Origin of the sequence: Nitrosococcus halophilus Nc 4 (assembly GCF_000024725.1) — a bacterium.
Classification (GTDB): domain Bacteria; phylum Pseudomonadota; class Gammaproteobacteria; order Nitrosococcales; family Nitrosococcaceae; genus Nitrosococcus; species Nitrosococcus halophilus.
In genome coordinates this window covers 2,886,999-3,002,341 of sequence record NC_013960.1, presented here as the reverse complement: position 1 = coordinate 3,002,341, position 115,343 = coordinate 2,886,999, and the positions used below count along the sequence as shown (strand labels likewise).

The following is a 115,343-nucleotide window of genomic DNA, read 5'->3' as shown; positions in this document are numbered from 1 at the left end:
ATAAGGTATTTTCCCGCCGCCGAAGCCGTGCCTCGCGGGAAACAAACAAAGTTTCCATAGTAAACCTTCAGTCATAACCGCAAAAAGCAGCGAGGGAACAACTGGCGCACAAGGGGATGCGCTTGGCGGATGGCACCTGGGTTTGCTGCGCCAGCCGCTCAAGGCGTTCGGAAGATTCCCAGAGCTGTTGCATCCGGGCTTCGTCGAGAACAACTTCGCGCCGCTTACGTGTAGACAACACATGGGTGACGGCCCGCCAGGTCTTGCCGGTCGCGATCGACAGCAACAAGGCATAGAAAGCGGTCTGGTCGCTTACCGCCTCAACGGCGCCACCGGTACCCTTGCTCTCGTAGACGATGTTGTGTTTCCAATCGATACGGTCGGGCGCGAGGCCAAATAGTCCTTGTGTCGAACGATCACGGGCGTAGCTGGTGTCGTGCTGAGCCATGCCAATCTGCACATGCCGGTTCCACTGGGCGAAACTGATGCCATGCAAATGCATCCAGGCCCGGCGCTCGCACAACCGTACATGTTGGAAGTGGAGCCCGTGCAGATTCAGGCGCTCAACCCGCTCAAAGAACGCAGTGGCTTGCGGCCAATGAAAGGGTGTCGTCATCACTCGGCACCAGGCCCGTCAGGCGGACCAATTTTTCAGCGGCGGCCATGGCTTCGGGATAATCGTCCCAAGCCATTGCGGACGGCCCCCTTCGACCACGAAGTGCACGACACCAAGCATCAACTAATCCCTCCCCTGCACTCAACTGGGCGGAATCCCCCGTATGGGGAAAGTACACCGTCACCAGGCGCTGGGCGAGCTGACGTTGATCGCGCAGGTGATCCTCCAATTCGTCTTGCAACCGCACCTCCGGCTGACCCTGGGGTCCTTCCAGCATCGGCAAATCCAGAATGGTCGTTTCCCGCTCCAGAAATGCGGGATCGACCTCAATGACATTTCCATCCCCCTGTACCACCCGCACCCGCTGGGCAATATCCCGCAGCACATAGGCCTGCCGCTCGAAACGCTCGCACCAACGCCGGGCATTGGCCCCGAACAGCCGATCCTGCTCCATGGCACGCACTTGATGTAGCCAGTTGCGGATGGCGCCCGCGCTGGGCGGTTGATGATTCCTAAGGTGCTCATAGCGGGGACCACGGTTGCTTTTATGGCCCATGAGCGCATTCCAATACAACCCTGCCGTGTAGACGGCCCGGTTTGGTAGGGCGCCGAAAAAACGCGGATTGTCCTCCCCCCTATCCTCAAAAGCCTTTTGCGTCGCGGCACTCAGTCGCTCGGTCAACTGTTGGATATCAACCCGTTCGCCATCCTGCTCGAGCGCCCACTTGAGCAAATCGCGAATCCAAGGGTTGCGTCCCATGATATAGGGGTCATGGCGCACAATAACGCGCCCATCCGCACCCCGCCGGGCGGCGCGGCCATAGCGCTGGAGAAAATTCATCGGTGCGAACCCCGGCTCCATCAGCATCAGATTCGCCTCCCGGAAGGTGACGCCTACCTCGACGCTGGCCGTTGCCACCAACACCGAAAAATCATCCGGATTGCGTGACCGGCCGGTCCGGTATCCCAGGGCGCGAATACCCTCTTTGCCACTATCGGCGATGCTATTAATCACCAGCACTTGTTCAGCCGGAATGCCTGCTTGAGCGAATGCCTGGATCAAGTCCGGCATTTCACGGATCAGATCGCCGAGACGGTTATAGATCAACACCACCTGCCGACGCGCTTCGACCTCGGCTGCAATTGCGACAATCTGATCCTCCACCACCTGGGCTAAAGTTTCCCGATCCGTGAATGATAGGGACACATCGCCATGTACCGGCCGCCCTTGCCCAGTCAGCGATTCTCGTAGCGGGGCTATCTCCGGAGCCGGCACGCCAAGTCTTTCCAGTACCGGTTGAATATCAAGGGGAGTCGCTGACAGAAACGACACCTTCGCTCGACCAAAACGGGAGCCATCCGGGTTCTCAGCGCTAGCTAGCCGGGCGCAGAGTGCGGCCAGGCCAAACCCCCGCGCCTCGATGGTGTGGAACTCATCGAACACGATGTGATCGAACTGCCGCAGCAAATCAAATACCCCGGTAGCCGCCTGCCCGGCATCCAACCGAGGCCGTAGCAACAAATGACTGATCACCTCCGGTACGGCGATGATCATCTCGCCACCCTCACGGGTCGGGTCAAGATCCCGTATCTGCCGAATACGATGCCCAGCGATGTTCTTGATGTCTTCTGACAGGAGTTGAACGGTACGGTCCGAACTCCATATTTCCACCTTGCTCTCGGCCTTCTCCCGCGGCCAATGGGCTGAGGTGGTGAGATCGCGGATCAAGCCTGCCGCGATATTCTGGGCCAATCGACGGGTCGGCACGATAAACAGCACCCGCTGCCCCTGCATGACCGCCCGCTGAAAAGCGAAGGTCTTGCCTGCTCCGGTAGGCGCATCGGCAATCCGCACCCGCTCCGGCGCGTGCAGCAACGCCGCTTGCAACGGAGATAACCCATCGGCCCCCTGGGCAACACAATGTCGGGCAATCGTCAGTGCCATTGCCGGACCTCCTCGGCCGCGTCCTCCAGCCCCAATGGCGGCGTGAGCTGCAAGCCATACAAACAGTATCGCGCCACGGGCAGATCCTGGCCAAATAGGGCCGCCGTCGCCGCATTCAAGCAGACCGTCTCGCTCTGGGTATCCGGCCTAAGACGGACCATGCCCGAGCGGTGAAGGCCGATGCGGATCACCAATTCGCCCTGTCCGAAAGCCTCAAAAGGATCGAGGCCAAAAATCGCACCCCGATAAACCTGCCCGGGCGGGACTTCCTGAATCATGAAGAAATCCTTCAGATTACCCTTGCGGGCCACATTTGCGACCTTCTCCTGTAAACCAGCCTCGGCATCCAGATTCAAACGCTTGATCAGCGGCGACAGAAGCTTAGGCTCGGGAGTGACAAATACCGAAGTCCGGTAAGGCATGGCCGCTAGATGGCGCCGGTAATCCCGCGCCGGCAAAGCCACCCGTGCCGACATCATCCCAAGTGTGGCGGCCAGGCCAAAGGCGATCGCCCGATCACCGATCAGCTCGGGCAAGGTCGCCGTACCGCTTTGCACCATCAGCGAATGGTAGGCAAAGGAGGTGAGAGTCTCCGCCACCACTCCGATGGCGGGGACAGGAGCCGAAGAGTCGCCAAAGCTGCCAAAAGACACTGCCTGCGGCTGATCGCTCATTTTCCCTTACCAAACCAGTTATCGAACAATTCAGCCACCTTGGGCGCTGCCGCCCGGTATTCGTCGGCCAAGGGGCCATCCGTATCGAAACTCGCGACGAGATCATTCACCCAGGTTTGGGCTTCTGCGCCGTTCATAACCGTCTCATGAGCCGGTGCTAGTAGCCCATGCAAGGTCTCGCTGCTGGCCGTAGGGTTGCGTAATACGTCCTCAGGTTGAGAGGCCAGGACTTTGACTAATTCATAGGGCGAACTGATGGCTTGCTCGAATCGTCCACCATAAATGCCAACCACATGGGTACGAATATTGGTTCCAGTCAGGGAGGTCTGCCCGCCATAAGCGCCGGCGAGTCCTACGCAAAGCATCAGGTGCCTGAGGCCGATTTCGGGCAAAACCTTACCTCGAGTCGAAAGGACCTGGACCATGAGCGTACCGGGCTTGATAAAGAAACGGCTGAATAGATTATCGCTGTTTTTTTTGCTCTCGGCATCGAACAGGGTGCCATCTTCGGCGGCGCGATTGTGAAAGGTTTCGTCGACGCAAAGATGCTTGGGCAAAAGGCTCAGTCCATCGGAATAGCTGACCGCCGCTTTCACCGGCAGGACTCGGTTATCGTGGTTGCAGGAATCCCCGAATACCAAGGCGTTGAGATCGAAGGCTTCGGAGGGTTTCTGGCCCTTATAAAGCACCGTCTTATTCTGGGGCAAACGGCCACCAACACCGAGCGCCCGCAAAACCTGCAAGCCCCTTCCCCTTTCCGGATATTTGAATTTGTTGGGCACGGCCCGGACATACACATCCTGGCCGATTTCGATATCGGTAATCTCTGCTTCGGCGTTGCGAAATACCACGGGGGCGACCGCCTCGCGCAACAACACGACGCTGACGGCGCCCAGATTTTTGAGCGAAGGGTGGATGTAGGTATTCTTGGAATCAATTCGAGTAGTATCCATCAAGTGCTCGATTGACCCTAGATGAGTGGCAAATTGTTCCATGATCAGGCTCCTTCAGCGATTGCGGATTCGGCGGGCTTTTCGTCATCGGGGCGGTTGCGTACCGCCTGCAAAAACGCCATGCGGTAGATACTGCCGAAAACCCGGCGGTTGGTTTGACTCGGCGGGCGGCGCTTGAGTACGCCATTCCAGATTTCACGGACGAAAAATGTGGCCAATTCCAGGCAGCCATCCTTGAGCGATTGACCTTCCCGGTATTTACTGGCGGCCGCCTTGCCTTTCCGAGTGAGGTTGGTTTCCAATTCTCCAGCGACGGCATAGATCAATGATTGTTCATCGTCTTGGCCCGCAGCGCGCGCCGCGGTCGCGGTCTCCATGCAGAATTTGAACACCAGCAACTCATCATTCGTCGAGCTAACCCGGCTCGATTGAATGCCCGCCGCCAGTTTCCCTAAGCGCACCAGTGCGCCCTCCTCTGTGCTCATAGTCCGATTCTCCAGTTGTTGCAGAAACTCATGTTGCAGCCGTGACATCACCCAACGGGTACTGCTTTCGTCCCGGTCACGGAGATGGCACCAGACTAGGCAGACCGCGCCAAAGCGTGTGTTCGGTGTGGCATAACGGCGCAGTACGTCGTAGCCAAGGCCGTGGGTGTCAAGCAGTGTCTGGGCAAGAACCAGTTGATCGAGTGCCTCGGGAATCTGTTCCAGACGCAAGCTGTTGCTCCCGATCAGATCCACCAACATTCGCGGCATGGCATCGTAGTAAAAGAATGCCCGTTGGAATGTGGGCAGGCCGCGGAAAATATGAATAGGGCGGCCTATTCTGCGGGTGGCCTGGAGCAACATTCTCAGCTGATTGACTTGGTCTTCGACTTTCTCGGCCATTCGCTCGAACCGCGCCATCCGATAACGCCCTTGAAAGATCTCCGTACCTTGATAAACCGTGCCTTTTTTAACCTCTTGGCGGCTGAGATCGTAAAGGGATAGGGCAGCCATGGACTGATCGCCCGGCAAGCGCAGTCCACCGAATAACCCGCTGGTAGTCGGGGAAGAAATCAAGGTCGGGACGCCTCCGGGCTTACCTCCCTGGCGCCCATGAGCTTGCGCCCGCAGCTTGTGCTCCGCTACCGCTACCGGACTCACATTGGTGTGAGCACGTTCAGAAGTAATCGACTCAACGCGCCCATCACGCCCCGAGAAGGCTGAAACCTTTACTTCATACAGACCCAGCGCTTCATCAATTCTTTCATCGAAAGGGACAGGTTCATCAGTGAACAGGCAACGACCGGTAGCGTTCTCATTCTCCGGCGTGATACGCAGACCCCCGAGAAGTTGGCGGAAATGGCGTTCCACTGCCTTAACAACTTGCTGGCCTCGGCCCGTAATGCCGTCCCGAAAGCCCGGTTGATTTTCTTCCCCTTCCAGCCAACGCTGAAGCAAGCCTTCATCACCCCAGATAGTAGCCTCCAGATCCCTATCATTCTGGGCCAGTGCAGTGACCCAAAGGACGGTAACAACCCGTCGCGTAGCGTCATCATTGATCTTGGATAGCCATTCGGGGCGCTCAGCCGGCACCAGAGCCAGTAATGCTACTTCCCGCGCTGAATAATCGGACAAGCCCAGCTTCTTGGCGCCGTCGAGCTTTAAGTTGAGCAGTAACACCAAATGAGCGGCCCGTTGCAAGTGCTCCTGGGCCGCTATCGGTAGATCACTGGGCTTTGGGTAAGGAGTAATGGTCGCCCCCCCATTACCCGGCCAACGAGGCTGCAAATCCAACTCCTTCAGCAAAGCATCCAGTGGTGGAGTCAGGGTATCCTTGAGATCGGTTTTGATGCGAAATAAGGAACCCAGAGTGTGATCCTCTAGATCAGCGATAAATGCTTGCAACTCCTGATGATCCGGTTGACCGTTGTAAAGTGCGGGCACACCCCGGTTGGAAATGCTCAGCTCCAGCCGGAAAGGAAGATCGGCACACAACCGCTTGAGTGCTTGATCAACGATGAGATCAAAGTGCTGCAAAGGCAGTAGCAAGAAAAGCCGGCCGTCCTGATGAACTTCAATCAGTGGCGGCACCCCAACCCGCTGGACGCTGCTCCATGACAGCCAACATTGCAATTCATCCAGTAAAAAGGGATGGTGTGGGTCCACAATCTCCAATGGTTTCCACTCACGCAGAATATGGGTCGCCAGTGTCTGATCGGTTTGGAGTCGCTTGAGCACCCCAGTGAGTCCACCTTTTTCCGAATCGCCGGATAGCCAGATCCCGTCCAGTTTATCAGCAAGGGCCACATAGCCGGTCAAAGACTCAAATTCGCGCGGCGGCAATTCACGCACAGGGCTGCGAAGGTTTTGGGTGTCTTCCACCTGTTCGATCAGGTAGCGAATCTGTTCCGGGGTCAGCCTGATGTCATCGCCCAAAAATTCATTCAACCGATAACGCCCCATGGCATCGCTAACTTCTTCCAGCGGTAGCGCAATATTCCGTTGCAGTTGGAGCAACTTATCCAAATCATGCAGAAAAGCAATGACCGCAATCACCCGCAACCGCCGCTGAAGTAACGTTAAGTCCATTTCAGGGTTACGGCCCAGCCAATCGAGTGCCGCCAACAACATCGCGCCTCGTATCACCGAAAGCAAATGATCCAGCAGCGTGACATTGATGCTTCGGGCAAATTGCTCCCGCCGGGAGAGATCCGAATGCCAGCCCCCTTTCCCGGAAACCGCCATCAGGCGCAGGACTCGGGCATCAATATGGGTGCCTCTTTGAATCTTGCGGCGGTTTTCATCGCTGAGCACACCAATGCGCTCGTTGAGAACACCTTTATCAATAACCTGCTCAAGAAATTCTCGATAAATGTCGCCTGCTACCCGAGTGGCCGTTTCCATCCAAGCGGTCATCGCCCCACCCCCCGTTCCAGTAATCCCAGGCAACCAAAACCATTGCGAGTCTTCTCGCCGATCCCGGCATACCAAGCCAACTGCAAGTCTTCTTCAGTCCCTGCCAGCACCAGCGGCGCGCTCATGCCGATGACAAAAGCATGGCGGCCATTCTCCATGCGCTTTAGGCTGACCAATACTGAATGTTTCGGATTAGCCCGCAAATAAAGCGAATCAGGTTCGACATGCAACCCCACCCTGCGCCCGGCGATGCGGGATAGACGTGCATTAACCGCCGCAGACAGATCGAAAGTACCAAGCTGCTGATACCAAACTCGCTGCCCACCTTGACGCTGGCTAATCACCAGGGGCGAGAGCAACAGCACCCCCATGACTCCTTCCAATGGAGGCACTGGATTGGGTTCCGGAATAATTTCGGCGGCGCTGAAATCCACCATTTCCGCAGTAACGGCGCGGGCTTGTCGAATATCAACTGGATCGAACCTGGCCAAAAAGCCGGCCAAAACCGAATCTGATGTGGAGACCACCAAAGTATGCACCCAACCTTCATTGCCACGGCGCCCACCCAAAGTGGCAAACGTCCAAGGCGCGGCATTCTTGCCCAATACCTGCGCTGCATCAGCACCCGCAGCAGTCCAGGCGTTGATGAGCGCATCGTGCAGAAGGTCGAGATGGCGGTAGCGAGCATACTGTCGTTTAGGCAAGCTAATGCGTATCCGATGCATGGTAGAGTTCCTCGGCGAATGCTATGATTGAAGCATACGCTCATAATTTAACCTTAAGCAAATATTAATATGTCATGAAAGATGACATTACACGCTTTGCTTTTATCGAAACATGCTTGCTATGGGGAGGCGGATTGACTGCCCGGCAACTCGCTGACACATTCGGCATAGCGAGACAGAATGCCCAGAAAGTAATCACCCAGTACCGCCAATGCCATCCGGAAAATATTCGGCGTGTGGGCAGAAAACAGGTTGCCGGCGCCGATTTTTCACCCCACTACATTCGAAAAAATGCTGAAGCTTTTTTGGACTATCTACGTGGACAGGCGATAATAAGTTATTACTTAAGCAATGCAGACTGGGGAGGATTGCCCTTTCATGATGTTGATCGGTTGCTCCGGCCTCAACTGCGGCAAAATTCAGTGCAGAAAGTATTATCCGCTTTACGAACGCAACAGGTCGTTACCATTTATTATCATGCCAAAAGCGGGGCTCAGGAGAGGGATCTATCACCTAATCAGTTAATCTTTGCCAATAACCGTTACCATGTCCGCGGTTACTGCCATTATTCGAAGGCTTTCCTGGATTTTGTGCTGTCTCGAATTACCCATGCAGAGCCATCGGGTATTGAATGGGTCTCTTCCTACAATGATTCAGCCTGGAATACCTACGATGAATTGCGTTTTAAGCCTAATGAACAATTACCCACCGAAACCCAAGAATCTTTACTGCACGATTTTCCCGTTAATGAGGAAGGTATTTTTTTAGTACGTTGCCGGCGAGCTCTAGGATTTTACGTCAAGCGGGAACTGTTAGCGGTTGATGCCCGTTATGGGATATCACGGTGGGTTATTTTCTAGATTAACCATGAATACCCTTTCAGAAAAGCTCAAGCCCCATTCAGGCCGATTAATCTCCATTGATTTGCTGCGAGGTTGGGTCATGGTGATCATGGCGCTAGACCATGTCCGTGATCATTTCACTAATGCCCACTTCGATCCCACCGATCTCTCTCAGACCAACGCCGCCTTATTTTTCACCCGCTGGATCACCCACTTCTGTGCCCCGGTATTTTTCTTCCTTGCCGGGGTGAGTGCTTTCCTGTCCACCACTCGAGGCCGGACCCGCACCGAGTTGGCTTTTTACCTTTTTACCCGGGGTTTATGGTTGATGCTGCTTGAAATAACCCTGGTGGGTTTTGCCTGGACTTTTAATTTTTCTCACGGGGAGATTGGGTTAGCCGTTATCTGGGCTTTGGGAGGCGCTATGGTGGTACTGGCAGGGCTGGTCTATTTGCCCCGATGGGCTATCGCGGCCTTTGGCCTAGTGTTGGTTGCCGGTCATAACCTTTTCGATGGCCTGGAAGCAGAGGGAATATGGAAAGGAATCTGGGCAATACTCCACTCCCGTGAAGCCATCCCCATAACAGCGAACCTTTCCCTGGATCCCTTTTATCCCCTGATTCCGTGGATAGGAGTGATGGCAGTGGGGTATGCCTTTGGTCCTCTCTTGCTGCAAGAGCGGCCACAACGACAACGGCAGATGCTGGTTCTTGGCGCCCTGCTGACCGGGCTATTTATCGTCCTCCGCGCGGTAAATGGGTACGGAGACTCCCATCCTTGGTCAATACAGCAAAGCCGCCTCTTTACGCTCCTCTCATTTTTGGACACCACCAAATATCCCCCGTCGCTGCTTTATCTGTTGATGACCCTAGGGCCTGCCATCGCTGCCCTGGCCTTGTTGGAAAAAGTCTCTGGGGCGTGGACCCGGTTTTTTATCGTCTTTGGGCAAGTGCCCCTCTTCTTTTACCTCCTGCATCTGTATCTGATCCACCTACTGGCACTAGGGGTTGGTTACTTGAGCGGCTATAATATCCAGGCCTTTTTAACCCCTTTTTGGCTATTTCCCAAAGATTACGGGTTTGGCCTTCCCCTGATCTATCTTCTCTGGATAGGACTTATCTTTGCCCTCTATCCGGTTTGCATTGGGTATCGCCAGTTGAAGATCAACCGGCGCCATTGGCTGTTGAGTTATCTGTAGTCCCCAAACCGTTTTCTAGGGGAAAAGGCTGCTTTCGTCGGCACGCTTTAAAGGTGAATAAAAGAAATTGCAAAAGATATTTTAGAAATCCTAATGATGAGTCATTGTACTAAGAAAAAACATTTCTCATCACGGCCTAAATTTTTCCAACTCAATAGCATCATGGGCTGAAAAAATTTGGACTTCTTGATGGTGGTCCCGGTTCAACTGACGAAGACGTTCTTGGTTTTCCAAACGGACTTTTCTATCGACCTCCATTATTCTCTGAAAAAGGCGAAGCCCAAGCGTACAGTGGTATTTTTCAGGGTCCATCTCACCCCTAAAAAAGTAAGCATCTCCAGCATGTAACAACCACCCATCCTCGGCTCTGACAGCAACTCCCGTATGTCCCCTAGTGTGCCCTGCAAGAGGAACAAGAAGAATCTCAGGGGGGAGAGATTTAAGATCCCTCACACTCTCAAAGCCAAACCATTTTTCTCCATCGAGAGCATAAGTGACCCAGTTCTTTTCTGAACTCCACTGTTGAGAACGGTACCGCTGCCTAGCCAGGAAATTATGGGGGTGGCGAGCAGCTTCAAGCTCTGAACCTAGCACATGAACTTGGGCTTCAGGGAAATCTGTGATGCCTCCAGCATGGTCAAAATCCAAGTGGGTCAGGATAATATGACGTACGTCCTGGCGCTTAAAGCCGAGTTTTTCAATCTGGCGTAAGGCCGTCTGCTCCTCTTGGAGTTGGATCCCAATGAGTTTTAAAAAGATTCGGCCCAATCGGTGATGAGCATTCCTGATGTCTTGAAGGCCAAAACCGGTATCGATGAGAACCAGACCCGCTTTGGTCTCAATGAGTAAGCAGTGGCAAACTAATTTCGCAGTCAATCCCCGGCTAAAGCCATCAATGAAACGGCCGCCAAAGGGACACATTGTCCCGCAATTAAGATGATGAATAGTAATCACTTTTTCAACCTATAAGTTATTCATTAGACTTCTAGCTGTTAAATGCCTCAATTTCTCGCCTCCGCCCTTATAGAGTCGTCCATTTGATACCTTTTCCTCGTACCCTCATAAGCCAAAAGCCAAGCCAGCGCTTAAACTTGGTGAGTACGGCGCTAACGCGTCTTAACCCACCCTACTAAACGCCGTAACGAAGCCCCCTAATGCTCTGCTTGGGATACCCACCCTAGGTTATGAAAGGGATAGAACTGAAATAATTAAGTTATGATAAAACATTGTTGGGATCTCTCGACGCTCAGGGTAGTGCTACTTTAAAATTGCAACCCCCCGTTTAAGAGCAGATAAACAAGTTGAAAAATGGGATGATTAAACGTTAAGTCATTGCCTTCCTTGACAAAAAACGATAACCACATCATAGGTTTTATAAAAATGGACATATTCATTTATATATTGATAGCGATCGCGATCGTAGGTCTTACCTATCTTGCCTACAAGCGTCCTGAGAAATATGAACAGCTGTTTAATCCCCTCTATATTTTCATTTTCATCACTTACATCAGTCTGAGCATCTGGAATACGGCCATGATGAGAGCGCTCATAGCGCTTAATGAATTTATAAAAAAAGATGAACTAGGCGCTGCAAAAGCAATGCTTGAAACGTGGCAGATCCCCTGGATACCACTTCATACCATTGTGTGGTTTCTATTTGTCTATCTCCTGTTTCTAAGCTTTCTGCCAAGGATGCTGCGAAAAGAAAAGACGAAAAAAACAAAAAAACCCTAAGTGTGAAACCTACCTCAGAGGCGCAAAGCGCCCCTGGGTAGCTCAAGTAATAGGGATCAGGCCCCATGGGGCCTGATCCCCTACGCTGGATCTTCCCGGACCACTACGGTCTCAGCAACGGGAATGATTTCATCCGCTTGCAGGCCAGCACGCTTGGCATGCTCCCGGATCGCTTCGGGGTCGGTGGCCTGGTAAATACAGACCGTACCAAGCTGACCATCCTCTTCCTCCACCACATAGGACCGGATCCAGCGCACCTGGTCGGGCATTTCCTCATTCCCAACTCGCTTTGAGCGGTTAGCCGCTTCTTCCAGTTCTTGGGGCGTCTTCCAGGCGCTTCGACGACGGATCATATAAGTGTTCATGGGTTTACTCCTTTTTTCGACAGAGGGTTTGATGTTCCCGTCCCTTGAGCAACGGGACCCAAACAGCGGCTATTCAATATCATAATTTCGAGAACGTCCTCGAATGTCGGCAACCTAAGCACCACGCTCCTTCTTAATTATTCACCTGAATAGAACAGTAGAGGCAATCGCCCCTATTATCCAGAAGGAGCTGATTTAGAAGGGGAAGGGGGAACCCCCGCAAGCAAAGACAAAGATGCAAACTTTTTGTTACACTCCTCCTCCGTTAGGGGCAGCATTCAGGACATGAGCGCCTTAAAAAGGTTTTTCTTCTACTTTCCTTAAGAGGTAACAACGGTGGCCAAATTCTTCATCAGTGTTGGCGCAATTCTTGCCGCCTTGGGCGTCATTTTAGGTGCTTTCGGCGCCCATGGGCTGCGGGCCAAACTCGAGCCTCGGATGCTGGAAGTTTGGCAAACGGGCGTCGAATACCACATGTATCATGCCTTGGGTCTTATTTTAATTGGCATAATTTCTCACTGGATAGGCGGCGGCAGCTTAATCAAATGGTCAGGAATCTTAATGTTCATCGGCATTTTGCTTTTCTCTGGCAGTCTTTATCTATTGGCGTTCACCAAATTGGGCTGGTTAGGCGCGGTTACCCCCTTCGGTGGCACCGCCTTTATTATTGCTTGGATATTGCTCGCTGTGGCCCTGCTGCGAACCGGTTAAGACATCAGGAATAATCCGGGCAATATCAGCTATCTAGCGTTTATCCCAATCGCGTCGATACTGGACCTCTCACAAACGCCAGAGCCCGCCTTGCCTATTTCCCTCCCCCATTGAACCGGTAACCGGGTGATACGGTCCGATAGCATAGAGCCTAACAGGAGAGAGACTTCTCGTGTTTAAACGTCACCAAAAAATCGAAATGCCCACGGCTGAAGAAGCACTGCCGGGCCGAACAGAAAAAATGCCAGTGCCAGAACGGCATTATGTCAGTGGTCACCCGCTCCTACCTCCCTTTCCCAAGGGTATGGAACAAGCCCTATTTGGGATGGGCTGTTTTTGGGGCGCGGAGCGCAAATTTTGGCAAACAGAAGGAGTTTATACCACTGCGGTAGGGTATGCAGGCGGGCATACGCCCAATCCCACCTATGAGCAAGTATGCACGGGGATGACCGGACACACCGAGGTGGTGTTAGTGGTCTACGATCCCCAGGTGGTCAGCTACGCCTCACTGCTTAGGATTTTTTGGGAATCCCACGACCCTACCCAAGGTATGCGTCAGGGAAATGATCTCGGCACCCAGTATCGCTCCGCCGTCTATATTTATAACGACAAGCAGAAAATGGCGGTAGAATCCTCGAAGAAGATCTACGAAGACAAACTGCAAGAAGCCGGCTATGGCCCAATCTCCACCGAAATTCGCCCAGCACCGGAATTTTATTACGCCGAGCCTTCTCATCAGCAATATTTGGCCAAAAACCCACACGGATATTGTGGGATTGGCGGCACTGGAGTCAGCTGCCCCCTTTAAACACTATTATTCAGGAAATGGAGTGCCTTATCGCCTATTGCCGGGCGGGTTTCGAGGGCGAGTGTGCAGCAGAACTCCAGGCCCAGACTACGGAGCAAGGCTTAGCCGGTTATGCTCGCGCCAAACCCGGCACCGGATATGTAGTCTTCACCCTATATGAAAAGGGCGCAGCGCAACAATTCACCGATCGGATAAGTCTTCTCGACCTGGTTTTCGCCCGCCAGCTTTTCGTCTCCAGCGGCCTATTGAAGGATTTACCAATCACTGATCGCGTAACACCCATTGCGGCCGCCCTGGAAAGCCAGTGTGAACAATTCTCCGAGATTTGGGTAGAGACCGCCGATACCAACGAGTCCAAGGCATTATTGACCTTTTGCCGCAAATTTTCCAAGCCCTTGCGTAGCATGCTAGAGCAACGGGGCAAAGTGGACCCCGGAAATGCGACCGCACCCCGAGCACATGTTTTTTTCCTCAGCTCGGTCGCCGCCTATCCCGGCATTTCCTCTCCCTCCCATTCATCACCCTGGTTCATGGGTATTCCCCGCTTGAGGTGCCCAGCCAACGCCCCTAGCCGCGCTACCCTGAAACTAGAGGAGGCCTGGCAGGTATTTTTGACTCCAAAGCAGCGGCAGGAGCGCCTCCAACCAGGAATGCAGGCGGTAGATTTGGGGGCCGCGCCAGGGGGCTGGACCTGGCAGTTTGTGCGTCGAGGAATCCGGGTAACGGCGGTGGACAATGGCGCATTAGCACCTTCATTAATGGAATCTGGCCTGGTAGAGCACCGGCAGGCGGATGCATTTCGTTACGCACCCCGGCATTTTGCGGACTGGATGGTCTGCGATATGGTGGAGCAGCCACGCCGTGTAGCCCAGCTTGCAGCTCAATGGCTAGCCCAAGGATGGTGCCGACAATGCATATTCAATCTGAAACTTCCAATGAAAAAACGTTACCATGAGGTGCAGATCTGTACGGCCTTGATGGCCGAGACCTTAAGCAGGGCGGGGATTCCCTATGAACTTTCCTTCAAGCAGCTCTATCATGACCGGGAGGAAGTGACCGGCTATCTCCGCCGTAAAGACAAGCGCTATCAATCTAAAGCCCTCTCTCCTAAAAAGAAAACCACGGTACAATAAGCCTCTCAGCCGTTCGGAAAGGGGTCTATAAATGCCATCACAGCCGTTGTGGGTTTTACCGAAAGCTTTGCTTTGCTTGCTGCTGCTTACGCTATCTGCTTATGCTGAAACTAACAGGGAAACACCCTCCTATCAAAAGCATATTTTCCCCATCTTTGAACAAAAATGTGTTGCTTGCCACAGTTGTTATGATGCTCCTTGTCAGCTCAAACTGAAAACCAGTAAAGGCTTGGATCGTGGCGCCAGTAAGCAACCCGTCTATAACGGCATTCGCACTGAAGCTGTCGAACCGACCCGCTTAACCATTGATGCCAATAGCACCGCAGGCTGGCGTGATAAAGGCTTCTTCTCAGTTATTGATGGCACCGAGGGGCCAGAAACATCATTGCTTTATCGAATGTTGTTGCTGGGCCGAAGCCAATCTTTTGAGCCCAACAGCAAGCTGCCAGAGGATATCAAGCTAGGACTTAAGCGGGAAAATGTCTGTCCCACATCAGAAGAGTTCAACGATTACGCCAAACACCACCCCTATGAGGGCATGCCGTTGGCAACCACCGGCCTGACTGATGAGGAACTGACAACTATTCGGCGCTGGCTCCAGGCAGGCGCACCCCAGGAGCCTCCAAAAATTAATTTGTCAGAGGCGGAACAAAGCGCCATTAATCAGTGGGAAGCGCTACTGAATAAGAAAGACAATCGCAGCCGCTTAGTGGCCCGTTGGCTCTATGAGCATCTATTTCTGGCCCATCTATATTTTGAGGACCATGCCGATAAGCAACATTTTTTTGAACTGGTACGCTCCTATACCCCACCAGGGGAGCCCATTAAAATAGTAGCGACCCGCCGTCCCAACGATGCCCCCAAAAATCCATTTTGGTATCGTCTACGTCCATTGATCGGGACCATTGTGCATAAATCCCATATCACTTATCCACTCAGTGAAAAAAAACTCAATCGGGTTAACAAGCTTTTCTTTAGCGATAGCTGGCGAGTGGAACAATTACCCGATTATAGTGACGAAGGTGCCGCCAATCCATTTGCTACCTTTGCCGCCATTCCTCCTCGCGCCCGCTATCAATTCATGCTAGATAATGCAGAATATTTTGTCCGCACCTTTATTCGTGGTCCCGTTTGTCGCGGCCAGTTTGCCACCGATGTCATTCGCGATCATTTCTGGACTTTCTTTCAGGATCCAGATCATGATCTCTACCTTACCGACGATGACTACCAAGCCAAAATAACCCCTTTATTGACAACTCCCGGCCAGAATGGAGACTTACTGTCGATGGGGCCACAATGGCTATCCTATCAAGACAAACGTAACAATTACCTAGGATTTCGACAACAAGCTTATCTGAAAACAAAACCACAAGGGCCTTCCCTAAAAGATATTTGGAACGGTGATGGCCATAACAGCAATGCCGCTCTGACCGTCTTCCGACACTTTGATAATTCTTCAGTAAAACGCGGGTTGCTTGGTGCTTTTCCTAAAACTGTATGGATCATGGACTATCCGCTATTTGAGCGTAGTTACTATGAATTAGTGGTTAATTTCGATGTTTTTGGGAATGTCTCTCACCAACTTCAAACCCGGCTTTATTTCGATCTTATCCGAAACGGGGCTGAACAAAATTTTCTACGCTGGTTACCTCCCCAATCACGGGAGCAATACCTCAATGACTGGTATCAAGACACAGGTCAATTAAAATTATTCCTGTCTTATGCAAGTATAGACAAAACATCGCCAACGGCGGTTGCCTTCCATAGTCAGTATCCTAAAAAAGAATTTCTAAAACAACTACTCCCTTATCTTGGAGCTATCGCTGGTCCGAAAGATGTCATCAACCGTTGCAGCAAAAAAGAATGTCGCCGCACCGGCTCCTCCCTATTCGCGCAACGGGTTGACAAAGCTCTCACCATACTGGTAGGGCCTACCGCAAAAGATCTACCCGTGATTAATTTCTTACCCGAGATGAGTCTACTGTGTATTTATAGCGAACAGGGTGAACGCGAAATTTATTCTCTTGTCCGTAACCGGATGCATACCAACGTGGCATTCATTGCCGGTGAAAAATTGCGCTATTTACCTGAACGGGATACCCTCACCATCTCTCCAGGCATACTGGGTAGCTATCCCAATTTTGCTTTCAATATAGCGGAGAAAGAACTAGGCGATTTTGTTTCAGCCTTAAATAGTAGCAAAGATGAAGAAAGTTTTACCCAAATTATTGAGCGCTGGGGTATTCGCCGCACCCATGAAGATTTTTGGTCTCTGGTGAGTGATTTCACCTTCTATCTGGAAGAAACTCTACCCCTTGAAGCAGGTATTCTAGATTTAAATCGCTACCAGAATTTGTGATTCTTTAAAGTATAGGGTTAAAATGCCTAAGTTCACTCAACTTACATCAATACTTCTATTCTCAGAAAAGGTAAGGTCATCCAGGTGAACGAGCAATCCCCCAAAGCACAATATAACGCGAACAAACTCCAGAAGAGATTGCGCCGCCTCGTAGGCCAAGCTATCGAGGATTTCAATATGATTGAGGCTAAAGATCGGGTGATGGTCTGTCTATCGGGAGGCAAGGATAGCTACGCCCTACTCGACATACTCCTCAATCTACAGAAACATGCGCCGGTGGATTTCGAGTTAATTGCCGTTAATCTTGACCAAAAGCAACCGGGTTTCCCAGAGCATATCCTCCCTCAATACTTAGAGTCCTTAGGCGTACCTTACCAAATTGTGGAGCGGGATACCTACAGCGTAGTCAAACGGGTCATTCCCGAGGGAAAAACCACCTGTTCCCTATGCTCGCGCCTGCGACGGGGCATCCTATACGGAACCGCCGAAGAACTGGGGGCAACCAAAATCGCTCTAGGCCATCACCGAGATGACATCCTCGAAACCCTTTTTCTCAATATGTTCCATGGCGGGACTCTCAAAGGCATGCCACCGAAATTGCTCAGCGATGATGGGAAACATATCGTGATCCGCCCTTTAGCTTACTGCCGGGAAAAAGATCTGGAGGTCTACGCTAAAATTAAAGCCTTCCCTATTATCCCTTGTAACCTCTGTGGCTCTCAGGCAAACCTCCAACGCCAAGCTATCAAGGAAATGATGAAAACCTGGGACAGACAATTTCCCGGGCGCCTTGAGACCATGTTCCGGGCTCTACAGAATGTCAAACCTTCCCATTTGGCCGATTCTACTCTTTATGACTTTAAAGGACTTCGGAAACAAGGGACCCCCTTTCCAGAGGGCGATAAAGCTTTTGATGAAGAAATTTTTTTAGAATCTCAAGAAAAATCGCTGTCGTTTAACAGGGGCAGAGCACAAGCATTAAAAATCAAATAAGTACTCGCCATCCCTGGCAAATAGCATTAGGCGCCACCAGAATTTGATTTTAAGGCGATTATCCCTCTAAATGGCTTAATAAACCACATACAAGAGGACGCATTCCATGATTGGTTAAAAAATTCCGGGAGCTAACGAAATTAACGCGAATTTCTCGTATGCTGGGGTTTGAAGCAGAAGGCGGATAGAGATAGCTCAATAGCAAGCGGAGGTAAGCTAACACCTCACCGTGCTCAAACACTCGGTCAATGGCTAGTCCAAAGGCATTAGGGGTGCGGATCTCTTCGTCCACGCTGTACCAACCAGTCACTGGTGATGGATTAAAGGCAAAGACCTGGGAGACCCTTGGAACTTCAGGGTGCAAAGGTAAAGAATAAGCAAATTGCTGTGCCAAACCACCACCCAGCGAATGACCGCATGAGACAATAGAAACGTCTCTCGAGTGGTATCCCCGCCGAATGAATTCCCCCACAAATTCATCCCCGAATTTTTTTGCCACTATCGTATATTGGTCCTCGTAAAAAGGAACGAAATGCTGAACCCCTCTCCAAAACCATCGTAAATTGGAGCGCCAATCACGCCAACTTTCGAATTGAGTCCCCTTAAAAATCACCGTGATTGTTCTCTTGCCAGACAACATCTTTTCCCATACCTCCATGTATAATCCCGTCTTTTCAGCTTCCTCGGCTAAATCTCGACTTGGAAAGTCGCCCCAGAACATCCAACCAGGCAAAGACAGCCGCCCCCTTTCACCAGGTGCGCAGGCGACCTTATAATCACTTGGACCCTGGCCCGGCACTGCCACTCCGTTCCTCAATGGAGATCTCCATCCGTTACCATCTTTTACCCAATCACCCGAATAAATATTCTCGCTGAGAACAGCGGATTCCCAGAGGGTCTCGGCTAAGGCCTTGAACTCAAGGCCTTGCTTAGTTTGGTAAGTTCTGCTGCCGGGTTCACGGATAAACACCTCATCACTCCGTTGGCCAAATTTTTTAGAATTAATATCCTCGCTCATGTCCTGTTCCCCTTTTACTGTATTATAACTAAACCAGTTTCCATGGCTGAACCGGCAGAACAGACAGAATAGGTAAATTTGCCCGAACCCCCGGATTGGTATATTTTAGTACTAACTCACTGAAATTATTAAGCCTCAAGAGGTTGCGAAACAGAATTAAATTGCCTATTTTTATGGATTATATAGGATAAACCCAAGGCCCCCGAGGAAACCTTTATGTATTTCAAACAATTTTATTTAGGATGCCTTGCCCATGCATCCTATCTGATTGGAGATGAACAGACCAAAACGGCGATCATTGTGGACCCGCAACGGGATATTGACCAATATCTCCAGGAATCTCAAGAACAAGGCTTTACTATTCGCCATGTTTTTCTAACCCATTTTCATGCAGATTTTATTGCCGGCCATATTGAACTTCGAGACCAGACAGGCGCAAAAATTTATTTGGGTGCACGCGCTGATGCCGATTATGAATTTACCCCAGTCAAAGATGGCGAGATCTTGGATTTTGGCAAAGTCCGCATCAAAATTTTTGAAACGCCCGGTCACACACCAGAGGGAATTTCTCTTGTTGTCTATGACTTAGAGAAAGACCCGGCCATTCCCTATGGGGTACTTACTGGAGATACTCTTTTCATCGGTGATGTCGGCCGTCCTGATCTGCTGGCATCGTTTGGTGTCACGGCAGAGGAACTGGCAGCGGATCTCTACGACTCCCTTCACAACAAATTGCTGCAATTACCCGACAAAACCCTGGTCTATCCTGCCCATGGAGCAGGTTCAATGTGCGGAAGGAATCTAAGCACGGATACTGTTTCCACTCTGGGCGTTCAACGCCAGTATAACTATGCCCTGCAGCCCATGAGTCAAGAGGATTTCATCAAGCTCGTCACTTCTAACCAACCGGAAGCACCACAATATTTTTCTTATGACGCCATCCTCAACCGTAAAGAGCGACCCACTTTAGAAGAGGCATTAGAAACGGAAATACAACCCCTTTCCTTGGAAGAAGTCCTCAAACAGAAAGATACTGGAGCACAACTGTTGGATGTGCGCGATGCCGCAGACTTTGCAGGCTCACACCTAGCCGATAGCCTCAACATCGGCTTAGGCGGGTCCTTTGCTACCTGGGCGGGGACCTTACTGGATCGAACCCAGCCCATCATTATCATTGCAGAACCTGGCCGGGAAAGAGAGGCGGCAATGCGGCTTGGGCGAATTGGTTTTGATAGTGTTGCAGGCTATCTTAAAGGTGGGATGCAAGCATTGGATAAACATCCTGACCTTGTGCGCCGGACAGAGCGTATCACGGCCCCCACATTATCTGAGAAACTTTCCGCAGCGACCCCTCCTCTTGTTCTCGATGTCCGCACGGAGAAAGAATGGAAGGAGAGTCGGATTGGGGAGAGTCTTAACATTCCTTTGAATAAACTTGAAGAACAGATTGATAAAATTCCCCAGGATAAAGAAATTGTAGTCCATTGTGGATCAGGTTACCGCTCATCAATTGCAGCGAGCCTAATGCAAAAGCATGGAATAGCTAATTTGTTGGATCTTGTCGGAGGATTTGGGGCCTGGAAAAAATGTTGTCCTGATAAAATCACCACCTAACCAGGCAGAAAAGTTCATTGTGAGAGGCTCAGATCTCAGGAAGCGATTTAAGATTTTCCTGAGATCTGAGAAAACTCAAACCATTACTATAAAAACAAACATTTACGATTCATTTAAAAATCTTTCTGCTAAGTAACTACGCTGACTTGGACGCGCAAACTCATACTTAGCAACCGGATAGAAATTCCGGTAATCCTTAAAGTACATATAATGGAAAATGCGAATGGAATCCGCCAAAATCTCTATCCAGTTAAAAGAGTTTTTTTCCTGTTCACGTGCTACGCCACGCCGCGAAGTACTCGTGCCGCATTGGGCAATAATGATACCATGCTCCCGATCTTCCCCCGGATAAACATCCAATGAGTTGCCGACATAAGCACGGTGTAAATGACCCGCCAGGATAAGATCAACCTTTAGCTGGGTGAAAAGATCCAGCGCCCGTTTGGCCTTAGGCATCACTTCGCCGCCTTTATAGTCCGGTGCTGGCGCAAAATGATGATGGGCTACCACAATCCGCACGGCTTCCGCCGGGGCTTCCGTAAACGCTTTAGCACAGAAAGCCAATTGCTTCCGATGAATCCGACCATTAGTGATAGCAAAATAAGGGTTAGTGGAGTCTAATCCCACAATGACAGCCTTATTTTGATGTAATACGGTATCGCGCTGCTCAGAAATATAACGGCGATAGAGTTCGTAGGGCTGAAATAACCGTTCAAAAATTCGATAAAGAGGGATATCGTGGTTCCCAGGAACAACCACCTGAGGTATTGATGGCATAAGGTCCAAATAAGCACGGGCGGCCCTAAACTCCTGTGCTTTAGCCCGCTGAGTAAGATCACCGCTAACCACTAAAAGCTCGGGAGAGAGCTTCTCAATTTTACCCAGTAATGCCTCACCAACTTCGGGTAAAAAAGGCTTTCCAAAGTGAAGATCCGAAATGTGCAAAAGATTCAACATAGGGACTACAGTACTTTACCGTCAAGGCAGCTAGGGAGCATTTCCAACGATAATCAGATGCCTTTCCATATCGGTCACTTGTATTCATTTAGGGATAAAAGCATCTATTACCCCCATTTTGAAACACTTGCACCCAAAGTATAGCAAAGCACTGAATTCATACTAGAAACGGCAGTTAACCGCTTAGAAGCACAGAAAGATCACTCTGAATTCTGCCTTTAGGGTTAATATTAGCTAAACCGCTGAAAAACGCGCTAAGCAAAGAAATTATTGTTCATCTATCCTTTAAGGTCATGAAGAGTGCATCATGGCTTAGTTTTTTTCTTGGCCTTGCCCTAATTACCCTGCTCGCTCTCTGGCAAGATGTGGCAGTTATCGCCCAGCGGCTCACGGCACCAGGGTGGGGTATTCTATGGGTTGCCGTCTTTGCCCTCCCCGATTTGCTATTAAGCTCCGCCTCGTGGCGATTTCTATTTACGCCTAACGGCCATCAACCCACTTATCGCAACACGGTTGCCGCTATGTGGATTGGAACCTCAGTAAATACGGTGTTGCCGGTAGCCTCTGTTGGAGGTGAATGGGTTAAAGCCCGCCTACTAACAAAATGGGCAACGCCTGGTACCTATGCCGCTGCCTCTGTGGTGGTCGACAAAACGGTGCAGGCACTTTCCGTACTGCTAGGGGCCATACTGGGCATGGTATTTCTATTTCTGATTGCGCCCGATCCCCAAATACTATCAGCAGCGCTTTTAGGTTGCGCCCTTCTGGCAATCGGCATCATCGGCTTTGTATTGGCACAGTGCGCCGGTACCTTTGGTTTCCTAGCGCGCCTCCCTGCTAGTATAGCCCGTAGCCCTAAATGGCAATCGCTTGCCAGCAATGCGGTCATTCTAGATACTGCGATTCTAGCCATTTACCGTCAACCTAGCGCTATTCTTCTAGCCAGCGGGGTGCGCCTCCTTTTACGCATTCTCATGGCGGGAGAAGTCTGGCTGGCCGCCTTGTTAATAGGTTACCCGATTAAAATAGAGGAGGCATTAATTTTGACCAGCCTAGGAATGGCCATCCGCAGCGCTGGCTTTGTCATCCCAGGAGGACTAGGCATTCAAGAGGGCGGCTTCATAGCGATTGGAACAATGCTTAATCTACCCCCCCACGTGGCCTTATCAATTTCCCTGGCAACGAGGATTCGCGAACTGATAACTGCATTTCCCGGCCTTCTTGCCTGGCAGTATATAGAAAGCCAGATGCTCTGGCCACGCCTCGCCGCAGCCATTGCCAACCGGAATCGGACACGGAAAATCTGATTTTCACCTCACTCTTGGCAGGACTTAGCTGAGGTCAAGTTGACAGTGGATGAACTCTTGTCCTGGTGTCTGGACTGCTTCGACCTGGAGAGTTTCTGTGCGCCCCTCCTTAATCCCCCCCTGCTTGACTAGATTTTTTTTAATGGCAACTGCACGGGCCTGCCCTAGCTGCTGAAATTGTTTTTCACTGACTGTCTGCGCCTCAATAAGCTGTTCCTGAAGTGCTTTGCGATAGGGAGGTGCCTCCACTGCTAGATAAGGGGAAATAGCTTCTGCACTCGGTCCAGCCCTAGTCCTTGGAGTTCCTGCCTCTATTGGCTGAAGCCCATATCGGGCTCGCTTTTTGTTAAGGGCTTCAATGGAAAACTGTTCTAAATAAAGTTGCTCTAATACCTTTTGCCGAATAAGAGTAACCTCTTTTTCACCAAAAGTGCTCTTTTCCTGTTTAAGCTGGGTAGACAGGATTTCTTCAAATTTTTCTTTTTTCAAAAAATTAGCATCTGTTATCGGGTCGTACCGACCTTGAATTTGTAACCGCAATTCTGGACGCTTCTTTAGGGCTTCTGCCAATTGTAAAAGCTTCTCTTGGGCCGGGGGCAACAATTTGCTACTCCCAGGTTTAAATTCTACAAATTCCAGATCCAACTCCTCAGCACCAACCAAGCCAGCCAAAAATCGAAATGGCGAAGAAATGACCTCTCCAATAAAGCCTACCAAAACCTTGCTCACAAGATGCCCGTAGCTAAATTGAGGGTTATTTAGATTCCCGTCGATAGGCAAATGAACATCAATGATTCCTTGGGGATTCTCAAGTAATGCAATAGCAAGCTTAATAGGCGCCTCAATGGCTTCTGGACTTTCAACTTTCCTGCCTAAATCTAAATTTTCTAGTAGAATCTCATTCTCACCCTTGAGCTGGCCTTCTTTTATCTGGTAGTCAAAGTTAAGCGATAATTTCCCTCCTTCTATGGTGTAACCCATAAATTTCACCGCATAAGGCGTCAGTGCGGTAAGTGCAATATTTCGGAAGAAGGCATTGAACTCTGTGGCTCGGCTTAAAGCAAAGAAATTGACCTTTCCTATCATGCGTGCCATCCCATAGGGCTCCATGTTCCCTTCTAACGAAACATTGGCTCCTTCTTGGGTCGCCGAGGACAGATTCTGAATGTCGCCTTGGAGCGAATGAATACTTGTTGAAAACTCCGATGGCAGGCTTCGATCAGCAAAATTAACTGAAGCTTCTTTAATACGAATTGAGTCAATTACTATCGGGAGGGACGCAGAGTTAGATGGGGGTTGGGTGTCATTTTTTTCTTTTAGGGGTTTTAACATCTCCTTGACATTGATCTTTTGATTCTCATTAATGACCACTTTTCCGTAAGGAGCATCTATTTCTATATCAGCGATTTGGATTCGAGGGGGAAACAGCTCGATCAACATTTGATTAGCTTTCAAAGCATCCCATGCCACAAAACGTTCATCTATAAGGCTATCCTCTGCAGAAAATTGCTGCAGAGCAAGATGACCATTAAATTTAAAATCGGGAGTACCGTTATTCTGAGCGTATTCAATATTTCCCTTAGCTTCCAAATGACCTGAATTCATCTCCATTTTGAGAAAACGGCTTACGTAGGGTTGAAAAGGTAACAACGATAAAGATGTCAAATGAATATTAGCATCAATGGTTGGGGACAACGCCGTAAGATTACCATAGGCTGAGAACAGGCCTTGCTCATTAATGGTAAACTTCAAATTAAAATCAGATGCTAAACCTGGCACTGAACTAATGTCGGTCAGTTGCAGGGCTAGATCGCTGATATCTACCGTCACTGGCGGTTCAATCGTTCGGTCTTGGAAGTTGGCGCTAACGTTTTCAATAATGATATTTTTTATCGCCCCCTGCCAATTCCCGGCTGGAGAATTAACCGTAGAGGCTTTTTCTTCAGTCGTTTTCTTATTTAGTAATTGCTGCCAATTCAACACTCCTTGTTCATTAAGCCAAGCCCGTAAATTCGTTCCAGCCATGTAGATTTGCTCAATTCCTATGATTTTTTCTGGCCATCGTAACTGCCCCCCCGAAATTTTTAATTTCGGCACCGTAAAAATTTCTCTATCGCCTTTATCAGCTTTCAACCCTAATTGGGACAAGGTAGCGGTTGCATTATTCAGGGTCACTTGCAATGGAGCCTCACGGCTATCCAGCATGTAATCCATGCTCGCATCAATCCGTCCGCTGGTGATCTCAAAGGCGACCTGGTCTTGCAGATACCGCCATGGGGTACGGGCCTTGCCTCCCATAAGCTCAAAGTATCCCTTTGAATGTAAAGGATTTAAAGTGATCTCGCCCTTCCAACGAAGAGTTTCCCCCATCTTAGTCACAGCCTCAAAGGAGTAAGACTCCCTATGTTCTGGCAAGGTATTAAATTTCCTTAAATCCACATCAATGGATTCTAGATATTTTTCAAAGGGAGTAGGCTGGCTCCGATCCACAAAATAGGCTTCTCCCTCCGAAATGATGATTTGATTGCTTATCAGTGGCACCCATCCTTTACGCTCTTTTGGAGCTGGTGTTTCAGCTGGCGGCAGTAATTCCACCAGGTTAAGCTGCCCACTTTTGCTAATTTGCAGCTTCAAATAGGGGTTAGTGAGTCGAATCTCTTGGAAGGTCCAAGCCTTGTGAAAGACACTTAAAAGCTCAAAATTGGCATGAAATTGCTTAAAACTGAATAGCTTAGGCTCACCTGGCTGGCGGAGGGAAAAATTATTGACTGTCAGAGTCAGCGCATAAGGGTTAATAATGACTTGCTCCACACTCGCTTCTGCACCTAGCTCTGCCTTTAAGTAATGGACTAGCTGCTTCTCTACTAGGTAGGGAGCAAGGAAAAAACCAGCCAAAGTGTAGAGGAGAAAAACAAGAAATACCCCAATGGCACTATTGCGTACCCATGGTCTCCTGATCCAAGCAGGGAGGTTGCCTGCTCTTGTATGATGGGGAGGTTCTGGCATTAGAGTGAGCTTGACGCAACACTTACAGGTTCCTTAGACGTTCATTTCGATGGCCTTCCGGGGAAGGCCCCCCTGGAGCATTGAAAGAGCGATCGATGGGATCGGGTGGAAAAGAAGAGCTTTGGGTATCCTCGAAGGTGATCACCTGAACGTCGTAATTCATCTGGCAATGAGACTTAAAAAGCTTCTCACCTCCAGCCCCAAACTGCTCGGCGGCAATTTGGGTCAGTAAAGGAACGGCGCCTTGGTCGGATAAATCGCCCAACTCTTGATACTCAGGCGATGAGGCGCAGGTACCACTAGAACCAACGATCAGCACCATCTTACGTTTAACATCCTTATATACATAGATAGAGCTTCCAACACCCTCTGGAGGGCTAATTGTGTCTAGCAAAGCAGCAGTAGCGGGAACTATGAAAAAAGACACCGCCAATCCCATCATTAAACCTATCCCGCGGATAATTTCAGCCATACTGGACAACAACATGTTGCACCTCCTTACGTGTTGAATATGCCTTACTAGGGCAAAGATCAACTTTATCAATCCTAGACAGCAGATACATCTTTCTGACTAAGGATAAACCCTTCTCTTTCTACCCTCAATGGATATTTCCCGGAAGGAGTACAAGGAAGTGCGACGACCCCCTAGCGAGAGTGCGCAGCGCAGCGGAGCATCGAGCGCGAGGGCCGCATTACTTGCTGTCGTCGCCGTATTTGGTTCAGACAGCCGAAAGACTGTAGTCATAACCATCTCCCCTCTGTATTAGTTTGAAATTTTTCCAGTTGGCCGAGATCTTCCCGGCCTTGGCTTTAACATCAAAGGTGCCGCTAGCCCGAATGCTGGCCAGTATCCCAACATGATCGCCAGCGTACTTGCCTTGGGGGTGCGAGAGCCTGACGAGATCACCCGTTTGAAATCCCTTTACTCGCTTACACCGCCCCGCCTTGCCGCGAGGAAAGCCATATTTGTCGGTTCTGACGACTTGCCTTGTTCCGCGCCCCGTGGCTTTGATATGTAGCGCCCGATAACCTTCAGTTATTGTCACTTGCTCAGCGCTTTCGCCAACACATGCCGCGTCTATCCAATGGTCTTTGGTATAGCCTTGGCTGATCCTGTTTTTCTTGGTGCGCCCACCAGACCAAAAAGAAGTCGGCAATCCCACTGACTGAATAGTGCACCCGATGGCGTAGCGGGTAGCATTGACCGCCGCTGCATCTTTTAGAGGCAGCTTGGATTTGGACTGGATCTGGGTATACCCAAACTCGGCCGCCGTTTTGCTGTTCTTTTTTTTGTTGCAGGGCGCGCGGGCCAGGGTTAAATTAGATACCCGATTACTACCCCCCCTCGATCTCGGTATAATATGTTCAACCTCTAGCGGGATATCTTTCTTATTGCAATAAGCGCACTTCCTGTCCCACTTCTCTAGCAGATATTCGCGCACCTCATACCCCATCAACTCGCCCTGCTGATACTCAACGCCGTTAATTTCAGGGTTCTGAATTTTTTGAGTATCAAAGCGCACAGTTTCGATATGACATTCTGAAATGGGAACTCTATCTAGCAGACGATTAAACCAGCTCGAAACGTTTTCAACCCGCGAGTTTAACGATGGCGGCAGCCAACCCTTCGGTTTTGTTCTGTTTATACCAATTTAGCAAAAGGCTGCAATTTATTAAGGTTATAACTGGTTGTTTATACTAAGCCTATACAATGCAAAGTTACGTGAAATTGGTATTAGAAATCGTGGCGCACGATAGCGGGTCTTTCTGCCTCTACGACCTCGGCGCAAACTACGACGACTAGCCAGCCGCTCACGGATGGCGTACCCGCGATGGGTAAGATTGGCGGCCCATAACACCACGCGCCCCTGTTGAGGAAAATTCCCAACTAAAGCCAGCCCGGTTATTTTGCTGCCCGGATCAACCTTAAATTCAACCGGCTGCGGGTTGGGATCAACCCTATATTTCAGGATGATCGTAAATGGCTGCATCCGATAAACCGCGGCCTTCCCGTCTCGCAACAGCCGCCTAGCCCTTGCTGGGCTGCATGGCATCAACGGTTTTCTATCAGTGTCTAATACAAAAACTCTATTCATTAGCTTTCGCTACTCTAAAAGTTAGGGTTCTCTCGCCAATGTTTGAAGGGTCGTTCAGTCTCGGCATTCGCTCCTGTGTCGCTCCGTAGTTCATTGCCTTTGACCTCAGTGCCTGGGGCTGAGAAATGCACCCCAGGGTGAGTCGCTTTCGCTTCAACTTCAAACGTAGCCCCGAAGGGCTGAGGCTGGTTGAGCCAACCAACTCATTCGGAAAGTTCAGGACGAACTTGGAGAATGAGTTAGGCGACGACTCAACCCTTTTCGGCATCCAACCATGTCAACCAAAAACAGGTTCGACAACTGTTTCCCTGACTTCAATGGGGTTAGGCTTAACAATCAAGATATCACAACTCAAAGCATCCAATACTTTTTCTGCAGTGTTGCCAATAAATAAATTCTCCAACGTACCTTTGGAAACCGCTCCCATCACCACAAGGCTAGCATTCACTTCTTTTGCAAAGGATAACAAAGACTCCGCTGGCCTACCCTCGGCAATATGGATCCGGCGGCTCCCTATTCCATAGGGCCTAAGTAATTCATTTAAAAGCGTCTCATGTTCTTCACGGGAATCCTGCTTATAATTATCATAACTAGCCCCGGGTTGCCAGAGCCTAAAGATAGGCTCTGGCATAAACTCAATCGCATGAAAAATATGCAGTTCCCCTCGCAAGCGATAAGCAAGCCATTGCGCAATTTCGATTATCGAATTATCCAGTCCCTCCTCGCGACCATGGATATGAGAAGGATCAACGCAAGCCACTATTGCCCGCGTTGCCCACGTATCCTCACTCTTTGCCAACATTAGCGGGCAAGGGCAAGTTCGAATAAGATGCCAGTCAGTGTAGTTGAAAAGCGTCCGATTCAACCTGCTGTCATGACGAATAGTTTTAATCATCAGATCTGGTTTAATGCTGGATACTTTTTGCATAATCCCGTCGTATTGATGACGGTTCCATGCCGCATCGGAGGAAACCCTCAACTGTTCTCGATTGGCGAGTGTTTCAGAGATTTCCTGCAATCGCGACAAGGCGAAGCGGATATAGGTCTCGGGTTTCCACTCATTATGCAAAGTCTTACCAATGAGAGGTGTATAGAAGGAGGGATGGTACTCACTGACAAACAGCTCTAGCATCGCGTTGGTTTCTCGGGCAATAAACACCCCCCGATCCAGTGCTGGCTCTGGTTGGGAATCCAACTCATTCTGGCTGAGAACAACGAGTACCCTTTGACGCTTAGCCATAGCGTTTACCCTAATACCCTATTACGAAAGATTAGCGACAACCAAGAGGCAAATAAAGAGGGCAATTACCCCCAGGAGGGGGTAATCAATAGAGGTTAAGAAAAGATCAATCGTTCTTCACGACGGTGAAAGCGGCTCTCCAGGAATTCCATTTGGTCCTCCAGAATGCGACGGTTTTTGAGGACTAACCATTCTGCATAATTCGGGACATAGGGCACCGCAAGGAGGGTTATGCCAGCTTGTTCCGGGGTTCGCCCATCCTTTTTTTGGTTGCAACTCCGGCAAGCCGTCACCACATTGGTCCAGGTATCACCACCCCCTTGACAGCGGGGAATAATATGATCACGAGTGAGTTGACTATCCCGAAAAGCCCCCATACAGTAAAGGCATCTATAGTGATCCCGATGGAACAGTTCACGGTTATTTAAGGGGGGAACCACCTCATATTTATGATGGGCAATTTTGCCCTTACAGGCGATAATTGAACTCAGTTCTAAATGGGACTGCTTCCCCGTCAGGCGGCTAATCCCCCCCCGGACTCGGAAAACAGTATTGCCCGCAGTCCATGTCACCATCTCCTTGACATAAAGAACGACAGCTTCTTGCCAAGGAATCCACGCGGTCGGCGTGCCAGTGATATCAAGACGCAGGATAAGCGGGATCATTCATTACCCCCCTGTCGATTACTCAGAACATTTTAATATATGGCGAACTGAAGTCCATCATGGCCTATGTTTTAGTCGCGACACTCTTCTTGAATGCCAATGAAAGCCTTAGCACACACCCTTTAGACCCCCCTTTTGCCTAGGAAATTCCCTTTTGCCTGATTGCCTTAGAATAAGGCGCACAAGCGCAAGCGCTCATTTCTTAGCAGGACGATAAAGGTGAGTGCTTTGGCCAAAGAAGACTTCCGCTGCTTCCATCACCGTCTCTGAAAGAGTCGGATGGGGATGAATGCTGAGCTTGATATCCGAGGCCACGGCTGCCATCTCTACGGCAAGAACCAATTCAGCGATAAGTTCTCCCGCGCCGGGCCCCACAATCCCTGCCCCCAGAACCCGTTCCGTTTCCGGGTCGATAATAAGCTTGGTGAGGCCATCAGTGCGGTGTAAGGTGACCGCCCGGCCGGAGGCTGCCCAGGGAAAGCGAGCAACCTGGATGGAACGGCCTTCCCGCTTAGCTTCAGTTTCCGTCAGTCCACACCAGGCTACTTCCGGATCGGTAAACACGACTGCGGGAATGGCTTGGGGTTCGAATAACACCCGGCGCCCGGCAATAACTTCAGCGGCCACTCGCCCCTCATGGCTAGCCTTGTGGGCCAACATGGGTTCTCCCACCACATCCCCAATGGCAAAAATGGCAGGATCACCGGTTCGACGCTGGGAATCCACTTGGATAAAGCCCTTCTCGTTGAGCTCCACCTGGGTATGCTCCAGTCCAGGGATAGCCGAGTTAGGCTTGCGTCCCACCGCCACCAGCACTTTTTCGAAGGTCTGCTCCCCCTCTTCGACCCCCTCGAAACGGACCCGGATGCCCTCAGCCGCTTCTTCCATATGGGCAACTTTGGTCTTGAGCAGGAGACCATGGAGAACCCCTTCCATGCGCTTGGCCAGTACCGAGGCCAAGTCCCTATCCGCCCCAGGCAGCAAACCTTCGGTCATTTCAACCACGGTGACCTGGGACCCTAGGCTCCCATAGACGGTCGCCATTTCCAAGCCGATGTAACCAGCGCCAATCACCAGTAAACTTTTGGGAATATCCTGAATTTCCAAAGCTGAAGTGGAATCCAGTAAACGGGAACTATCCAGGGAAAGATGAGGTAGGGAAGCAGGATAGGAACCGGTCGCTAAGATAGCGTTTTGAAACCGCAATCGAGCTTCACCCTCCTGTTTCTTAATCCGCAAGGTTCGGGCATCCATAAATCCGGCTTGCCCTTGAATGTAGTTGATTTTCCGTTGTCGGGACAGTTGTCCCAGCCCTCCCGTAAGCTTGCTCACCACCTGTTCCTTCCAGGCCCTAAGCTTATCCAGGTCAATCTCCGGATCAGAAAATTTTACTCCCCAAGCACTCGCTTCCCTAGACTCACTAATCACCTCAGCCACATGTAATAAAGCCTTGGACGGAATACACCCCCGGTAGAGGCAAACCCCCCCAGGATTAGGTTCCGCATCAATCAGGGTGACTTCCAAGCCTAAATCGGCAGCGAGAAAGGCCGCCGCGTAGCCACCGGGTCCTCCCCCAATAATGGCTAATTGCGTTGATCCCACTTCATTAGCCATACCTGCTTCCTCTTATTGATTATTGGATTCCATGACTATAAAGATTTTTCTTGGCCCCGACATTCAAGCCACTCTACCCCTCCAATGACAACAACAGAGGATCTTCCAGGGCCTCAACAACCCAGCGGAGAAAGCGCACTGCATCAGCCCCATCAATGACCCGATGGTCATAGGACAGGGAAAGGGGAAGGAGCAAGCGGGGCTGAAATTCCCCCTCCATATAGAGAGGAGTCATTTTGGCCCGGGAAATACCCAAAATAGCCACCTCCGGCCAATTGATAATGGGGGTGAAGTGGGTCCCTCCCAAGCCCCCTAAATTGGTGATAGTAAAGGTCCCTCCTGCCATCTCTTCTGGGCTGAGTTTTCGACTTCTCGCCTTTTCCCCTAGCGCCGTCAGCTCCGCCGCCAACTGGGTGATATTTTTTTGATCGACCTCCCGAATGACGGGAACCAGCAGCCCATGGGCCGTATCTACCGCCACCCCGATATGGTAATACTGTTTATAAACAAGCTCTTGGGTACTTAAATCAACAGACGTATTGAAACGGGGGAAAGTCCTCAATGCGGCCGCGACAACCTTCAAGGCAATGGCGGTCAAAGTGAGCTTGCCTCCTGCTTGCTCCACCCGCTTGGCAAAGCGCTTCCGGTCTTGCTCAAGCCGGGTGATATCGGCTTGGTCGTGCTGGGTCACATGGGGAATAGTCCATGCTTGAAGCATCTGTTCTGTGGTTTTACGGCGCACCTTGCTCATGGGCTCCCGCTCCACCGCGCCCCATTTTTCAAATGGCGGAAGAGGTAGAGAGGGGCCGGCTGGAGAAATAGCCTCGGGAGCCAGAGGGGTCCCCCGTTGTGATACCAAATCGCGGACATAGTGCTTCACATCGTCCACCGAGATCCGCCCACCCGGACCGGAACCTGGCACCTGATGAATATCAACTCCCAACTCGCGAGCCAACCGCCGCACCGAAGGGGTTGCCGGAACAGGCGCCACAGCCTCAGGGGCGGGAGCCACTTCCCTTTCTGGCCTCGCCTGCGTACTGGCCTCCATTGAAGAGACTTCTGGCACTGGCTGCTTGCTCTCCTCTACTGCTGCTTCTTCTTCCAGCGCTTTGCTCTTCTCCTCGGCCTTTGGCTCCGCCTTAGGCGTCGGTGCTTCTTCTCCTTCCTCTTCTAGGGTAAGAATGACTTGGCCAATGGTCACTTGGTCCCCTTTTTGGACCCGCAACTCTTTGACTTTACCGCTGACCGTGGACGGAATCTCCACCACCGCTTTGTCGGTCTCAAGCTCCAATACCGGCTGATCTTTTTTTAGGACATCTCCAGGCGATACCAGCACTTTGGCCACATCGCCGGTTTCAATGTTCTCGCCCAATTCAGGAAGCTTGAATTCATGCGCCACAGGAAATACCCTTCTCAAGAAGTCACGGGATTAGCTTTTTCTGGATCGATATCCAGATCTTTAATCGCCTGTTGAACCAACGTTGGCTCCACCTTTCCTTCACGGGCTAGCGCTCCTAGGGTGGCTAAGGTGATAAAACGGGCATCCACTTCAAAGAAATCGCGCAGGGCGCGCCGACCGTCACTGCGACCAAAGCCATCCGTCCCCAGGGAAACTACCGGTCGGGGAAACCAACGATAAATTGAATCCGGCAGGACTTTGAGGTAATCGGAAGCCGCCACGAAAACACCGGGGGCCTCTTCTAAGCACTGTCTGACATAAGGCACCCGAGGCTTTTCCATTGGATGCAACATATTCCAACGCTCTACGGCGTGTCCCTCTAGGTAGAGTTCCTTATAGCTGGTAATGCTCCAAACGTCTGCCGCCACCTGATAATCTTCCAACAACTTCTGGGCCTCTAAGACTTCATTCAAGATGGCGCCACTGCCAAAAAGCTGGGCCCTCAGCTCCTTATCAGGATTGGATGAGGGTTTCAATCGATACATTCCCCTCAAGATCCCTTCCCGGGCCCCTTCAGGCATCTCCGGCATGGGATAGAATTCATTGGTAACTGTCAAATAATAAAAAACATCTTCCTGTTGCTCGTACATGCGATAGATTCCATCCTGGATAATCACCGCAATTTCATAAGCATAAGCCGGGTCATAGGCCTTCAGATTGGGCACCGAATAGGCCAGCGCATGGCTGTGGCCATCTTGATGCTGAAGTCCCTCGCCGGCGAGGGTGGTACGGCCCGAAGTCGCCCCCACCAGGAAGCCATGGCAACGCATATCCCCCGCTGCCCAGATAAAATCTCCAATGCGTTGAAAACCAAACATGGAATAGAAAGTGAAGAAGGGAATGGTATTGATACCATGGGTGGCATAGGCGGTACCGGCAGCAATAAAGGAAGATATGGAACCCGCTTCCGTAATCCCCTCTTCTAAGATTTGTCCGTCGGTGGCCTCTTTGTAATAGAGCAAGGTCGAGATATCCACCGGCTCGTAGAGTTGACCCACATGGGAATAGATCCCCACATGACGGAAGAGGGATTCCATCCCAAAGGTACGGGCTTCATCCGGAATAATGGGCACAATCAGTTTGCCGATTTCCGGGTCGCGAAGCAGTTTGGCGAGCATCCTGACATAGGCCATGGTGGACGCCATGGTCCGCTCACCCGTGCCCTGGTAAAACTCGGCAAAAAACTCTTCAGAAGGAGCTTGCAGGGGCTCGCAATGCACTCGCCGCGCCGGCAGATAACCTCCTAGGGCTTGGCGGCGTTCATGCAAATATTCCATCTCCGGACTGTCTTCCGGCGGTTTATAAAAAGGGGCATGAGCCACCCGGTCATCGGAGATAGGAATGCCAAAACGGGTCCGAAAATCACGCAGTTCCTGCTCATTAAGTTTTTTCTGCTGGTGGGTAATATTTTTTCCCTCGCCAGCCTCGCCCAATCCATAGCCTTTAATAGTTCGTGCCAAAATGACCGTAGGCGAGCCCTGATGTTCCACCGCGGCCTTATAGGCCCCATAAACCTTCTCCGGGTCGTGTCCCCCGGTGCGCAAACGGCGCAACTGCTCATCCGAAAGATGTTTGACCATTTCCTGGAGGCGAGGATCGGTACCGAAAAAATGCTCTCGAATATAGCTTCCCGATTCAACCGCATATTTTTGGTAATCCCCATCCACGGCTTGTTCCATCCGCCGAGCCAGCACTCCTTCGTAGTCTTTGGCCAGCAAGGGATCCCAATCACGACCCCAAATCACCTTAATCACATTCCAGCCCGCACCCCGGAAAATAGCTTCCAGCTCCTGGATGATTTTTCCATTGCCCCGTACTGGCCCATCGAGCCGCTGGAGATTGCAATTGACGACAAAAATAAGGTTGTCCAGCTTCTCGCGGGCAGCAAGACTAATGGCCCCCAAGGTTTCCGGCTCGTCCGTTTCCCCATCCCCAATAAAGGCCCAAACTTTTTGCTTGGAAGGCTGTTTAAGTCCCCGATCCTCCAGATAGCGATTGAACCGGGCTTGGTAAATGGCCATGATGGGACTGAGTCCCATGGAGACTGTGGGAAACTCCCAGAAATTGGGCATTAACCAGGGGTGGGGGTAGGAGGCTAAACCCCCTTCCGGTTTTAACTCCCGGCGAAAATTCTCTAGCTGTTGTTCGGATAAGCGGCCCTCCAGGAAGGCACGGGCATAGGTGCCCGGCGAGGCATGGCCTTGGAAATAGATGAGATCACCTTCCTGGTTTTTGCTTTTAGCCCGAAAAAAATGGTTGAAGCCCACTTCATACAGGGTAGCCGCCGAAGCAAAAGTGGAAATATGGCCGCCGATCCCTTCTTCTTCCCGATTGGCCCGGATTACCATGGCCATGGCATTCCAGCGGACCAAGCTCCGGATACGCCGCTCGATTTCCTGACTTCCAGGAAAAGGAGACTGCTGATCCGCAGGAATGGTGTTAATATAGGGCGTGTTGGCTGGATAAGGCAGGCTCACCCCCGCTTGCTGGGCATGGAGTCTCAAGCGATCCAGCAGCCGCACCGTGCGCCGGGGACCTCCCTGCTGCAATACATAATCCAGAGACTCCAACCACTCTCGGGTTTCTTGGGCCTCGATATCTTCGCTGGTTTCCGCCTTGTTCTTCGCCATACTGCCTTCGGTCCCGTCTATTCCGAATGCCGATATCTTAACAGCTTAAGACTATTCCAAACCGTAGGCAAGGATACCTAACTAAAGCGAAGCTTTCCCCCCTCCCAGAACACAGCCTGGCGATACCTTAAATATATAATTACGGAAGTGGCTTAACTTGATGATACACCCTAATCTACAGTAGTCGCAGATGGGGTATCTGATAGAGTTGAACTCCCCTTGGCCCCTAATTCTCCCATCGCCCTCTGGATTAACCTGACGGCATTGATGGGACCATTCTCCTGTCGGAGTAATTGCCCTAATTGAGCGGCTCGATCCCCCATGGCAAGAGAGCCAATCGTTGCCTGAATTCGGCGGGCTAGCCTTGCCGCCGTGAGCTTCTTTCGAAGAAGAGGTCGAGGGGCAACACCCAACCGTTTCAGTTCCTTGCCCCAGAAGAACTGGTCGGCCACATGGGGCACTACGATGGAGGGGACCCCAGCCGCAAGCGTTGAGTGGGTGGTCCCTGCTCCGCCATGATGCACGATTGCCGCGCAGTGAGGAAAAATAAGATAATGGGGCAATGGTGGCGGGCACAAGAGAATCCGATTATCTAGGAGAACACTTACTCCAGAATCCGGCCATCCTTGTATAATTGCTCGGCACCCAGCTCGCCGGACCGTATCCACGAAAAGCTCCAGAGTTTGCGGCCATGCTTGATCGCTTTTCGGCGTCAGGCTCCCAAAAGTCATAAAAAGGGGGGGAATACCTTCAGCGAGAAAGTCCTCTATCACGCTGGGAATAGAATCTTTATCTCTCGCCTGGGAAAAGCCCAAGAATCCGCACACTTGATGCTCAGCAGTCCAATCTGGCTGCCGGGGGAAAATACTCGAACTCACGGCAACCAAGTTCAACTTCGAAGATTGCCATGCCGTGACTAGATCCTTTGCCAGTGGAAGCCCCGCCTGTCGGCGGAGCCCATTGACCTCAGCCAAGAACATCTGATTAAGCAGTTTCTTAATGAGCCACCACCAGGCTGGATTCGCCCAGCGGCCCAAATCAGGTACACCCGTTGGAACGATATAACGGGACGGAATAAGATTATGGGCCAGAGTCACACTGAACTCCGGGATACCATAGACCTCAGCCGCAATACGGAGCGGGTAATGCATGAAATGTCCAATGACTAGGTCGCTCCCAGAGCACAACTCCAGGGCCGCATCGTAGAGTTCAGGCACCGTCGGCAAAAACAGCTGATCAATGATGAGCTTCCCCTGACGGGCCGGATGGTTTTCTCTAAGGATGAGCTCTCCAATACGTTCCAACTCCGTGGGACTAGAGATGACCGGCGTCATCACATGACGAACCTGAATCCCCAGTCGTTCCTCGTAAGAGGAATAATCCCGATCATCCAGGTCTGTGACCACCACTGTCACACTGTGCCCCGCTTCCGACAGGGCCCCCCCTAGCACAAGAAAAGGGCGGATATCGCCTTCACTGCCCCATGTCTGAATACCAATTCTCATTTAGCTAGTCATCGGTAAATTAGGCTTTAATTTCCCTTACAATCTGTGAACCTGCCCGCTTTCTCCAAATCAGAAACTGGTTATTAGCAGGCATTGAATAATCATTCAGCAGCGCTAATCCCTGTTCCTGGGCGAGAAAATTTACGTCTTCAAAATCGCGGAGACCACTCTCAGGATCTCGTGCCTTCAGCCACACATCAAAATCGGCATTACTATCGCTGGTATAATTTCCCCCATAGCGAAAGGGCCCATAGAAGCACAGCAATCCATCATGTTTCAGTACTGCCCCAGCACCCTGGAAGAATTGCCGGACACTGGACCAAGGCATTATATGCAAAGTATTTGCGCTGAATAGGTTAGAGCTCGACCTAATTGGCCAGGGGTGTTCGCAGACATCCAGTTCTATGGGTCTCAAAACATTCTTTGGCGAATTTGTGCGTAAATTATGCCGTAATACGCTTATAGCCGCTGGTAATTCGGTAGGTTGCCACTCCAAGTGAGGGAGGTGCTCCCCAAAGTATAACGCGTGCTGACCCGAACCGCTCCCGATTTCCAATACCTCACCGCGATCCTTGAGCACGGCCTTTAATATCTTCAAAATCGGTCTCTTATTGTTTTCACATGCCTGTGAGAAGTTTTTCATCAATTTTGGACCTAACTCTCCCCAAAAGATCAATATAAGTACAACTGAGAAAACACTTTGGCCAAGACTTCAGAAATATAAGAGAAATTCTAACAGGAGATATCTGCCCCTCATAAAATAAAGGGGCAAATCAACGCCAACCTTTCTAATGCAGTTGAAATCCCCCACTTCGATGGTTCAAATCAACCAGTACTCTAAGATCAAAACATTGCCATTTTGGTTTTGGCGCTCTAATTCTTTTGGCTGTTCAGCAGCTTATTCCCCTTCCACGGCAAATGGCATAGAAGTTGCCCAAAATTATTAAAGATACTTCCGTAATGTTGTTTTTTAAACAAAACTCGGGTCATATCCTATGTGCATTAGTCTTATCTTATAAAAGTAAAAGCCGGATCTATATTTCAGTTCATGAAACTAGATCTATATCGATCTACCAACCCTAGCCACAAATAAGAATTGAGATAATGGGATTCCTTAGCCTGATTATGATTACGCCGGTTATCGGCGCACTACTTATCGCATTTACCCCTCACCATAAAGTTATTTTAATCCGCCGTACTGCGGTAATAACATCAACGCTTGCACTTATACTCAGCTTTTTCCTATTACCCGGCTTTGACGCCAGTAATCCTCAACTTCAATACATTGAATTGAGACACTGGAATCCAGAGCTAGGCAGCTTTTATGGCTTAGGCGTGGATGGTTTCTCCTTGCCCTTAGTTCTATTATCAACGCTGCTCTCGTTTATCGCCATTTTGGCTTCCTATCATATGGCAGACCGGGTCAAAGGCTACAATGTCTCCATGCTGATGCTGGAATTTGGCATGCTGGGTGTTTTCATGGCCCAGGACTGGGCATTATTTTTCCTGTTTTGGGAATTGACGTTAATCCCCTTGTTTTTTCTCATCGACCAATGGGGAGGGAAACGCCGGCATACCGCCAGTTTGAATTTCGTGCTCTACACCATGGGCGGCTCGGTATTCATGCTGGTCAGCCTACTCATTATTTACACTTCATCCCATGAGCACTCCACGACGATGGCATCCATGAGTCAAGTTGCCGCCCAACTGCCGTTGGATAAACAAATCCTGGTCTTTCTAGGGCTGCTCATCGGTTTCGGAGTTAAAATCCCCATTTTCCCCCTCCATGGCTGGCTTCCCCTGGCCCATGTGGAGGCCCCGAGCCCCGTCAGTATTCTGTTGTCCGGAATACTGCTAAAAATGGGGGCTTATGGGATCATTCGTGCCACCGGCATGCTTCCCGAAGCAACGCTTGTTCTGCAACCCCTGTTAGCGGGACTGGCGCTATTTAGCATCATCTATGGGGGACTGCTCGCCTGGCGCCAGAGTGATCTTAAAGCCATGATCGCTTACTCCTCCATCAGCCATATGGGCATCGTGCTGCTGGGTATCGCTACTCTCAACGAAACCGGGCTCTTGGGGGCCACCCTACAAATGATGGCCCATGGTCTAGTGGCTGGAGCGCTGTTCTTGCTGATTGGGCTGCTCTATGAGCGAACCCATAGCCGGGAGATCGCTGATTATAGTTCACTGGTACAGGTAACGCCCAAGTTTGCACTGTTTACCACCTTAGCCTTGCTGGCTTCTCTGGGCTTGCCGGGGCTAGCCGGATTTCCGGCGGAACTTCATGCCCTCATCGGCGGATTTGAACGCTGGGGTTGGTGGATGCTGCTAGTCAGTCTGGGTGTCTTAGTGAGCGCCGCTTACGCCATCCGTACCATCGGGCGTTTGTTCACCGGACCCGTCCGAGCCGAAATGCATAATGTAAAAGACCTGCATGGCGCAGAGCTCGCATCCGCTGGGGTGTTGACTTTCGGCATTGTTGCCCTGGGCCTGGCGCCAGCCCCTGCTCTGGAGTTGGTTGCAGCTTCTGTGGCCAATCTCAGCGCCAGTTTTTAGCAGACCTTATATAACTAGGAGGATCTCGTGAGCGCACACCACGCCGAGCGGGCGGATTCGCCCTTGGATATTCGAGAAAAACTCATGGCAGCCGTGGATCACTTGGAGCACGTGCTGCCAGGCCAACCGCCTATACGCGATTTCGTGCATCACAATACGTTGCACGGCTACCAACACTTGCCCTTCACTGAAGCCCTGGAAGCTTCGGAAAAATTAACCGGCATCCGTGGTTACCTACCTGAAGAGGACTTTCGTAACTATTATGCCCAGGGCCGCATTGACGACACGGACCTCAACGCCTCCCTAGAGAACAATACCGATGGCCGCGACCGGGAAGTGGTGTTGCATATTAGCGATCATCGCACCATCACCAAACGGGATCTCTGGCGCATCGGGCTCATTTACAATATCAACGCCATTCCCCCCAACCATTTCCGTTGGCAGGTGGAAGAATTCAATGCCCTGGAACGCTTTCAGGACGACATCCCGGAAGCCGCACGCAGTGCTCTACTTGAGGGGGCTCGGGAAACCATGCAGGGCCGCTGCACAGAAAGCGAAGTCCTCCAGGATCTGTGGAATGCTTGCTTGGCGACTTTTCACCTCAAGAATCCCCACCTCCACCCGGAAGAACTCGAAGAATTCCCCGCCTACCAAGCGGATGGTACTAATCCGGTTACCCAAAGCCGCATGCTCGCCGAAGCGCGGGAAGAACTCAAACAGCGGCTTGACGATGTGGGTAAGGGATTATCACTACGCGGCCTATTGCTAACCCTGACCGGTGAGGATCTATTGAATCAGGTCCGTCCTATTCTGATCCGTTTCTGCGCTTCCCACCTTGATGAAGGACTCGCCGCCTGGAGTTTGCCGGATCGGGACCAGGGACTCTATGCGGCGTGGCGGAAATGTGCCTCTACCGATTTCGCGCTAGACCTTGCCGAATTGCCGGATTGGTGGCGCCAGTTCCATGCAGAATTGCCGGAGCATTCGGTGGATGCGGTCATCGCTTGCTTGGAGCGGCTACGAATCCCAGAGTCCCGCTGGGACGGTTACCTGAAAAGAATTGCACTGGAGCTTCCGGGCTGGTCCGGTCTTATTAACTGGCGGCACCAACGGCCTGAGTATAAGGCCAACCAGCAAGCGCCCACCTCGCTCATGGATTATCTAGCCGTCCGCCTATTCTTGGACGTCATTTGGATTGAGCATACTTGCCAAAAAAACTGGGGAGTGGCTGGCAACCTGGACGAACTCAAAGTCTATTTTGAGCACAACCTGGCAGAGTTCTCGGGGCGGCAGGCACTATTTTCAAATCATCTACCGGAGTACCTAGCTACCCGGGTACAAGAACTCATAATGGCGCCCCCGGAATATCACCAAAACTGGCGCATAGTGGCCAGCATGATCCAGGCTTGGAAGCATAGCCCCCTGGCTGAAAGGCCGGAACGCCACACCGTCTACCGCAGCGCTTGGCGCTTGTTCCGCCTAGCCCAGCACCTAGGCCTGAGCGGGAGCCAGGTGGACCAACTGTCCCTCGATGGCGCTGAACGTTTATTTGCTGCTTTGGATGAACTGACCTCTTCCGAACGGGGGTATATCTGGCTCTGTGCTTACGAACACCATTTCCAGGAAAACATTCTCACCGCCTTGGCCCAGAATTTTGGCCGCGGCCGTTGGGCCCGCCGAGATACCCGCCCAGAAGCGCAGATGATCTTCTGCATCGATGACCGGGAGGAAAGCATTCGGCGGCACTTGGAAGAAATCAATCCCAACATTGAAACCCTAGCGGCAGCAGGCTTTTTTGGCGTCAAAATCAACTGGCGGGGATTAGATGATACTAAACTTACGCCCCTTTGCCCGGTAGTCTTCAAATCCGCCCGTGAACTTAATGAAAATCCGCATGCTGAAAGGCCCATTTCCATTGATTGGGTGACGCCCCCCCACGAAGTTCGCGAGGAACCCCAACCGGGTGCAGAGAAAAAGTACGGCCTTCGAAAGCGACTCCAGAACCTCAGAAATGCCCTAAACCGCCTGCTCTATCAGGAAACCCGTCGTAATCTGTTGAGTTCAAAACTTCTGATTGATCTCCTCTCCCCTGGTTTCCTAGCCGTTCTGGCAGGGAAGGTATTCTTTCCCTATCAACAAGCGACTTTGACCCGCAAAGCTACTGCTGCGCTCCTTCCCCCAGTCGGTGCCGAACTGAAATTCACTGCGCCCAGCGATAGCCCTGCGGGTACCGCCGAGCATCCGCGTTTAGGTTTCACCGATGCTGAACAAGCCGCTCAGGTGGCAGCCGTGCTGCGCGCTAGTGGCTTAACCTATGGCTTCGCGCCTTTGGTGTTGCTAGCTGGGCATGGATCCATCAGCCAAAACAATCCCCATATGGCCGCCTATGACTGCGGTGCTTGTAGCGGACGCCATGGTGGCCCCAACGCGCGCGTCTTTGCAGCCATGGCTAATCGCCCTGAAATACGCGCCCTGCTGGCCGAGCAAGGAATTAAAATTCCCGATGACACCTGGTTTATAGGCACGGAACATAACACCTGCTCCGAGGAATTCTTTTGGTACGATCTGGGCCTTCTTCCCGCGGACTTTAAACCGGCCTACGAGAAACTGAAAGCTGAAATCGACCATGCTTTGCTGTTTTCGGCCCACGAGCGCTGCCGGCGCCTTGCCTCGGCGCCCCGTAGGCCCAGTTTGCAAAAAGCGATGAAGCATATCGTGGAACGCTCCACCGACTTCAGCCAGGTCCGGCCGGAGTTGGGCCATGCCACCGTCTGCTGGGCCCATATAGGACGTCGTTACGTAACCCGGGGGGCATTCTTTGACCGCCGCGTCTTTTTGGTTTCCTATGATCCGACCCAGGACCCGGATGGCAAGATCCTTGAAAATACGCTCATGACTCAAGGTGTGGTAGGCGTCGGCATCAATCTGGAGTATTACTTCTCAACCGTGGACAACGAGCGTTTCGGCTGCGGTTCCAAAGTACCCCATAACGTGACCGGTCACTTTGCCGTCATGGAGGGGGCGAGCAGCGATCTGCGTACGGGACTGCCGCGTCAGATGATTGAAATCCATGAAGCCATGCGCCTGCTCACCGTAGTGGAATCAACACCGGAAATGCTAACAGAAATCTATAAGCGCCAAACAATGATACAGGAACTGGTAGGCGGCGGTTGGCTGGTGCTAGTCTCTATGCATCCGGAAACCGGCGAAATGACAATTTTTGATCCTAAGCAAGGATTCGTGCCTTGGACCAGTACACGAGGCCCCTTGCCCGTGGTGGAACGTTCCACCGAATGGTACGACGGCCATTCCGATCCTCTAACACCCGCCTTGATTGAGCCCAAACAGACAATGGAGACCTACCATGCTGTCTGAACTTATCGTTCTGCCTCCTTTCTTGGCCGCCCTTTTTCTTGGGATAGGGATTCTCTCAGGCCGTATTGCCGGCGAAGCCAGTGAACGCCTTACTGGACGCATCACCTTGTATGCAGCAGTCATTTCCTTGATAGCGGTGGGGATAGCCATCGTCATGAAACTGCAAGGCACCCTTGCAGAACATGTCGTTCTGGGCACCTGGTTTGAAAGCGGCAGCTATCGCATTAACATCAGCTTCATTTTCGACAACCTCAGCCTGGCGATGGCCGCCACTACCATTGTCCTTTCGCTGATGGTGGTCCGTTTTTCCGTCAATTACATGCACCGGGAGGTGGGCTACCACCGTTTTTTTCTGGTACTTTCTCTATTTGTGGGCGCCATGCTATTGCTGGCAACCGCCGGCAGCAGCGTGCTCACCTTTGTGGGTTGGGAGCTGGCAGGGGTCACCTCCTATTTGCTGATCGCTTACGCCTATGATCGGCCTATAGCAGCCAACAATGCGACTCGGGCCTTCGTCACCAACCGCATTGGCGATGCCGGTTTCGTGTTAGGTATCTTTTTTGCTTTTTTCTGGATCGGCAGCATCGAATGGACGGAGATCGCCAGCAATGTTACCGAACTGCCCCATTGGCAAGCCCGGGTACTGGCCACCTGTTTCCTGCTAGCCGCCATTGCCAAATCGGCTCAAGTGCCCCTAGCACCATGGCTAGCGCGGGCGGTAGAAGGGCCAACCCCCTCCAGCGCCATCTTTTATGGGGCAGTAATGATTCATGCAGGTATCTATCTTATCCTCAGGCTGGAGCCGGTGTTCGAACATGCCCCGCTAGTCATGGGACTGCTGGCTGCCGTGGGGCTTGTGACTGCGGTTTACGGTTTCATTTGTGGTCTAACCCAAACAGATGCAAAAAGCGCGCTGATTTTTTCTACCACTGCCCAAGTGGGCTTGATGTTCCTTGAAGCTGGCCTAGGTTTCTGGGATCTGGCCCTGTGGCATCTGTGCGCCCATGCCGTATTCCGAGGGTATCAGTTCCTGACTGTCCCTTCTATTATGCACCAGGGCAGTAGCCAACCCATACGTTCCGTGCCCAAATTCATCACCAAGCAACGCTGGCTTTACCTGGCTTCATTGCAACGCCTTTGGCTGGAAAATCTAGGTGACTCGATGACCGTCAGACCGATCCAACGGCTCGGTAGCGATCTCCATTACTTCGATAGCCATATTCTCGACTCGGTTGCCGGCTTACCCGTCACCAAAACGCGTACCGCACCCACTATACGGGAAGCCAATCAAGCGGATCCGGAGGTCATTCGAGTGAGTGGTCTAGGAGGGCGTGTGGTCTACGCTCTAGCCAACCTCCTGCACTGGTTCGAAGACCGCTTGATTCTGCGGGCGGGGGGTCAAGAGAAAGTACGTACCAGCCGCCGCCGGCTGAGTATTTTTCTCAACCGGTTTGAAGCGCTGTTGAACGAACCAAGATTCCTGGTCGCTCTGATCATTGCGGCGCTACTGGCAGCAATACAATAGAGGTTTTGAAATGATTGCCGAAATAAGTTGGTCCGAGCAAGTAAGCTTTCCGATCCTGAGCACGATGATCGTGCTGCCACTCGTCGCTATGGCGGTCGCCTGGATCATCAAATCCAATCGAGCCGTCCTCTGGGGCACCATTGCCGCCACCTTGGAATTTGGGCTGGCAATTTATCTGCTCACGCATTTTATATCTGATACCGCCAGCCTCCAATTCGTCGAGCGCGTTCCATTGCTGCCGCCCTTCCTGTCCTATCACCTGGGCGTGGATGGTATCAGTATTTTGTTCGTTGCCCTTACTGCCTTGCTGACTCTGCTGCTCATCCTTTATTGCAAAACCGTTTCCACCGAAATCGTCGATGAGCGGCCTATAGGCATTTACGTCGCCAGCGTCTTTGGCTTTCAAGCCGTGATGATGGGGATCTTTATGAGTATCAACCTGCTGGAGTTCTGGCTGCTCTTAGCACTGGAGCTGATCCCAGCAGCTTTTATTTTACACCGCTGGGGGACCAGCCGAGGTCGAGAAAAAAATTGGGCCCTTTCCCGCTATCTCCAGGACATGGGTGGAGGATTAGCACTGGTGTTGGCTGCTATTTTGATCCTCGGTTGGCGTTATGCCGAAATGACGGGAAGTTGGTCGTTCGCCCTCACCGATTTGCTCGCCTCACCCATTGCCAAGGCGGCGCAAGTCCCCATTTTTGTGCTGTTTTTATTCGGTATTGCCCCCCGTTTGGCCTTATTCCCCTTTCACGCTTGGCTCCCTGTTGTCGCCCAACACGGTCCCTTGAGCACCCTGTGCATTTTCCTGGTGGGACTCAAAGTAGGCGTCTATGCCTTGCTGCGTTTCGTACTCCCCCTCATGCCCGCTGCCACTGAAGAATGGAAGGGTTTTGTCGTGGCGTTAGCTGCCATCAGCATCCTCTACGGCGCATTGATGGCGTTGCTGCAAATTAATCTGCGCCGCCTCTTAGCCTTCGCTGCGGTATGCCACACCGGTATGCTCGTCATTGGCATATTCTGCCTCAATAGAGTCGCCATGGAGGGCAGCCTGATACTGTCGATTACTTTTGGCGTTGCCGCCAGTGGGCTGTTTTTTGTGATGGGGATATTCTACCGCAGTACCCGAACCACCTTCTTGCCCCGCTTGGGGGGTCTATTCGACGCCACTCCCCTGTTGGGTTTTACTTTCTTGATCGCAGCCCTTAGTACCATGGCCATGCCTGGCACGCCGGGGTTTGATGCTGCCCATCTAATACTGGAAGGGGCGGTTAAAACCTATCACTGGAGTATCGCCGTTGCTGTCGGTTTAGGCAGTGTCGCATCCGCCGCCTTTCTGCTTTGGGCTTTTCAGCGTGCCTTCCTTGCCCAACGCCGGGAGAGGTCTCTTCATCCTAAGAAAATCAAGCTAGATGTCCCTGAAGTCTTATTGGCGGGCGCTATTTGCGGCGTTCTTGTGGGCATTGGCTTCAACACAGAGCCCTGGATCCAAATGGTCTACACCTCCCTGGATACGCTATCGCAGCGTTTTGAAACTTCCCTAGCCTTGCATTAACTTTTAGGATTGTCTACCGTGGAAACGTCTGATTTTCCCCTTCTCAGTCTTTTGATCTTCCTCCCCCTAATAGCGGGGATGGCCCTATTTCGCATTCGCGATGAACGCCGGATTTTATCCGTGACGCTAGGCGTGGCGGTCATCGAGTTGTTGCTCTCTGTCCTTCTGCTGATGCTCTTCGACCCTTACCAGGATGGAATGCAGTTCGTGGAACAGCATCGCTGGATACCAACGCTGAATATAGAATACCTCCTAGGCGTCGATGGCCTATCCGTGCTGTTTGTACCGCTGACCGCATTGCTTACCGTCGCTGTGGTATTAGCTTCTTGGCGTAGCGTCCAGACTCTGCCCCGGCTATATTTTGCGCTCCTGCTGGCGCTAGAGGGCATCACTATCGGTGTTTATTGTGCTCTGGACTTGGGGTTGTTTTTCCTCTTTTGGGAACTTACCTTGCCTCCACTGTTCTTTCTCATCAGCTTGTGGGGAATTGGCGCCCAGCGCCGCTACGCTGCAACGAAATACACTCTCTTTATGCTAGCTAGCGGAGTCGCCTTACTATTTGGCTTTATCCTACTGGGACTCAACCATGCCAATGAAACAGGAGTGGCTACACCGGCAGGGCTTTCCTTCAACTATATGCGTCTGTTGGAAACCCCGATCCCCCTAGAAACCCAGTCGTTAATTTTCCTATTGTTATTTTTTGGATTTGCCGTCAAGGCCCCCTTGTTTCCCTTCCATGTCTGGCTACCTACAGCAGCCATGGAAGGCCCGGCGGGTGTTACCGCCTTACTGCTGGGGTTAAAACTAGGCCTATTTGGCATCATTCGCTTTGCCATACCTTTGGCTCCCCAGGCTGCCAGCCAGTATTTTGTCCTGATGGTGCTACTGGGTGCGGCTGGAGCTATCTATGGGGCATTGGTAGCATTGAGACAAACTAATCTGCGCCGTATGCTGGCCTTCTCCAGTATCAGCCACGTGGGATTTGTGTTGATTGGCGTTGCCGCTTTCAATATCCAAGGGATCCAGGGTGCGGTGTTTCAACTCTTCAATTTCGGCATTATCGCCGGCGGGATTTTCCTTATTGCCGGCTTTATCCAGCATAGGCTGGGCTCGACCGAGTTGACCGCCCTTGGCGGCGCAGCGCGTCCCATGCCTATTTTGGCATCATTGTTTTTCATCCTCGGCCTAGCCAGCATTGGCGTACCTGGGACCAACGGCTTTGCTGCCGAACACCTGATTGTGATCGGCGCATTTCAATCTCATACCGGCATGGGCCTAGCCGCGTTAGTAGGTGTTATTTTAGGGGCAGCTTACTTTTTAGCTTTTTATCAGAAGGCATTCCTTGGTCCCCTGACCCAGCCCACAGTAAAAGAAACCGTAGATTTGCGTCCGCGGGAACGCTGGATAGCTGGTGCCATGGTCTCCTTGGCGTTGCTCCTGGGCCTCTTTCCACAAGGGGTGCTCGACACCACCAATAAATCCTTGCAAAGCTGGGTCGCACGTCTGGAAACTACCCCGGTGGCAAGTGACGCCGCCGAGGAGGTTTTGGCACAGCAGGCCCCTTATGAGACTGCACCACAGCCAAACCATCATTGAAGTCCTCCATGGATGGTGAACGACCCCCTAGCGAGGTCGCGAAGTGAAACGGCGCCCCACACGCGAGGGCCGGTTAAATGTTGTTTCAGCGTCAAATTGGCGCTATGATTTCCTTGCTCACGGAGCCTAGGGTCGGGAGGACCCGAAGTGAAAGCGCGTGGAGCGGTAAAAACCCCGAGGCCAAGGTTAACTCTTCGCCGAGGACTGCTAAGAAACGCGAATTTGTCGGACTGATGGAAATTTTGAACGGACAAAATTGAAATCAGTCACGATGAAACTCCAACTGACTAGAACCCTTCCCTTGCTAGGGGAGATCTGATACGGACTTACTCCCGCTTCAGTTTACTGAAGCGGGAGTAAAATAAAGCCCCCCTTCCTGCAATATTCCAAGCTGACCCACACTCAATCCTGGGTCTCCAGCCCAAAGAGATCTCTCTCCTTACCTCCCAACCCTAATCCTGTAATCCTTCTTCACCTTCAAGATCTTCGCGATCCAATTTCGAAGCAAAAATCACTTCCCAATAGTCAAATATCCCTGCAAAAATTTTGAGAAGAATCGCTCGCGCAGTTCAACCGCTCCTCTGGGCCGACAAACAGCGCACGAAGAGGCTGAGTATTTTGTGAACCTAATCTAGGTATTCAATACCTATTTTGGCACATACTTAAAAAGTAAAGTTAGGCAAAAAAGAAACATAGCTGGCTAAAGCTGTGTTAGCAGGCTTTCAAAGATCTTTTTTCTTCTAATTGACTAGCAATAGGAATTATGAAATGCGCGCAGATATGCTGACTGCTGTCCTGCATGACCTCAATGGTACTTCAGCCGACATTGAGGCATCGGGGGTAATCTCAACAGACGGCCTAATGATGGCCGCCGTCTTGCCCGCCACCCTTGATGAAGACAGAGTGGGTGCAATGAGTGCCGCCATGCTGTCACTAGGCGACAGAAGCGCTAAAGAGCTGGAGCGTGGAACCTTAGAACAGGTTTTGATTAAAGGGGATCATGGCTATGTATTAATGACCTATGCAGGCAATGAAGCTGTGCTTACGGTAATGGCAAAGCCCAATGCCAAACTCGGATTAATCTTTCTTGATGTCAAAAGAGCGGCCGAGAGCATCGCTTCGATGTTATAAAAATAAGTAATCGCAACATAAAAGATCACATTTCCGAAGATTTATTGCCGGTTCTGGTGGTATTTTCAATTCATCCGGGGGGAGAAACTAAATGATTAAGGATATGGTGCCCGAGGATATTGTGGGAGATTATAAGGAAACGACTCTGGAACTCTATGGCATCGGGCCGCGCCGTATTCTCTATACGGATATAGAAGCGCCTTATCCAGACGGCCGCCTTATTGTCTCAAGAACGGATCCAGAAGGGCTCATTACTCATTGCAACAAATCTTTCGTTGATATGTCCGGCTATACCAAAGAAGAATTAATCGGTGTTCCTCATTCCATTTTAAAACACCCCGACATCCCACCGGTAATATATAAAGATCTCTGGGAGACTTTGAAAAAAGGAAATAAATGGCAGGGATTTATCAAAAATCTTCGCAAAGATGGAGGTTATTACTGGGTAAAAGCAACCGTACTCCCCAATGTCCGCAATGGTGAAGTCATCGGCTACACCTCGGTGCGCCGCAAACCTTCCCGTAACAAAATTGAAGAATGCATCACCCAATACCCAAGCATGTTTTAATCTAAAATCGCGGAGACAAATCAATGCCATATAACTTTACAGTCAGTCCAGATTTTACTCCGGATCATTTGTCTGGCTGGTATATTTTTAATACTTGGCTACAGAAAGCCCTCGGCGAAGCCGTTCACCTAGAAATGTATAATGATTTTAAAACTCAGCGTGATGCCATCGAGGCGGGAAAGGTAGATTTGATTTACGCTAATCCCTACGATGCCTCTATGCTGGTAAGAGAAAAAGGGTTCACGGCTTTAGTTAAACCCAAGGGTGAGTCCGACGAAGCCACTATCGCCGTTAATGCGAACAATCCTACAAAATCCGTAGAAGATTTGGAAGCCGGGGTAAAAGTAGCGATTACCAATGATCCGGATGTCCACATGATGGGACTAATTATGCTTGAGCCGGCCGATCTGAATTCCGCCAATATTCAGTTGAATATACGAGATAATTACATCATGGTTGCAAAGGATTTATTACGAGGTGAAAGTGATGTGGGCATTTTCCTTGCAGAAGCTTTTGATAATTTGTCTTCTGTCGTCAAAAACCAGCTTCGGGTTTTAGTCAACAGCCAGATTCATGTCATTCATCACTCACTAATGCTCGGACCTGCCCTAGCGGCGAAACAAGAAATCCTATTACAGGCGTTAATGGACATGATGGAAGATGAAAAAGGCCAAGGCGTTTTGAAAAGCCTCGGTTTCAGCGGCTGGGAACCCGTCGATCAAGAGAACACCGAATTTATGATTGACCTCATGGACACCTTGATGGTTTAGGCATTCTCTGTGTTTGCAATGGTACAGCACTTATTTCCTAGCTTCCAGGGGCCCCAACCCCTTACCATTTTTCCTTGATTACCCTAATAACCCATTGGAAGTGAAACTCCCCCTTACCAACCTAATTATATAAAAATAACGTCAGTTCGGCATAAACTAAATGCCGATGGGCAAGGAAGAACAGGTTTACGGAACACCACCGGTTCGCTCCCCAAATATCTCATATTTTCACAGGTACTTTATACCCTGCGTAGAGCCATGAAATATGTCGAACTGACGTTAATATAATACTGTTTCATGGTCCCTTTATTGTCACTAGACCACACCACAAAGCCGACTAAGGAAATGCCGCTACTCAGAATCTATGAAAATCTCATAGGTTCGTTCGCGCCGTCTCTGCCATTGCCAGGCTTTAAAACCGTGGTCTTATATGGCTCTTGCGCGCATTTAACGTCTCGCCGCAGCCTGTCGGGACGGTGCTCAAGAGCACGAAGCCATGATAAACGCGAGGATTTAGGCGTGTCAAGGGCGCGGCAAAAACTGATATTTTCAGAAAAAATCATAGATTTAATCAAACAGTTAAGGGCCCCTAGTCTTGCGGAATCACCTCATCAGGAAAGGCACTCTATCCGCTTAAGATTCCCGACCCCTTTCAACAACCTCAGATACATTGCGAGGAAATAAAATCAAACAGCGCAACAACAATCCAAAAGCAATTGACCAAGCAGCAGCCGAACCCCATAAAAACAAGGAAGTATACTCCCCGCCCGCCAGCGGTGCACCCAGGCGCAGTACCGCAGCAAGGCTCACCAGCAACGCCGCAGCACCCATATCCTTAAACTCCCCCAATCCTTGGCGACTCCGTTGCAGACGAATGCGAGCCATCATGACTAGAGTCAAAGTTCCTAAGGCTCCCACCGTAATGCCATGCAGAAACCAATTCAGATCGGGCCTTCCCACAACCTGCGCCCACCCCTTGAGGGCAAGAGCCGGAACCAACCAAAGATAGCCTAGCCCCAGAGCCCATAAATGCGGCTGCTCCAGCACGCCCCATAACCGCCAGCGCCAAAGACGGACCCCAGTCACAGCGGCAGCGCCTAAAGCAAACACGCCCCCCATGGATCCTGCATTGGGAATCAAATCCAACAACAGCATCCCGATCATCAACCCAATTGCCATTCGCTCCAGGCGAGGCTGGACCCGCGCAGCAAGAACTCCCCCACTCCGATAGAAGTAACCCGCTACCGCAGGCGCAATCACACGTCCTCCCATGAGCAATAACAGCAACGCGAACAGATCCACGGCTATCAGCAAAGCAAAGGGTTCCGCACCAGGGAGCACTTCGATATGCCCCAACTGGTAAACAAGCTCGCAAGCGCCAATCCCAATAAACAAAGGCCCAAAAACTCTGTTTTCAGCTTTCTTTGCTGCCCGCAGAAAAGGAGGTGCAATACAATTAACCACCAATCCGGCAAAAATCAAACCTGGCAGAGCGGCAAACAATCCCGCTCCCATAAGACCAAGGGCAGCCAGGCGCGCAGCTAACCAACTGACGAAGAGAAGTCCTAGCATCACTAGCGATGCCCGGGTAATAAGATACCCGGAAACCACGGCAAGGGCATAACCAAACAACATCTCATGTCCATGCCAGTAGAGTCCAGGGAGGGGTATCCAACCTTCCACCATTGCCATCCAACTGGGGATGGTGAGCATAGCAAAAATGGCTGCAGCGGGAAAAAAAATCGGATCAGCCGATAGGGTTTGAGATAAACGGTAGTTCATCCCGCCAACATTGATTGCCTAAAAAAGATCCTCGAAAGCTTCCTACTGACCGAACCAACCCAACTGGCGTTTAGCTCGCTCAGACATCCTACCCGGGTGCCAGGGGGGATCCCACACCACTTCTATATAGACTTCTGTTATCTCTGGCAAGTGGCGCTGGATCGCTGTCTCCATCCCCATGCGGATGGATTCGGGTAAGGGGCAAGCCGGGGTTGTCATCGTCATCCTGATATCAACACGCCCCCCTTCCACCTGGATGTGATAGACGAGGCCTAAATCGATAATGCTAACGCCAACTTTGGGATCAACTACTTCATGTAATGCAACAGTGAGTTTGTCTTGGTCCAAAGTAAATTTGCCCCCAAGTAAAAATGTATTTTTTATACTTTTTTAGCACAGCTTCTAAATATAATCAATAATTGAAATAAAGGTAAGAGTATCATCCACTTGCGCCAGAGCAAAGTGCCCGACTAACGCTTCATATCCCAAACCAAGAGTGGGGGCAAAAAAGCGTGCCGGGAATCTTTACCATAAGATAGTATGATCCAAGATGAGAGTCATGGTTAAATTCTTTTTGGCACCGCCTAACTAACCATAGGTGAACAGGATGCAGATAAAAAAATTGGATCACATTGGAATTAGAGTCATGGAGACGGAACTGCCTAAGTGATAACTTTCAAAATATAACCGATAATTACGATTTTCCTGTTTTCGGCTAACCCTAGACACCAAAATCAAGTGCTCTAATGAATATTTTATGAACGATACTAAAATCGCAGAAGCCGTCCGGCTGGCCTGTTTAGAGGCTGCGCTAGAGGCTTACGAGGATGCTGGAATAAGCGGACTTTGCGCTGAAGGCCGGTGGGAATGTGCAGTAGAGGCCATTCGAGAATTGGACTTAGAGCCGGTTTTACGCGAAGCTAATTCAGATTACCGAGATCAGCCCAATTTTCCAAAATAAAAAAACCAAAAAAGGAAAACCGGCAATTACCCCAAATAGTCACCTAACCATTCAAGGTTTAATGACCTCAAGCGCTTCCTCAAGTGCAGGCAATGCCGCCTTAAGATTCGCTCGCCTAGCCTCTGCATAAAGCTGCTGCAATGTTTTCCCCATTGTACTCTCCCAAACACCAGCTCCTAAGGCGGCGAGTACCCGGGCCCGTCCTATAAAGAAATCACTCCAAGGCAGTGGTTCTAGCCGGGTGTATTCCTCCAACAATGCGGCATAACGCTCTGCCCCATACCAATCCTTTTCTACCAAGGCAGCTTCAATAGCATTTTGATAAAAGTGAAGAAAATTGTGGCTGACACTGTTTTCTTGCAAAAGCCTCTCCCCCTCCCCAAGAGCCCAGCGTCTTTTCTTAGTATCCTCCGTAACTAGCGCTAGGGAACCGAGTATCCAAGGACCGAGAAAAGCCGTCCCCGATTCACAACGATTCACAAATAAGCCCATAGGCTTCTTGCAAACAGGCCTCACCTTCGAGCCGCTGACCCGATGCGGCCAATACGCTTCCCAGGTTGTGGAGAAAACCGGCAATGAATCGCTTTGCCCCCAAATCCCTCGCCAAGGCCAGGCCTTCTTCAACTTGTTGCTTGGCTGCCTCCCAGTCTCCTAGGTGAAGCAATACTGTTGCCACATTACGTCGGGCTAAAACCTCTTCACGCTGTGCCCCTACCTGGGCCACCAGGATGATTGCGGCATGATTATCTTCCAATGCCGCCTCCATCTCATTTCGATAAAAGTGATGAACCGTCAGCAAAAGCAGACGGCTTCTTGCGGCACGCTCGCGCTAATGCGCCACGTTAAGCCACACAGGCTCCATCCGAGCCTGGCCACGCGCCAAGATATTTCTGGCCGCGTTGACATCTCTTTGCAGAGACAAACCGCATTCGGGGCATCTGTGCTGGCGCACGGAGAGCGCCTTTCGCACGACTGCTCCGCAGCCGGAGCACGCTTGCGATGTGCCTTGCGGAGGAACTTCGACAAACACCGACCCGGCGCTTTCAGCCTTGGCACGGAGTATGTTCAGAAACTGGCTCCAGCCAGCATCCGAAATCGACCGACTCAACCGGCGGTTCCTGACCATGTTTTTTACGGTCAGGCTTTCCGCCGCGATGAAAGCGTATCGACTCACGAAATCGCGGGCCACCTTGTGGTGGTGGTCCCGTCTTTTGTTGGACACTCGGGCGTGTATCGAGCGCAGCTTGGAAACCGCTTTACCTCGGTTTCGGCTGCCTTTTTTCTTACGCGAAACAGCGCGCCCAACAACGCGCAGCCGGCGCAATGCTTCTTTTTGGTAGCGCGGATTATCGACCTGCTCGCCTTGATCGGTGGACAGGAAATGCTCCAATCCAACATCAATACCGACAGCCGTATCTTCAGTCCGAGGCGGTGGCGCATCACCGATTTCGCAACTGGCGATGACGAACCACTTTCCGGCTTCAATCTTGATCTGTACGGTTTTGATCGTGCCTTGCGCAGGGCGATGTTGGCGTACCCTAACCACGCCAATGTGCTGAAGGCGCAGTTTGCCATCGAGCAACCGCGCGCCGTCGCCGTGCGCCGGGTATGTCCAGCTATCGAAGCGACCACGCGCCTTGAAGCGCGGATAACCGGGTTTATCGCCTGTCTTAATGCGCCGAAAAAATGCCTGAAACGCCTTGTCGAGGCGCCGCATCGTTGCCTGGGCAGAGGAGAAATTGAGCCTAGCGTACCAGTCGTTCGCGCCGCGGGCGGATTTAAACCAAGCCGATTGCTGCGTGTACTTCACGCTTTCTTGAGCTGTTTCGTAGCGCTCTTTTCGTTGAGCAAGACACTCGTTATACAGGCGTCGGTGCGTTTCAAGCATGATCTCAAGCTCACGCACCTGGGCGGTGTTCGGATACAGTCGGTATTTGAATGCTTTAATCAACTACTTTCCCGTTTGGTTTTCAATGTAGCGGCGAACGCTCTCTTCGGATACGTGGCCCACCGTGCCAGCGTAGTAACTGCGACTCCAGAGGGTCGGCAAACGGCTACGCAAAACTGGAAATTCGGAACGCAAGATACGACTGCTTCGACCCTTAAAGCGATTGACTATCTCGGCAACGCACCAGCGAGGGTCGGATTCGACGAACAGGTGTACGTGGTCCGGCATGATCTCCATCGCATGCACTGTCATTTCAAATTCGTTTGCGACTTCGCGTATCAACTGATCAAGACGTTTAGCGACGCCATCAACCAACACGCTGCGACGGTATTTGGGGCACCAGACCAAGTGATATTTGAGAGCGAAAACCGCCCCAGAATTCTTGGCGTAACGAGACATGCCATTAATTATACGCCCGGCAGACATATACTAGCAACAACCAAACGGAGGGCCGCGCTTCCTCTGCCGCCTAAAGTCGGCACTCCCCGCGCGGTGTAATTTATAGATAAAGAGTGGCCAGTTTCTCCCGGGAACAAGCCTGCCTCGGATGCAACGCTAGATAGGCTAGCAGGGCCTTAGCTTTTTTGGCCCCGATGGAAATAGGCGCACCCGGGCAGGAAACCACCTGAAAACCGCCAAAAAGAACAAGTCGTAAGGTTGCCATGACATCCCCAAGCAATGGTCGACTCTAGATCGAAACCAAAACCTATTTTTGATGATTTTTTGACGCCTTTTCAATAAACTCGCCTTTAAAGGGAACAGAGTGCAACCAGCACCCCAAGCTTTTACCCCAATACTGAGAAAGCTACTATAAAGACAATCAATATTGAGAAATAAAACCCAAAGAGGTTCGCCATGAAAGAAAGATCTTACTTTCCCACTTGCCATGCTTTTGCGCTGACTCTTAGCGTCATGATCCTGATGTTTTTTGCCCCCCGGGTTCAGGGGGAAATACTCGCTATGCTTAATTACGAGACGAAACCGGAGCAGATCGTCCGCAAGGAAGGGCTAGCAATCATTGATGTTGACCCCAAATCACCCACCTTTGGCAAAATGTTAATGGATATTCCCCTCCCTCCTGACTTGGTAGCCCACCATATTTATTACAATAAGGATCACAGCAAAGCCTATGTAACTGCCCTTGGGAAAAGCATTTTACATGTCCTGGATATGACCCAGTTTCCCTACCGAATGAAAGGGGTCGCCATTCCTGAATGTAAGGTTCTGGAAGACATGACCTTCTCAAAGGATAACCAAACTTGGTATCTCACCTGCATGGGCTCCGATAATGTGATTGTAGGCAATGCCACCACGGATAAACCCATCAAGAGCATCGAGGCCCCACCCCCAGGCCCCCCCTTCGTGCGTTATCCCCATGGAATTGCCCTTCACGAAGGCATTGATCGTCTATTGGTTACGAGTACGGTACGGCACTCGGATCTAGGCGATCCGGGAGAAACGATTACGGTAATTAAGCCCAGCACGGGGAAGGTGCTTTCTACCCACAAGGTCTCCATGAAACCTTCTCCTTCAGGGGCAGCCCCCGTAGAGGTTTACTTCCTGCCCGACTCTAATCCACCACTGGCCTATATCACCAATATGTATGAAGGAACGCTCTGGTCGGCCGTTTGGGACCCGAACCAAGAAGCTTTCGATTTCCAGCAAGTGGCGGACTTCGCCCCCCGCGGCCAGGGCGTTCCCCTAGCCATGCAGTTCAACCGCAAGGGTGATCGGCTTTTCGTAACCACCGCCAAACCCGGTCATTTGAACATTTTTGATATTAGCAATCCCCAAACCCCTAAACTGCTGCAGACCATTCCGGCGGCTCCCGGCGCTCACCACTTGGAATTGTCACCCGATGAACGTTACGCTTTCGTCCAGAATAGCCTCCTCAACTTGCCGGAAATGAGCGATGGTTCCATCAGCGTGATTGATCTCGTAAAAGGCGAGGCCATTGCTCAAATTGATACCCTTAAAAATCAAGGATTCAATCCCAATTGCCTCGTACTTCTCCCTGAATGGAGTGGGGGTAGCCATTCACATTAATTGCAAACTTGCTTAGTGAACGCGGCGGAGCTAGGGCTTGGAGCTCACAGCCCGCCGCGCCTCCGTTTTTCTGCTCCAAAAACGAACCCGATTTAAATCCGGGTTAACTTCTTCAAATAACCATCCACCCTTGACGATTTGGCAAACCCCCATTAAAGTTAGTAATTAATCACTAACTAATAAGGTCCTACCCCTATGCGGGAGCGTAAAAGCGCCGAAGCGCGGAAAGCACAGATTATTGAGGCCACACTTCGGCTTGCAGACAAGCTAGGCCCCGAGCGTCTCACAACCGAAACGATTGCGAAGCACGTGGGGATCACCCAACCCGGATTATTTCGGCATTTTCCAACCAAGGATCAACTCTGGGAAGCTGTGGCTCACTTTGTAGGTAGCCGTTTAGAGGAGAGTTGGACAGCGGTGAAGGATACGAACGAACCCGCCAGTCAGCAGTTGCGCGCCCTTCTCTGCACCCAGCTCAGACTCATCCAGGCCATACCGGCAATTCCGGCAATTCTCTTTTCCCGGGAACTGCATGTCCATAGAGAAAGCCTTCGGAAAGGCTTCTACGAACTCATGCAGCATTTCCAAAAGATACTCACGGAAATCATTGCTCGAGGCTGCGCCAGCGGCGAGTTTCGCCCTGAAGTAAAGCCTGAGGAAGCCGCCCTCTTGATGGTCAGCATCATCCAGGGAACCACACTCCGTTGGTCCCTGAGCGATCGCGCCTTTGATCTCGCCGCCGAAGGCGAACGATTATTTGATCAATTGCTGTGCGGACTAACCGCCTGCAAACGCGATCCGGCTGGGTATCCCCTAGCCCCAGAGACTAACCGAGAATGAAGCGTTATTTCCGATATTTTACGGCTGTCCTGGGGGTGTTAGTGCTGGTAGCCGGGATCTTCCTATTCTTGCATCTGAGACCCCTGGCGGTTGAGATTGCGCTCCCTCAGAGGAATATCCCAGTCCAGATCTACGGCCTAGGCACCGTCGAGGCCCGGATTGCTTCCGAGATCGGGTTTAAAGTCGCCGGCACCTTGGCCGAACTTCACGCCGATCATGGAGATCCTGTCTCGGCCCAGGCCACGGTGGCCCGATTGCAACAGACAGAGCAACAGGCCCAGGTAAGCAGAGCAGCGGCCGCTGTTTCCCGCGCCATGGCTGAACTCAAGCGGACCCGCGCCCGGGTCGAACAGGCCCAAGCGGCGCTTGTCCAGAAACAACAGGCCAACCGGCGTCAACAGGCACTCGCCGCCCGCCAGATGGTCTCTGTTGAAACCGCGGAGGAAACCCAGACAGAAGTCGAGATTGCCGAGGCCGAACTGGCGGTGGCCCAAAGCGAGGTGGCCGTCGCGGCGGCGGCCCTCTCCGAAGCCCAGGGGACCCACAAACTGGAAGCGGTGAGACTTGCCCACCATACCCTCACCAGTCCCTATGAGGGGCTAGTAGTGGAACGCCATAAGGAACTTGGCACCGTCCTCGCCCCCGGTGAACCAGTATTTACACTCATCGATTCCCACACGGTATGGGTCCAAGCCTATGTTGACGAGGGCCGGGCCGGGGAGTTACAAGTGGGCCAACCCGCCGAGATTCGGCTGCGTTCCTTGCCCCATGAGGTCTTTTCTGGGCAGATTGCCCGCATTGGCATAGAGAGCGACCAGGTAAGCGAAGAGCGGCGGGCCTACGTTGCGTTTGAGAATATCCCGGATAGCTTTCATCTCCATGAGCAGGCGGAAGTCCTTATTACGACGGGGTGGTTGGAGATCGCAACCCTGGTCCCCCAAACGGCCGTTGAAGCCTTCAAGGGCACCCAAGGCCAAGTTTGGACCGTGGAAGACGGCCGCTTAGCAAAGCGCGAAGTCCAGTTGGGCCGCCAGACCCTTGACGGCCGGTTGGAGATCGTCGCTGGCTTGTCGGCGGATGCCGGGGTGGTAACGACCTTAGTGCCCGGCATGCGCCAAAGCCGATGGGTGACCGTTGACAGAGAGGCAGAAAAGTGAATCTTGCCTACCGTGACATCCGCCACCATCTCGGGCGTTTTATCCTGACCTGCTTCGGCCTGAGCCTCTTGCTTGGGGTCGTCCTCTCGATGATTGGTATTTACCGGGGCTTGGTGGATGATGCGCTCGTCCTGGTGCGTACCCCCCAGGCTCAGCTCTGGGTGGTCGAATCCGGCACCCGAGGTCCCTTTGCCGAAGCCTCGCGTATTCCCGGGGCCGCCCGCGAGGCCATTGCCCGACTCCATGGCATCACCGCGGCTGGAGCAGTCACCTATCAATCCTTAGAGCTGAAGCACCGCGGCCGCAAACTGCGACTTTATGTGGTCGGCTTCGAACCTGGCAGGCCCGGAGGTCCTCAAAAAATCACCGCCGGGCGACCCATCACCCGCGCCCATTATGAACTCATCGCCGACCGCCGAACGGGATTGGCACTCGGCGAGAGAATCCGCCTTGGCGACCAGACATTCACGGTAGTGGGGTTGACCGAGGACCAAGTGGACTCCGGGGGAAACCCGGTCGTCTATATGACGTTGCTTGACACCCAGGAGTTGCAATTCGAGCTAGAAGGGGCCATCGCCCGTCATTACGCAGCCCACGGTGTATTACCGGAGACTGATACCATCAATGCCGTCGTGGCCAGGGTCTCCCCCCATGTATCGGTTGAAAACGTGGCCGCAGCCGCCTCACGCTGGAAACATTTATCAGCCCTAACGCAACCCCAGCAGGAGGTGCTGCTGCTGGAATCGGTGGTCGAGAAGGCGCGTCAACAAATCGGGCTGTTCACTGCCCTCCTGCTGGCTGTCTCGGCCGTAATCATCGCCCTTATTATCTATACCATGACCATAGACAAGACGCGGGAGATCGCCACGCTTAAACTTATCGGCGCGCCCGATCGGACAATCGCGGGCCTCATCGTGCAACAGGCACTGGCGATGGGAGTCATCGGCTTTGCACTGGGTGCTGGCCTCATTGCGTCCGTTGCGGAACACTTCCCCCGCCGAGTCATTCTCCAACCCGAAGACGGACTGGCATTGGGCGGCGTGGTAATCCTCGTATGCCTGCTGTCCAGCGTGCTCGGTCTACGTCTGGCGCTCCGTATCGATCCCGCCCAAGCACTCGGAGGATAAGTGATGCCGCCGCATGCCTCCTCGCCCCTCCGCTCGCTGGTCGAACTGCGAGAAGTCTCCAAGCACTTCGGCAGCGGGCCCACCCGGGTGGATGCACTGCAGCAGGTGAGTCTGGATATCTATCCCGGCGAAGTGGTTGGGCTTCTTGGCCCCAGCGGTTCAGGCAAGAGCACGCTGCTCAATGTCATCGGCGCCATCACCGATCCCAGCGATGGCCGTATTCGCCTGGAGCAGGAGGTCGTTTACGATGGCCGCTGGCAGAAAGGGGACCTGCGGAGGCTGCGGCTGGAGAAGATCGGCTTTATCTTTCAATTCCACAATCTGATCCCCTTTCTGACTTGTCTAGAGAACGTACAGGTAGTCCTGGACCTTGCTGGGTGGAAGCCAGAAGTAGCCCACCGGCGAGCAATGGAATTGCTTGATTATCTGGGAGTGGCTGACCGTCGAAACCAGTATCCCGCCCAGTTATCCGGCGGACAAGCTCAACGGGTGGCGATTGCCCGGGCGCTGGCTAACCATCCCCACATTATTCTCGGCGATGAGCCGACAGCATCCCTGGATTCCGTCCGCGCCAGACAGGTAATGGATCTCCTGCGCCAGCTCGCCCAGGAGCAGGAAGCGGCCATTATTGTGGTGACTCATGATGAGAAAATCTTCGACTGCTTTGATCGTATTTTTCACCTCCGCGATGGGCGATTAGAAAGCGTTGAGGGCAAAGCACCGGTGAGAGAGGGAAATGCCGCCACATAAGGGTCGCCGACACTACAAAACTGCCTTTCCCGTAAATCTTGATAGGGACTTTCTCTTTAATCCTCACACCTCGTGCTGACGTTTGAGGGTGATGGACCATGATGACACCTTGCCACCTCTTGCTAGCAATGCCCCCCGCCCCAGGTAACTCTCATCGTTCTGCTTAACCAGCACTTCCATGCCCTTATGCTCTCCCTTTTTACTTTCAAACAGGGAAAGGATCATCTCCCCGACCAAGACAAATCGGCCGGAAAGTTTCCCCAACACGGGGTTCACGGATACCCATGAGGTGGTATCACGTCCTGGCGCAAAGGGAATAATATCGTAGCGATTCTCAATGACTAAGGGCGGCTCGCTCAGTACGCGCATCCGCCCCTCATTACGCCAACCTCGAGCGGTATGGGTTACCTGTGTTTCTCCTTCCAGCCGCAGTGCATGCCCCGTCGCATCAAAGAAGGTTCCCTCAGCTTCCCATACTGCAGGCTCGAATAGAAATGTGTGGCGCATGCTCATTAAGATCCTACTGATTTGGGTGAAAAGGGGAACTGTACTTTGCTGCAGGGATCATGCCGATGTTTTTCTCCATTTTGAACCGTTCGAAGAGGACCCCATCCCGCACTGCAAGTTCTCTTTCCATCAGTGAAAAAAAAACCGCACTGCCGCCTCCACAGCATCAAAACGACGTTCCGTGAGACCCAAAAAGGCCGGAAAACTTCCCTTTGGGCCGGGTATTGTATGCCCGCCCCCGTGCACGATGTAAAGCCGTACCTCGGGTTTTCCAGGCGTGCGCCAAGCGATTTCTTCAACCCAGCTCTCCCCCGGAGCCTGGGCAGCCACCACTGTTGAGCGAAGCGGCTCGCCTTTATGGCCCCCAGTATGGGCAAAGTAACCCATAGTCTGCAAGGCTGACTGGACATGCCCCAAACTCCGGCCCCCTGGCGCGATCACCTCCCCCCCCTCATAGGGGTTGATAGTAAATTTGCGAACTCCTGCTTTACAAAGGGCTCCAAGAACGGGGTAGTGCTAAACAGGTAGTCAAATTACACTATTTCCTTTTAAATCGAAGCCCTTTTCTCTAACGCTCAATGGGCCCTTATTTATTCAAAGATTTATAAAAACTCTATGCGCTGGCAAAAAATATTACCTTCTCTAGCCCTCGGGTTAATGATGTTGCTGCTGATCTCGGGGCCCGTGGGCGCCCAGATCCACCATCAATTGCATATCACTCTTGACCCGGAGACCCATCGTCTCACCGCGACAGATACCATCACCCTACCGGAAGATGTTTCCTCCCCGGTGACTTTCCGACTTCATTCGGGCCTCCAGCCCCAAACCATAAGTCCAGGGGTCCGGCTTCGGCAGGTAAGAAAAACCCAATTCATTGAAGACTACGCTGTGGTTCTTCCCACAGGACTCCGCCAATTCACCTTGGAATACAGGGGGGAAATCTTTCATCCCATCACCCCCATCAGCGAAGAATATGCCCGCAGCTTTAGCGCTTCACCGGGATTGATCGCCCCCGAAGGGGTTTTCCTCGCCGGTCCCAGTTACTGGTACCCCCACTTCGGCGAGAACATGGTGACCTTTTCCCTGGCGACCCAGCTCCCTCCAGGATGGCATTCCATCAGTCAGGGCAATCGCACCCAGCAAGCTAAAGAGGACGACAGCACCGAGGAAGTCTGGGCCATTGATCACCCCCAGGAGGAAATCTATCTGATAGCGGGCCCCTTTACCGAATACCGGGAGCAAGCCGGTCAGGTGGAAACCATGGCATTTTTGCGCCAACCCGACCAAGCCTTAGCCCGAAAATACCTGGACGCCACCGCCCAGTATATTGAAATGTACCGCCAACTCATTGGCCCTTACCCTTACCGCAAATTTGCCCTGGTGGAGAACTTCTGGGAGACGGGTTATGGAATGCCCTCCTTCACCTTGCTAGGCTCACGGGTCATTCGCTTCCCCTTTATCCTCCGCTCCTCCTATCCCCACGAGATTCTCCATAACTGGTGGGGTAACGGGGTGTATGTGGACTACGATTCCGGCAACTGGGCCGAGGGGTTGACCAGCTATCTGGCGGATCATCTGCTCAAAGAACAGCAAGGCCAGGGGGTAAAATACCGGCGTGAGACGCTGCAAAAGTACACCGATTATGTGCGGGAAGAAGGAGACTTCCCCCTGACCGAATTCCGCAGCCGCCACAGTGCCGCCACCCAAGCCGTGGGCTACGGCAAAACCCTGATGCTATTTCACATGTTGCGCCAACAATTGGGCGATTCAACTTTTATCGAGGCCCTCCAGCGCCTTTATCGCCAGTATCGGTTCCAAGTGGCAAGCTTTAACGAGGTAGCGGAAATTTTCAATCAGGTGAGTGATCAACCCTTGCAATCTTTCTTTAAGCAGTGGGTAGAGGGCACCGGAGCGCCCTTTTTACGCGTTCGCCAGGCACAGGCTGAACCCTTAGAGGAAGAATACCTCTTGACGGCCACTATCGAGCAGCTTCAGCCCGGCAAACCCTATCAATTGGAGCTGCCCCTGGCCATTTATCTGGAAGGTACCGAGAAGGCGTATCAAACTCGCCTCTCCATGGGGGAAAAAACCCACTCGCTTAAACTGCGGTTACCGGCCCGCCCCTTACGGCTGGAGGTGGATCCCCAGTTTGATGTTTTCCGGCGACTCCACCGCAATGAGATTCCACCGGCACTCAGCCAAGCTTTTGGCGCTGATCGGGCCCTGGCGGTATTACCTTCCCAAGCCCCTCGGGCGGTGCGGGAAGGCTACGCCGCACTGGCCCGGGCCTGGCAGCGGGGGCGGGAAAATTTGGAAATCAACACCGATGCGGACCTGGACGTGCTGCCAACGGATCGGGCCGTGTGGCTATTCGGGTGGGAGAACCGCTTTCGCTCCCAGCTCAATGAAGCCCTCACCGATTATGCCTATAAGGCAGAAGCAAACCGCCTCCGCTTAGAGGGGAGCGAGCTCCGTCGGAAGCAACATTCGGTCGTGGTGGTGGGCCGCCATCGGGAAAACCCCGATCATGCCCTCGCCTGGGTGGCTACGGACCAGGTGGCGGCTATGCCGGGACTGGCCCGCAAACTCCCCCATTACGGCAAGTACAGCTACTTAGGCTTCACCGGCACTGAACCTGAAAATATGGTGAAAGGCCAGTGGCCGGTGGTCAATTCGCCCATGTCGGTCCTGCTGGCTACCGATTCGCCGGGAGCGAATCGGGACCTCCCCAGGAGGCCCGAAGGGGGCGCACCAGGAAAGGCGCGCATCAAGGATCACTCTCCCATTAAGGCCCAACTTGCCCCTCGCAAGCCCCTGGTGGAACTCCCTCCCCTCTTTAAAACCCAACGGATGATGCAAGACATTGCTTACCTGGCCGATCCTAAGATGGCTGGCCGGGGTCTGGGCACGCCGGAACTGGACCAAGCCGCCCAGTATATTGCTCATGAATTCCAGGCTGCGGGGCTCAAGCCTGGCGGGGACGGGGGAAGTTACTATCAGACCTGGACCACGACGGTCGGCGAACCGGAACGAACCGTCACCCTTCGCAACGTGGTGGGCATACTCCCCGGCACCCGCCCGGAACTCCCCCAGGTGGTGGTGGGCGCCCACTATGACCACCTGGGCCGCGGCTGGCCGGATGTGCACCGAGGTGATGAAGGCAAAATCCATCCCGGCGCCGATGACAACGCCAGCGGCATTGCCGTGATGCTAGAATTGGCCCGGGTTTTGGGCCCCCATTGGCGGCCCGAACGCACCCTGGTGTGGGTCGCTTTTACCGCCGAAGAAGCCGGTAAGCTGGGCTCAGCTCACTATGTGGAACACTCAGGCGAGTCTCCTGCAAACACTACCATGGCCATGCTCAACCTGGATACGGTAGGCCGCCTGGACAGTGGTGAACTCCTGGTGCTTGCCGCCAATTCTGCCCGGGAGTGGGTGCATATCTTTCGGGGAATAGGTTTCGTTACCGGCGTGCCTATTAAAACCGTCCCCCAGGACATTGGCTCCAGCGATCATACCAGCTTCCTAACCGCAGGGATTCCCGCTGTGCAGCTTTTCACTGGACCCCATGCCGACTTCCACCGCCCCACAGACACCATTGATAAGATCAACCCTGAAGGGCTGGCCAAAATCGCTGCCGTACTGAAAGAGGCGGTAGAATATCTGGCCTTCCGTCCTGACCCCCTGCACTCAAAACAGCTAGCCAACCAGGGAGAAACCAGGGATCACCCCCGCCAAAGCCGGCGGGTGGTGTTGGGTACCGTACCGGATTTTGGCTGGACGGGAACGGGAGTCCGGCTCTCAGGGGTCACTCCCGAGACCCCGGCTGAAGCAGTGGGTCTACAAAAAAATGATATCATCATCCGACTCAATGACACGGCTATCCATACTCTGGCGGATTTCGCCAACGTCCTTCGCGCCCTCAAATCGGGCGATTCATTAACGATTGAATTTCTGCGCGACCAGCAACAACAGACTGTTACCGCTCAGGTGGTCGCACGATGATTTTCGGAGGTAAATTTATGCAAAAAATCAAGGGTATAGCTTCAGGGTTCTTAGCGATAGCACTGGGAGCGGGAACTGGAGCTATGGCGGCAGAACCCACTGACAACCCGACTCCAGCGGCGGAAGATCTGCGCTATCCAGGGGAAAAACACCTGACCCATATTCGCCAACTCACCTTTGGCGGCCAGAACGCCGAGGCCTATTTCTCCTTTGACGGCAGTGAACTGATTTTCCAGTCCACCCGTGACAATCTAAAGTGCGACGCCATCTTCCGCATGGATGCCGATGGCAAGAACGTACGCATGGTCTCCTCTGGCAAAGGGGTCACCACCTGCTCATTTATCGCCCCCGATAACCAATCCATTATTTATGCTTCTACCCATCTGGCAGGTGAGCAATGTCCCCCCAAGCCGGACTACTCCCAGGGCTATGTCTGGCCCCTCTACAAGGGCTATGATATTTTCCGGGCCGACCCGGAAGGGGATAATCTGGTACGCCTGACCGATACTCCTGGGTACGACGCCGAAGCGGTCTACTCACCCCTAGGAGACAAAATCATATTCACTTCAGTGCGCACCGGGGATCTGGAACTGTTCACGATGAATCCAGACGGCAGCGGGGTGGAACAACTTACCGATGAACCTGGCTACGATGGCGGGGCCTTCTTCTCCCGCGACGGGCAGTGGATTGTCTGGCGGGCCTCCCGCCCCCAAGGCAAGGCGCTGGAGGATTATCAACATCTGCTCAAGCAAGGCCTGATCCGTCCCGGTCAGCTGGAAATTTTCATCATGAACCTAGAAGAGCGCAAGCCTATCCAGCTCACCGACAATGGCGCCGCCAACTTCGGTCCCTATTGGCACCCGGATGGCAAACACATCATCTTTTCTTCCAACATGCATAATCCAAAAGGCCGTAATTTCGACCTATTTCTCATTAACGTGGAAACCCGGGAAATCGAACAGGTCACCTACTATCCTGATTTCGACGGTTTCCCCATGTTTTCCCATGATGGCAAAAAGCTGGTGTTTGCCTCCAACCGCAACGGCAAGGTGAAAGGGGAAACAAACGTATTCATGGTGGATTGGCGTTGGTAACGGTCTCTATAGCATTCTCGTTTAATGAGACCTAAGGTATTACAGAAAAAACCCCCGACGGTTGTCGGGGGTAAGGAGAGGCATATAAATACAACTATGAAGCTGTAACACGGGTGTAACAGATTCCCGGGATGCCCTCAGAAAAACTAGTCATCCCAGGACCGTCGTCGTGTTGCAAATAAGATACTATTTTTCGGTGGACTCAATAAAGAGCCACAATTAGTCTTTTATATAGAACCAAAAAGGTCCATAAACCCTATTATAGATGGGACCAGTTCACTTCGTTCCTCTACGGCTCTACGCTAGAACCTACCGACAGGGACAAAGAAATAGAGATGAGGGACAACCTAGATTCGGTTTTTAGCCGCAAATGCACGCGAATAAACGCTTATAAAAATCAGAAGTGGTTTGCCGTACGCAATTCATCCTATAAAGAATTTTCCAACGGCTTCTTACCCACTCTTATCCCGTAGGAAAGTCTTCGGGGAACCATAACATCCGCCCATAAAGATACCCCACTTGGAACCCCTTTTAGGGGAAACGCTGTAACGCCCTAATTCGACTCAAAGCCACTGAAGGATCATGGTAACTGAAGCGGATAGGAAAATACTCATCCGTCTGCTGGAGAACTAAACTAGGAAAGCCCTGTGCCCCAATGATCTGAGCAAACTGGATTTGCCGAAACAGCTCTTCCTGGGTTTCCGATGAGTTCAAATCACTGATAAAACGCTGTTCGTCCAATCCCAGCTCCATAGCCAACTCAATGAGGGTGCTGTCATCCGAGGGGTTACGTGCTTGCAGGTAGTAGGCCCGTTGGATCAGCAAAATCATCGCTTCTCCAAATTTATCTTCCTGCCTTGCCGCAGCAATCACAGCCCGGCAAGCCGGATAAGTAGAACGGCGTGGCTGACATTTAATCCAGAAATCAAAATTAAATTCCGTCCCCGGCACCTGCTTTTTTATAGTCCCCCAGATTCCTTGAATCTTCTGTTGCAGTTCAAGGGGCATGGGCTGATGGGTATCGGAGGCAAGCCCCCCCAGGACATACTGAATAAGAATCTCTTCGGGAAGAGCCGCGCGGATTTTCTGCCAAGTCGGGCGAAATGCCCAACACCAACTACACATGGGATCGTGAATATAGTAGAGAATAGTTGGCATCAGTGGAAATTTTAAATAGAGTAGCTGTATTTCATCAGACTGTTCGGAAACGAGCTACAATTGCAATGATAAACATCATTGGAATACCCAGTTCAAAAACTTCTTCTATAATTTCCGTCAACTGCTCCATGTTATTACTCAGAGTTACACCCACGCTTGCAAGCTTTCTCGATAGGCCATCAAGGATTTTAGTTAAAAATATAAGCAATATTCCCACTCCAACTCCTATAGCGGACGGTTCTCTTTTTTTTACTGCACTTATAAATCCATGAAAATGAGTTTTTGCTAAGTGAACAATAACGTATAGAACCAGCGAGACTATAGCTACACCAATCATTTTCTCTAATAGGGGCACCTCAGAACTCACATAAAACGTGATTTTAGACAGGCTCATCGTGGTGAAACGATTATGGAAGTCTAGTTCTCTTAACCCCAAGAGAACCAAAATAAATATTACATGAGTAGGGTGGGGAATTTTTCTTTTTATAAGGATCGCTAAAATTGCCCCAGCAAAGTAGCCGATGGCAGACAGTGACTCGATAACCCCTCCCTCCTTAATAATCGAATCTTTAAGAGCCACACTAGCTGACTGCAAAAAAATAGTAACAATGACCAATCCCGTTAAAATAAGTCCGTACAACCTATAATAAATTTTATTATTCACAAAAAACTACTCCCTCACGTGGCTTTCCAATTTAATGCCTCTAAACAATTCTCGGCCTTCTCTGTCTGAGGATCGAGGCCGAAGTCTACGCTGGGGCGGGCTGAAACTAAGTTGAGATCACGAACGGGGGGCCAACCGATGAGCCAGAGCGGAAGGGCGACATAGCTCGAATCAACCTGGACACTGAGATCCGTTGGCTGACGCAGCCAAGGGAGATTTTTCGCAGCGGCGATTCGCAGGCCGATGGTCAACAGCATACCATCCTACGGGATAAGGTAGGAATATCGGTAAGGTTAGGATAGCTTCCTCGATTTTTATAAACGTTTAAGAGATACTAGGCGGTTTTAGACAAGACTAGAAACCCGCTTTGAAATACCTTAGTAGCTATCTTTCATTATTATTTTTGACGTTCTTAGCGACAGAAATCCTAGGGGCACCCACCACATGGTATGAGGTAGAGATTCTGATCTTCGAACATTTGCCCCCAAAAACCAGAGTCTCGGGAACTGGCCTCTCTAATCCTGCCCCACTAGACCTAAGCCGCGCCTTGAAATTACCTTCTACGGGTACCCAAACACTGACCGAAGAAGGCACGAGCTTATTCCCCCTCCCCTCCCGCACTTGGAAACTCACGGGCATCGAACAGCGCTTACATCAATCGTCCCGTTATCGCAACCTATTACATCGCTCCTGGAATCAACCGGCAACCTTTCCTCAGGGTGCTCGGCCGGTCTATTTACGGCTTCCAGCTTCGGAACTTTCCAGCCGTAGGGGAGAAACCATTCCGGAAACAGAGCCGACATCTTCTCCTAGGGAATACCCAGGCCCTCAACTAGAAGGGACCGCTACACTTAGCCAAGGGCGCTTCTTGCAAATATCCCTCGATCTGCGCTACCGGCACTCCTCAAAGGCCACCCTCCCTGGAGCAGAAGAGGAGGCTTCTCAACCCCCGCCCCCCGGCAGATATTTTCGTCTTACCGAATCACGGCGCATTCATATCCAGGAACTGCATTATTTTGACCATCCTCTATTGGGGGTATTGGTTCAGGTCCGACCGGGCAACGCTCCCCATGCCGACAACCTGAGTACCCCCAAAACATTTCCCTTGGAGGCCACAGCTGTTCAGGAAATGTTGCCGGATGAAGCTGGCAAAGCCATCAAGCCAGGGGAATGAGATGCTCCAGCAACCGACGGACTTTTTCCATCCCTATTTTAAGATTTTGCTCGAGGCTGGCCATCTCAATCAGCCCTTCGCTACGGCCCGCCGCCCGGTTAACAATGACGGTAATCGCGGCATAGCTCAATTCCAGTTCCCGTGCGAGGGCAGCTTCGGGCATGCCGGTCATTCCCACCACATGACAGCCATCCCGCTCCAGGCGATCGATCTCCGCTGCGGTCTCTAAGCGCGGCCCTTGGGTCGCACCATAAGTCACCCTATCGGCTACCTTTAACTCGGCGGCGGCCGCCGCCTTAAGCAACAAGTCCCGCAATTCCGCAGAGTAAGGGTAGGTAAAATCCACATGGACGACCTGCCTTAAATCTTCTTCAAAAAAAGTATGGGCACGGCCCCAAGTATAATCAATAATCTGGTCAGGAATGGCTAGCTCGCTGACACCCAAATGGGCGCTAATCCCTCCCACCGCGGCGACGGCCAACACTCGGGTGACGCCTGTTCTGTGGAGAGCCCAGAGATTAGCGCGATAATTAATCTTATGGGGAGGAATGGTATGCCCAGGACCATGACGTGGCAGAAAAACCACTTCCTTACCACAAAGTTGACCATAAGTCAGCGGACAGGAAGGCTCTCCAAAAGGGGTATGCACCACTTCTCGCCGGGTGACCTCCAGGGCTTTCAAGGTCGTTAACCCAGTGCCACCAATAATTGCTAGATCCGTCATCCCAGTGTGCTCACAACCCTTTCACCGCATAGATTCCAGGAGCATTGCGAAGATACTCCTTATAATCCATGCCATACCCGAACAAGTAACGGTTACCCGTTTCAAGCCCCACGAAATCCGCCGGCGAACCCTGTTTATGGTCCCGTAGCTTGTCCACTAATACGGCACTGTAAGCCGTGGCGCCTTCCCCTCGGCAATATTCCATGATCGCAGCCAAGGTATGTCCCTCATCGAGGATATCATCCACCACCAGCACCACTCGATCCTGGAGGGAAATCATAGGCTTGCGCAGCCAACGCAGGGTCCCTCCGGCAGTGTTTCCCTGATAACGGGTAACATGGATGTAATCAAGTTGCAGCGGGAAGTCAAGACGCGGCAGAAGACACCCGCAAGGAATAATCCCCCCCACCATACAACACAACAGCAGGGGATTTTGGGTACTTAGCTTGGCGGTAATCTCTATCGCGAGCTGATCCAGCGCGGCCTCCACTTGAGCCTGGGTATAGAGACGGTCCGCTTCACTGTAAACCGATTGAATCTCCTCCAACATATTTCCCATCAATAGAGTCTTTTCGATAGCAGAATAAGGGCAAGGATCACTTTAGGGCGGTGAGTTCCGATTGAACCCGTGCTACCGCCTCTCGCCCTTCGGCAATAGCCTCCTCTGCTCGGTGAAAATCTAACAGGGCAAGGTCGTTAAGACGAGGAGCGATCAACAGGTCAGGAGGGTCCCCTGCCAGACGGCTACGGGTAATGCGCACTTGCATGATATTAATGCTACTGGCGACGATATCAAACAGTGAGGGCGGCGTATTGTTCTCTTGATCCTTGGTACGTCCCTCAGACTCACCCCAGAAGCTAGCCCAGAGGGCTTGGGTTAAGGTAGAGCCCAGATCCCGGAAGGGGGGCGTTGCCTGCTCCTGGGACTGAATCGCTGAACGCACCCGACGACCCAACAAACCCGCATTAAGGTCCACTGCAATGACCTGCGCCGCACCCAAGGCCCGGCAAACACTCACCGGCACTGGGTTAGCTAGGCCACCATCCACCAACCAATGACCGTTGCAGTATACTGGAGTCAATAATCCGGGTAAAGCAACAGAAGCACGCACCGCTTCCAGCAAGGAACCTTGTTGCAACCAAATTTCCCGCCCATTTTCCAAGTCGGTGGCCACGGCGGCAAAAGGCATCGGCAAATCCTGAATTTCCCGATAAGGAAAACGCCGGCCTAAAAATTTAAAGAGTTTTTTTCCCTCGATGAGGCCACCACGAAGCCGGATATCAAAAAAGCCAACGGTGTCTTTCCACACCAGGGAACGGGCCCATCGCTCCAAGTTATCCAAAATCCCAGCAGCATAGGCGGCTCCCACCAGGGCCCCGATGGAGGTCCCCGCCACTAAATCAGGAATAATGCCGTGCTCTGCTAAAGCGCGAATCACACCGATATGGGCCCACCCCCGGGCAGCCCCTCCTCCCAGAGCAAGCCCGATACGAGGGCGAAGCTGAGTTTCCCCATGAGTTGTTTTAACCCCGTAGTCAATATTATCTTTAGCCAACAGAAAATTCCTCGGAAACTATTCTAAAATGGCCCACTTTAGTGTGATCGCCCTTACCCGCTGGCAATGTTGCCTAGGCTTAGGATAGTCTATGTTTAAAAAATTGTTTTTTATGACATCCGCTTACCATAGCGTCTAATCACCATCTGAATAACAGAAGCTTTTTTAAGCTTTGTAATAAAGGGAACACAACCATGCGTGAATTTGCCCGGTTCATTATGCGAGGCCGCCTCTATGCAATAGCGATAGCAGGGTCGTTCGGCGCGCTCGCAGTTGCTCTGCCGCCCCTATCTTTATTCAGTGGCGCCGCAGTCGGCTTAGTGACCTTGCGGCACGGCATGAAAGAAGGGCTAACCGTTACCGCAGGTGCGGCCTTAGTGGTGGCGGTAATATTTTTAGCCATTGCGGGGAGGGCGGATTTATCCTTTCTCCTGATACTGGGACTATGGCTACCCAATGCCTTAGGTTGTTGGGTCTTGCGGATCACTCAATCTCAAGCCTGGACCCTGTTAGTTGTCGGAGGATTTGCCGCTTTCTTTGTGGTGAGTATGCATATTTTAACGGGGGACGTCATCGCCTGGTGGCAACAATGGATTGAGCAAACCATTACCCAGGCCAATATTGAGGGCGTCACGGTTGAACAGATCTCCCAAGAAGGCGCCCTAGCCTTGATGAACGGCCTGGTGGCCATGTTTTTTGGCCTCAACCTCATGTTGACCATTCTGCTGGCCCGCTGGTGGCAAGCCCTTCTCTACAATCCGGGAGGGTTTTCGAAAGAATTCCACTCCTTGCATTTGCCCCGTAGCCTGACCTATCTCGTCATTCTTCTCTCCGCCCTGGTGCTGACAGGAGTGCTTGATGGCGGAGGTCACGTCTTGACCGATCTGTTCATCGTGGCAGTGATGATATACCTATTCCAAGGATTGGCAGCCATGCATGGAATGGCTGCCCTTCGCGGCTTATCCTCATGGTGGCTCCTGCCTCTCTACATAGGGCTATTTGTCCTTCCCCCCCATTTTATCATCGGCCTGGCCATGGTCGGGGTTGTGGATAGCCTAATGAATCTTCGCAGCGCCCCCCCTCCCCCTCCTAAAACTTAGCGGAGACGGTGACTATTCCCACTAATACCAATTTAACCAAAGAATGCAATCTATTAAGGCTTCAAGTGGTTGTTTAGACTGAATCCATACAATGCAAAATCACATGAAATTGGTATAAAACAGTTAGCCGCGAATTAACGCCCATGAACGCAAATATTTCAATGGCTTAGCGCACAAGGGGTCAGGTCTAACATTCCAATAACCCGTGCGAAATTAGGGTGTTCGATCAACTCCATGGCGCTCATGACACTGGTCGAACGTCTCCGGCCATTGCCACGCGCCGTGATAGACGCGCAGAATCTCCAGGCGTTCCTTCACGCCCCGGTAGGGCAAAAGGTAAGGCATTCGTGGAACAATCAACTCCCGTGTTCCCGGCACCCGGCCGGGACGGCCAAGGGACCGATTTTCTGTCAACAACGTCACACACGCCTTAATGCGCTCCTGGAGCACGCGCGCGGCGTGAGGATCGTCTTCGGCGATATACAGATAGATCTCCCGCAGATCCCGCCGCGCCTGCGGCGACCAGACAACTCTCACGTCCGGCCTTCGTGCGCCCGGATCTTCGCTTCGATGAGCGCCTCCATCTCGACCATGACATCTTCATGCGCGATGCCTTCACCTTGGTCCAAAGCCATCATAGCGTCCCGAATTCCCTCGACCTGCCACGCCTGCTCTTCGATATAGTGCTTTAGCGCGTCCTCGATGACCCAGTTTCGCGAGCGCTCCATCGCCTTGGCAAGTGCCGTGATCTGCTTAGCAATCTCTGGATCGGTACGAATCGTGATTGTGCTGCTCGTCATGGATTTGGCCTCTTAAAAAAATGCAAAGCAATCATTTGTGTTCATAGCACGATCCAGCGTCTAGGCGCAAGCAAAAAAACCGGGTGAAGAGATAAATAGATAAAAGAAAAGATAAAAGGACATCCACTTTATATTGATCTATGCTCCAGCCATGGCCATACTCCGATTTCCGTGCCCATTTAGTGAGGAGTAAGATCATGAAATTAAAGGTCTTGATCCATGCTGCCGAGGAAGGAGGCTACTGGGCCGAAGCGCCCGCCCTGCCAGGCTGTGTATCCGAAGGAGACACCCTTGAAGAGGTCCTGGCTAATATCCGAGAAGCAGCCGAATGATGGCTGGAAGTAGCCGCTGAGAGACCTGTGCTAGATCCCCAAACTCAAGTCATGGAAATCGATTTGTGAAATCAGTCTCCGGCAAGCGCTTGTGCCAGATACTGAAAAAACATGGATGGGAATTACAACGGGCACGGGGAAGTCACCATATTTATGCAAAGTCTGATAACCCAACGATTTTGACTGTACCCCTTCACGGCAACAGAGAATTAAAAATCGGCACGTTTCGCCGTTTGCCCAAGGACGCGGGCTTGACGGAAAATGATTTGAAGTAGGGAATGCGCACGAGAACCGGGTCAGGCTTTGGCGACAAAAAGGCCAAAAAAGGACATCCACCTTCGCAGCCCCCCCTGCCCCTCCTAAAACCTAGCGTAAGCGGTAACTGCCTGCACCGCCCTTTGCCAGGCCGAATTCCGGGATAACTGAGAACGCGTCAAGGGATAGCGTCCATAAAGGCGAAGCAGGCGGGCGGGGGTGCCCGGAAGGTGGTCCCCCTCCAGTTCATCCAGCAAGGGGGCATAGCCATGGGGATCATTACAAACCAAGGCCATATCGCAACCGGCACTTAAAGCCGCCCGTACCCGCTCGCTCATGCCCCCTACTCCCGCCGCGCCGGCCATACCCAAATCATCGCTAATAATGGCCCCCTGAAAACCCAATTGCCCACGCAAGACTTCCTCTAGCCAAAAGGGGGAAAAACCGGCGGGGAGGAGATCTACTGAAGCATAGCGTACATGAGCCGGCATTATCGCCGGCAAACCGGCACTTATCAGACGTTCGAAGGGCAAAAGATCCCGCTCTCGGATCTGCTGCCAAGGGCGCTCATCCACTGGAAGGGCCACATGGGAATCAGCCGCCACTGAGCCGTGTCCCGGAAAGTGTTTCCCCACCGCGGCCATGCCCGCCCAGGCCATCCCTCGAACATAGGCCTTGGACAGGGCTATCACGGCATCAGGTTCCGAGTGAAAGGCCCGGTCCCCTATCACCCTGCTGACTCCCTGATCCAAGTCCAAGACCGGGGCAAAACTAAAGTCCACCCCCACTGCTCGCAATTCAGCCGCCATCAACCACCCGGTGATGGCCGCCAAACGCCGAGCTTGTGGCGGATCCCGGTCATAGATCTGCCCCAGGAGACGCACCGGAGGCAGGGAAGTGAAACCCTCCCGAAAACGCTGTACTCGCCCGCCCTCGTGATCCACGGCCACCAATAGCCGAGGCCCCCTGAGAGTGTGGATACTATCGATCAACGCTGCAATTTGTTCTGGAGATTCATAGTTACGGCTGAATAAAATCACTCCGCCTACCCAGGGATGCCGTAACAGCTCCCGTTCTGCCGGGTCCAGAGTCATGCCTTTTAAGTCAATCATCAACGGGCCTATGGTCATGGCTTACCTCCCTGACTGCCTCACATCTAGTCGATCCCGCAACCAATCCCCCAGGAGATTGACGGCTAGCACCACCAGCATCAGGGCAATTCCCGGGACCAACACCATATGGGGGGCAACCAGAAGATAGCGGGTCCCATCCCGGATCATGCTGCCCCAAGAAGCCGCCGGCGGCTGCACCCCCAGTCCCAGGAAAGACAAGCCTGCTTCCGCTATCACCACCCCGGCCACCCCAAAGGTGGCCTCCACAATCAGCGGCGCCAGAATCAAGGGGAGTAAATGCCGCCCCACAATGCGCATCGTCCCTGCCCCCAGGGCAATCGCCGCTTGCACATGCTCACGGCGCCGGAGACTGAGCACCTGAGCCCGCGCCAAACGAGCGTAACCTACCCACCCCACCGCAGCCAAAGCAAAGACCACATTTTCAATCCCCGGTCCTAAAATCCCTGCCAGGGCGATGGCCAGTAAGATCCCGGGAAAGGCCAAAAAAATGTCCATCAGCCGGGCGACCCCATGATCCCACCAACCTCCCAGATAGGCGCTTAGCATCCCCAGCAAAGTTCCGCAGAACCCAGCAACAGACACCACCCCAAACGCTACGAGAAAGGAAGTGCGGGCCCCCACCACCAAACGATCCCACAGGGGCCGGCCCAAATCATCAAAACCCAACCAGGCCTCCGGGCAGGGGGGCATTAAGATTCGTTCCAGATGAATAGCATTGGGCTCCAACCCCCACCAAGGTCCCAGTAAGGCCAACATCCCCCATGCCAGAAGAATCCCCAAGGGTAGCCGCGCTCCCCTCATTGCCGAGTGCCTAACCGCACCCGGGGATCAGCCCAACCATAAATAAGATCCGTCAAGGTATTGACTACCACGTAAATCAGGCTAATCAGCAATACGCACCCCTGTACCACAGGATAATCCCGACGTTGAATGGACTCCACAGTGAGCTGGCCGATTCCTGGCCAGGAAAACACCACTTCGGTAATCACCGCTCCCCCCAACACGGTACCCAATTGCAGGCCCAGCACCGTAATCACCGGAAGCAGGGCGTTGCGCAGGGCATGCCGTCCTATCACCCGACTTAAGGACAAACCTTTCGCCTTCGCCGTCCGGATATAATCCTCGCCCAAGACTTCCAACAGGGCCGCCCGAACCATCCGGGAGAGAATGGCGGCCATGGCACTCCCCAATGTCAGGGCCGGCAACACCAAAGAATCCCAGCCGGTTCGTCCACTAACCGGAAACCACCCTAAACCAATGGAAAACACCAAGATCAGCAGGGGCCCCAGCCAGAAATTGGGCACCGAGACTCCCACCAAAGCAAAGGTGGTCGCCACTCGATCCCAAATCGTGCCCCGCCGCACTGCGGCTAATATTCCTAAAGGAAAGGCAATGATTATCGCCACCAGGAGTGCCGCCAAGGCCAGTTCCGCGGTTGCCGGTAAACGTTCAGCCAGCAGCTCCACCACCGGCCGTTGGGAATAGAGCGAAGTCCCTAGATTGAATTGGGCCAGCCCCTGGAGAAATTGCCCCAGTTGCACGAGCAAGGGGCGGTCCAATCCCAAGGCCTGACGCAATGCCTCCCGATCGGCTGGCTGAGCGCCTTCCCCCAGAATGACTTCCACCGGATCACCCGGGATGAGGTGGATAAGCAGAAAAACGAGGCAAGCCACCCCCAGCACCACCACCATTGCACTCAGCAGCCGGCTAAGAAGGAAATATCCCATGGCATCCACTCAACCAATGAATATCCGCATTCCCGGCTTGACCCGCGCAAACAACTCCAACAAGGGACCATTGTGGATACGGATGCAACCATGGGAGCCCGGTATGCCCATGGCCGTCTCGTCCGGAACCCCATGGATATAGATATAACGGCCCATGGTGTCCACCTTGCCGAAACGATTCTTCCCTGGTTCCAAACCACTCAACCATAAAATCCGGGTCAATATCCAATCCCGCTCCGGATAGGCCCGCCCCAATTTCGGAGTATAAATCTCACCCGTGGGCCGCCGTCCCCGAAATACGGTGTTCACAGGACAACCGGCGCCGATCTTGGCCCGGATCTGGTGCCAACCCCGGGGCGTGCATTCACTCCCCATTTCCTCCCCAGGCCCATTTTTTGCCAGGGAGACGGGCGTCTCAAACACTACCTTCCGCCCCTGTCTCAGGGTAAGCCGTTGTTCCAGGAAATGGACCCGAATGTAAGATTCAAGCTTCACCATGGTCTAATTGAAAAATTAAAAAGCAAAAAACTCCTCCCGCTGGAAGTATTCTTCCCTGGAACTAGATTAACAGGTTCGAGAAAACCAGCCGCGCAATGCTCAAATAAAGCACTAATCCCAATAGGTCTACCAGGGTACTGACCAAGGGAGCCGAGGCCGTGGCCGGGTCAAAATCCAAGGCGTGCAAAACAAAGGGGAGCAAGGAGCCCACCAACGTCCCCGTGGTCACCACGCCAATGATACTGAGCCCTACCGTCAAGGCAAGCAAGGCGGTCGAGTGACTATCGCCCCCCCAAAAAAAACTGGCCAGAAACAAAACAATCAGTCCCAGGGAGGCCAAAATCCCGCCCAGGGCCAACCCCGCCCGAATTTCCCGGAGGGCCACGCGCCACCAGTCCTGAGGCCGAACCTCCCCCAAGGCAATGGCGCGGATCACCAAGGTGGAGACTTGAGATCCGGCATTGCCGCCACTGGAGATAATCAAGGGAACAAACAAGGTCAAAGCGACCACCTCGGCCAGCTGTTCCTCAAATTGGGACATGGCCCCGGCGGTCAACATGGCCCCCAGGAACAGCAGCGCCAGCCAACCGACCCGTTTTCCCACCATGGCCTTAAACCCCGTTTGTAGGAAGGGCATATCTAACGCCCTCGAACCACCGAGTTTCTGAATATCCTCGGTCGCTTCCCGGGTCAACACATCCACAATATCATCCACGGTAATGATTCCTTTCATCCGCCCTTGTTCATCCACTACTGGCACGGCAAGCAGGTCATGGTGGGCAATGACCTTGGCCACGGCCTCTCGATCAGCATCCTCAGGAACCGAAACCACCTCGGTGTGCATCAAATCGGCGACTTTGATATGGCTACGGGCGGAGAACAATTCCCGAATGGAGATCACCCCACAGAGCCGTTCTTCCCTATCCACCACATAGGCATAATAAATGGTTTCCGTCTGATTCAGGGCTTGCATGCGTAACGCAATCAGAGCCTCCTCAACACTGGCTTCAGGGCGCACCCTTGCAAAGCGGGGGCTCATGATACCCCCCGCCACATCCTCGGCGTAGTGGAGCAAGTGGAACACTTCCCGCCGAGTCCTTACATCCAGCATGTCAAGCAGTTCCCGGCGCATCAAGAGGGGAGATTCTTGGATCACATCGGCGGCATCATCCGGGGCGAGGGTTAAAAACCAACGCCGGCGATCCAAGGGGGACAATTCCATCAATAGCTGGGATTGCTCCAATGGCGTCAGTCTGTGGAAGAAATTTTTCGCCTTCCTTGAAGACAAGGCGCTAAATTTTTGCGCTTGCTCTGCCGGCGACAAGGTAGACCATACCTGACGCAGTGCTTGAATACTCTCATGGGTAGCGTTCATTTCAGGGGTTTCCAACTGCTTCTAGGGCGAGAGTTTGTCTACACTATAACGCTATAAATATTAATAAATATGTTAGGGAACCCAGCTCTTCAAAACCACGAACTGGTGAGGTAACTCCCATGAACGATACAGAAAACAGCTTACTGGCGTTGCATGAGCTAGGCCAAGCTATTTGGCTCGATGGGATTGACCGTCAGAGACTTATGGATGGCACCTTAGAGCGCCTCATTGAAGCAGACGGCATTGCGGGCCTCAGTACCAACCCCGCTACTTTCGAGAAAGCGATTGAGCAAGATGAAAATTATCAGGCTGCCATCGAAAAAGAGGCCAAAGCAGGACACTCCGCCACCGAGATCTACGAGCGCCTGCTAGTGGAAGATGTCCGCTTGGCCGCCGATCGCTTCCAATCTCTTTACCGCCAAACCGAGGGACAAGAGGGCTTTGTCAGCCTGGAGATTTCGCCCCTCCTCGCCCATGACACCGAGGCCACGGTGAATGAGGCACGGCGCCTGTGGCAATGGGTGGATCGACCTAATGCCATGATTGCCATCCCCGGAACCAAAGCCGGACTACCCGCCATCGAACAGCTGATCAGCGAAGGCATTAATGTCAATGTCACCCTCCTGTTCTCCGTGGGACGTTACCTGGAGATGACTCACGCCTATATGACCGGATTGGAAAAACGTTTGGCAGCGGGCCAACCTATTCAGCGGGTCGCTTCGGTCGCCAGTTTTTTCCTCGGCCGCATTGATCTCAAGGTAGATCGTCTCCTGGATGAAATTGCCAAGGAAAAGGATCCCCAGCGTGTTGAACTGGCCCGGGGATTGCGGGGTAAGGCGGCCCTAGCCAGCGCGGGATTTGCCTATGAGCGCTTCGAGGAATTCCATGGCAAGCCCCTCTGGGAACATTTAGCCGAGCAAGGTGGCCGGAAACAGCGGTTGCTTTGGGCCTCCACCTCGACCGAGGATCCCCTGTACAGCGATATTAAATACGTGGACTCCCTCATCGGTCCGGAAACCGTCAATGCCATGCCCATAGCCACCCTAGAGGCCTACCGCGAACACGGACAACCTGAAATTCGGATATGGACGGCTGTTCATGAGGCCCCTGAAATCATGCATCGGTTGGCGGAGTTGAAAATTGATCTGCGCATTGTGGATGAAAATCTGGAAAAGGAAGGAATAGCGCAGTTCATTGAACCCTATCAGCAATTGCTAGCCACCCTGGAGCAGCGCAGAAGGCAGGGCTAGTAATCGCCTCTCCCTAGCGTTATTACTAAACCCCTTCTCATCAAAACAACCCCAGGAGTCATGTTGCCAGGCGATCAACGCTTAAAATCACCCCCTTGGCACCAACGCCACCTCTGGCAAATTGTGCCGGTGCGTGATGTGCTGTGGATTTTACTAGGCGTATTCCTGTTATGGTTTGGCTATCAACTGCGGGCTATTTTTATTCCCTTGCTCCTCGCCTTCGCCCTGGCCTATTTATTTGATCCCCTGTTCCGTTGGGGGGAACGCTACTACAAACTGCCCCGGCCCGTGACCATCAGCCTTATCCTGATCCTGTTAGTTGTTGGCGGCATGTCTCTGCTCGCCTGGCTAGGACCGGAGCTTCTCAAACAATTTGCAGAGCTGCTGCGGGGGCTGACCCACTACCTCCAGATCCTTACCCTTAAATACGATCTCGATCCCCTCAGGACCCTGGAGACCCAACTGGGAAAATGGGTTCAGCGGATGGAGGAAAACCCGGTAAGGTTCGTCATCGAAAACACTGAAATATTACTCACCGGCACAACCCAAGCCGTCACCGTGGTGGGTCGGGTCCTGGGCACGACCACCTATATGGGGGCCATGATTTTATTAGTCCCTTTCTACTTTTTTTTCATCGCCTGGCATTTCGGTTCCATCATGGACAAGATAAAGGGACTCATTCCGGTCAAGAAAAAAGAGCAAACCCTCGCTATCGCCAAAGAAATGGATGAAGCGGTAGCGGCCTTTTTCCGCGGACGCTTGGTGGTTTCTTTGATCACTGCCGGATTATTTTCTATCAGCTGGTCGCCATTACTGGCGGATGTGCCCTATTGGCTGATACTGGGGATTAGCGGGGGATTATTGAACTTCATCCCTTACGCGGCGGCATTAGCGTGGTTGGCGGCCCTTATTTTTAAGGGGCTGGAAATAGGCTTCGGCAACGGTTTTCAACTGTGGGCGGTAATCATTTGGCCGAGCCTTGCCTATGGCATCGTTCAATTTATCGATGGCTGGTTGCTTACCCCTTGGATCCAGGGACGCAATCTCAATTTGAGTACCATCACCGTGATCATCGTGGTGCTGATTGGCGGTACGGTTGGCGGGATTTATGGACTGTTGCTCTGCATTCCCATTGCGGCCTGCGCCAAAATCCTGTTCACTGAGTTGATCTTACCTCGTTTACACCAATGGGCCGAGGAGCATTAGTCCTATTTAATCTGAGCTCTAAACAAGAGAGGGATGTCTAGGGTGGTAAATCCAACTAGCGGTTATAATCCCCAGCAATGCCTGGAAAGTTATCTCGCCCGAGCCCTGCAACGGATTGGCGCTAATGAAGAGATGAATCATCTTCTTCAGGCTTCCTATCGGGAAATAAAATTCGAATTACCTTTAGTGCGGGAAAACGGATCATTAGCTGTTTTCCATGGCTACCGGGTCCAACACCATCGCAGCCGTGGTCCCTTCAAAGGGGGGATCCGTTACCGCCCCCATGTGGATTGGGAACAATTTCGCGCCCTTGCTTCCATCATGACCTGGAAAACGGCACTGGTCGACATCCCCTTTGGCGGCGCTAAAGGGGGTATCGATTGTGATCCCAACACTCTCACTCCCCTAGAGCTGGAGACTCTGAGCAAGCGCTTTATGATTAAATTAGGTCCTTTAGTAGGACCGGATCGGGATATCCCCGCGCCCGGGATGGGCACCGATGAGCAAATCATGGCCTGGCTCTATGACGCCTATTCCCAAGGTCATGGGGATGAACCGGCGGTGGTCACCGGCAAACCCTTGGGACTGGGGGGCTCCTATGGCCGCACTGAAGCCACGGGCCGTGGCTTAGCCTTAGTTACCGCTTGGGTTATGCAAGCCAGAGGCCTTCCCCTTGAGGGCGCGACAGTGGCCATCCAAGGCTTTGGCAATGTCGGCAGCCACATTGCCCGTTTCCTTGCTGAAAAGGGAGCCAAAGTGGTGGCCATCAGCGATATCCGGGGCGGCCTTTACAAGGGCGATGGTCTGGATATCAAAAACCTTATTGCTTCCAAGATCGCTGCGGGAAAATCTGTTTCCGTCACAGAGCTAGACGTAAAAGGGGAATCCATCAGCAACGAGGAATTGCTGACCCTGGATGTGGATATTCTGATACCGGCAGCAATAGAAGGGGTATTACACGAAAGCAATGTCGATCAAGTCAAAGCCCGCCTGATTGTGGAAGGGGCCAACCTGCCCACGACCTGCGGGGCGGCTGAGGTTTTTAAAGATCGGGGGATCCCGGTGGTGCCTGACATTCTGGCCAATGCGGGGGGCGTCACGGTTTCCTATTTCGAATGGGCCCAAAACTTACAGCGCTATCGCTGGGAACTGGAAACAGTGGACCAACGATTAGAGAGAACCCTGAAAAAGGCTTGGGAGAAGGTCCGAAAAAGGGCGGCAGAAGATAACCTCTCTTACCGGGAAGCCGCCTACGTGATTGCTACTAAACGGGTGAAACGGGCCATTGAATTACGGGGGTTTTGATCTCAGCCCCAAGACTTTCTGACCCTTTCCCCTCCTGCCATCGCCTCCAAGGCCATTACGGCGGCAATAAGAGAAAGATGGGTCAGACCTTGAGGGAAGTTGCCCAACATCTCTCCTCTTTCGGTGTCGTATTCTTCCGAGTATAGGCCAAGATCATTGCCCGTAGCAGCAGCCCGTTTAAACAGCCCATGGGCCTCCTCAAGGCGGCCTTGGTAAGCCAAGCACTCTACCAGCCAAAACGAGCAGGCCAGAAACACGCCCTCTTTGCCCTCCAGGCCATCGTTGTTGGCCCGATAGCGGCGCAGCAGACCCGCTTCCCCCAATGCTTCCCAAATGGCGTCAGTCGTCCGTACCATACGCTCGTCTTGATAATCCACAAACCCCACCAGGGGGAGCAACAGCAACCCTGCGTCCATTTCAAAATGGTCAAAGGCTTGGATAAAAATACCCCGCCGAGGATCGTATCCCTTTTCCTCTACGGCCCGGCGGATCGCTGCCCTTTCCCGCGCCCACCACGCCACCGGCGCATGATTGCCCAGTTCCTCTGCCAATTTGATTCCTCGGTCCAGTGCCGCCCAACACATGACCTTGGAATGGACGAAATGGCGGGGTGTACCTCGTATCTCCCAGAGACCTTGATCCGGCTCCTGCCAGCGTTCAGCAGCTCCATTCACCAGTTCCACCAAAAATTCCCAATAATCTTCATCTGGTATATGCCCCCGCTGGTACCAACGCCAGGCCAGTTCGAGCAGCTCTCCATAGACATCCAACTGCAACTGCCCTTCTGCGGCATTGCCTTGACGCACCGGCTTTGCCCCCCGATAGCCCGATAATTCTTTGATTTCATACTCATGCAAACGCCGCTCTCCCCCAATCCCGAATAAAATCTGGATCTCCTCTGCACTCCCTGCTGCAGTGCGCTCGATAAAGCGGCGAAAACCATCCGCCTCCTTGACATATCCCAGCTCTGCCAATGACCTTGCCGTAAAGGTGGAATCACGAATCCAAGTAAAGCGATAATCCCAGTTCCGTGTCCCCCCGGGCGCTTCGGGAAGAGAAGTGGTCGGTGCTGCGGCAATGGCCCCAGTAGGGGCATTGCAAAGGCCTTTGAGAACCAGGGCTGAGCACTGCGCTTGTTCGGCATAGCAACCCTCGAACTGGCCCTGGGAAGACCAGGCCTCCCACCATTGAATCGTTTCCTCAAAACGCTGCTCCAGTAGCTCAATAGGGGGGATATCCACCCGGCCTTCATCGAGCTTTTCTGGGAGTCGATAGAGCAGCGAAAGGTACGCTCGCTGCCCCTCTTCCACCCTCTGAACTCCCACCAACTCATGACGATGTTTCATTGTCAGGGGGAAATTACCGGAAATCAACAAACCATCACTGCCGCCGATGGCGAGGTAATGCTCTCCTTGGCAATCTTCACAACGCCGCCGAATCCAAGGTTTGATAGCGCCGTAATCAAAACGCGGCGCAATCTCAACCCGGAATTTCAACCGCCCTCTTATCCCTGCAACGACTCTTAAGATCTGCCGATGAGGATGATGTTCTCCCCCTTCTCGCATGGTGAAACAATCCAAAAGGCGAGCTTCCCCTTCCTGAGTTCGAAAGGTGGTTTCAAGAATCAGCGTTTGGGGAAGATAACGGCGGGAGATCTCATAAGGACCTAGGGGGGCAATTTGGCAGTACCCGCCTTGCTCCCAGCCAAGAAGGCGACCAAAACAACTGGGGGAATCGATTCTCGGCATACAGCACCAATCGATGGAGCCGGATTTGGAGATCAGCGCTGAGGAATGGCAATCGGCGATATAGCCATAGTCGCTAAGGGGAGGGTATTTATCCTTCAAGGGCATTTATCCTTTATAGTCGGGGAGTTGACACTCTTAGATAGAGAGGCTGCTCTATTTGGCTAGAAGCCTAGTCAAGTTATCTGGGATAAGCTACTCCTAGCCTTCCACCCTTAATCTAAAATAATTCATATGCGAACAGGAGAAGAAGATGGCCGCTCCACAATCACCAGCGTCAGCGGATATTGGCCTCATCGGTCTTGGCGTGATGGGCGCCAACTTGGGGCTGAATATCGCCGAACACGGCTTTACCGTCAGCGGTTATGACCGGGATCCGGATAAAGGAACCCGATTCGCTCACGCCGCCCAAGAACAGCTTCCGGAGCCGGAACGGATCAAGGCCTATAGTGATATCGCCCCCTTCATCGCCGCCTTGCGCCGGCCCCGGGCCATCCTTATGCTGGTTCCTGCCGGGGCGGCAGTGGACGCAGTGATTGAGACACTTTCCCCCCATCTCGACCAGGGCGATATCCTGATTGACGGGGGAAACTCCCATTTTCAGGACACTGACCGCCGTCTTCAGGCACTGACGGAGCAAAATATCCACTTTGTGGGGATGGGCGTGTCCGGCGGCGAAGCCGGTGCCCGCCACGGCCCCAGTTTAATGCCGGGAGGCGATCCGGCGGCTTGGGAACGGCTTCGTCCATTACTAGAAGCCGCCGCTGCAAAAGTAAAGGGAGAGCCCTGTGTCGGCTGGCTAGGGCAAGGCTCCGCCGGCCACTACGTGAAGATGGTTCACAACGGCATCGAGTATGGCCTGATGCAGCTTATCGCCGAAAGCTATGATCTCATGCACCGGGGATTGGGCCTCAGCCAAGAGGAAATGGGCGCTATTTATAGCCATTGGGCCCAAGGACCCATGGGAGGCTTTCTCCTGGAAATCACAGTGGACATCCTGGAACAACAGGACCCTCTAGGCGAAGGTTACCTGCTGTGCAAAATTCTCGATTCCGCCCACCAGAAAGGCACCGGCCAATGGACCTCCCAGGAGAGCCTAGCCCTCCAGGTCCCCACTCCCCTCATCAATACCGCCGTCACCCAACGGGTACTGTCAGCGGCAAAAGCCCAACGCCAGCAGGCCAGCCAGCAACTCGGAGGGCCTATCGAGTTGGCACCCATTGAGCAGGAGACTTTTATCACCCACTTGAGTCATGCCCTCCAAGGGGCGATGCAACTGACCTACCTCCAGGGCATGCATCTGTTGCAAGCGGCGAATCAGCATTATGACTATCGTCTTTGCTTAGAACTTGTCGCCTCCATCTGGCGCGGAGGATGCATTATCCGCTCCCAACTGCTGGAAGACTTGCGCGCTGTTTACCAGCGCACCCCGGAACTCATCAATCCCCTTCTTGACAAGGATTACGGGGCCGCCCTCACCCATACCCAGGAGGGGCTTCGAGCGGTAGTCCAGGCGGCGGCCTGTTGGGGACTTCCCGTGCCAGGCCTTATGGCTGCGCTAGGTTACTACGACAGCTACCGCAGTTCTTGGCTCCCCGCCAATTTGCTGCAAGCCCAGCGGGATTATTTCGGCGCCCACACCTTCCAGCGTACCGACCGGGAAGGGAGCTTTCATGTAGAATGGGACAAAAAATAAATCATGGAACCTAACCACCCCCAGCAACAACCCACGGTTTTTGTGCTCTTTGGCGCTGGAGGGGATCTCTCCTGGCGTCTCATCCTGCCGGCGCTGTTTAACCTCTACTTGGATAAATACCTTCCGGAGCAGTGGCTCCTGATAGGTGTCGACCGCCAAGACTATGATCAGCATTCCTTGGCTCAACACTACCGGGAAGGCATCCAGCAATACTCCCGCCGTGGCATTCCTGATGACAAGACCTGGCAATCCTTCAGTCAAGCGCTCCGCTATCAGCAAGCCGATATCACCGATCCGACCAGTTATACCCAGCTCGCAAAAGCACTCGTGGAACAGGATAAAACCTGGCATGGAAAGGCTGAACGAGTATTTTATCTAGCCACGCCGCCTTTCCTGTTCGCCGATATTGCCAAAGGGTTAGGTGAAGCCAACTTGGCCAAAGCGCGGCAACGGGCAAGGATCGTGGTGGAAAAACCGCTAGGTCACGACTTGGAATCCTTTCGTGGGATCAATCAGGCCTTAAACCATTATTTCCAGGAGTCACAAATCTATCGTATCGATCATTTCCTCGGCAAAGAAACCGTGCAGAACATTCTCGCCCTGCGCTTTGCTAATCCCATTTTCGAGCCTATCTGGAACCGCCGCTATATTGATCATATCGCCATTACCGTGGCCGAAACCTTGGGCGTGGAGCACCGGGCCAACTACTATGAAGGTGCCGGCGCCCTGCGGGATATGGTCCAAAATCACCTCCTCCAATTGTTATGTTTAGTCGCCATGGAACCCCCAGTCGTCTTTGATGCCCACGATTTGCGGGATCGCCGGATGGATGTCATGCACGCCATAAGGCCCATATCGGCAGAAGAAGTGCAACGCTATGCTGCTCGGGGTCAATATGGAGCAGGCTGGATGAATGGGACTCAGGTGCCCGCCTATCGAGAAGAAAAAGGGGTCGCCCCTGATTCCAATACCGAAACCTATTGCGCCTTGGAATTCCACGTGGACAATTGGCGCTGGCAAGGGGTGCCCTTTTATCTGCGTACGGGCAAGCGCCTGCCGGTGGAGGCTTCGGAGATCTCCATTCGCTTCCAGGACATTCCCCACCAGGCCTTCCCCACCTCAGCGGGACTCAATGCTCAACCCGCCCAATTGGTTATTCGGCTACAACCGGAGGAAGGGATTGTGCTCAAATTTATGGCCAAACAGCCCGGCCCCCATCTGGTCCTGCGTCCGGTGGAGATGCGCTTTAGCTATCAGGAAGCTTTCCAGGCCACTTCCCCTACCGCCTATGAAACCTTGCTCTGGGATATCATGAAAGGGGACGCCACCCTCTTCACCCGCGCCGATCAGGTAGAAGCAGCTTGGCGCCTGCTGATGCCCATCCTCGAAGTATGGGAGGCCAACCCGGCCACGGATTTTCCCAACTACCGCGCCGGAACCTGGGGGCCGGAAGCGGCCGAGGTTTTAATCGCCCACAGTGGCAGGAGCTGGCTGGCCCCCACTCTACCTGAGCCTAAAGGGGGCGCGCCAGGGAAAAGCACGCATCACCCCCGTTCCGCTTGAGCAATGGCCCAAGCGGCGTTAATGAGGCCAATATGACTAAAAGCCTGGGGAAAATTGCCGAGCAATTCCCCACTCTGAGGGTCCACTTCTTCCGCGAGCAGGCCCAGGTCGTTGGTAAAGGCAATGGCCCGGGAAAAAATCTTTTTGGCCCGGTCCACTTGTCCCGCCAATGCCACTGCGTGGGCCAACCAGAAAGTACACAACAGAAAGGCCCCCTCTTCTCCTTCCAACCCATCTTCGTTCCGGTACCGGTACACCAGACCCTGCCCATCAGTCAAATGGGCTTCGAGAGTATCGATGGTGCTCAGCATTCGGGGATCATCCGCCGGCAGGAAGCCCACAATGGGCATCATCAAACTGGCGGCGTCGAGAACATCGCTGCCAAAGGCTTGGGTAAAGGCCCGCCTTTGCCCATTCCATCCCTGGGTGAGAATGGCCTGGCGAATACTTGCCCGCATCTCTTGCCAATATTCCACCCGGTGGGAAGTTTGCAAGAGATCCGCCAAGGCAATGGCCCGGTCCAGGGCGACCCAACACATGAGCTTGGAGTAAAGAAAATGCTGGGGCGGGCCGCGCACTTCCCAAATTCCCTGATCGGGCTCCCGCCAACGGCGGGCGGCCGTGTCCGCCACCTGGGCCAGAAATTGGCGGGTCTCCTCGAGGTGGGGAAAATAGTCCCGCAGCCGATGGGCCGCATTCAACAGCTCTCCATAAACATCCAACTGGCGCTGGTCCCAGGCGCCGTTGCCTATCCGCACCGGCTGGCTCCTCCGCCATCCCGACAGATGGGAGAGCTCCCGCTCGCTGAGATCATGCTCCCCCCCCACCCCAAACATGATCTGCATATCCACCCCCCGCTGAACTTGGGTCAGGGCCGAGGCCGCCATAAAATCAAAAAATTTATAGGACTCATCGGGACAGGCGGCGATCCAAAGGGCATCGAGGGTCAGGCTGGCATCCCGCACCCAGCTATAACGGTAGTCCCAGTTCCGGGTTCCCCCCACCACTTCCGGCAAGGAGGTGGTAGGGGCGGCGATAATCGCCCCGGTGGGATAATAGGTTAACGCCTGAAGCACCCGGCCGCTGTGCTGAACCAAGGCTTTCCACGGCCCCTGATAATTTTGGTGCAGTTTCGACCAACTCCGCCAAGCCCGGACGGTCTGCTCCAGCTGGTGGGTGATGCGATGGGGCACCCAGGGCGTGGGCGGGGGCTCCGAGCTGGAGCGGTACTGCAAGGAAAACTCCAGGGCCTGACCCGCATCGAGCCGAAATCGTCCCCGGGCCGTGGAACCGCTAATTTTCAAGGGTACCGTGGAGGACAGCAGCAATACCACCGCCCCCCCACGGGCCAGCACCCCCCCCTCCACCTGCCGCAGTTGGGGCAGCACCAAGCCATACTCCGGGCGGGGGGCATATTCGATTTCAAATTCCACCTTTCCATGGGTGCAACGCACCCGCCGAAGCAGTCCATGGGGAACCTCAGCCCCTAGATGGTGGCCGTCTAGATTGGGTCCCACGGCCAGGGTATCCAGCAGCACCGCCGTGCCGGTGGGGGTCCGAAAAGTGGTTCGAAGAACCAGGCTGCCTTCCAAATACCGCCGGGTGATCATCGCCTCCGAGGTAGGCCGGAGAGACCAGTGGCCGCCGGTGTCATCCAGCAAGCGGGTGAAGACGGAGGGGGAGTCAAAGCGAGGAAAGCAGAGCCAATCCACCGAACCCCCCCGGCTAATCAACCCACTGGAGTGGCAATCGGAAATCAAAGCATAGTCAGCGATGGGTAATTGGCTCATGGCAGAACTCCCTACCGCTTGCCCGGGCGTTTTTTTCAAGAAGAGCGCTTGGGCTTTTTCTTCCCCGGCGTATGGAAGATACGCATGCTATAAGGGGCGACCCGAATCCGCTGATGTCCCGCCAGGGAATCGGCTTGATGGAGAGGCGTGATTTCCTGGATGGCGTCGATGTCCACGCCCATCGCCTCCCCCAAGCGGTCCAGTCCAAAATCATGGCTGTGTTCCGTATCCGTGTTAATCAGCCCCACGGCGCTTTCCCCAGTGTGCTCCGATTGGCGCAGCAGCCCCACTAGGGGGTGGCCGGACGAAGTAAAACGCCTTTGGGGGCCTTCTTCGTTCAACACCGGCGTATTGGCCTTCATGGCATTGGCCGCGGTGACAAAAGAGGCCAGATCGAACAGGGGCTCCTCCCAGTCTTCCGGCCGGGTCTCCACCACATGCAATTTGCGCTGGAAACCGTACTCATAGCCGATGGGCAACATCACCCCCGCCGAAAAGAAGGCGGCAAACAGATACCAAGTGCGGGACCGCCGCTCCTCACCGCCCCACTCCGCCGCCAAGCGCTCCGTATCATGGCTTTCCGGAAAAGCAATGGAGGGGGCAATGTGGCGAAACTGCTCGTACTGCTCCAGCAACCAATCGGCGTGAAAATCCCACCACTTGGCGCTATTGAAAAAGTAATCAAAACCCGCGGAATGGAGCTGCTCGATTTGATGGAGGGGCGCGCCCAAGGTTTCGGCGAAAAAATGGACCTTTGGATTGAGTTCCTGGGCGGTCTCAATCAATTCCGCCCACACGTCCCCCGGAACCTTATAGGCGGCATCGCAACGAAAGCCATGGAACCCCAGTTGAGTATAATGGCGGACCAACTTTTTCCAATAGGCCAAGAGGCTTTTCCGGGCCGGCCGTTGCCGGTAGTCAATCTCGGCCAGATCCCCCCACACCGTGACGTTTTGAGGATCATCCGGGTCCACCACAAAGGGGGAACGGACCGAACCGTCTTCCCCGTGGAGATACCATTCCGGATGCTGGGAGACCAAGGGCGAGTCTTTAGCGGTATGATTGATGACCAAATCCATCATCACCCCCAACCCTTGCTTCTCGGCCTGGCGAACAAACTTTTTCAGCAACTGCTCCGGCGGTTCCTGATGATCCCCCTGAAACAAGGGATGCAATTGATAGTAATCCTTGATGGCGTACAGGCTTCCCGAAAAACCGGGGGCATGGAAAGGATTTAGAAAGACCCAATTAAACTTCATGGCGGCAATCTCGGGAAGACGCTGCCCCCAATCAGGCACCGAACCCACCAGCAAGGGGAAAAGATTATAGATGCGCGGACCTTGATGCGCGCCCTCCCTGGCGCGACCCTTGGGGGCATCCTCCGGATGTCCCGATTCGCTCCCGGCGAATCGGTGAGGTATTTTTTTTTCCACGGCTCACCTCGTTAGTTGCTCGTTCTGCTCAAGGGCTTCCAGAAAGTCTTCCACACCGCCGGCAAAGAGGTAAATTCCCTCCGGAAAAGCCCCCCTGCCCAAGCGCTGGAGGGCCAGTTTCTCCGGCAGAGGGTAAATGCGAATATCATCCTTGCGGGGATGAATCCGGTGGGCCAATCGGGCCGCCAAGAGGCTGATCTCCCGGCGATTCAGCTTAGCCACGAAAACCGAGTACTGCACCGGCGCGGCCCGGCCTTTGAGATAGCGATGAATCCGGCCGAGCCGCCTCGGACAAGCGATATCATAGCAAATCAAATGCAAACGTCTGGCATTGTCCGGCATTAGCTCCGCTCCACTAACCAGCCATGCAAGCTATCTAAAAGACAGCGAATTTGCCCTTCTATCTGGGGACTATGGCGCTCATAGGCCCTAATCAAAGGATAGCGCAAGCGGGGCCACATGCTCGGAGTAAGGAGCCCGTAGCGGTGGTGATAATGCTGCAAAAAGTGAAGTTTTTCCAGCTCCACCGCCCATAACGCCAGCTGAGTCATATCAGGAACAAGCTTCAACCCCTTGTGGTTGAAAAAGGCAAGGTGGCGAGCCAAACCCCGGCGCTCAATCTGTTCCGCCACCTGGGCGCTGACCAATCCCCCCAGCATCCGCTCCACCTTGAGCACCAGGGGCTTTCGAGCATACTGAAGCGCCAAGGTGGTCACGGCCCGGCGCAGGGATTGAACCCGAGGATTGACCTGACCTAGCGGCAATGTGACCTGCAAATTCAGAATGACTCCCTGCTCCGCCGCTTGCCGCCATATCTGATAAGCAGATTCCCACCCAGGCTGGCTGACCAACTCCCGTAACCGCTCCCCCAATCCCAACTCCCGGACCCGAGCGCCAAAACACTGCCCCCGCAAGCGCCCTCCTCGGTGGAGAAAAGTCAAGGTAACGCCCCCATCCAGGCAAGCTAACAAGGCCTCTATCTCCCATTTGCCGGCTCCCGTATCCACCACCCGCGCCAACCGGCTGAGAGGATACCAACGATCCGCCGAACCCTCTCGCTGAAGGCGCAAGGCCGGCCCATCCAAAGTCACCGCGTAGGGCTCTGAAATATCCAAGTAGAGAGTCTTCATGACCGGGGCTCCTTTACTGCCGGCAAAATCTCCTGGGGACTGAGCGCCAAGACCCGGCGAGCCATGATTCTGGACTGTTGCCGCAGCCAGCGCCGCCAGGCGGGAGCGGTGGCTTCGTAGTCCCGGTAGAAACGCTGCCGCCCGGCCTTGCCCAGCAGGCAGGCCGAATCCTCTTGCCGAAAGTTATCCGCCCGCAGAGTCCGCTGACGGAACAACCGCCACACCCAATTATCAATCCGGGGACGCAGGGGCTCTATCAGATCGCAGGCCAGGGACTCGCGGCCATAGGCCGGCTGGTGAAAAAATCCCAGGAAGGGATCCAGCCCCGCCCCCTGACAAGCCTGCACCCCCTCAAAATGGACCAGGGTATAGGCCAGGGAAAGACAAGCATTGACCGGATCCGTGGGCGGCCGCCGGGTCCGCTTGCTAAAGGTCAGCTCCAGCGGAAACAAAGCACCATAGCCGCGAAAATAAGCCGCCGCTGCCGCCCCTTCGTAACCATTCAGCACCTCCAGGTTCTCGGCATCTTTGACCTTATCCCGGATCGATTCGATACTCCTCAGGGCGCCGGTCAAGACCCGGCGCTGATCGGGCCGGCCGGCCAAAGCCTGCTCCAGACCCCGATGCTGAGCCGTCAACTTGGCGGCGATGAGACGCCAGGACCAGGCCAGGCGTTGGCGCGGATCAAAAAACAGCCGGTATTGCCCTAAACGCCGGGCCACATCGGCGTGGGGCCGGCCCAAAAGACAGGCGGTGCGGCGGCCATGGCGGCCGCTCAGCATCAGCACGCCCACCCCCTGTTCCGCCAGAACCCCCAACAAACCGCTGCTCAGAGTCACATCACCCCGGATCACCACCCGGCTGATACCCGTCAACGGAATTCCGCTACCCGCGATCCCTGCCGGGTAAAGCATCATCCTACCCCCGTCCCGGACCAGTTCCAGGCCCTTGCGATCAAGATATAAGGTTGTCATCTCCATTGTCTCTCCCTATGCAGTATCCAAACCAAAACGCTAAGTTTTCTATCCCGCCTTGTTTTCACCCCCACCCTAACCCTCCCCCATCAAGGGGGAGGGAATGCTATAGCGTTTCCTCACTCAGGCGATTTCCGAAACAGAGTTCTCCTTCTTATCCACTTCCCTTAGAGGGAAGATGCCAATGCTGTTCCTGTGCTAGCGCCGCTATTTCTTATCCCCCTCCCCTGGAGGGAGGGGGAAATTAAATTCCCACTGCGTCGGATATTCGCGCCCTATTTATTTGGGGAAACGCTATACCTTCTCAACCCACATAAAAAAATGCCGGGTCCACGGGCTTTACCGCGATACCCAAGGTTCTAACCCGACTGCGAGGGTCGAGACGCAATAGCAAAAACCGGTCCTCTTCGGCATCAATGATTCCTTCCATCTCACGCAACAGCTTCCGTCGCTCGGTTTTCGTGAGGTAACACTCAAAGACAGATTTTTGCCCACCCGTAGCGTACTTTTTCAAACAATACAAAGCCTGGCGCAGACGAGTCGCGCTGGCAATGTCATAAGCAGCAAGATAAAGCTGTCGAGATGCCATTGTTTTCTCCACATTCCATCATGGCGGCCATTGAAACATAACCACCCAGAAAAGTCTGGCATGACAAGCTTGCGGGATAGGGTGAGGAAAGTTGCGGCTAAAAAATTTTTGGTGCAGTAGAAAATAGATCAATAACGAGGCGATAAATAGGCCTCAATCCCTTCTTTATCAGGTCTACGTTTCAAACGGAGGGTCATAATGATTCCATCAGTAAAAATAGGTCTTAATCCCTTCTTTATCAGGTCTACGTTTCAAACCTTCCGTATGCTACTTCATTCCGTCGATCCTCCTCGTCTTAATCCCTTCTTTATCAGGTCTACGTTTCAAACTATAAAGGAATCGAACTGCTAGCCGGTCGGCGTCTTAATCCCTTCTTTATCAGGTCTACGTTTCAAACATATCAGCGTTTCAGAGATAGCTTTATTGCTCGGGGTCTTAATCCCTTCTTTATCAGGTCTACGTTTCAAACGGCCAATTTTAGCGATGATGACTACCTAACACTGTCTTAATCCCTTCTTTATCAGGTCTACGTTTCAACCGACATTCCGCACCCCTATAGTGGATTTTCAAGAATAAAGGGTTTCATAAGGGGGACCTAAGATCGCCAAGAGGCCTCGGTGGTGGTCGTGGAGATTGAGGACGTAGGTCTGGCTCTGTTGCACAATTAATACATGGATGCCGACAAAGCACTGAAAGACCCAACGGGCAGTAGGTTTGGAAGTGGGTTGACCTTTTTGGTCGGGGAAAGTCTGTTGATGTTGGGTGAGGGCCTGGCGCATCCGATACTCCAGGGCGGCGTAGACGAGCAGAGACAAGGTCATGACCATCATCAGGGCCATAATACGCTGAGGGGATTTGAGAAACAGCGAAGAGGCGAGAAACAAGGGGTCCTTCATAAAGCGAAAGCCACGCTCTACTTGGCTCTGTTGCTTGTAAGCGGTCAGCAGTTCAGCCGGTGGGAGTTGGTGGGCATCGAGTTCGTTGGTGGCCACAATAAAGCGACTTTTGCGGGTGAGCAGCGCTTCGCGGGTCTGGGGAGCTGAGGCCAGTGCTCCGCGCAGGCGAAAGCGGACCGTGGTGGGAGGTTGTCCGGTCGCCGGTCGTCCTGGCTTGTCATAAGCGGGAAGCGCTTCAACGGCGCCTTCCTCTACGGTGGTGAACTTGAGGGTGGCTTGAAACTGTTCGAGCGCCTGTTGGGCATCGCTGGAGCAGGCAAACGTTTGTTGGCAAAGGCGCTGGAAATCCTGGGCTTCTTTGCCGCTTTCTTTCAACACCTGGCGGTTAACGGTCTTCAGTGCCCGCTGGCGGGCCGGCGTGGATTCGACCAGCAACCAACGCTGTTCGATGTCGGCGTAGGTGGAGACCCGTTCTTGGTAGCGATAATCCTCATCCAGGACGTTCATGGGCTCTGAGGGGGTGGAGGTCAGCACCCTCTGTGCTTCTTTCAAGGTGGCGGGCACCCGGGTGATCCACTTGCGCTCACCCAGACTTTGGAGCGTGGCTTGGGTGTACAAGGCACTATCGGCGACCAGGTATTCAAGGGGGCTGGCCTGGCAAAGTTGCTCTAGGTGGGCTTCGACCACTTGCTTAAACTGGGCCTTATCTTCGCTGTTGCCATTGAGCGGCTGCATGAAAAGGGGTAATCCTGCCTGGTGTTCGGTCATCAAGTTCAGCACCACTTGATTAAGGTCGGGGCGGTGATCACGGCTGTAGCCCCGGGTAATATGAATGACCCTGGCTTGCGGTTCCTCGGCGCTGTTATAGTCTCCATCGACATGAAAACTCGTGCTATCCAGCTGCCCAAAGCGGCCCTCTAATCCTAGCCGCTTTGCCGCCTGAGCACTCAGTACCGCATACAGAGCGGTCACATCATGGGCATACAATGTGTCCAAGGCACGTCCCAGGGTGTCGTCATTTAAATGGGCCGGTTCCACCCCCGGACCCATCAGTCGCTCGGTAGGCTTGTTCTCAAAAAAACGCGGCACCAGATAAAGCCGTTGATTAACAAACCCTAGCCCATTGAGCACCAGGGCTTTCACCGCTTGACCTACCGAGACTTTTCGCTGCTCTCGATCCTGCGGGATCTGTTCATCCAAACCCTCGCCCAGACCCAATTCATCAAACATTGAGGCCACTAACCCTAAATGGTCTAAAGTCTGGCTCTGGTATGCTTCGGCCATGCCCCCTTCCTCCCTTGGCTCAGCTAAAATAGAAAAGCTAATTTGGAGGCTAAAAATCCTTTTGTCTACTCATCAGGGTGCGGAAACACGGTTTCAAACTAAAAGATAAATATAAAGATACAAAGATTGATGGTCTTAATCCCTTCTTTATCAGGTCTACGTTTCAAACAGAAGGATAGGAAGGAAAAGATCATCAATACTGAGTCTTAATCCCTTCTTTATCAGGTCTACGTTTCAAACGAAAGCTTTAACAGACTTTTCCAATATCCCTAAGTCTTAATCCCTTCTTTATCAGGTCTACGTTTCAAACAGAAGGATAGGAAGGAAAAGATCATCAATACTGAGTCTTAATCCCTTCTTTATCAGGTCTACGTTTCAAACTCGCCACAGGCATTAAACGTATCACCGTGGATGGTCTTAATCCCTTCTTTATCAGGTCTACGTTTCAAACGCTGATATAGAATTCAATGGGGTATATTTAGATGTCTTAATCCCTTCTTTATCAGGTCTACGTTTCAAACCAACTCACAGAAGAAGACAACTCCGAACTCGAGTCTTAATCCCTTCTTTATCAGGTCTACGTTTCAAACCCTCAACACCATCAACATAGGAGACATATCATGACGTCTTAATCCCTTCTTTATCAGGTCTACGTTTCAAACACCCTATTCGATATACTAGATAGCCGGTTCGACAGTCTTAATCCCTTCTTTATCAGGTCTACGTTTCAAACAGACGGTGAGCGAGATATTCCATAACCAGGTACGTGTCTTAATCCCTTCTTTATCAGGTCTACGTTTCAAACCGAAATTCGTGCTAACGTAATGTTGGCCGTGCGTCTTAATCCCTTCTTTATCAGGTCTACGTTTCAAACTCCTCGCTGTTATTCCTCCTTTTGTTTCAAAAAGTTGCAGAGGGGGTTCCCAATTTTTTCGATAGCTCAAAAGCTGACTCTCCATAATCTTCTCTTTAATTCTATTTCCAAGCACTTATTAACAAACAAAAATGGCAATGAACCCACACTGGGGTTCCCCCTATTACAAGCTACTACTGCACCCAAGCCTCAATTTTTTTGCCCAGCCCAGAGGTCTCGGCGCCGCTACAGACCTGAATGTTCAAATCCCTGGCCCTTTGTCGGTCCACGGGAGGCAAAACTTGATAGGTCACCAACATTGCCCGCCCCTGCAACCCTCCGAGGAGATCCTTGAGGGCATCGAGCTTGTAGAGGGCAGCGGCACCTCTGCTGCCCGGCCCAGGGGCGCTATTATCAAAACGCTGGGTTTTGCATTCGATGATATATAGACGGTTATCGGCCAGGAAAGCCACATCTAGCTCGTTTCTCACTAACTCCCTACCCACTCGGCGGGAAACTTGAAGGTGGCGGCCAAAATCCTGAATAGAACGTCCTTTGGATTGCATCCGAGCCCGCAAACCAAAGATCACCCCATACACATGATCCTCAAACCAACCCCCATTGACATAAGCGCGGGCTTCCTCATCAGGAAAGCGTAGCCCATCGCCCTCCCATGCCAGCAGCCCTTCCTCTTCGAAGCGGCCGATGAGATCCAAAAGTAGGGGATTTCTCCGCTGCGCCGGGTTTAACGGCGGCGATACCAACCCCTTCTGGGCTTGGGCGGCCGCCCAATTGAGGGTGGTTAGGGCGGGAGCCAGGCATTTGACATCGTTGACCAAGCGGTTAGTCAGTTCGCGCCGCGCTGGGGATACCCCCTGGTTGCCGCCCTGTTTCTCCAAACGAGCCCCATGGGCCTGCAAAAAAGCCGGCAACTTTACCCGGTCACCCAAATCATGGGATTCCCCATGAGGATAAAGCCAGACCACCCGGTCCTTCTCCGGGTGCACATAAAAGATAGGCCGTTCCAACGCGCGGAAGGCTTCGTAGGCGGCAATGCTCATGGGTTTGGTGCCGCCGGTGGCGTTGAGGGCGACCGCCTCCCCCTCCCTTCCGGCGAGGAAATCCAGCACCCGATCCCGCACATGCTCAATGTCCCATGCATTCTCAATGGGCCAGCGAGAAACCTTCAGACCATAGGCGGAGAGCACCTCCGTCAAGGCGTCCGCTTGCCGGATCATATCCGGGCTGACCAGCAACGCCACTTCCCGTGGCCGGAAATCCGGGTCCAAGGCCGGAGTAATATTGGGCGTTGCCTGCCGGGAAACGAGCGCCAGATGAATTTCATGGACCATGGAGAATTACTCCGGTTGAGAGATTTGGCGCAGAGTCGCGGTGCGCATATCCGGCACCTTGAGATGCTTATCGAAATCCGTGGCCACATATAAACTGGCAACACCGGCCTCTTCCGCTGCCATAAAAGCCCCTAAACTCATGGGGAGCTTGCCGCCGGTCAGATCCACGGCGATCTCGCGGCAACCGGCCCGGCGGAGTTCGCTCAATAGCAGGGCCACCTGGGAGCGGCTGGCCGCCGGGTCGTTGGGATCGGCCACTTGCAGAGGGCCATGGACCTCGATGCCGCGACGGCGGGCGACTGCGGCCACCGCCTCGGCGGCGGCCAGGGAAGCTTGGGTGGCCACCAACCCCATATAGGCCGGTTGGATCTGGGCCATCACCCACCGGGGAACGCTCTCGTTGCTCACGGTAAACACCACCCCCTCCCATTGGACGGTGCTTTCGCTAACGCCGCCAACCCTAGGAAAACGATTTCGCGTGAGCCACGCGCGGAGATCCTCGCGGCGGATAAACCCCACCACGGCGCCCCCCAAGGCAAATAGGAACGCGAGATTGCTGAGCAAAATGCCCATTTGATCGAGCAGCAGCCAAATTCCGTCATTCCAGCCGAAAAGATTCTCGTTCATAATGCATAAATTTTCTGCTGGTGCGCATCGCGATGCTCTGCGCACCCTACCAAGAAACCACTGCCAACCCCCCTCCCTCGTAGGGTGGCGTTGAGCGCAGCGAAACCCACCGTCACTCTAGCTCCAAACCTTGAAGGGAATGGGGCATAGACTCTCCCCAATCCGGCGAATACACTCCCCACTGCACAAAACGTCTAAAGCTACTATAGGGCCATTCCCTAGGCGCCACCGCGTAACCATGCTTAACCGGGTTATAATGAATGTAATCCAAATGCCGGCGGTAATCTTCCTCATCACGGAGAATATGTTCCCAAAAGCGGCGCTGCCATACCCTCTTCTCGCGACGGCGACGCCGGGAAGAGGAACATGACGAGAGGCCCTCAAACTGAAGCGAGAAACGATATTTGATCCGGCGCCAACGCTCCGAATAATCGCTGTCTCCCGGCGGCAACCTCCACACCGCGTGAAAATGATCGGGCAATACCACAATAGCCTCCATCACGAACGGCAGTTGAGCCTTGACATGGCGAAACGCCTGCTTCAATTGGAGCACAGTGTCCTCATCAGCAAATAATGGACGGCGTTCATAGGTCACCACAGTAAAAAAATAGGCGCCGCCTTCTATATATAACCGTCGGTAATTAGGCATCGCTGGGGATTATCCCTTGCCGATAGTTCTTTTAGCGGTGCGCATCGCGATGCTTCCCTACCTGTAGGGCAGCAAAACCCACCATCCTCTTTATCATTTTGATGGTGCGCATCGCTATGCTCTGCGCACCCTACGAAAAAACCGCCGCCGAATCCTTTTCCCCTCAAACCATACCCTCCCGCCAAAAGGGGCGGGTGGGCAACTGGAGCGGGGACAACCTTACCCCCGCTTCCTCGGCTTTGGCCCGGAGCAGGGGCAAAAAGGCAGTACTCATCCACCCAGCCAATGATTCCCAATCCCCCTGGCTCACGGCCCTATAGCCATGGGCCAGAATGGATTGATTGCGAATCTGGATATGATCCTGCAACACTTCCCGTTGCGCCTGGGCAAATTCCCGCGCCTCCCCGCCAAGATAATGGGCCACCAGATCCCAGGCCGCCAACAAAGCCGCCTGCCACTTTCCCTTCCGGTTGCGGATGATGCTCACGCCCTCAACAAGCTGTTCTTCCCGGATATCCGAGGTATCCAAATCGCAACCCGTCCGCAGCAGCCATTGGGCGGTCCATTCCAACAGCCGGTAAGCACGGGCGACGGCGTCGTCGTAACGGCCCTGGGCCGCCCGCCGTTCGGCGTTGAGCCACAAATCCAGAAGTTGAGCGGGTTCCCGGCGCGGGTCCGTTTCCTCCAGGGTCAACAAATCGAGAAATTTAAGCTGTAAACCAGCCACCGGCCCAATCCGCGCCCGGTAAAGAGACAGGTATCGCCGCGCAGTCCCATGATCGAAGCGATCCCAGGCGTCATAACCCAGGCTGAGATCCTGGGCGATTTGGAGTTCCGCCCGCCATTGCCGATCCCGCGGCATGGGCAATGCGTTCAAACCTTGAGCCGCTTCCCCATAACCAAAACGCCGCCAAGCGGCCAAATGGGTTGCGATGGCCCGCTGCAAGCGGAGATTTTCCACACTAGCCGCCGCACTCCGTTGGGTTCCGTCCCGAACCTTAAGCAAATCGGCTCGGGCGCCGGTGACCAGCCGCAACTCGGTCTCCTCCCCCTCCAGGGCCGCCATGACCAGGGCCGCGGTCATGGTCTTGGTGCCGCCGGTGTAATCCGCCATCAAGCGGGCTCCAGGAAAACGCTCCCGCAGCTCGGCCAACTTCCGTAAAATTACCTCTACCCCCTCTTCCAGATCATCCGCCGGAACGATACAAAGCTCATACTGATCGGCTTGGAGACCCGCTTGAGTAGGGATATTAGGCAAGGTAGGGGAGCGGTCGTTGGGATTGGCTTTGATGATATTACCCTGCCCTACAATCTGCACCTCCGATCCGGGTTTTTCCGTGGCCAGATCTCTGCCCGTGCAGATAAAGCAAACAAAGTCGGGGCGGGCTTCTTGGATAGTAGTGACAATGGGTTGATGGGAGCCGCCCACGGTGCAGATTAAAATGGTGGTCATATTAATTATCGTTATCTTTATTTTTTTGTGAAAAACTCCGCCTTGCTATTTCCAACCCAAGCCGGCAAATGACAGTTTGAGATCGGGAAAAGCCTGGGGCGAAACTACCCCTTCTCGGTAAAAATCAATATGCTGGTACTCACCTGCTTTCGGGCCATAATAGACTTCCAAGCGTTGTTGCTGGAGATCCATCAACCAGGCTTCGGGTATATCATGGCGGGCGTAGAGGGGCACCTTGACCTCTCGATCATAACGCGCGGACGTGTCTGAGATTTCGACGATAAGGAGAATATCTTCCCTGCTCGGATGACATCCCGCGTAAAAGTCCTCCCTCCTCCGCAACAGGGCAAGATCAGGTTGCGGTTCCGAGAGATCCCCTAGCACCACGGGATCTTGAACGGAAACAATAGCCCGTCCCCGCAAAGCAGATACCCACCCTTCGTTGATCCTTTTCACCATGGAGGCATGTTCGCTTCCAATGGGCGCCCTATCGAAGATCTCCCCTTCAATTAATTCCACTCGCGCCTCGGGCGAAAAAATACCGGCTTCTCCCATTTTGCGATAAGCCTCGACAGTGATGAGGTGCTTTGCAGGTAATGAGTTCGCGGCTCGACCCGCCTGGGATGCAACAGTAGGCATGAGACTTGTCCTTTCAATCACCCTTTCTCGCATAATATTAACAATAGCCAGCCAAAGGGCAGCCGCTCGCCCTGGTCATTGTATTCGCAGAGAGTTCGGGTGCTGCCCATGTCAGTAATGCGCTTATGGCGAGGATTCTTAGCCTGGGGCCGATGACCGTTCCGCAAATCATCCACGGACAGGGACTCAAAATGGCTGAAGCGGCCCACTCGCAGCAACAGCCGATCCTTCCACGGTGGGTGAGCTAAAATTCTGCGGCCATCGGCATCCTGCCAAGCAATCCCCCCTTTGACCTTCTGATAGATTTCACTGCCCTTGGGATAGAACTTATTCAGCTCGGCGTTTAACCGGCCCCAGTAAAACTGATTACAAGCTTGTTGAATCAGGGGCCAATCCAAGGAACGGCCTAGCAGTTTTTTGATGTAACCATGCTCTGCTTGGATCTCATCAAAATGGATCGTAAGATTAAAATGAAAATCAGAGTCATCCTGGCGGCAATGCAAGCGTTCAAAGTGCATTTGCATTCCCTTCCTGGCGTCGCCCTTATCCCCCTTTTTCCATTGAACGGCCCGATCCACCTGAGTACAATCCAAAGGTAATGGCGCATCCGGTATTTTCAGCAACCGCAACGGATCTTTTTCCGTGGCCGAGAACCGCCGATTTAAAGCCTGTTCTTCCAAAACGCGCGCCTGCTCCTTCAATGGCTTTTCTTTCACAACGGAATGAATTTCATCACGATTCCCTCGAGGAAAATGGTTAGTAAAGTAGTTAATCACGGCAGTACGAATGGCCCCCTTAAGGGAGGAACCGGGTAAATAAGGGCGGCTATCTCCGGGATTCCGCACAAAAGGATGCACTTCGCAGTTCCGCTCCGGGCGCTGCAAAATATTATTCAATTCATGGTAGCTTTTTGCACCCACCCCACAAGAAGAAAGGCTGTGGCGTGCGGGATCGCAGGCATGGCGAATTACTGCCTGGGCTTTGGTGAACTGATTGTTATCCAACAGCCGCTGTAAATCCCGCTTCTGCGGAGGAGACATATTCTGCAACACCGCCGCTGTGGAAAACCGCACGAGTCGGTTGCCGTCCAACACATACTCCTCAGGCGCAATTTTTTCCCCGGTTCCGATGTGAATAGGTGTTAAAGGTTGGGCACGAAAGGTAAAAGTGGCCATCAATGAACCTCCGTTTCCGTGTAAGGCAAGCACAAATGCCAGGCATGGTGTCCTATCTCCGGATGGTCGGGATGCACATCACTCAGCCATTCTCCAAAAGGCTCCTCACCAGCAGGCTCGAAGGTCGCTCCTGGCTTGAGCAACAGTAAAGGACGTTTAAAAGGGCTACGCACCCCGCCCGCGAAAAGCCCTCCGAGCTTGCCGTAGTGCACGTGCAACTTATAGCGGGGTGCCCTCATGTTGGAGGTGAGACTGCCATGGGAGAGGCTGAGAAGGCGGTTGCCGGTATATTGGAACAAGGTCGAATCGGCAGTGTCGATTGCCTCGACCGAGAATCTTCCCCGGCCCAGACTCGCATCCCGCCCAAACCCCTGCTCGCCTATCGTCGCAAACAAATGGCGCAACTGTTCCGTGGAAGCATCCGGCGCTTGGAGATAGACATCCAACTTTTCTGCTCCTTTCCCATGCCACCGTTCTTCCATGAAATAGAGTCCGCCGGTCTCGGGAGTAGTCCCCGTCAGTCGGTGGATGGTGTTATGAGGTTGATGGTAGCTAACCACTTTACCGTTGGCAGCAGTTTGCTCGTCAGCGTCAGCCAGGCGCCAGTTTAAAGCCTCTCCGCTCAACCCCTCTCGCAGAGCGAGAAAATCCCGCACCGATATCCAGGACTGCTTTTTTTGTTTTTTTGCTTTCTGCAACCGCTCGGTGAATGCCGCTTTATCTTCTTCCGGGGCTTGCCGGGGCAGCCGCTCCGGCGCCAACAGGGGGCGTGGCAAACACCCAGCAGGGAAGGCATCGGAGATAAGCCAGGGGGATTCTGGCAATGCTTTGAGCCAACGGATCAGGGAATCCTCCCCCTTCATAAGGCGATGCGCCCAACAAAGATGGCCAAATAAAGTCCCCGAATGCAAGGGGGTGGCAATAGGTCCCTGTAAGTGCAGGTGGAGACACCAGACCGTCACGCCGCCACTCCTGTCACAATCTTTATCGGCTTTTCTTTATCAAAATGTTCAATGGCATCAAAAGAGTCCTGAATATCCCGTTTATCCAGCTTCAAATCGCAAAAACATATCCGCCCATAACCACGGGAGCCTGAGCCGCCAAGGGCGTCCTGCTCCAATAGTTTCATCGCTTCCAGCAATCGGTTAAGACACAGGAGATCTGTTGCACCCTCATCTTCTCCAATGGAAAACACCTTGAAGATAAGCTCCATTTGGAATTGCGCTCCCGCAGGCACCCGCTCGGTTTGCCGTAAGCCTCCATTTCGGGCTTTTCCCTGGATCCGGTCAATAGTAACTTCAGCTTTTTCCTCAAGAGATAATGTTTCGAATGGCGCTCGAGCTAGCCAATCAGGATTTAGAAAGGCATCCCGCACCATGAGCCGGGTCGGCCCTCCTTGCCATTTTTTATGGCTGGTGCCGAAGATTCGAAGCACCGGATCGGTGTCCTCATAATTTTTTTCCCCATCACTCCCCCAAACCTTGCCGTCTTCCTCGATCTTGCCCAAAGACCATTCCAGCAAGGAACGCAACTTGCCCTTGAGGCTGGAACCCGGAATATAAGGCTCCCCCGTCAAAGGGTGTTTGATTACTGGATTATCGATCCCGCCAATTTCTATGGCGTCATTGCCAGCGCCAATATGCAGCCCCGAAAGAATGTCGATGACTCCAGTAATATGGCGGGTGGTTAGGTATTTTATGTCCTTTCTCATCGTTTACTTTTTCTTCCCATAAAATTTATGAAATGCCACAACAGCTTGAAAGTGCTTACAGAAAGCATCAAACTCCTCAACTCTTCTCACCGAGTAGGTATGATTGATAATAAAGCCGAGCAAGGGGGCAAAATCTCGATGACCTAAGCGGCCATCGGCGTAGACTGCCTTGGCTTTGAGCATCTTGAATTCCGGCAGCAATTCACGAAACAGCGACTCCTTTTCAATTTTGCTTGCTTTCGCTTCTAGCCGCCTTCGCAAACTGAGCACATCTCCATAAAACCGCCTCAACTGCGTATGGGAAACCTTCGACATTTCTTGGGCAAGTTGCTCAGCTTCTTCATCCACTAAAGCCGCGCGAGGAGTTTTCCCATCCGCTTCGAAATAGCATTGTGTTTCAGGTTTGGGTATCCGAGGGGGGCCTTGTTCTCTTGAAGAACGATGAGGTAATGGACGGTAGGACATAACAATTCTCCTTATTAGCTCCGGTTACGGTAAAGGGCAATGCTTATGGGAATAAGACTTGTCAATTCGATTTGCTCCTTCTGGCGCAGATCTACCGTTAAGCCCAGCAAGCGGTTGTAAAAAAAAGACAATTCAGCTTGCTGTGCGGAAGTTAAACCGCGCTGCTCACCAATATGGCGGGCCAGGTGATAACCCCAGCGGGCACGCCAATCGGCGCAGTTCATATCCTTCTCCTGTTCCAATTTCCGCCGCTGCTCCAAAAAATACCGCAACTTATAAACAAATGAGGTGCTCACAAGCTTGTTGCGAAGATGTCGGTGCAGATCTTCAGCGACTTCCAGCACACCGGGTAACAGCTCCCAGACCAGGGGCTGCCCGGTAAAAAGGGAGACTCGATTACGACCTTTATGACCCTCGTCTTTGATCCCCTCACCTTTAGCCTGCTCCAATCGTTCTTCGGCACGCCAAACGGCCCGGTTCAAGGGTTGATTGGCCTGGATCAACTCCACCCCTGCCGAGAGGGTGATATTGGGGTTATCGCCCACATAACGGCGGAATTCCTGGTGAAGATCGGGGAGCAATTCAGTGATGGTTTGACGCCAAGGGCCAATCAGGAGCAGATCATCCCCGCCGGCGTAGACGGTGTAGGTGGCCCGATGCCGAGTCGCCAATAGCTGATAAAGCCGCCCGGTGAAAAAGAAGTCCATCATTCGGGAAAGTTGGGCGAAACGACTGATAGTCGCCCGGTCCTGCCGCTTATCGGGATCACATAGGCCATGACCAAAAATAAACCCAAGCCGATCCACGTCGGCTTTCAGTACGGCTAGAAAGGGCTTGCCAAGAAGGTTTTTGTCTCCTCCTTCCCCCTCAGCTTCACGGGCTTCAGCCGCCAAGTGCTCAAAGGTTTTGAGATCACCCGCCTGCACGGCTTTCGCTTCCTCGCTCAGACAAGCATATTCTGGCCGAGATCCCTCTTCTTCCCCCAGCAGGGGGACATAAGCGGCGAGATAACGCTGGGCCAAAGAGGAATCCTCTATCGCCTCACCTTCACCTTGATAAAGGCGGCAAGCAGAAAGGTGCTCGCGTAGCGGCCTAGGAGCAGTTTCCTCTAGCCTCAACACATAGCGATCAAAGAAAAGCTCTTCCCGCTTATTTGCCCGGCCTCCTTCCCGCCAACTCAATCCCTGGGTCTTGGGTAGCCAACCCCCTATCCGCTGCTCTTTATGGCAGACCGAGCAGCGACGAATTTCGGCGCCATCCTCTCCTTGTTCGTAATGGACTGCGGGGCGACGATCGCAGACCTGGCAGGGGCCAAGCTCCTCATAGGTCACCGGCTGCACTGCTTGATAGGCAGTCTCCAAGGCTGTTTGTTTGGCCTCCTCCAAATTTAGCACTAAGGATTCATAAACCTGCTGAAATTGCCCCCCCAAGAAATCCTTCCCCGCAAACAGAGGAGATAAAGCCAGATTTAACGACAATTCCCCCAAATAACGGTTCTGCATCCAGCTATCAATTCTCCGCCGGAGCTGCGCCACTTGCCCTTCAAGTCCTTCGGATGTAGGCAGCAACAGCACAAAGCGGCCGCCAGCCCGTTGAATGAATTGGTAGGGAGACGCTAGCAACGTTTCCCGGCAAAGCAAGGCCGCCGCTTCCAGGATCATGCCCATGAGAAAGGAACGCGCCCGAAGGATTTTATTCACCCCTTTAACCTGCTGGTGGGCCAGTAAAAACAAAGAGTGCTGAATTCCCGAAAGATCGCCTACTAACAATCGGAATTTAGGGATTTCCCGATCCCGAATCGCGGCCTCATTATCTAATTCCCTTCGGGCTTCATGGAACTGATAGAGACAAGCGCCAATGGCGGCCACCGTTTGATTGTGGTCATGCAGCGAGATGTCAGGCAGATCCACCGTGGAAGACGGGATTGCCCAGGTGTAGCGCTCCGAAAGGCTTAACAGCGACTCATGGAAAAGGGGGAGGTTATTCATCTCTTGGCAAAGGCGCGTAAATTCGCCGCAAAACCCTTTCCAAAGCTGACGATACTGGGCAGGATAGCTATCAATCGCCAGCGCCTCTAAAGGGCGAGGCTGGATGTTTTCATGGGGATTTAATTCCAGTAAAGGGTGATAGCGCCGCTGCGGCTCACCGAGTCCCAGATCCACTTGGCTGAAAGTAGAAACCAAGGGAGTTTTGATAAAATGATCCCACCCTCTTTCCCCAGTCTTTAATTCATCTTCTTCATCCTGGGCCTTCCGATCCATGCCCGAGGATAAACGATCTGCCTCGGCAGCCAACCGACCCAAAGCGCCAAAGGCTTCGGGTTTGTGGTGAAATACCGCCATGTTACGGACTTGATTGAGGTTCACTCCACCAGGGAAAGAAAGACCTTGCCGCTCCATCCAATGGAAAAAGGCTTCGCTCCATAGCACATGCTTATAACCATAACGCCCATTGTAAACGGGCAATAGCACCGATTCCCGTTGGCGGACTTCAGCGGGCATCTGGCTGACGGCGCCATGGGCTCGCTGCATAAACTTGCCTAGATCCTGGAAAAAACAGCCTAAGATCACTTCATCGAAACTGGGGATATTTTTATTCATAATGCAGCTAGGTCCTTGCTGGTTTCAGTAGGTAGAATTCTTATTTGCTCAACTGGCAATGCCAGTCCAAACCGAGTCCGGGGCCGATTACCACTCGCCTGCAATAAGTAAGGTTGTGCGCGAACACCCAGCACACGGGTAATTCCACTATTGACCCGACTCTTTCTCTGCTCGAAATATTCCTTGGTAAAACCCGATCTGAGAGCCATTTCCACTCGCTCTATGTTGCCTGACAGCTCACCTGTCACGGAACGATAAAGGTTTATAAAATCCTGCGCGGGGGCTTCGCTCCAGTGAAGGAGAGGTAATTGCTGTAACTTTCGCCGGACGAACCATAGATAGAAAGCAAAGTCTGCCGGTGGCAAAGGAATCACTTCGCCACTACACAGGATTTGACGCCGTGTGGTGTCAATTACCAGATCCGGTGGCCCCAGCCTCCTTTGGGCTGCCGCTACGGTGCCGCTGAAGCTGGCCTTACCCGCCAACAACCCCTCGGGTATCCCGTGGCGCAGGCTCACGAAGGGAATCTCCGCCAATGTCACCTGGGCCTGCCGGGTATCCAACGGTCGGCTATCCGGTCCCGGCGTGTAGATCACCCGGGAATAGGGGGTGGGGTAAAAAAAATCCGGATGGGATTCATAGGGAGGGGAAACCAGGACATGGGAGAGCCGGTCCTGGGGCCGACCAAACAGGGACAGGGCATAACCGGCATAAAACCCCATGGTCTTGCGCCCGCCGGCGATGGAAACGTGCAGGCAGCTTTCCGGGTCGGCGGTCAACATCCGCACGTAGTCGGTAATGGCGTCGGCGGCTTGCTGATTATCTTCGGGGGTGCGGATATCGCTCAACGGCCGGCCGTCCTGATCCGTGAGCCGGTGAATGGAACAGTCATCGAAGTGGACACCCTCCAGTCCATAATCCTGGCACAAGCGGCGGAACCACCCCGGTTCCTCGAAAAGCAAGGTCAAATGCGCCCGCTCGGCCCCCTCCTCGGTGGTCAACACATGGACCTCGGTCGGTAAAGCATCATCACCGGCCTGGGCCAAGGCATACACCGTTTCGGTCACCACTTGGGGCGAGAGCGGGGGTGTACAAATAACTGTGTAACTGGTGATCTGTAATTAACAACAAGGAGAAAGCACTGATGACCAGTATTGAAAAAAAGACCGATGAGTTGCTGGATGAACTTCTGAAGGAGTGCAATAGCCCGAAAGAGGTTCTGGGCGAGCATGGGTTATTGAAGCAGCTGAGCAAGCGCTTGGTGGAGCGGGTTTTGGAGGCTGAGCTGACTGAGCACCTAGGGTACGCGCCCCATGCTCAGGAAGGTCGGGGCAGTGGCAACAGCCGCAACGGCAAGAGCAAGAAGCGGGTTCAGAGCGAGGCGGGGCAATTGGAAATCGAGGTGCCACGGGACCGCAATGGGAATTTTGAGCCGCAATTGGTCAAGAAACGTCAGCGTCGGCTGGAGGGCTTTGATGAGAAGGTGCTAGCGCTGTATGCCCGGGGGCTCTCGACCCGAGAGATTGAGGCGCAGCTGGAAGAGCTCTATGGGGTGGAGGTCTCCCCGGCGCTGATTTCCCAGGTGACCGATGCGGTGTTGGAGGAGGTGCGGGCCTGGCAAAGCCGGCCCCTATCGGCCGTCTATCCCATCCTATATTTTGATGCCTTGTTTGTGAAATCACGCCAGGAGGGCATGGTGAAAACGAAAGCAGTGTACTTAGCCCTGGGGGTCAATCTAGAGGGAGAGAAAGAGCTGTTAGGGATGTGGATGAGTGAAAACGAAGGGGCTAAATTCTGGCTGTCGGTATTCAATGAGCTGAAAAACCGGGGGGTCGAGGATTGCTTTATTGCCTGCGTGGACGGGCTCAAGGGCCTGCCTGAGGCCATCGAGGCGGTGTTTCCACAGGCCCAGGTTCAGCTGTGCATCGTGCACAAGGTGCGCGGCTCGCTGAAGTATGTCCCCTGGAAACAGCGCCGGGCCGTGGCGGCCGACCTGCGGGCCATCTATGGCGCCGCGACCCTGGCCGAGGCCGAACAGGCCCTAGAGCGCTTCTCAGCGCGTTGGGATGAGACATATCCGGCCATCAGCCCCAGCTGGCGGGCCGATTGGTCACGGCTGACGGTCTTCTTTGATTACCCACCCCAGATCCGGCGAGCCATTTATACCACCAACGCCATCGAATCCTTGAACTATTCACTACGAAAAGTCTTGAAAAACCGGGGCGCTTTTCCCACGGATGAAGCCATTTTCAAGGTGCTCTATCTGGCCCTGAACAATATCACCAAAAAATGGACTCAACCCATTCGGGACTGGAAGGCCGCCCTCAATCAATTCGTCATCCTCTTCGCTGAGCGGATGCCCAAGTGAAAATTAGTTACACAAAAAACTTGACACCCTCGCGAGAGCCCCGTTACCGCCAGCAAGATGCGGCGGGGATAATGGCGCGGTTGAGATGGATTATTGGAATTAGTCATCAGGATTTTCTTCGGCTATTTGAGATAGCCCCCTCTTTTACTGGTCTCTCTTGCCCATTCGATGGTGCGCATCGCTATGCTCTGCGCACCCTACGCAATCCAAGGGGTCAACTGCCGTTTCTAGAATCATCGGTCATGGAGTCTTCAATGTCCGCTCCGGCAAGCTTGCGGCGGCCTCCAACCGATAGCGCCCTAAGCCCATGCTGGTGTTCTTGCCGGCATGGGTCCATTGACCTAGCCAAAGGTAAGGCCAAAAAGGGGCTATCTGGGCCCCCTCAAGGACGACCGTACCTTGCAGCCCTCCCATTTGCATGGTGGTTCGCTGGCGGGAGGAGTAACGGGTCCAATCCTTCCAATAAAGATCCCCATGGCGGCATTTCACCGTCCGGGCCTTTGCCATCAGTCCGGCGAAATCCGCCTCCAAGGGGGTGTCGGTGTGAAAGTAAGTCAGCATGGAGAAACGGCGCAGTAAATTCCCGAATAAATCGGCAAAGAAGAAATCCTGGGGGCGCACATTGCGACCTTCTCGCTTTAAACGCAGGGGGGTTTGGAAATGAATTTGCACTGCCTCCGGCAACGGCGGTATGGGCGGCATTCGCTCAGGCCATGGCGTTAGCTTTTTATCCGGCTGAAAAATCGTCAACCAACGATCTGGGGATAAATTTTCGCGCTGCTGCACTTCCAGGAGTTGGAAATTTTGTCGCCGGGGTCCGATCCCCTGTTCTCCGGCCCGGATAAACGCATGGATAAAATAAGGTAGATAGCGATTGCCCCGCCCAAACAAGGTCAGGCCAAGGGTATATCTTGTGCTGGCGGTTGAGTTCTCCTCTAAAACCAGCACGAAGGGATGAGGCGCGGCATTGTAGCGGCGCATCTTGCGGCTGTCAGGCGGCGGAGGGGTTTCAAAAATATAAGGATAGACGCAGGAGCGGGCGAGCATGCATTCCCCGCAAGGAGTGCCCCGAGCCACACAGACGGTCTGTTTCAGCGCCCGGCCCAATACCCCGCGCCAGGCGGACCCGGCATAGGCAGGCAAAACGGTCGCCTCGGGCATGGAAAAAATCAGCCGATAACCGGCCAGCGGCAACCTGGGCAAGGACTCGCCCGGTTGTTGACCCTCTTGGCTTATCGCCTTAACCATGGTAAGTCTCCATTCATTGGATTATTTTTCGTTTGATATTGAACGGCTTGAGCAGACCAGGTCCAGGCCCACAAGCTTGTCGAAAAATTCAGGGGTCCCTGACTTTATCGTCAGGATTGACGCCTTGTTTAATACCAATTTAATCAAAGAATGCAATTTATTAAGGCCTCAAGTGTTTGTTTAAATTGAATCTATACAATGCAAAATCACATAAAATTGGTATAAAAAGGGAAGGTCGTGACCGTCGGACGGGACGACAGAGAGGGCGAAGCTTTGATCGTGTTTTAAATGGGGAGAATTGAGTAAATGAAGGGAAGGCTAAGCCTAGCTATTTCGGGCAAATGACCTTGCCGGAAACGGCCTCAAGGCCTTATTGATGCGCGCCCCCTTCGGGCCTCCTGCGGAGGTCCCGATTCGCTCCCAGCGAATCGGTCCGGTCTACGAGGAGGCGCTCATAAACCGCCCGTAGGCCGGATTAAGCGTCGCGTATCCGGCAAAACAATGCTTGGAATCTCCTGATCTGGAATACTACCCAAAGCTTTTAACGCCTATTCGAATGGCAACCCCTTCAATTTGGTAAACTAAGATCCATTCCAAGCAACTCAAAACGAGGAAGATGCCATCATTTAATCCCTCCCTCGCAAATGAAGAAGGCAACCTTGTAACTTTTGCCTCCCCTACGGGAGATCAGCGATATGTGCGTGTCTGCGCCCTTCACTTTGCCCCGCCCCTGTCCAACAATTTTCTGTTGCCCCGGTTTCCTCTGACCGCCACCATCGAGGCAGAATCCGATTGGCCAGAAATCCAGTTTGCTCTAGAGATTTCCCACTTAGATGGTTCTCGGCAGCGTATTCCCATGGGCCTGACCCAGCAGCAAGGGCCGCGCCGCCAGTTCAAAGTTACTTTTTTGCCTCCCCGGCCAGGCCCCTATAGGATTGGGATAGAGCTATCCGCCAGCGCTCAATCCATTCCCCTGTTTGAAACCGAGGTTGCCATCTGTGAGCCCAGAGCCCATGAAAGCTGGACTCTGGGACCCATGATTACGGAAATCGAGCCCTACCTTTATATTGGCAATGCGGCGGCGGCCGCCAATCCCAAACTTCATCCGGAGGATGCTGAAGGGCTCTTGGAAAGACAGGGTATCCGGGCGGTGCTCAATGCCGCTGAGGAAAGGGATCCCCACCCTGCCTTGCTCAATTCGGGCATCGACTACGCCCATTTTCCTTTCCAGGACTTTTCTCACAACCCCCTCGAAGAAGCCCGGCTCTGGGAGGCGGTCCAGTGGATGGCTTGTCATATAGAACAAAAAAGGTCCGTCTTCGTCCACTGCCATGCGGGCATCGGCCGTTCCGGTTCACTGGTGGTGGCTTATTTGCTGCTTTTCGGGTGCCCCCAAGACAGCTTCGATACCATCGTCCACCGGATAAACACGAAGCTGAAACTGAAAGACCATTACATTTATCCCCACGTGGGGATACCGGACACCATTAATACGCTGCGGACCCGCTTAGCATCTTCAGATCCGGCTTGGACGACCCGCTATCCGCCGGAGGCCGTCAGCAAAATCCACGCCGCCAGCATCGATTCTCTGAGGATTAATCACCAACCCCCCTTGATTGAAGGAGATATTTTCACCGAGCACCCCCATTCAGTACGCCAAGGGACCTCCCTTACCTTCCGTGTTAGGGTGGATTACCAAAGCCCGCCGCCTCGGGGCGTTTATCTTCTCACCAACTTGAACCAAGACGGCCCGTCCTTTGAGAAAATATTCATGTCTCCCACGGGAGAAAAAGGGATTTTTGAGGCCACCGTCACCCCTCGAAGACTGGGGGATGACTTTTGGCTGACCGCCTACGCCACCCCACGCCGCTACGACCATGAGTTAACCGCAACGTGGGTAGGCCGGGATATTCGATTTAGAGTAATCGAGGGGTAATATCGGGGTTCCCATTGAGGGGGAACCCTGTGGGATTTGCCCAGATACTTATACTGATTTCATGTAATTTTGCACTATATAGGTCTAATGTAAACAAACACTGACAACCTTAATAAATTGCATTCTTTTGTTAAATTGGTATTAGCCGTTGGCAATGAGTTGCTCGCCGCTTTCCAGGCTGAGGGCGTGCTCGCGGATGGCGTGGAAAGTCACCTCAGGCCAGCGTTCCATGGTGAGATCCAGGTTGACCCGGGTCGGCGCCAAATAGGTGAGATCCCCGGCCCCATCCAAAGCCAATTGGGCAGCGGCTTTGGTGCGAAATTCCTCTAACCGTTTGGGATCGTCACAGCTCACCCAGCGGGCGGTCACCACCTGGACATTCTCATAGCCACAATCCACACCATATTCGTGCTTCAAACGATGGGCCACCACATCGAACTGGAGCACCCCTACCGCCCCTAGGATCAAGTCGTTACCCACTAGGGGACGAAAGAGCTGGGTAGCCCCTTCCTCGCTTAGCTGTTGCAGTCCCTTGAGCAGGGCCTTCATGCGCAGGGGGTCTTTCAGGCGAACCCGGCGAAAGAGTTCCGGGGCAAAATGGGGAATCCCGGTAAATTGCAAATCTTCGCCTTGGGTAAAGGTGTCGCCGATTTGGATAGTGCCATGGTTATGAAGGCCGATAATGTCACCAGGACAGGCGGTCTCCGCTTGTTCCCGCTCGCCCGCCATGAAAGTCAGGGCATTGGCGATTTGCACCTCCCTTCCTAGCCGCACATGCCGCAACTTCATCCCCTTCTGGTAACTGCCGGAACAAACCCGCAAAAAGGCAATCCGGTCCCGGTGCTGGGGGTCCATGTTGGCTTGGATCTTAAACACAAAGCCGCTGAATTTCGGCTCCTCGGGCGCTACCCTGCGGGTCACTGTCTCGCGGGCTTGGGGAGGGGGGGCGTAATCCTCATAAACGTCCAGCAGCTCTTCCACGCCAAAATTATTCATGGCCGATCCAAAGAACACAGGAGTCTGCTCTCCCGCCAGAAAAGCTTCCTTATCAAAGGGGTGGCTGGCGCCTTGCACCAGTTCGATTTCTTCCCGGAGTTCCTCTGCCTGGCTGCCTAACACTTCATCCAGGCGGGGGTTATCCAACCCTTGGATCTGCTCCCCGCTTTTAACCTTTCCCCCGTGGGTAGGGCTAAACAAATGGATGCTGTTGTGGCCTAGATGGAAAATCCCTTTAAAGCGCTTCCCCATCCCAATAGGCCAAGTCACGGGCGCGCAGCGAATTTGCAGCACTTGCTCGATCTCATCTAGGAGCTCAATGGGTTCTCGACCTTCTCGATCCAACTTATTAATAAAAGTCAGAATTGGGGTGTTGCGCAAGCGGCAAACTTCCATCAATTTGATGGTCCGCTCCTCCACGCCTTTGGCGCTATCAATGACCATCAAGGCCGAATCCACAGCGGTCAGGGTCCGGTAGGTATCCTCGGAAAAATCGGCGTGCCCCGGCGTATCCAACAGATTGATGATGGAATTTTTATAGGGGAATTGCATCACCGAGGAAGTGACCGAAATTCCCCGCTGCTTTTCCAATTCCATCCAGTCCGAAGTGGCATAGCGGGCCGCCTTGCGGGACTTCACCGTGCCGGCAAGCTGAATCGCCCCGCCGAAAAGCAGTAACTTCTCGGTGAGGGTTGTTTTACCCGCATCCGGGTGGGAGATAATGGCAAAGGTCCTTCTTTTCTGGATTTCTCGGGCGAATTCTGCTGGCGACATACTTTAAAAACTTCAAATAAGAGTGAATACACAATCGTCTATATCAGCCTAGCGTCCCTTGGAGAGACGCCCAGGAAGGCTGTAGGGGCCAAAAAACGATAACCTTATATTTTCCCTGATATTGGCCGGATAGACAAACCGCCGGACTTTGACCTTCGCCAACCATCGCCTCTCCAGGGAGGACTTGCTATGATGAAATAGCTTTCCATTCAGTTTTGGAGTCTACCGCCATGGCTTCTCATGCCCTGCTACCCACCATCAGCATTCAAGAGTATCTTGCCGGCGAGCAGGCCAGCGAGATCCGCCATGAATATATCGCCGGCCAACTATTCGCCATGGTCGGCGCCAGCCGCGCCCACAATACCATCAGCCTCAATATCGCCTCGCTCTTTCATGCCCACCTCCGGGGCAGCCCCTGCCAGGCTTTTATGGCCGACATGAAGGTTCGGGTAGACAAGGCCGAAGCCTTCTATTATCCGGATATTGTCGTCACCTGCGAGCCACGGGATGACAAGGCCCTGTTCCTCAATGCGCCCTCCCTCATCGTGGAAGTGCTGTCGCCGGCCACGGAAAATATTGATCGGCGTGAGAAACGGATAGCCTATCAGTACCTGGAAAGCCTTAAGGAGTATGTGCTGGTGGCCCAGGACAGGCCCCAGGTGGAGGTCTACCGGTGTAGTCGCACTGGCGTCTGGGAGGTGGATATTTATGAGGGCGGCGAAACCGCTACGCTACCTTCGCTGAATCTGGAGCTGCCTTTGGCCGTCGTTTATGAGGGCG

At 52.9% G+C, this 115,343-nt stretch carries 101 protein-coding genes, 1 pseudogene and 2 CRISPR repeat arrays (2 of these 104 cut by a window edge); of the genes and pseudogenes, 38 read left to right on the top strand and 64 right to left on the bottom strand.

All coding sequences use genetic code 11. The features are described from left to right. The 7 genes in view from cas1 (NHAL_RS14190) to NHAL_RS14160 are tightly spaced (at most 9 nt apart) and all read right to left on the bottom strand, a layout consistent with a single transcriptional unit that may run on beyond the window. Positions 1 to 58, bottom strand: the start of a protein-coding gene (cas1, locus tag NHAL_RS14190; protein WP_013033842.1) for a CRISPR-associated endonuclease Cas1. It extends 911 nt beyond the left edge of the window; 58 of the gene's 969 nt are visible here — the first part of the coding sequence; the start codon lies at positions 56 to 58; its stop codon lies beyond the left edge, outside the window. 9 nt (positions 59 to 67) lie between these two features. Then, positions 68 to 616 carry a CRISPR-associated protein Cas4 gene (locus tag NHAL_RS14185; RefSeq protein WP_013033841.1) on the bottom strand — a complete coding sequence of 183 codons (549 nt, stop codon included), beginning with the start codon at positions 614 to 616 and terminating at the stop codon, positions 68 to 70. Beyond that, positions 573 to 2,561 carry a DEAD/DEAH box helicase gene (locus NHAL_RS14180; protein WP_013033840.1) on the bottom strand — a complete coding sequence of 663 codons (1,989 nt, stop codon included), beginning with the start codon at positions 2,559 to 2,561 and terminating at the stop codon, positions 573 to 575. Before NHAL_RS14180 ends, NHAL_RS14185 begins: the two co-directional genes overlap by 44 nt. Further along, entirely contained in the window at positions 2,552 to 3,235 is a 684-nt protein-coding gene (locus tag NHAL_RS14175; protein WP_013033839.1) for a hypothetical protein, read from the bottom strand. The genes NHAL_RS14180 and NHAL_RS14175 overlap by 10 nt, the downstream gene beginning before the upstream one ends. Beyond that, complete coding sequence (locus NHAL_RS14170) at positions 3,232 to 4,230, bottom strand: CRISPR-associated protein Csc2 (RefSeq protein ID WP_013033838.1); 999 nt, start codon at positions 4,228 to 4,230, stop codon at positions 3,232 to 3,234. The genes NHAL_RS14175 and NHAL_RS14170 overlap by 4 nt, the downstream gene beginning before the upstream one ends. Before the next feature lie 2 nt (positions 4,231 to 4,232). Then, positions 4,233 to 7,088, bottom strand: a complete 2,856-nt coding sequence (locus tag NHAL_RS14165) for a hypothetical protein (RefSeq protein WP_013033837.1) — start codon at positions 7,086 to 7,088, stop codon at positions 4,233 to 4,235. Then, positions 7,085 to 7,813, bottom strand: a complete 729-nt coding sequence (locus NHAL_RS14160) for a CRISPR-associated endoribonuclease Cas6 (RefSeq protein ID WP_013033836.1) — start codon at positions 7,811 to 7,813, stop codon at positions 7,085 to 7,087. Before NHAL_RS14160 ends, NHAL_RS14165 begins: the two co-directional genes overlap by 4 nt. A gap of 74 nt (positions 7,814 to 7,887) precedes the next feature. Here NHAL_RS14160 and NHAL_RS14155 point away from each other — a divergent pair, with 74 nt between their 5' ends. Beyond that, positions 7,888 to 8,673: a WYL domain-containing protein gene (locus tag NHAL_RS14155; RefSeq protein ID WP_013033835.1), complete on the top strand. Its 786-nt coding sequence runs from the start codon at positions 7,888 to 7,890 to the stop codon at positions 8,671 to 8,673. 7 nt (positions 8,674 to 8,680) lie between these two features. Beyond that, positions 8,681 to 9,853 carry an acetyltransferase domain-containing protein gene (locus NHAL_RS14150; RefSeq protein ID WP_013033834.1) on the top strand — a complete coding sequence of 391 codons (1,173 nt, stop codon included), beginning with the start codon at positions 8,681 to 8,683 and terminating at the stop codon, positions 9,851 to 9,853. Positions 9,854 to 9,982: 129 nt separating this feature from the next. Here NHAL_RS14150 and NHAL_RS14145 read toward each other — a convergent pair whose 3' ends face one another. Continuing rightward, complete coding sequence (locus NHAL_RS14145; RefSeq protein ID WP_013033833.1) at positions 9,983 to 10,807, bottom strand: MBL fold metallo-hydrolase; 825 nt, start codon at positions 10,805 to 10,807, stop codon at positions 9,983 to 9,985. A 426-nt stretch (positions 10,808 to 11,233) separates the two neighbouring features. On the opposite strand from NHAL_RS14145, the gene NHAL_RS14140 reads away from it, so the two are divergent. Beyond that, complete coding sequence (locus tag NHAL_RS14140) at positions 11,234 to 11,587, top strand: hypothetical protein (RefSeq protein WP_013033832.1); 354 nt, start codon at positions 11,234 to 11,236, stop codon at positions 11,585 to 11,587. Positions 11,588 to 11,667: 80 nt separating this feature from the next. Here NHAL_RS14140 and NHAL_RS14135 read toward each other — a convergent pair whose 3' ends face one another. Continuing rightward, on the bottom strand, positions 11,668 to 11,952 hold the full coding sequence (locus NHAL_RS14135; protein ID WP_013033831.1) for a DUF4242 domain-containing protein: 285 nt from the start codon (positions 11,950 to 11,952) through the stop codon (positions 11,668 to 11,670). A 336-nt stretch (positions 11,953 to 12,288) separates the two neighbouring features. Between NHAL_RS14135 and NHAL_RS14130 the strand changes: the two genes are divergently transcribed. From NHAL_RS14130 to ttcA, 5 genes are all read left to right on the top strand, one after another. Continuing rightward, on the top strand, positions 12,289 to 12,663 hold the full coding sequence (locus NHAL_RS14130; protein WP_013033830.1) for a DUF423 domain-containing protein: 375 nt from the start codon (positions 12,289 to 12,291) through the stop codon (positions 12,661 to 12,663). Between the two features lie 172 nt (positions 12,664 to 12,835). Further along, on the top strand, positions 12,836 to 13,471 hold the full coding sequence (gene msrA, locus NHAL_RS14125; RefSeq protein WP_013033829.1) for a peptide-methionine (S)-S-oxide reductase MsrA: 636 nt from the start codon (positions 12,836 to 12,838) through the stop codon (positions 13,469 to 13,471). Positions 13,472 to 13,488: 17 nt separating this feature from the next. Continuing rightward, a complete protein-coding gene (gene rlmM / locus NHAL_RS14120) occupies positions 13,489 to 14,604 on the top strand; it encodes a 23S rRNA (cytidine(2498)-2'-O)-methyltransferase RlmM (RefSeq protein WP_013033828.1) in 1,116 nt (371 codons plus the stop codon). A 31-nt stretch (positions 14,605 to 14,635) separates the two neighbouring features. Continuing rightward, positions 14,636 to 16,963 (top strand): fatty acid cis/trans isomerase, encoded by a 2,328-nt coding sequence (locus NHAL_RS14115; RefSeq protein WP_013033827.1) that lies wholly within the window; start codon positions 14,636 to 14,638, stop codon positions 16,961 to 16,963. Positions 16,964 to 17,047: 84 nt separating this feature from the next. Further along, positions 17,048 to 17,956 (top strand): tRNA 2-thiocytidine(32) synthetase TtcA, encoded by a 909-nt coding sequence (gene ttcA, locus NHAL_RS14110; RefSeq protein WP_013033826.1) that lies wholly within the window; start codon positions 17,048 to 17,050, stop codon positions 17,954 to 17,956. A gap of 58 nt (positions 17,957 to 18,014) precedes the next feature. On the opposite strand, the gene NHAL_RS14105 is transcribed toward ttcA, so the two are convergent. Further along, on the bottom strand, positions 18,015 to 18,974 hold the full coding sequence (locus NHAL_RS14105) for a lipase family protein (protein WP_013033825.1): 960 nt from the start codon (positions 18,972 to 18,974) through the stop codon (positions 18,015 to 18,017). A gap of 216 nt (positions 18,975 to 19,190) precedes the next feature. On the opposite strand from NHAL_RS14105, the gene NHAL_RS14100 reads away from it, so the two are divergent. After that, positions 19,191 to 20,588, top strand: a complete 1,398-nt coding sequence (locus NHAL_RS14100; protein ID WP_013033824.1) for an MBL fold metallo-hydrolase — start codon at positions 19,191 to 19,193, stop codon at positions 20,586 to 20,588. Between the two features lie 102 nt (positions 20,589 to 20,690). Here the strand turns inward: NHAL_RS14100 and NHAL_RS14095 are convergent, their stop codons facing one another. Next, positions 20,691 to 21,545, bottom strand: a complete 855-nt coding sequence (locus tag NHAL_RS14095) for a metallophosphoesterase family protein (protein WP_013033823.1) — start codon at positions 21,543 to 21,545, stop codon at positions 20,691 to 20,693. Between the two features lie 293 nt (positions 21,546 to 21,838). Between NHAL_RS14095 and NHAL_RS14090 the strand changes: the two genes are divergently transcribed. Next, positions 21,839 to 22,852, top strand: a complete 1,014-nt coding sequence (locus NHAL_RS14090; protein WP_013033822.1) for a lysylphosphatidylglycerol synthase domain-containing protein — start codon at positions 21,839 to 21,841, stop codon at positions 22,850 to 22,852. Between the two features lie 24 nt (positions 22,853 to 22,876). On the opposite strand, the gene NHAL_RS14085 is transcribed toward NHAL_RS14090, so the two are convergent. The 10 genes and pseudogenes from NHAL_RS14085 to NHAL_RS14040 form a co-directional block, all read right to left on the bottom strand. Continuing rightward, positions 22,877 to 25,858 carry a DUF748 domain-containing protein gene (locus NHAL_RS14085; RefSeq protein WP_013033821.1) on the bottom strand — a complete coding sequence of 994 codons (2,982 nt, stop codon included), beginning with the start codon at positions 25,856 to 25,858 and terminating at the stop codon, positions 22,877 to 22,879. A 22-nt stretch (positions 25,859 to 25,880) separates the two neighbouring features. After that, on the bottom strand, positions 25,881 to 26,345 hold the full coding sequence (locus NHAL_RS14080; protein ID WP_013033820.1) for a hypothetical protein: 465 nt from the start codon (positions 26,343 to 26,345) through the stop codon (positions 25,881 to 25,883). Positions 26,346 to 26,577: 232 nt separating this feature from the next. Further along, positions 26,578 to 27,954: pseudogene (iscB, locus tag NHAL_RS14075) on the bottom strand (RNA-guided endonuclease IscB). 277 nt (positions 27,955 to 28,231) lie between these two features. Continuing rightward, positions 28,232 to 29,194 (bottom strand): universal stress protein, encoded by a 963-nt coding sequence (locus NHAL_RS14070; protein WP_013033819.1) that lies wholly within the window; start codon positions 29,192 to 29,194, stop codon positions 28,232 to 28,234. A 95-nt stretch (positions 29,195 to 29,289) separates the two neighbouring features. Then, positions 29,290 to 29,859 (bottom strand): HNH endonuclease, encoded by a 570-nt coding sequence (locus NHAL_RS14065; protein ID WP_013033818.1) that lies wholly within the window; start codon positions 29,857 to 29,859, stop codon positions 29,290 to 29,292. 195 nt (positions 29,860 to 30,054) lie between these two features. Then, entirely contained in the window at positions 30,055 to 31,473 is a 1,419-nt protein-coding gene (lpdA, locus tag NHAL_RS14060; RefSeq protein WP_013033817.1) for a dihydrolipoyl dehydrogenase, read from the bottom strand. A 73-nt stretch (positions 31,474 to 31,546) separates the two neighbouring features. Continuing rightward, complete coding sequence (locus NHAL_RS14055; protein WP_013033816.1) at positions 31,547 to 32,872, bottom strand: 2-oxo acid dehydrogenase subunit E2; 1,326 nt, start codon at positions 32,870 to 32,872, stop codon at positions 31,547 to 31,549. Between the two features lie 14 nt (positions 32,873 to 32,886). After that, positions 32,887 to 35,562 (bottom strand): pyruvate dehydrogenase (acetyl-transferring), homodimeric type, encoded by a 2,676-nt coding sequence (gene aceE / locus NHAL_RS14050; protein WP_013033815.1) that lies wholly within the window; start codon positions 35,560 to 35,562, stop codon positions 32,887 to 32,889. A gap of 170 nt (positions 35,563 to 35,732) precedes the next feature. Beyond that, complete coding sequence (locus NHAL_RS14045; protein WP_013033814.1) at positions 35,733 to 37,067, bottom strand: glycosyltransferase; 1,335 nt, start codon at positions 37,065 to 37,067, stop codon at positions 35,733 to 35,735. Between the two features lie 19 nt (positions 37,068 to 37,086). Beyond that, a complete protein-coding gene (locus NHAL_RS14040) occupies positions 37,087 to 37,710 on the bottom strand; it encodes a DUF938 domain-containing protein (RefSeq protein ID WP_013033813.1) in 624 nt (207 codons plus the stop codon). 461 nt (positions 37,711 to 38,171) lie between these two features. On the opposite strand from NHAL_RS14040, the gene NHAL_RS14035 reads away from it, so the two are divergent. The 8 genes from NHAL_RS14035 to NHAL_RS13995 all read left to right on the top strand — a co-directional run bounded on the left by NHAL_RS14035 (position 38,172) and on the right by NHAL_RS13995 (position 50,143). Beyond that, positions 38,172 to 39,626 carry a complex I subunit 4 family protein gene (locus NHAL_RS14035; RefSeq protein WP_013033812.1) on the top strand — a complete coding sequence of 485 codons (1,455 nt, stop codon included), beginning with the start codon at positions 38,172 to 38,174 and terminating at the stop codon, positions 39,624 to 39,626. Between the two features lie 27 nt (positions 39,627 to 39,653). Then, positions 39,654 to 43,001: a DUF2309 domain-containing protein gene (locus NHAL_RS14030; RefSeq protein WP_013033811.1), complete on the top strand. Its 3,348-nt coding sequence runs from the start codon at positions 39,654 to 39,656 to the stop codon at positions 42,999 to 43,001. Beyond that, positions 42,991 to 44,526, top strand: coding sequence for an NADH-quinone oxidoreductase subunit 5 family protein (locus tag NHAL_RS14025; protein ID WP_013033810.1), 1,536 nt, complete (start codon positions 42,991 to 42,993; stop codon positions 44,524 to 44,526). Before NHAL_RS14030 ends, NHAL_RS14025 begins: the two co-directional genes overlap by 11 nt. Positions 44,527 to 44,536: 10 nt before the next feature. Next, a complete protein-coding gene (locus NHAL_RS14020) occupies positions 44,537 to 46,078 on the top strand; it encodes a complex I subunit 4 family protein (protein WP_013033809.1) in 1,542 nt (513 codons plus the stop codon). Positions 46,079 to 46,096: 18 nt separating this feature from the next. Then, entirely contained in the window at positions 46,097 to 47,674 is a 1,578-nt protein-coding gene (locus NHAL_RS14015; protein ID WP_013033808.1) for a complex I subunit 4 family protein, read from the top strand. 768 nt (positions 47,675 to 48,442) lie between these two features. Further along, positions 48,443 to 48,805, top strand: coding sequence for a roadblock/LC7 domain-containing protein (locus tag NHAL_RS14005; RefSeq protein ID WP_013033806.1), 363 nt, complete (start codon positions 48,443 to 48,445; stop codon positions 48,803 to 48,805). Positions 48,806 to 48,896: 91 nt separating this feature from the next. Then, the gene (locus tag NHAL_RS14000; RefSeq protein WP_013033805.1) at positions 48,897 to 49,373 is read left to right on the top strand and encodes a PAS domain-containing protein; all 477 of its coding nucleotides are present in this window, start codon (positions 48,897 to 48,899) and stop codon (positions 49,371 to 49,373) included. 23 nt (positions 49,374 to 49,396) lie between these two features. Beyond that, the gene (locus NHAL_RS13995; RefSeq protein WP_013033804.1) at positions 49,397 to 50,143 is read left to right on the top strand and encodes a phosphate/phosphite/phosphonate ABC transporter substrate-binding protein; all 747 of its coding nucleotides are present in this window, start codon (positions 49,397 to 49,399) and stop codon (positions 50,141 to 50,143) included. Positions 50,144 to 50,776: 633 nt separating this feature from the next. Here the strand turns inward: NHAL_RS13995 and NHAL_RS13990 are convergent. Together NHAL_RS13990 and NHAL_RS13985 are read right to left on the bottom strand one after the other, a co-directional pair. Beyond that, positions 50,777 to 51,925 (bottom strand): NnrS family protein, encoded by a 1,149-nt coding sequence (locus tag NHAL_RS13990; RefSeq protein WP_013033803.1) that lies wholly within the window; start codon positions 51,923 to 51,925, stop codon positions 50,777 to 50,779. A gap of 42 nt (positions 51,926 to 51,967) precedes the next feature. Then, complete coding sequence (locus NHAL_RS13985; protein WP_013033802.1) at positions 51,968 to 52,273, bottom strand: metal-sulfur cluster assembly factor; 306 nt, start codon at positions 52,271 to 52,273, stop codon at positions 51,968 to 51,970. 409 nt (positions 52,274 to 52,682) lie between these two features. On the opposite strand from NHAL_RS13985, the gene NHAL_RS13980 reads away from it, so the two are divergent. Then, the gene (locus NHAL_RS13980; RefSeq protein ID WP_013033801.1) at positions 52,683 to 52,886 is read left to right on the top strand and encodes a hypothetical protein; all 204 of its coding nucleotides are present in this window, start codon (positions 52,683 to 52,685) and stop codon (positions 52,884 to 52,886) included. 51 nt (positions 52,887 to 52,937) lie between these two features. Here the strand turns inward: NHAL_RS13980 and NHAL_RS13975 are convergent, their stop codons facing one another. From NHAL_RS13975 to NHAL_RS21245, 5 genes are all read right to left on the bottom strand, one after another. Beyond that, positions 52,938 to 53,378, bottom strand: coding sequence for a hypothetical protein (locus tag NHAL_RS13975; RefSeq protein WP_013033800.1), 441 nt, complete (start codon positions 53,376 to 53,378; stop codon positions 52,938 to 52,940). Further along, the gene (locus tag NHAL_RS13970; protein ID WP_083761407.1) at positions 53,353 to 53,685 is read right to left on the bottom strand and encodes a hypothetical protein; all 333 of its coding nucleotides are present in this window, start codon (positions 53,683 to 53,685) and stop codon (positions 53,353 to 53,355) included. Before NHAL_RS13970 ends, NHAL_RS13975 begins: the two co-directional genes overlap by 26 nt. 30 nt (positions 53,686 to 53,715) lie before the next feature. Beyond that, positions 53,716 to 54,837 carry an RNA-guided endonuclease InsQ/TnpB family protein gene (locus tag NHAL_RS20620; RefSeq protein WP_013033679.1) on the bottom strand — a complete coding sequence of 374 codons (1,122 nt, stop codon included), beginning with the start codon at positions 54,835 to 54,837 and terminating at the stop codon, positions 53,716 to 53,718. After that, positions 54,838 to 55,233 (bottom strand): IS200/IS605 family transposase, encoded by a 396-nt coding sequence (gene tnpA, locus NHAL_RS20615; protein WP_157862538.1) that lies wholly within the window; start codon positions 55,231 to 55,233, stop codon positions 54,838 to 54,840. Positions 55,234 to 55,333: 100 nt separating this feature from the next. Beyond that, positions 55,334 to 55,498, bottom strand: a complete 165-nt coding sequence (locus NHAL_RS21245) for a hypothetical protein (RefSeq protein ID WP_157862572.1) — start codon at positions 55,496 to 55,498, stop codon at positions 55,334 to 55,336. Between the two features lie 191 nt (positions 55,499 to 55,689). On the opposite strand from NHAL_RS21245, the gene NHAL_RS13960 reads away from it, so the two are divergent. From NHAL_RS13960 to NHAL_RS13940, 5 genes are all read left to right on the top strand, one after another. Continuing rightward, complete coding sequence (locus tag NHAL_RS13960; RefSeq protein ID WP_013033798.1) at positions 55,690 to 56,880, top strand: YncE family protein; 1,191 nt, start codon at positions 55,690 to 55,692, stop codon at positions 56,878 to 56,880. A gap of 195 nt (positions 56,881 to 57,075) precedes the next feature. After that, entirely contained in the window at positions 57,076 to 57,720 is a 645-nt protein-coding gene (locus NHAL_RS13955; protein ID WP_013033797.1) for a TetR/AcrR family transcriptional regulator, read from the top strand. Beyond that, positions 57,717 to 58,877 carry an efflux RND transporter periplasmic adaptor subunit gene (locus NHAL_RS13950; protein ID WP_013033796.1) on the top strand — a complete coding sequence of 387 codons (1,161 nt, stop codon included), beginning with the start codon at positions 57,717 to 57,719 and terminating at the stop codon, positions 58,875 to 58,877. Before NHAL_RS13955 ends, NHAL_RS13950 begins: the two co-directional genes overlap by 4 nt. Beyond that, positions 58,874 to 60,004, top strand: coding sequence for an ABC transporter permease (locus NHAL_RS13945; RefSeq protein WP_013033795.1), 1,131 nt, complete (start codon positions 58,874 to 58,876; stop codon positions 60,002 to 60,004). Before NHAL_RS13950 ends, NHAL_RS13945 begins: the two co-directional genes overlap by 4 nt. A 3-nt stretch (positions 60,005 to 60,007) precedes the next feature. Beyond that, complete coding sequence (locus tag NHAL_RS13940; protein WP_013033794.1) at positions 60,008 to 60,754, top strand: ABC transporter ATP-binding protein; 747 nt, start codon at positions 60,008 to 60,010, stop codon at positions 60,752 to 60,754. A 63-nt stretch (positions 60,755 to 60,817) separates the two neighbouring features. Here the strand turns inward: NHAL_RS13940 and NHAL_RS13935 are convergent, their stop codons facing one another. Together NHAL_RS13935 and NHAL_RS13930 are read right to left on the bottom strand one after the other, a co-directional pair. Continuing rightward, positions 60,818 to 61,261 carry a hypothetical protein gene (locus tag NHAL_RS13935; RefSeq protein ID WP_238985359.1) on the bottom strand — a complete coding sequence of 148 codons (444 nt, stop codon included), beginning with the start codon at positions 61,259 to 61,261 and terminating at the stop codon, positions 60,818 to 60,820. 129 nt (positions 61,262 to 61,390) lie between these two features. Continuing rightward, positions 61,391 to 61,702 carry an alpha/beta hydrolase family protein gene (locus NHAL_RS13930; protein WP_041355012.1) on the bottom strand — a complete coding sequence of 104 codons (312 nt, stop codon included), beginning with the start codon at positions 61,700 to 61,702 and terminating at the stop codon, positions 61,391 to 61,393. A gap of 174 nt (positions 61,703 to 61,876) precedes the next feature. Here NHAL_RS13930 and NHAL_RS13925 point away from each other — a divergent pair, with 174 nt between their 5' ends. Both NHAL_RS13925 and NHAL_RS13920 read left to right on the top strand, forming a co-directional pair. Then, positions 61,877 to 65,266 carry a M20/M25/M40 family metallo-hydrolase gene (locus NHAL_RS13925; RefSeq protein WP_013033791.1) on the top strand — a complete coding sequence of 1,130 codons (3,390 nt, stop codon included), beginning with the start codon at positions 61,877 to 61,879 and terminating at the stop codon, positions 65,264 to 65,266. Positions 65,267 to 65,283: 17 nt separating this feature from the next. Further along, positions 65,284 to 66,360, top strand: coding sequence for a TolB family protein (locus NHAL_RS13920; RefSeq protein ID WP_013033790.1), 1,077 nt, complete (start codon positions 65,284 to 65,286; stop codon positions 66,358 to 66,360). A gap of 531 nt (positions 66,361 to 66,891) precedes the next feature. Here the strand turns inward: NHAL_RS13920 and NHAL_RS13915 are convergent. The 3 genes from NHAL_RS13915 to NHAL_RS13905 are packed head-to-tail and all read right to left on the bottom strand — an operon-like array spanning position 66,892 to position 68,433. Beyond that, positions 66,892 to 67,518, bottom strand: a complete 627-nt coding sequence (locus tag NHAL_RS13915; RefSeq protein ID WP_013033789.1) for a DsbA family protein — start codon at positions 67,516 to 67,518, stop codon at positions 66,892 to 66,894. A gap of 34 nt (positions 67,519 to 67,552) precedes the next feature. Continuing rightward, positions 67,553 to 68,182: a hypothetical protein gene (locus NHAL_RS13910; protein WP_013033788.1), complete on the bottom strand. Its 630-nt coding sequence runs from the start codon at positions 68,180 to 68,182 to the stop codon at positions 67,553 to 67,555. A 14-nt stretch (positions 68,183 to 68,196) separates the two neighbouring features. Then, a complete protein-coding gene (locus tag NHAL_RS13905) occupies positions 68,197 to 68,433 on the bottom strand; it encodes a hypothetical protein (RefSeq protein ID WP_157862571.1) in 237 nt (78 codons plus the stop codon). Positions 68,434 to 68,549: 116 nt separating this feature from the next. On the opposite strand from NHAL_RS13905, the gene NHAL_RS13900 reads away from it, so the two are divergent. Beyond that, the gene (locus NHAL_RS13900; protein WP_013033786.1) at positions 68,550 to 69,356 is read left to right on the top strand and encodes a CsiV family protein; all 807 of its coding nucleotides are present in this window, start codon (positions 68,550 to 68,552) and stop codon (positions 69,354 to 69,356) included. Here NHAL_RS13900 and NHAL_RS13895 read toward each other — a convergent pair. From NHAL_RS13895 to rssA, 3 genes are read right to left on the bottom strand one after another with little or no spacing between them, the layout of a single operon-like run. Continuing rightward, a complete protein-coding gene (locus tag NHAL_RS13895) occupies positions 69,340 to 70,080 on the bottom strand; it encodes an S-methyl-5'-thioinosine phosphorylase (RefSeq protein ID WP_013033785.1) in 741 nt (246 codons plus the stop codon). The genes NHAL_RS13900 and NHAL_RS13895 overlap by 17 nt on opposite strands. Before the next feature lie 10 nt (positions 70,081 to 70,090). Beyond that, complete coding sequence (locus NHAL_RS13890) at positions 70,091 to 70,639, bottom strand: hypoxanthine-guanine phosphoribosyltransferase (RefSeq protein ID WP_013033784.1); 549 nt, start codon at positions 70,637 to 70,639, stop codon at positions 70,091 to 70,093. Between the two features lie 37 nt (positions 70,640 to 70,676). Continuing rightward, the gene (rssA, locus tag NHAL_RS13885; protein ID WP_013033783.1) at positions 70,677 to 71,636 is read right to left on the bottom strand and encodes a patatin-like phospholipase RssA; all 960 of its coding nucleotides are present in this window, start codon (positions 71,634 to 71,636) and stop codon (positions 70,677 to 70,679) included. A 194-nt stretch (positions 71,637 to 71,830) separates the two neighbouring features. On the opposite strand from rssA, the gene NHAL_RS13880 reads away from it, so the two are divergent. Beyond that, positions 71,831 to 72,736 carry a DUF2232 domain-containing protein gene (locus NHAL_RS13880; protein WP_013033782.1) on the top strand — a complete coding sequence of 302 codons (906 nt, stop codon included), beginning with the start codon at positions 71,831 to 71,833 and terminating at the stop codon, positions 72,734 to 72,736. A 213-nt stretch (positions 72,737 to 72,949) separates the two neighbouring features. Here the strand turns inward: NHAL_RS13880 and NHAL_RS13875 are convergent, their stop codons facing one another. Beyond that, a complete protein-coding gene (locus NHAL_RS13875) occupies positions 72,950 to 73,273 on the bottom strand; it encodes a type II toxin-antitoxin system RelE/ParE family toxin (protein ID WP_013033781.1) in 324 nt (107 codons plus the stop codon). Further along, a complete protein-coding gene (locus tag NHAL_RS13870; protein WP_013033780.1) occupies positions 73,270 to 73,536 on the bottom strand; it encodes a CopG family ribbon-helix-helix protein in 267 nt (88 codons plus the stop codon). The genes NHAL_RS13875 and NHAL_RS13870 overlap by 4 nt, the downstream gene beginning before the upstream one ends. Before the next feature lie 197 nt (positions 73,537 to 73,733). On the opposite strand from NHAL_RS13870, the gene NHAL_RS20610 reads away from it, so the two are divergent. Beyond that, positions 73,734 to 73,868, top strand: coding sequence for a type II toxin-antitoxin system HicB family antitoxin (locus NHAL_RS20610; protein WP_013033779.1), 135 nt, complete (start codon positions 73,734 to 73,736; stop codon positions 73,866 to 73,868). 65 nt (positions 73,869 to 73,933) lie between these two features. Then, complete coding sequence (locus NHAL_RS22515) at positions 73,934 to 74,143, top strand: type II toxin-antitoxin system HicA family toxin (protein ID WP_013033778.1); 210 nt, start codon at positions 73,934 to 73,936, stop codon at positions 74,141 to 74,143. Positions 74,144 to 74,227: 84 nt separating this feature from the next. Here NHAL_RS22515 and nagZ read toward each other — a convergent pair whose 3' ends face one another. From nagZ to mgtE, 5 genes are all read right to left on the bottom strand, one after another. Then, positions 74,228 to 75,253 carry a beta-N-acetylhexosaminidase gene (gene nagZ, locus NHAL_RS13855; protein ID WP_013033777.1) on the bottom strand — a complete coding sequence of 342 codons (1,026 nt, stop codon included), beginning with the start codon at positions 75,251 to 75,253 and terminating at the stop codon, positions 74,228 to 74,230. Between the two features lie 3 nt (positions 75,254 to 75,256). After that, positions 75,257 to 76,057, bottom strand: a complete 801-nt coding sequence (locus NHAL_RS13850) for an ABC transporter permease (RefSeq protein ID WP_013033776.1) — start codon at positions 76,055 to 76,057, stop codon at positions 75,257 to 75,259. Continuing rightward, positions 76,054 to 76,983 (bottom strand): nickel ABC transporter permease, encoded by a 930-nt coding sequence (gene nikB, locus NHAL_RS13845; RefSeq protein ID WP_013033775.1) that lies wholly within the window; start codon positions 76,981 to 76,983, stop codon positions 76,054 to 76,056. The genes NHAL_RS13850 and nikB overlap by 4 nt, the downstream gene beginning before the upstream one ends. A 9-nt stretch (positions 76,984 to 76,992) precedes the next feature. Next, a complete protein-coding gene (locus NHAL_RS13840) occupies positions 76,993 to 77,481 on the bottom strand; it encodes a L,D-transpeptidase (protein WP_013033774.1) in 489 nt (162 codons plus the stop codon). A 61-nt stretch (positions 77,482 to 77,542) separates the two neighbouring features. Beyond that, positions 77,543 to 78,856 (bottom strand): magnesium transporter, encoded by a 1,314-nt coding sequence (gene mgtE / locus NHAL_RS13835; RefSeq protein WP_013033773.1) that lies wholly within the window; start codon positions 78,854 to 78,856, stop codon positions 77,543 to 77,545. 119 nt (positions 78,857 to 78,975) lie between these two features. Here mgtE and tal point away from each other — a divergent pair, with 119 nt between their 5' ends. The 3 genes from tal to NHAL_RS13820 are packed head-to-tail and all read left to right on the top strand — an operon-like array spanning position 78,976 to position 82,617. Further along, a complete protein-coding gene (gene tal / locus NHAL_RS13830; protein ID WP_013033772.1) occupies positions 78,976 to 80,106 on the top strand; it encodes a transaldolase in 1,131 nt (376 codons plus the stop codon). 60 nt (positions 80,107 to 80,166) lie between these two features. Beyond that, on the top strand, positions 80,167 to 81,312 hold the full coding sequence (locus NHAL_RS13825) for an AI-2E family transporter (RefSeq protein WP_041355007.1): 1,146 nt from the start codon (positions 80,167 to 80,169) through the stop codon (positions 81,310 to 81,312). A gap of 42 nt (positions 81,313 to 81,354) precedes the next feature. Next, complete coding sequence (locus NHAL_RS13820) at positions 81,355 to 82,617, top strand: Glu/Leu/Phe/Val family dehydrogenase (protein ID WP_013033770.1); 1,263 nt, start codon at positions 81,355 to 81,357, stop codon at positions 82,615 to 82,617. A gap of 2 nt (positions 82,618 to 82,619) precedes the next feature. On the opposite strand, the gene NHAL_RS13815 is transcribed toward NHAL_RS13820, so the two are convergent. Then, positions 82,620 to 84,470, bottom strand: coding sequence for a glycoside hydrolase family 15 protein (locus NHAL_RS13815; RefSeq protein WP_013033769.1), 1,851 nt, complete (start codon positions 84,468 to 84,470; stop codon positions 82,620 to 82,622). Positions 84,471 to 84,615: 145 nt separating this feature from the next. On the opposite strand from NHAL_RS13815, the gene gndA reads away from it, so the two are divergent. Together gndA and zwf are read left to right on the top strand one after the other, a co-directional pair. Next, positions 84,616 to 86,058 (top strand): NADP-dependent phosphogluconate dehydrogenase, encoded by a 1,443-nt coding sequence (gndA, locus tag NHAL_RS13810; RefSeq protein WP_013033768.1) that lies wholly within the window; start codon positions 84,616 to 84,618, stop codon positions 86,056 to 86,058. Between the two features lie 3 nt (positions 86,059 to 86,061). Beyond that, the gene (zwf, locus tag NHAL_RS13805; protein ID WP_013033767.1) at positions 86,062 to 87,621 is read left to right on the top strand and encodes a glucose-6-phosphate dehydrogenase; all 1,560 of its coding nucleotides are present in this window, start codon (positions 86,062 to 86,064) and stop codon (positions 87,619 to 87,621) included. On the opposite strand, the gene NHAL_RS13800 is transcribed toward zwf, so the two are convergent. The 18 genes from NHAL_RS13800 to csm6 form a co-directional block, all read right to left on the bottom strand. Then, positions 87,603 to 89,411, bottom strand: a complete 1,809-nt coding sequence (locus tag NHAL_RS13800; protein WP_013033766.1) for a glycoside hydrolase family 15 protein — start codon at positions 89,409 to 89,411, stop codon at positions 87,603 to 87,605. The two genes, zwf and NHAL_RS13800, sit on opposite strands and share 19 nt — an antisense overlap. A 35-nt stretch (positions 89,412 to 89,446) precedes the next feature. Further along, the gene (locus tag NHAL_RS13795) at positions 89,447 to 90,844 is read right to left on the bottom strand and encodes an alpha-amylase family glycosyl hydrolase (RefSeq protein ID WP_013033765.1); all 1,398 of its coding nucleotides are present in this window, start codon (positions 90,842 to 90,844) and stop codon (positions 89,447 to 89,449) included. 3 nt (positions 90,845 to 90,847) lie between these two features. Then, positions 90,848 to 91,186 carry a CRISPR-associated endonuclease Cas2 gene (gene cas2 / locus NHAL_RS13790; protein WP_013033764.1) on the bottom strand — a complete coding sequence of 113 codons (339 nt, stop codon included), beginning with the start codon at positions 91,184 to 91,186 and terminating at the stop codon, positions 90,848 to 90,850. Then, entirely contained in the window at positions 91,186 to 91,974 is a 789-nt protein-coding gene (locus NHAL_RS13785) for a hypothetical protein (RefSeq protein WP_013033763.1), read from the bottom strand. Before NHAL_RS13785 ends, cas2 (NHAL_RS13790) begins: the two co-directional genes overlap by 1 nt. Next, positions 91,971 to 92,954 (bottom strand): CRISPR-associated endonuclease Cas1, encoded by a 984-nt coding sequence (gene cas1, locus NHAL_RS13780; RefSeq protein WP_013033762.1) that lies wholly within the window; start codon positions 92,952 to 92,954, stop codon positions 91,971 to 91,973. The genes NHAL_RS13785 and cas1 (NHAL_RS13780) overlap by 4 nt, the downstream gene beginning before the upstream one ends. Positions 92,955 to 93,252: 298 nt before the next feature. Next, positions 93,253 to 93,537 carry a CRISPR-associated endonuclease Cas2 gene (gene cas2, locus NHAL_RS13775; RefSeq protein WP_013033761.1) on the bottom strand — a complete coding sequence of 95 codons (285 nt, stop codon included), beginning with the start codon at positions 93,535 to 93,537 and terminating at the stop codon, positions 93,253 to 93,255. A 150-nt stretch (positions 93,538 to 93,687) separates the two neighbouring features. Next, positions 93,688 to 94,076: direct repeats of the CRISPR family, unit length 37 nt; unit sequence GTCTTAATCCCTTCTTTATCAGGTCTACGTTTCAAAC. Positions 94,077 to 94,103: 27 nt separating this feature from the next. Further along, positions 94,104 to 95,717 (bottom strand): IS1634 family transposase, encoded by a 1,614-nt coding sequence (locus NHAL_RS13770; RefSeq protein WP_013032190.1) that lies wholly within the window; start codon positions 95,715 to 95,717, stop codon positions 94,104 to 94,106. A 132-nt stretch (positions 95,718 to 95,849) separates the two neighbouring features. Next, positions 95,850 to 96,591: direct repeats of the CRISPR family, unit length 37 nt; unit sequence GTCTTAATCCCTTCTTTATCAGGTCTACGTTTCAAAC. A gap of 173 nt (positions 96,592 to 96,764) precedes the next feature. Continuing rightward, positions 96,765 to 97,922, bottom strand: coding sequence for a Card1-like endonuclease domain-containing protein (locus NHAL_RS13765; RefSeq protein ID WP_013033760.1), 1,158 nt, complete (start codon positions 97,920 to 97,922; stop codon positions 96,765 to 96,767). A gap of 6 nt (positions 97,923 to 97,928) precedes the next feature. After that, positions 97,929 to 98,549: a hypothetical protein gene (locus tag NHAL_RS13760; protein WP_013033759.1), complete on the bottom strand. Its 621-nt coding sequence runs from the start codon at positions 98,547 to 98,549 to the stop codon at positions 97,929 to 97,931. A 112-nt stretch (positions 98,550 to 98,661) separates the two neighbouring features. Next, entirely contained in the window at positions 98,662 to 99,198 is a 537-nt protein-coding gene (locus NHAL_RS13755) for an REP-associated tyrosine transposase (protein ID WP_013033757.1), read from the bottom strand. A gap of 163 nt (positions 99,199 to 99,361) precedes the next feature. Continuing rightward, positions 99,362 to 100,651, bottom strand: coding sequence for a TIGR02710 family CRISPR-associated CARF protein (locus NHAL_RS13750; RefSeq protein ID WP_013033756.1), 1,290 nt, complete (start codon positions 100,649 to 100,651; stop codon positions 99,362 to 99,364). 45 nt (positions 100,652 to 100,696) lie between these two features. Further along, entirely contained in the window at positions 100,697 to 101,290 is a 594-nt protein-coding gene (locus tag NHAL_RS13745; RefSeq protein ID WP_013033755.1) for a Uma2 family endonuclease, read from the bottom strand. Positions 101,291 to 101,307: 17 nt separating this feature from the next. Beyond that, positions 101,308 to 102,465 carry a type III-A CRISPR-associated RAMP protein Csm5 gene (gene csm5 / locus NHAL_RS13740; RefSeq protein ID WP_013033754.1) on the bottom strand — a complete coding sequence of 386 codons (1,158 nt, stop codon included), beginning with the start codon at positions 102,463 to 102,465 and terminating at the stop codon, positions 101,308 to 101,310. Further along, positions 102,465 to 103,427 carry a type III-A CRISPR-associated RAMP protein Csm4 gene (gene csm4 / locus NHAL_RS13735; protein WP_013033753.1) on the bottom strand — a complete coding sequence of 321 codons (963 nt, stop codon included), beginning with the start codon at positions 103,425 to 103,427 and terminating at the stop codon, positions 102,465 to 102,467. Before csm4 ends, csm5 begins: the two co-directional genes overlap by 1 nt. Next, entirely contained in the window at positions 103,424 to 104,176 is a 753-nt protein-coding gene (gene csm3, locus NHAL_RS13730) for a type III-A CRISPR-associated RAMP protein Csm3 (protein WP_013033752.1), read from the bottom strand. Before csm3 ends, csm4 begins: the two co-directional genes overlap by 4 nt. 3 nt (positions 104,177 to 104,179) lie before the next feature. Next, complete coding sequence (csm2, locus tag NHAL_RS19885; protein WP_013033751.1) at positions 104,180 to 104,641, bottom strand: type III-A CRISPR-associated protein Csm2; 462 nt, start codon at positions 104,639 to 104,641, stop codon at positions 104,180 to 104,182. Positions 104,642 to 104,655: 14 nt separating this feature from the next. Continuing rightward, positions 104,656 to 107,241 carry a type III-A CRISPR-associated protein Cas10/Csm1 gene (cas10, locus tag NHAL_RS13720; protein WP_013033750.1) on the bottom strand — a complete coding sequence of 862 codons (2,586 nt, stop codon included), beginning with the start codon at positions 107,239 to 107,241 and terminating at the stop codon, positions 104,656 to 104,658. Next, on the bottom strand, positions 107,238 to 108,338 hold the full coding sequence (gene csm6 / locus NHAL_RS13715) for a CRISPR-associated ring nuclease Csm6 (RefSeq protein WP_086009269.1): 1,101 nt from the start codon (positions 108,336 to 108,338) through the stop codon (positions 107,238 to 107,240). Before csm6 ends, cas10 begins: the two co-directional genes overlap by 4 nt. A gap of 47 nt (positions 108,339 to 108,385) precedes the next feature. Between csm6 and NHAL_RS13710 the strand changes: the two genes are divergently transcribed. Beyond that, positions 108,386 to 109,609 (top strand): IS256 family transposase, encoded by a 1,224-nt coding sequence (locus NHAL_RS13710; RefSeq protein WP_013031487.1) that lies wholly within the window; start codon positions 108,386 to 108,388, stop codon positions 109,607 to 109,609. A gap of 240 nt (positions 109,610 to 109,849) precedes the next feature. Here the strand turns inward: NHAL_RS13710 and cas6 are convergent, their stop codons facing one another. Then, entirely contained in the window at positions 109,850 to 110,857 is a 1,008-nt protein-coding gene (gene cas6, locus NHAL_RS13705) for a CRISPR system precrRNA processing endoribonuclease RAMP protein Cas6 (RefSeq protein WP_013033748.1), read from the bottom strand. Positions 110,858 to 111,473: 616 nt separating this feature from the next. On the opposite strand from cas6, the gene NHAL_RS13700 reads away from it, so the two are divergent. Further along, positions 111,474 to 112,793 (top strand): dual specificity protein phosphatase family protein, encoded by a 1,320-nt coding sequence (locus NHAL_RS13700; protein WP_013033747.1) that lies wholly within the window; start codon positions 111,474 to 111,476, stop codon positions 112,791 to 112,793. 141 nt (positions 112,794 to 112,934) lie between these two features. On the opposite strand, the gene NHAL_RS13695 is transcribed toward NHAL_RS13700, so the two are convergent. Continuing rightward, complete coding sequence (locus NHAL_RS13695) at positions 112,935 to 114,563, bottom strand: peptide chain release factor 3 (RefSeq protein ID WP_013033746.1); 1,629 nt, start codon at positions 114,561 to 114,563, stop codon at positions 112,935 to 112,937. Positions 114,564 to 114,793: 230 nt separating this feature from the next. Between NHAL_RS13695 and NHAL_RS13690 the strand changes: the two genes are divergently transcribed. After that, positions 114,794 to 115,343, top strand: the 5' portion of a protein-coding gene (locus NHAL_RS13690) for a Uma2 family endonuclease (protein WP_013033745.1). The gene runs 8 nt beyond the window's last position; only the first 550 of its 558 coding nucleotides appear in the window; it begins with the start codon at positions 114,794 to 114,796; its stop codon lies beyond the right edge, outside the window.

Excerpts from the sequence above, each read along its gene's own strand:
- NHAL_RS14185 (WP_013033841.1), bottom strand. The coding sequence starts at position 616 with ATGACGACACCCTTTCATTGGCCGCAAGCCACTGCGTTCTTTGAGCGG.
- NHAL_RS14180 (WP_013033840.1), bottom strand. The coding sequence starts at position 2,561 with ATGGCACTGACGATTGCCCGACATTGTGTTGCCCAGGGGGCCGATGGG.
- NHAL_RS14175 (WP_013033839.1), bottom strand. The coding sequence starts at position 3,235 with ATGAGCGATCAGCCGCAGGCAGTGTCTTTTGGCAGCTTTGGCGACTCT.
- NHAL_RS14170 (WP_013033838.1), bottom strand. The coding sequence starts at position 4,230 with ATGGAACAATTTGCCACTCATCTAGGGTCAATCGAGCACTTGATGGAT.
- NHAL_RS14165 (WP_013033837.1), bottom strand. The coding sequence starts at position 7,088 with ATGACCGCTTGGATGGAAACGGCCACTCGGGTAGCAGGCGACATTTAT.
- NHAL_RS14160 (WP_013033836.1), bottom strand. The coding sequence starts at position 7,813 with ATGCATCGGATACGCATTAGCTTGCCTAAACGACAGTATGCTCGCTAC.
- NHAL_RS14155 (WP_013033835.1), top strand. The coding sequence starts at position 7,888 with ATGAAAGATGACATTACACGCTTTGCTTTTATCGAAACATGCTTGCTA.
- NHAL_RS14150 (WP_013033834.1), top strand. The coding sequence starts at position 8,681 with ATGAATACCCTTTCAGAAAAGCTCAAGCCCCATTCAGGCCGATTAATC.
- NHAL_RS14140 (WP_013033832.1), top strand. The coding sequence starts at position 11,234 with ATGGACATATTCATTTATATATTGATAGCGATCGCGATCGTAGGTCTT.
- NHAL_RS14135 (WP_013033831.1), bottom strand. The coding sequence starts at position 11,952 with ATGAACACTTATATGATCCGTCGTCGAAGCGCCTGGAAGACGCCCCAA.
- rlmM (WP_013033828.1), top strand. The coding sequence starts at position 13,489 with ATGGAGTGCCTTATCGCCTATTGCCGGGCGGGTTTCGAGGGCGAGTGT.
- NHAL_RS14115 (WP_013033827.1), top strand. The coding sequence starts at position 14,636 with ATGCCATCACAGCCGTTGTGGGTTTTACCGAAAGCTTTGCTTTGCTTG.
- NHAL_RS14105 (WP_013033825.1), bottom strand. The coding sequence starts at position 18,974 with ATGAGCGAGGATATTAATTCTAAAAAATTTGGCCAACGGAGTGATGAG.
- NHAL_RS14100 (WP_013033824.1), top strand. The coding sequence starts at position 19,191 with ATGTATTTCAAACAATTTTATTTAGGATGCCTTGCCCATGCATCCTAT.
- NHAL_RS14095 (WP_013033823.1), bottom strand. The coding sequence starts at position 21,545 with ATGTTGAATCTTTTGCACATTTCGGATCTTCACTTTGGAAAGCCTTTT.
- NHAL_RS14090 (WP_013033822.1), top strand. The coding sequence starts at position 21,839 with ATGAAGAGTGCATCATGGCTTAGTTTTTTTCTTGGCCTTGCCCTAATT.
- NHAL_RS14085 (WP_013033821.1), bottom strand. The coding sequence starts at position 25,858 with ATGCCAGAACCTCCCCATCATACAAGAGCAGGCAACCTCCCTGCTTGG.
- NHAL_RS14080 (WP_013033820.1), bottom strand. The coding sequence starts at position 26,345 with ATGTTGTTGTCCAGTATGGCTGAAATTATCCGCGGGATAGGTTTAATG.
- NHAL_RS14070 (WP_013033819.1), bottom strand. The coding sequence starts at position 29,194 with ATGGCTAAGCGTCAAAGGGTACTCGTTGTTCTCAGCCAGAATGAGTTG.
- NHAL_RS14065 (WP_013033818.1), bottom strand. The coding sequence starts at position 29,859 with ATGATCCCGCTTATCCTGCGTCTTGATATCACTGGCACGCCGACCGCG.
- lpdA (WP_013033817.1), bottom strand. The coding sequence starts at position 31,473 with ATGGCTAATGAAGTGGGATCAACGCAATTAGCCATTATTGGGGGAGGA.
- aceE (WP_013033815.1), bottom strand. The coding sequence starts at position 35,562 with ATGGCGAAGAACAAGGCGGAAACCAGCGAAGATATCGAGGCCCAAGAA.
- NHAL_RS14045 (WP_013033814.1), bottom strand. The coding sequence starts at position 37,067 with ATGAGAATTGGTATTCAGACATGGGGCAGTGAAGGCGATATCCGCCCT.
- NHAL_RS14040 (WP_013033813.1), bottom strand. The coding sequence starts at position 37,710 with ATGAAAAACTTCTCACAGGCATGTGAAAACAATAAGAGACCGATTTTG.
- NHAL_RS14035 (WP_013033812.1), top strand. The coding sequence starts at position 38,172 with ATGGGATTCCTTAGCCTGATTATGATTACGCCGGTTATCGGCGCACTA.
- NHAL_RS14025 (WP_013033810.1), top strand. The coding sequence starts at position 42,991 with ATGCTGTCTGAACTTATCGTTCTGCCTCCTTTCTTGGCCGCCCTTTTT.
- NHAL_RS14020 (WP_013033809.1), top strand. The coding sequence starts at position 44,537 with ATGATTGCCGAAATAAGTTGGTCCGAGCAAGTAAGCTTTCCGATCCTG.
- NHAL_RS14005 (WP_013033806.1), top strand. The coding sequence starts at position 48,443 with ATGCGCGCAGATATGCTGACTGCTGTCCTGCATGACCTCAATGGTACT.
- NHAL_RS14000 (WP_013033805.1), top strand. The coding sequence starts at position 48,897 with ATGATTAAGGATATGGTGCCCGAGGATATTGTGGGAGATTATAAGGAA.
- NHAL_RS13995 (WP_013033804.1), top strand. The coding sequence starts at position 49,397 with ATGCCATATAACTTTACAGTCAGTCCAGATTTTACTCCGGATCATTTG.
- NHAL_RS13990 (WP_013033803.1), bottom strand. The coding sequence starts at position 51,925 with ATGAACTACCGTTTATCTCAAACCCTATCGGCTGATCCGATTTTTTTT.
- NHAL_RS13980 (WP_013033801.1), top strand. The coding sequence starts at position 52,683 with ATGAACGATACTAAAATCGCAGAAGCCGTCCGGCTGGCCTGTTTAGAG.
- NHAL_RS13975 (WP_013033800.1), bottom strand. The coding sequence starts at position 53,378 with ATGGGCTTATTTGTGAATCGTTGTGAATCGGGGACGGCTTTTCTCGGT.
- tnpA (WP_157862538.1), bottom strand. The coding sequence starts at position 55,233 with ATGTCTCGTTACGCCAAGAATTCTGGGGCGGTTTTCGCTCTCAAATAT.
- NHAL_RS21245 (WP_157862572.1), bottom strand. The coding sequence starts at position 55,498 with ATGGCAACCTTACGACTTGTTCTTTTTGGCGGTTTTCAGGTGGTTTCC.
- NHAL_RS13960 (WP_013033798.1), top strand. The coding sequence starts at position 55,690 with ATGAAAGAAAGATCTTACTTTCCCACTTGCCATGCTTTTGCGCTGACT.
- NHAL_RS13955 (WP_013033797.1), top strand. The coding sequence starts at position 57,076 with ATGCGGGAGCGTAAAAGCGCCGAAGCGCGGAAAGCACAGATTATTGAG.
- NHAL_RS13950 (WP_013033796.1), top strand. The coding sequence starts at position 57,717 with ATGAAGCGTTATTTCCGATATTTTACGGCTGTCCTGGGGGTGTTAGTG.
- NHAL_RS13940 (WP_013033794.1), top strand. The coding sequence starts at position 60,008 with ATGCCGCCGCATGCCTCCTCGCCCCTCCGCTCGCTGGTCGAACTGCGA.
- NHAL_RS13935 (WP_238985359.1), bottom strand. The coding sequence starts at position 61,261 with ATGCGCCACACATTTCTATTCGAGCCTGCAGTATGGGAAGCTGAGGGA.
- NHAL_RS13925 (WP_013033791.1), top strand. The coding sequence starts at position 61,877 with ATGCGCTGGCAAAAAATATTACCTTCTCTAGCCCTCGGGTTAATGATG.
- NHAL_RS13920 (WP_013033790.1), top strand. The coding sequence starts at position 65,284 with ATGCAAAAAATCAAGGGTATAGCTTCAGGGTTCTTAGCGATAGCACTG.
- NHAL_RS13915 (WP_013033789.1), bottom strand. The coding sequence starts at position 67,518 with ATGCCAACTATTCTCTACTATATTCACGATCCCATGTGTAGTTGGTGT.
- NHAL_RS13895 (WP_013033785.1), bottom strand. The coding sequence starts at position 70,080 with ATGACGGATCTAGCAATTATTGGTGGCACTGGGTTAACGACCTTGAAA.
- NHAL_RS13890 (WP_013033784.1), bottom strand. The coding sequence starts at position 70,639 with ATGGGAAATATGTTGGAGGAGATTCAATCGGTTTACAGTGAAGCGGAC.
- NHAL_RS13880 (WP_013033782.1), top strand. The coding sequence starts at position 71,831 with ATGCGTGAATTTGCCCGGTTCATTATGCGAGGCCGCCTCTATGCAATA.
- NHAL_RS13870 (WP_013033780.1), bottom strand. The coding sequence starts at position 73,536 with ATGACGAGCAGCACAATCACGATTCGTACCGATCCAGAGATTGCTAAG.
- NHAL_RS20610 (WP_013033779.1), top strand. The coding sequence starts at position 73,734 with ATGAAATTAAAGGTCTTGATCCATGCTGCCGAGGAAGGAGGCTACTGG.
- nagZ (WP_013033777.1), bottom strand. The coding sequence starts at position 75,253 with ATGACCATAGGCCCGTTGATGATTGACTTAAAAGGCATGACTCTGGAC.
- NHAL_RS13850 (WP_013033776.1), bottom strand. The coding sequence starts at position 76,057 with ATGAGGGGAGCGCGGCTACCCTTGGGGATTCTTCTGGCATGGGGGATG.
- nikB (WP_013033775.1), bottom strand. The coding sequence starts at position 76,983 with ATGGGATATTTCCTTCTTAGCCGGCTGCTGAGTGCAATGGTGGTGGTG.
- NHAL_RS13840 (WP_013033774.1), bottom strand. The coding sequence starts at position 77,481 with ATGGTGAAGCTTGAATCTTACATTCGGGTCCATTTCCTGGAACAACGG.
- mgtE (WP_013033773.1), bottom strand. The coding sequence starts at position 78,856 with ATGAACGCTACCCATGAGAGTATTCAAGCACTGCGTCAGGTATGGTCT.
- tal (WP_013033772.1), top strand. The coding sequence starts at position 78,976 with ATGAACGATACAGAAAACAGCTTACTGGCGTTGCATGAGCTAGGCCAA.
- NHAL_RS13825 (WP_041355007.1), top strand. The coding sequence starts at position 80,167 with ATGTTGCCAGGCGATCAACGCTTAAAATCACCCCCTTGGCACCAACGC.
- NHAL_RS13815 (WP_013033769.1), bottom strand. The coding sequence starts at position 84,470 with ATGCCCTTGAAGGATAAATACCCTCCCCTTAGCGACTATGGCTATATC.
- gndA (WP_013033768.1), top strand. The coding sequence starts at position 84,616 with ATGGCCGCTCCACAATCACCAGCGTCAGCGGATATTGGCCTCATCGGT.
- zwf (WP_013033767.1), top strand. The coding sequence starts at position 86,062 with ATGGAACCTAACCACCCCCAGCAACAACCCACGGTTTTTGTGCTCTTT.
- NHAL_RS13800 (WP_013033766.1), bottom strand. The coding sequence starts at position 89,411 with ATGAGCCAATTACCCATCGCTGACTATGCTTTGATTTCCGATTGCCAC.
- cas2 (WP_013033764.1), bottom strand. The coding sequence starts at position 91,186 with ATGCCGGACAATGCCAGACGTTTGCATTTGATTTGCTATGATATCGCT.
- NHAL_RS13785 (WP_013033763.1), bottom strand. The coding sequence starts at position 91,974 with ATGAAGACTCTCTACTTGGATATTTCAGAGCCCTACGCGGTGACTTTG.
- cas1 (WP_013033762.1), bottom strand. The coding sequence starts at position 92,954 with ATGGAGATGACAACCTTATATCTTGATCGCAAGGGCCTGGAACTGGTC.
- cas2 (WP_013033761.1), bottom strand. The coding sequence starts at position 93,537 with ATGGCATCTCGACAGCTTTATCTTGCTGCTTATGACATTGCCAGCGCG.
- NHAL_RS13770 (WP_013032190.1), bottom strand. The coding sequence starts at position 95,717 with ATGGCCGAAGCATACCAGAGCCAGACTTTAGACCATTTAGGGTTAGTG.
- NHAL_RS13765 (WP_013033760.1), bottom strand. The coding sequence starts at position 97,922 with ATGGTCCATGAAATTCATCTGGCGCTCGTTTCCCGGCAGGCAACGCCC.
- NHAL_RS13760 (WP_013033759.1), bottom strand. The coding sequence starts at position 98,549 with ATGAACGAGAATCTTTTCGGCTGGAATGACGGAATTTGGCTGCTGCTC.
- NHAL_RS13755 (WP_013033757.1), bottom strand. The coding sequence starts at position 99,198 with ATGCCTAATTACCGACGGTTATATATAGAAGGCGGCGCCTATTTTTTT.
- NHAL_RS13750 (WP_013033756.1), bottom strand. The coding sequence starts at position 100,651 with ATGACCACCATTTTAATCTGCACCGTGGGCGGCTCCCATCAACCCATT.
- NHAL_RS13745 (WP_013033755.1), bottom strand. The coding sequence starts at position 101,290 with ATGCCTACTGTTGCATCCCAGGCGGGTCGAGCCGCGAACTCATTACCT.
- csm5 (WP_013033754.1), bottom strand. The coding sequence starts at position 102,465 with ATGGCCACTTTTACCTTTCGTGCCCAACCTTTAACACCTATTCACATC.
- csm3 (WP_013033752.1), bottom strand. The coding sequence starts at position 104,176 with ATGAGAAAGGACATAAAATACCTAACCACCCGCCATATTACTGGAGTC.
- csm2 (WP_013033751.1), bottom strand. The coding sequence starts at position 104,641 with ATGTCCTACCGTCCATTACCTCATCGTTCTTCAAGAGAACAAGGCCCC.
- cas10 (WP_013033750.1), bottom strand. The coding sequence starts at position 107,241 with ATGAATAAAAATATCCCCAGTTTCGATGAAGTGATCTTAGGCTGTTTT.
- NHAL_RS13710 (WP_013031487.1), top strand. The coding sequence starts at position 108,386 with ATGACCAGTATTGAAAAAAAGACCGATGAGTTGCTGGATGAACTTCTG.
- cas6 (WP_013033748.1), bottom strand. The coding sequence starts at position 110,857 with ATGGTTAAGGCGATAAGCCAAGAGGGTCAACAACCGGGCGAGTCCTTG.
- NHAL_RS13700 (WP_013033747.1), top strand. The coding sequence starts at position 111,474 with ATGCCATCATTTAATCCCTCCCTCGCAAATGAAGAAGGCAACCTTGTA.
- NHAL_RS13695 (WP_013033746.1), bottom strand. The coding sequence starts at position 114,563 with ATGTCGCCAGCAGAATTCGCCCGAGAAATCCAGAAAAGAAGGACCTTT.